This is a genomic window from Nitrospirota bacterium (assembly GCA_016180645.1).
Classification (GTDB): domain Bacteria; phylum JACPQY01; class JACPQY01; order JACPQY01; family JACPQY01; genus JACPAV01.
Genome location: JACPAV010000003.1, coordinates 1 through 115,343 on the forward strand (window position 1 = coordinate 1; position 115,343 = coordinate 115,343).

Sequence of the window (115,343 nt, forward strand, 5' to 3'; positions counted from 1 at the left end):
AGGGGAGGGTCTTCAGACCCTCCCGACAAGAGGGAGCATCTGAAGATGCTCCCCTACGAATCGGCATTCTGTCAGAGGCTCTAAGCTCGACTTTTGCCAATTTCTTGGCGTGTGTGAAGAAATCTTTCCATACGAGGGAGGTTTTGAGGACTCAATTTTGTAACGAGCCCGGAAAACGGCTCCTGTTTCAAAATTCACGGTTGAAAAACGACCTTCCCTCGTGAAGTTATGTTGATACGGCATGGGAAATTGGCAAAAGTCGAGCTTAGGGGCCATTCCGAAGAACGTCAACGCGAACGGCAGTGGCACACTGAGCGTTTGGGTCGGACGAGCGAGGGGAATTCTGGGGAGCGTATGCACAAACATCGCGCTCAGCGCAATCCATGAAACGCAGTACCCTGTCCCCTGCAATGCCGGGCTTCGGGCCTACTGGAACAGCCGGGTGCTGAGGTACTTCTCGCCGCCGTCGGCGAAGAGGGTGACGATGACGCCCTTCTTGATCTCGTCGGCGAGTTTCACCGCCGCGGCGAGGGCCATTCCGGACGATTGGCCCACGAATAGTCCTTCTTCCCGGACCAGCCTCCGGGACATCGCGTAGGCTTCGTCCGTTCGAATCCGGATCGTCCGATCCGGAACGGTCGGATCGTAAATCCTCGGTACAATTTCCACGGCCTCCAGATTCTTGAGTCCTTCGATCCCATGCAACTCCTCAAGCGGCTGTGCCGACACCACCTGAATCCTGCGATTGAACTTCTTCATCCTCCGCCCAACGCCCATCAACGTTCCTGTCGTTCCGACCCCGGCCACGAAGTGCGTCACCCGTCCTGCGACTTGGCGCCAGATTTCGGGTGCGGTGGTCTTGAAATGGGCTTTCCAGTTGTTGTCGTTACCGTATTGGTCCGGGTAGTAATACTTCTTTGGATCTTTCGAAACGATTTCGCGCACCTTCAATATCGCTCCATCCGTCCCCCGGAGTGGGTCCGTAAAGACAAGCTCCGCGCCGTAGGCGCGCAGGATTTGTCTCCGCTCCGTTGACGCATTTTCCGGAAGGCAGACGGTCACACGGTACCCCTTGGCGGCTCCGATCATGGCATAGGCAATGGCCGTATTCCCGGACGAGGCATCAATGACCGTTTTGTCCTTCGTGAGGACCCGGCTCTTCTCCGCCTCCACAATCATGTTGAGGGCGGGACGATCCTTCACCGACCCGCCGGGATTGAACCACTCCGCCTTGGCCCAAATTTCGACGCCGTTCTTCTTGAAAATATGGCGGATAGGCAGCAGCGGGGTCCTGCCGATCTGGTCCACCACGGTGGGAAGGATTTTCACCCCAACTCCTTGGTGCCGATCCCCGGAGTCGGCAAAGATGCCGGCAATCTCCTAGCACCCACCGGCTGCGATTCAACAACGGGATAGTTGCTCGCCGTCGGAGATCGACGGCTCGAATCTGCAAGGAGAGCCTGGGAATGTGTAAGCGGACCTTGCCTGCCGATCCGGAGAACGTCCACCAGATACTGGCCCGTGTAGGAACCCTTGACCTTCGCGACCGCCTCAGGCGTTCCGAGAGCCACAACTTTTCCTCCCGCATCTCCCCCGTCCGGCCCGAGATCGATGATGTGGTCCGCCGTCTTGATGACTTCGAAATTGTGCTCGATCACGATGACTGTATTGCCCAGCTCCACCAGTCGATGTAGCACGCGCAACAAGTTCCGGATGTCGGCGAAGTGCAGGCCTGTCGTCGGCTCATCGAGAATGTAGAGCGTCCGCCCCGTGCTCCTCCGCGACAACTCCTTGGAGAGTTTCACGCGTTGAGCCTCTCCGCCGGAGAGCGTCGTCGCCGCCTGACCGAGTTTCACGTAGCCCAGCCCCACGTCCACAAGCGTTCTGAGCTTCTCACGGATGGCCGGGATATTCTCGAAGAAGACCAACGCCTCGTCCACGGTCATGCTGAGAACTTCCGAGATGTGCCTCCCCTTGTACAGGACCTGAAGAGTTTCCCGGTTGTATCGGCGGCCTTTGCATTCCTCGCACACGACATACACGTCCGGCAGGAAGTGCATTTCGATCTTGATTACGCCGTCGCCTTCGCAGGTCTCACAACGCCCGCCCTTCACGTTGAAGGAAAAGCGGCCGGCCTTGTAGCCGCGGGACCTCGACTCCGGAACCTGCGCGAAGAGTTCCCGGATCGGAGTGAACAGTCCCGTATAGGTCGCCGGATTGCTTCTCGGGGTCCTGCCGATCGGCGATTGGTCCACATCGATTACCTTATCGACAAAATGGGCTCCGACGAGATCGCGATGCGGCCCCGCCGCCGCCCGGGACTCGAAAAGTTTCTGGGCCATCGCCCGGTAAAGCGTGTCCAACACCAGTGAGCTCTTGCCGGAGCCGGAGACTCCCGTGATGCAGATGAACTCACCGAGCGGAAACGAGACGGTGAGGTTCTTGAGGTTGTTCGCAGAGGCGTCCACCAGGGTGATGGACTTCCCGTTCCCCGCGCGCCGTTGCGCAGGCACGGGAATGAAATCCTTGCCGCACAGGAAGCGCCCCGTCAGTGAGTCTGGGCATTTCTCCAGCTCTTTCGGGTTCCCGGCAAACACAACTTCGCCGCCTCGGACCCCGGCGCCGGGCCCGAGATCCACCACGTAGTCCGCCGTGCGAATCGTTTCCTCATCGTGTTCAACCACCACCACGCTGTTCCCCAAATCGCGCAGGAGGCAGAGCGTCTGGAGCAATTTCCGGTTGTCTTTCTGGTGAAGGCCGATGCTCGGTTCATCCAGGACGTAGAGCACTCCGACCAGGTGGGACCCGATCTGAGAGGCCAGCCGGATGCGCTGGCCCTCCCCGCCCGAGAGCGTCGCGGCAGGCCGGTCCAGCGTGAGATAGTCCAAGCCTACATCGACGAGGAACCGGAGACGCTCCACAATCTCCTTCAAGACGCGCTTGGCGATCTCCTGCTCCCGGGCACCCAAAGTCAGGTGTCCGAAAAACTCGATCCCATGGAGGATCGACATCTGGACTACCTCGTGGATGTTCTTTCCACTGACGCGGAATGCCAGGCTCTCCTTCCGGACCCGGGCGCCCTTGCACAGCGGACACGGCTTCTCACCCATGTAGCGTTCAAGCTCCCACTGGTGCCAGCTCCCTTCGAGCTCCCGGTATCGCTCTTCCAACTGTGGGATGACTCCGGCCCAGGTCCTTTCCCTGCGATCGCCCAAGCGCGAAGGTAGATCCACCCGCTCGCTGCCGGAGCCGAACAGGACCATTTTCTGGATGCGATCCGAGAGATCTTTGAACGGTGTGTGGATGCTGAACCCGTAGTGCTTGCCCAAGGCCTGGATCAACGGTTCGAATTCCGACGGCTCCAAATCCTGCCACGGCGCGATGGCTCCCTCGCGCAGGGAGAGCGACGTGCTGGGCACGACGAGGCGTGGATCAAAAAACAGCTTTGTACCCAGCCCCGTGCATTCCGGGCACGCCCCCTGGGGGCTGTTGAAGGAGAACATGCGCGGCGTCATTTCCGGGTAGCTGATCCCGCAGTCCACGCATGCGTACCGCTCGCTGAACAGATGCGTCTCCTTCAGCTTGCCCTGTTCATCGACCACCTCCACCCGGACCAGCCCGCCGGACTTCCCCGGAGCCAGGTAGGAGAATTTCAAGGCCGTTTCGAGAGAATCCGTCAGCCTCGGCCCGAGCTCCGGTTTGACCACGAGGCGATCCACCACCAGTTCGATGTCGTGCTTCTTGTTCTTGTCCAGTTCGATCGGGTCGGCCAGATCCAGGATATGTCCATCCACCTTGACCCTCGCGAATCCGCCCTTGCGGAGTTCCTCCAATTCCTTTCGGTACTCGCCTTTCCGCGCCTGAACGATCGGCGCCAGGAGGTTGAACCGTGTTCCCGCCGCCATCGCGCGGATGCGATCCGCCATCTGTTGAACGGTCTGCGAGTGGATGATCTTCCCGCACTGATAGCAGTGCGGCGTTCCGGCTCGCGCGAAGAGAAGGCGAAGATAGTCGTAAATCTCGGTCACCGTGGCCACGGTCGAGCGCGGATTCTTCGAAACCGTTTTTTGCTCGATGGAGATGGCCGGCGAGAGGCCCTCAATGGCCTCCACGTCCGGCTTGTCCATTTGCTCCAGAAACTGCCGCGCGTAGGCCGAGAGCGATTCCACGTAGCGACGCTGACCTTCGGCATAGAGGGTGTCAAAAGCCAAAGATGATTTACCCGATCCGGAAACCCCCGTGAGGACCACCAATTTGTCGCGTGGAATGGCGAGATCGACGTTCTTGAGATTGTGTTCCCGGGCGCCCCGGATAACGATCCGAGGGCCGGTGATCGAGCCGCGTTCGGACGCAGGCTGAAGCCTGCGGCTACCCGGATGCGATCTCTGGGAAGCGCGCTCCTCACGGGTGCGCTCCTGCCCATTCGAACGGCGCCGGCCGTTCTTACGCGAAGAGGCCATGGGGGGGCGACTCCAGTTCCGCAAGGAACTTCTTGAATCCAAGATCGAGGAAGAGGCGTCGCAGATCCGCCGTCATCCACGGTTTTCGGGAAAGATCGTTCACGGAAAGCCCGAGGTCCAAATCGGTCCGAATCGTCGCCAACTCCCGCGATTGGCGGGCCTTCTCCTCGCTTCCGGTCAATTTCACCTTCGCCACTCCATCGGGCATCGAATCCAGGACCTGATAGATCTTCTCGATCGAGCCGTATTCCGACAATAGTTTCAGGGCGGTCTTCGGCCCAATCCCCGTCACGCCCGGGATATTATCCGATGCGTCCCCGGCCAATCCGAGAAAGTCCGGCATCTGTTCCGGCGTCACCCCGAACTTCTCGATCACCTGATCGCGGCGGAACAGTTCGTCGGACATCGGGTCGTAGACGGAGATGAATTCGTCCACGAGCTGCATCATGTCTTTGTCCCTGGAGACGATCAACACCGGGTACCCCGCTTCGGCGGACCGTTTCGCCAACGTCCCAATGACGTCGTCCGCCTCGAAGCCTTCGCGCTCCAGCACGGGGATCGAGAACCCGCGGACGATATCCTTGATGTACGGGATCTGTGGGACAAGATCGTCCGGCATCGGTTTCCGATTGGCTTTGTACTGGTCGTACAGCTTGTCCCGAAACACCTCCCCTTTCACGTCAAAAGCCATCCCGAGGTACTTCGGATTCTTGTCATGGAACAGTTTGAGGAGCATCTGGGTAAAGCCATAGACCGCGTTCGTCGGGCGGCCGTCACCTGCGGTCAGTCCGCGAATGGCATAAAAGGCGCGGTAGATCTGCGCCGTGCCATCGACCAGGTAGACAGGATCGTTCATTGAACGGGGCATTATACCACGGCTCGCCAGTCGAGGAGCGCCGCGTGGAAACAACCGGGGCGTGCGGATCCGCTAGATTTCGCCGGTTAAGTCGCGGAGGAGGCGACCGGCACCGGAAGGAATCGGATGCCCATGGCCGCAGGCGAGGGTGTCAATGTCCAACTGGGACAGTCGGCGAACGCTCTCCCACGCTTTTCGCGTATCAGCCGTGAACAGGGCATTGGGACCCGTGAGCTTCCCCATGCGAGTATTCATGGCGTCACCCGTTATGAGCGTCCGGGTTTTCTCATTGTAGAGCGCGCAGGAACCGGGAGTATGGCCCTCGGCCTTGACGACTTTCCAGGCACCCGCCGAATCGACAGCTTGGTTCTCCTTCATGAGCTGAACCTTCGCCACCGGCTCGAATCTGAAAAGAATCCGATCGAAAACGAGACTGAGGCCCGTACCCACGACTCCGCGGCCGCGCGGCACCGGCTTCTTTCCCTGGAGAACTTCCGCATCGTCGGCATGGATCAAGACGTTCTCAATGCCGAACTTCCAATACCCTGCGGCATTCCCCAGATGGTCAGGGTGGTAATGGGTGATCACGACCTTGGCGATCTTTTTCGGATCGAAGCCGCCGCTCTCAACCTCCCGAACATATTCGTTGAACTTTCCAGGCGGACCGGCATCTACCACGAACAGATCTCCATCCGAATCGACGAGGTAGGAATTCACGAACCCGCCCGATTCGAGGAGCCAAAGTCCGGGAACAATTTTCTTCAGATGAGTTTCGCGAGTAGTTTAGGCTTGGGAATCGTGTAGCTTCCGTTACGTGGAATGGGACGAATGTCATACTGCTCCATATCGAAACAGCCGAGGATCAATTCAGAGGAGCACTCCTCAAGGAGGTTGGCCGAAACGGGCAGCCAGACACCCTTAAACTCAATCAGGATAGTCACACTGGCACGAACGGGTTTGCCCCTTGATCCATCGGCGAGGACAACGGGGATGGGCTTCGGGTTCTTCACTGGAATCCCAACGGCCCTCGCGATGTCGGCCCTGATGAAGGTTGAGGTGGCCCCCGTATCAAATAGCATGCGGACCCGTTTTTCGCCGCGATTGCCCCTTACCCGAACTGGAACAATAATTTCTCTCATTGGAATGATGATAGCATCAAACCCAACGTGGGTGAATCGGCTCTTCAGTTCGTCGGAACGCCAAGTTGACGCCGACATGTAGCAGATTGATCGTCACTGCCACAATGCCACTGGGCCGACCGTCTTATTGTTGGGCTCAAAATCCTCTTCAATCTTGCCGACCTCCACAACCACAGGGACCCTGGCGATGAGCCCGGCGAGGATACAGGTACCGGTGGGTAGGATCGGGAGGGCTTCGAAGGAGACTTTGTCGAGGTAGGAGACTGACCTTTCGACGGCCTTGATGTCCTCATTGTTGATGAGCCGGTGAAGAAAGTAGTTGTGAAGCTGGGATATGATCGTGGGCGATATGTCGTGTGGGCGCTGGCTCGCTATCGTGAGAAAGACCCCGTATTTTCGCCCTTCCTTGATGATCTCCTCAAAGGTCTCCAACCGGTAATCTTTCCACTGCTCGCTCTCGCGTTCTGACTCCTCCGAGAGGATATTATGCGCCTCATCGACGATCAGATTTAGAGTTCCGGCTTCATCGTCTGCCTCCTTCCTGGCATCGTACATCTTCTTGCAAAGCATCAAGGGAAGGATCTTCCTCATCCTAATGTTAACTTCGCGCAGGGAGACGATCGTGAAATTCGCATCTTCAGCGTCGGTCCGCGCTTGCTGAATCGTTATCACTTTCTTCAAGTCATCAACCCGCTTGTCGAGCCGCTTGATCAGGGGTGCAAGATGTTCCCGGTTGGAGAATCCGCGGATGATGTCCTGGTAGTACTGGATGGTAATACGGAGACGGATCTCGTCGATCGGAGTCATGTTGGCTACCGAGACCTGCAGTGGAGACACCTTCGCTTCCACAACTTGTGCCTTGAACTCGGGCGCGTTTCCGTATATCCGCGGTCCGCCGCTTTCGTAGTAGTACGTGGCTTGAACATTGTGGAATTGCAAATGGGATTCGAAATCGTCTGCCAAGGCCGCAATGTCCCCGTGGCCACCGAGGCATTCATTCAGTTCCCTCAGAAAACTGACCACGATGCCTTTTTCTATCGTCCTGTCGCCCTTCATGATCGCAGAGAAGATGATTTCCACCATCAACAGCTTCAACCGAACCGCGTCTCGCACCATGTCTGAGAGATAAGGGCTGGACAGCGCGCGATTCAAGAAAGGGGTCTGCGTTTTTTCAGTTGCCTCCAGGAAAACAACCCAGAAGGCCGGATCGTTGATCATCTCATGCGATATCGGGAAGCGATCACCGCCTTCTGGCAGCCTGGTCGAAAGCTCGTAGATGTTCTTGTATCGCGGCTCAACTATTACGTTCCTATCGAAACCGACATACTCTCCGTTGAAGTCAATCAGAAAGAACTTGGCGTGTCGCTGGAAGTTTGGACGATCCTTGTATTTCCTCAAGAGCTCACGATATATCTTGGCCAGCGTGTATGACTTCCCGCTCCCAGTGTTTCCAAAGATTCCAATATGACTGGCAAGTAGGCTGTTGACCCCAACACGAATGTCCTGCCCTTTCTCCATCGCCAGCGTGCCAATGGTGATCGGATCGTCTCCCACAGCCAGGAAATCGTGAACCTTCTCAACCTCGTCTCTGTGCAGCAGGAAACATTCGTTATCGATCAGGGGAAGCTCCTTGATCCCACGCTCGAACCGGTTGCCTTCAAGAAATCCAAGCAGCTTCACGACAAGCGTCCGGCTGACCCTCTGTCTTCCGCTAGCGTAGTCTTTCTCCCTGGTCTGGAGGTCTTCTCCGATGTACTCACCATCAACCTTGCCGATGATTCTGGCGAACCCCTTGGAAATTTTCACGTAACCGCCTACTGCAATGTTCCGATGCACCCCGCCCTGGTAGATCAGGTGGGACGAGTTCTTCATCTTGTCGACGGCAACCTTGACAACGCGTCCGTCAACCGATATCACTCGGCCGATCTTGAAGATCGCATCATCCGCGATCCTCTCGTTATTCATCTACGTTCCCCCCGGTGGCCTCCCCTTCAGCCATTGTCACGCGGCTCGGCCCGGATGGAAATGGCTGATCGGTGATACTCGAAAAGAGCCTGCGGCTGATCTCTGCGAGCGTGTACTTGAACTCGTCTGAAGGTAGGGAACCCGACTGGGCTTTTTGAGTCGGGGCGATGATTTTCACGTTGCGGTTCTTGAACTGCGACCCTAGGTTGGTCTCGATATCTTGCCGCGCTTCCGCGCTGTAGGCCACGATGTAAATCATGAGCGTCGGATTGGAGTCCGCAGCGCGAAGGGTGATGGCCCGGAGGTGCTCGTCCGCGAAGGAGAAACCAAGGACAAAGAGCGCGGTGTTCTCCTTTTCCATCTCATTCGAGAATATTCGGAGAAGCTCGTAATACTGATGGTTGAGGAGAGTGAGTTTGAATTTTTCCTTGGTGGGGTTGACAATGAGCAAATCCTCGTATGCCTGAGCAAAGCAATTCATCCACCCTTCGAACTTGTGGCCAGTGGCCGCGGTGGAAAGTGTCTCCACAGTGGTACCCTCTGGCACGGCTAGAACCTCAGGCAATCCCGCTCGCAGTTCTTTCAAGCGTCGGACCGCCGACAGGTCACTGGAGAAGCCCATTCGTACGCCGGGCATCTTGCACCAAGTCAAGGAGCCATGGACCTTCAGCAGGTTGAAAACGGGTATCTCTGACACGTTGTCGTATTGGAGGCTCCGTTTGAAATGAGACTTCTTGAAATTTCCAAGGTCGAAGGTCGGGGCAAAGCGTCCGCCAAATCCGTCGTTGAATTCCAAGGACAGCTTCTCTAGAGCCTTTTCCAAGAAGATGTCTAGGTTGGTCGTAAAGAGATTCGCCTCCTTGCCAAGGAGCGTCGATTTTCGGTCAAGCAGTATCCCGTTGATTATCCTTAGGAAGTCACAGTAGTGTCCGAGAGTCTCGTCCGCCTCCACCGCTGAGTCCAATATGTCGACGTTTCTGGAAATGGCTGCATCGAAGTATTTGCAGTAGAGGGCGAATCGAATGACTTGCTTCTTCTCCACCGGCAAGGCACTCACCTCTACTTCGGTCAAGAGCTTTTCGATGCCCCCCAGTGTCGCCAGATACGGTTGCGACAGCCCCGCCCCCAACAGGAAGTTGAGGTTACAATCCTGAAGTACGGCCTTGAGGTTCTCGATCATGGCAAGGACGTTGTACCGTCATTGGGTTCCGTCTTTGAGTCATTGTTGATATTCTTGGCGTCCCCCCGAGTTCTTGACCGTTCTTTTTAGGTGAAAATCGGAAACAGTGACGTCCGAAGATCCGCCGCTTGCCCGGCGATGCGGGGTGACTGCCGTTCACACAGGCAGGACGCCGTGCTTGCGCCAGGGGCGCTCCACCACCTTGTTCCAGTAGAGGTCGAGACCTTGGGCAAGCTTGAGCCGGGTTTCACGGGGATCGATCACGTCATCCACCAGCGCCCATCCGGCGGACTTGTAGGCGTTGATGTACGGACGGATCATATCGGCCATGTTCTTCTTGGCTTCCTCCGTCATTTCCGCGGCCTTCGTGCTCCGCCCGAAGATGCCGACCATGCCCTCGGCGCCCATGACGGAAATTTCCGCCGTGGGCCACGCGACGATTAGGTCCGGTTCGAAGGCCCGGCCGCACATGACGTAGTATCCCGCGCCGTAGGCCTTGCGCACCACCACGGTCAGTTTGGGAACGGTCGCCTCGCTCACCGCAAAGAGCATCTTCGACCCATGCCGGATGATGCCCTCCTTCTCCACTTTGCTTCCGATCATGAAACCGGGCACGTCCTGGAAAAATACGAGCGGGATGTTGAAGGCATCGCACATCCATACAAACCGAGCGGCTTTGTCGGACGCGTTGATATCGAGGACGCCGCCGTAGTGCATCGGGTTGTTGGCGACGATGCCGCACGGCCTGCCCCCGATCCGCGCGAAGCACGTGATGAGATTCCGCGCCCAGCGGGGCTTCAATTCCAGGAATTTGCCATGATCCGCGACGAGCTTGATAAGTTTGTGCATGTCGTACGCACCGCGCGGATTGTCCGGCACCACTTTGAGGAAATCCTCATCTTTCCGGTCGATCGGATCGTCGCACGGCAGGACCGGCGGTTTCTCGCCGTTGTGAGAGGGAAAATAGCTCAAGTAGTCTTTCACCAGATTGATGCACTGCTCATCATTGGACACTTCCACGTCGCCGCACCCACTCACTTCGCAATGGATTTTTGCTCCGCCGAGATCGTTCTCGTTGATGTCCTCGCCGGTCACCGCCTTCACCAGCGGTGGGCCGCCCAAGGCCATCGAGCTGATGTTGCTGACCATGGGGACAAAATCGGCGAGACCCGGAATGTACGCCGTGCCGGCCATGCCGGGCCCCATCATCGCGGCGACGAGCGGGACCACGCCCGACATGATCACTTCCTCCCGGAACAGGTGACCCGTCCCGGCGAAGAGCGACACCATGTCCGGATGACCCGCTCCCTGCGCCGCCCGGATCCGAGCGCCGCCGGAGTCCACGAACCACACCAGGGGCATTCGGTCCTTCAGGGCGATCTCCCTTATCCGCGTGGCTTTGGTTTCACCCACCTGCCCCATGGACCCGCCGAAGACCGTAAAATCGTATGCGATGACGGCCACCCGGCGGCCGTTCACCTTTCCGTAGCCGCTGACGACGCCGTCGGCCGCCGCATACTCATCGGTCATCATTTGCGTTCCATGAATGCCCATCTCGACAAACGTGCCCGGATCGAAGAAAAGCGCGATGCGTTCCCGGGCTGTCAACTTGTTCCTGTCGTGCTGCCGCTTGATCTTGTCCGGCCCGCCCATGTCCAGCGCACGGGCCCGCCGCTTTTCGAGGTCTTCGACCTGGCCCTGCCAGTACTCCAGCGCGCCCATGGTCCTACGCGGCGGATTTGACGGCAGCGTCCACGCGGGGCCGCAATCCGAGAATCTGGCGCGCTTCATCCACCGTGGCCACCTCCCGGCCGACCATACGGACCATCTTGACGGCCGCCTCGACCAGCTCGCCGTTTGAGCGGGCCATTTTCCCGTCCGGCAGATAGAAATTGTCCTCGAAGCCTACGCGGATGTTTCCGCCGACCACGAGCGCGGTAGCCGTGAGTCTCCAGGTGGCATGACTCACCGGAATGGTCTTCCAGGTGGCTCCTACCGGCAGTTTCCGGATGATATGGAGGAGGTCTTCCGGCTCGGCGGCGGTCCCCCCGCTACCCAGGATCAGGCTGTAATCCGGCGGCGCCTTAAGCACGCCCATTTCGATCAGGTGGTGGGAGTTGTTCACGTGACCGGTATCGAAACACTCGCATTCCGGTTTCACGCCCACCTTGTTCATCTCATTCACAAAGAAGATGATCTCACTCATGTTGTTCTGAAAGGTGAAATCCCAGACGAATTGCTTCCGCTTGGCGGAGTACTTCAGATAGTTGACGCTCCCCATGTTGAGGGCCCCGATATCCGGGCGGATATTCTGGATGTGAGCAATGCGGTCTTCAGGGGGAACGCCAATGGCCCCCGTGGAAAAGTTGATGATGAGAGGGCATCGCGCCAGGATTTCCTCCCGCTCCCGGCGGTACATTTCAGGACGGAGCGACGGCGTGCCGTCCTCCTCGCGTGCGTGGATGTGGACGACCGCGCCACCCGCGTCGTACACCCGTTTGGCTTCCTCTCCGTACTCCTTCGGTGTGTACGGGATGCCTTCCGCCTGCTTTCGGTTGGCCAGGGCGCCGGTCATGGCGCAGGTGATCACCACTTTGTCTTCGAATTTCATTTCAGACCCCTTTCAGTCCTGATGGGAACGATCAAAACCCTTCGAACAACGCCTCGGCCGTGTCCGCGCTTCTAAGGGCCTCCACGATCCGAACGTTCTTTTCCTCCATGAGATTGACCACGGCCGATTCTGCAAGCGGCTGGTCGCCCTTCCACATGACACGGAGAACGGGACGCGTGTAGTCTTCCTCATTGGCGCCGATGACGCGGCCCACGCGGTCGTCGGAGAGCCGCACGTAGCTGCCGATAGGATACAGGGAGATGTACTGGAGAAAGGCGCGAACGCTGTCCGCGTCCACTTCCTTCCGGTAGACCATTTGGAGCGTGAGCCGCATGGCGTCGTGCGGCTTGTAGGCCGCCCGGTAGGCCCGCGGTTTGGTGAGCGCCTCGTACACGTCGGCCACGCTGATCATCTTGGCGAAGCGATGGATTTTGTCCTCCGAGTACCGGCGCGTATACCCGCCGCCGTCCAGCCGCTCGTGCACCTGGAAGACGATCAGCGGAACCGTCGCCGGCATGCCGCGGATACGGCGCAGGATGGTCACCGCGTGATACGGATGCTTGTTCACTTCAATCCGCTCGTAGGGCGTCAGTTTTCCCTTCTTGTTGATGATTTCCTCCGGCACCCAGAGCATGCCGATATCGTGAAGGAGGGCGCCGTAGCCGACCTCGAGAACCTGCGTCGGATTGTACCCCAGGGCGGTGGCGATGTTCATCGCCAAGATGGACACGTTGATGCTGTGGGACGGCAGATAGGTGCCTTGCCAGCGAAGGTTGGTAAAGTTGAGGAGAAGCTCCTTGTCGTCCACCAGAAGACCGATCACTTCCCGGCAGAGGTCACCCACGCGTGAGCCGGAGAAGGTTTCGTTCTCCTTGAGCATGCGCATCATCTTGTCCGTGTGGGTCAGGCAATTCTTGTAGACCCCGAACGACCGCGCGATCTCCGACTCCGTGCGCCGCCGCGCCCGGTCCTTCCGCGAGAGTTCCTTGTGCAGGGGGCGGCCCATCGGACGCACGTCCAAGTCCAGTTCCTGGAGCTGCTTCTCGATCGTCTCGAGGCTCAGATCGACGTCGTCTTTCAGAAGTTCGGAGTCGCGGAACTTCAGGGATTCCACCTTGAAGGGCTGCGGCATTTCCCGGCGGATCATCGAGAGGTAGGCTTCCGGCTCGTGCTGACGCCGCTCCTCCCCCGATCGCTCGCGATACAAATTCACGTAGTTGCGATTGACCAGACCCTTCTTCATTCCCTCCGTGATCTTCACGCCTTTTTCGATCAACAGGACGCCCTTGTCGTTGCTGAGGGGATAGGCCAGTGTGGAGCCCACTTCGAGGTCTTTCACAGGGATCGCCGCCGCCCGGCATTGAAAGAGAAAATCTTCGAGCCAGTCCTCCGGTCCCAACTCGGCCACAATTTGGATCCCGGCTTTCTTCATCAAGCCCACGTGATCGGGTGTGAGGACATCGCCCTTCGAATGAAGGAGCATCCCGCTCTCGTGATAGACGGGATACATCAGCATCACGCCGGTCGCCAGATCATCCACGGCTATCTTTCTCAGGGGTCCACCTCCGAACGGGGTATTCTAGCAATCTCAAGGCGGACTGCAAGTTGGCCTTCCTTTCGTTGGACGGTCCCGATCGGTTCCACCCCGAGCCGCCCCGTGTCCCCCCGAGCCGGCGGGACCCGCCCTCGCATTCCCCTGAGTCCACCGGGTCCGATGGAAGTACACTATAGTAGAACATTTTGTCCGATCGTACCGGTCATGACGCACTGTGTCAAACGGATTCCCTCCGGCTCCTCCCTCCCAGACGCTTGGGGTTCCGCCCGAGGCCGTTCCCTTGTCGCACGCGCGACGTTGGACTACAATGATTCCGAATGGACCCCACCCCCGTCTCACCCGACGATCCTGAACTCCAACCGTTCCAACGTGATCCCGCCGCGACGGACTCCGCAGACATTCCACCGGACCGCCGTGCGGGAACGGTCGCTCATCTCCCCGTCCCCATCCAGACGGACAGCGTGGTCAGGGGCAAGGGCGTCCTCGTCATCGACGACTCCGATCCCACGCGCCAGGCGATCCTTGCCATCATCAAGGAGTCACGCCTGTTCGAAAATCACTACGAAGCCGCCAGCGGAGCCGAAGGCGTGAAGGCCCTCCAGCGGAACGAGATCGACCTCGTCATCTGCGACGTCAACATGCCGGGGATCGACGGATTGAAATTCCTCGGCCTGGCGCGCCGCCATTTCCGCGACATCCCGATCCTGATGCTGACGACCCGGCAGGACTGGCAGACGAAGGTGAAGTCTTTCGATCTCGGCGCCTCCGACTACGTCGAGAAAGGAGACTGGAGCGAGCGGGGACCCGAGCTTCGCGCGCGGGTCAAGACCCATCTCGAACTCAAGAAGAGCCGCGACCAACTCCGCGAACTCGCGAGTGTGGACGAGTTGACGAGGGTGTACAACCGCCGGCACTTCATCGAGGTGATGGAGAGGGAATTCAGCCGCTCCGTCCGCTACCAGAAGCCGATTTCGTTCATTCTGCTGGACATTGACCATTTCAAGGAAATCAACGATACTCACGGCCACCAGGTTGGAGACATGGTGCTGAAAGAACTCGCCGGCCTCGTGCAAACAAGCCTTCGCGGATCGGACGTGGTGGCCCGATACGGCGGTGAAGAGTTCGCCATCATTCTTCCCGAGACCGAACTGGACGGCGCGGTGGCGGCGGCCGAGAAAATACGGAAGAACGTCGCTCGCAATCCCTTTCCGGGCGCCGATGCCTCGCTCCAGATCAAGGTCAGCCTCGGCGTGGCGAATTGGCCCCGCCACAAGGTGACCCACATCGACCAATTGATCCGGGTGGCCGACGACGCGCTGTATATCGCCAAGGAATCCGGGCGCGACAAAGTGGTTGTCGCTCAAGCGTAATTGCAGAAGGAGATCCATGCCCATCTACGAATACCGATGCCCTTCATGCTCTCATCAATTCGAGTACCTCCAGAAAATCACCGACGCGAAGAGCGTGAAGTGCCCGAAATGCGGAACGCGTTCGCGGCGGCAAATCTCAAACACTTCCTTCATCCTCAAGGGTAGCGGCTGGTACAAGACCGACTATGCCTCCAAGGAATCGAAGCGCCAGCGCGAGAGCGACTCGGGATCAACCGACTCGGGGAAGACCGAAAGCAAAACAAAGAGCGAGCCCAAGTCCCAGGCGTCGACCCCCTCGACGGGATCCTCCTCCACCGCCGATTCCAGCCGCTGAGTCCTCTCCTACCCCGATGCCGTCATTCGCCGAGGCCGCAGGTAAGACGTTCCAGAAAGTTCTGATTGCCAATCGCGGCGAAATCGCCGTCCGGGTGATCCGCGCGCTGCGCGAATTCGGGATACGGTCGGTGGCCGTATTTTCACAGGCCGACCGCAAGGCTCTCCACGTGCTCCAAGCGGATGAGGCCGTTGAGATCGGCCCGCCCGCCCCCCGCGAAAGCTACCTCAACACCGAGCGACTGCTCGATGCGGCGAAGAAGACGGGGGCGCAGGCCATCCATCCCGGCTATGGCTTTCTGTCGGAGAACGAGGAATTCGCCCAGGCCTGCGCCGACCGGGGGATCACCTTCATCGGCCCCCCCCCCAAGGCCATCCATCTGATGGGATCGAAAACCCGCGCCCGCGAACTCATGGCCGAGGCGGGCGTGCCCATCGTGCCCGGCATGAAGAAGCCCATCGACAACATCGAGGATGCGAAGGGGCTCGCCCGCGAGATCGGCTATCCCGTTCTTCTCAAGGCCGCGGGGGGAGGCGGCGGGAAAGGAATGCGGATCGTGGAGAAAGAGACGGACTTTGCCAAGCTGTTTGAGCGCGCCACCTCCGAGGCGAAATCCGCCTTCGGCCGCGGCGAAGTGTACATGGAGAAGTACGTGCGCAAGCCCCGACACATTGAAATCCAGGTCTTTGCCGACGCTCACGGCCACGCCGTCCACCTGGGCGAGCGCGAGTGCTCGATTCAGAGGCGATACCAGAAGGTCGTCGAGGAATGCCCTTCGCCCTTCCTCAAGGCGGACACGCGCCGCCGCATGGGTGAGGCGGCGGTTCAGGCGGCCAAAGCGGTCGGCTATGTGAACGCGGGAACCGTCGAATTCGTCGTCGATCCGGACCAGAACTTCTATTTCCTCGAAATGAACACCCGCCTTCAGGTGGAGCATCCGGTGACGGAGCTGGTGAATCGAATCGATCTCGTGAAGGCGCAACTCGGTGTGGCGGCCGGAGCCGCCCTGCCTTGGACCCAGGAGGATATCCGCCCTTCCGGTTGGGCCATCGAGTGCCGGATTTACGCCGAGGACCCCTCGAAGAAGTTTTTCCCGGCCCCGGGGACGATCAGCCGGCTGCACGAGCCTTCGGGTCCATGGGTCCGGGTGGACAGCGGCATCTACGAGGGATGGACCGTGCCCGTGTTCTACGATCCGCTTCTCGCGAAACTGGTTACGTGGGGAGTCGACCGGCTGGACGCCGTGGGCCGGATGAAACGCGCCCTGGGCGAGTTCGACCTTCAGGGCATCCGGCACAACATTCCCTTCCTTCTCTGGCTGATGGACAGCGCGCGCTTCCGCGCAGGCGATCTGGATACGCATTTCATCGATGATGAGTTCCTCTCGAAATCCGTCAACCTCGATAACGGCGCCGGGACCGAGATGGCCGCCCTGGCCGCGGCCGTCTTTCGGCACTTGGATCGCGAATCCGCCTCCGCACAGGTCGCCGCGGGAAATCATTCGGGCGATATCAGCCCCTGGTTGGTCACCGGCCGCAAGATGGCTCTGCGTTGATCCCCATGCGATACACCGTTTTCATTGGAGGACAAACTCACGACGTCGACATCCAACGGCAGTCCGAACGGGTCCTGCACGCCCAGGTTGGAGGACGCACACTTGCGCTGGATGTTTCTCTGATCGATTCCCGGACGCTCTCCCTCCTCACCCAGGGCAACTCCCTTCGCTACAGCATCTCTGGATTGGATAACGACAAAGTGCGCATTTCCCACGGCAGCCACACCTGGGACGCGGAGGTGAAATCGGGATCGGGGGGGACGGTCCATGCCGCCCGGCGAAGCGCGAAAAAAGGCCGCGTGCCCGTACTGGCTCCGATGCCGGGAAAGGTCCTCCGGGTTCTTTGCAAAGAGGGAGACCGCGTGAAGGCCGGGGATTGCATTTCCATCATCGAGGCCATGAAAATGGAGAACGAGATCAAATGCCCGAAGGACGGATTGATTGCCAAGGTCGAAGCACGCGAGGGCGATATCGTTGATTCCGGCGAGACCCTTCTGATCGTGGACGACCCGGCCTGACGGCCCTTCACGGGATCGCATGGCACCCGAGAAAAGCGGATCTCGAATTCGTTGGGAGAGGGAAGTCTACGCCAAGGCGAAGGGAAAAGTGGCGGAGCGGAAGCCGGTTTTCCAAACGACCTCCGGCATCCCCATCGAGCCCGTCTATGACGATTCCAACGTGGATGGAACTGGATGGGCGAATCAGATGGGGTACCCCGGAGAACCGCCTTTCACGCGCGGAATTCAGCCGACGATGTACCGGAGTCGTTTTTGGACCATGCGCCAGTATGCCGGCTTTGGAAACGCGGCGGAAACCAACAAGCGCTATCACTATTTGCTGACGCAGGGACAGACCGGATTGTCCGTCGCCTTCGACCTGCCCACGCAGATGGGACTCGATCCCGACCACCCGCGCGCCGCGGGAGAGGTCGGTCGCGTAGGCGTAAGCATCGCCAGTCTCGAAGACATGGAGGAGCTTTTCAACGGCATCCCCCTCGACAAGATCAGCACCTCGATGACCATCAATGCCACGGCGTCGATTCTCCTCGCGCTGTACATCGCCGCCGCGAGGAAGCGCGGCATCGACCCGAAGGTCCTGCGGGGAACGGTACAGAACGACATTCTCAAGGAGTACGTGGCGAGGGGCACCTACATCTATCCGCCCCGGCCTTCGCTCCGGGTCGTAGCGGACATCATCGAGTACTGCTCGAAACACGTGCCGCAGTGGAACGCGATCAGCATCAGCGGCTACCACATCCGTGAGGCGGGGGCCACGGCGGTCCAGGAAGTCGCGTTCACCTTTGCCCACGCCGTTCAATACGTCCAAACCGTTTTGGATCGGAAGCTCCCGGTGGATGATTTCGCCGCACAACTCTCGTTTTTCTTCGACGTCCACAACAATCTGGTCGAAGAAGTGGCCAAGTTCCGCGCGGCGCGGACGATGTGGGCCCGAATGATGAAGGACCGATTCGGGGCGCAGGACCCGAAATCGTGGACGCTCCGGTTCCATGCCCAGACGGCGGGCTGTTCCCTCACGGCGCAGCAACCGATGACGAACGTCGTGCGTGTCACGATCCAGGCCCTCGCGGCCGTTCTCGGTGGGGCGCAATCGCTCCACACGAACGCTTACGATGAGGCGCTGGCGCTGCCCACGGAAGAGTCCGTCATGCTCGCGCTGCGCACCCAGCAGGTCATCGCCCACGAAAGCGGCGTGGCGGACATCATCGACCCGCTCGGCGGGAGCTGGGCCGTGGAGTCGTTCACTCGCCAAATCGAGGAGCGGGCCGGCGACCTGTTGGACAGGATTCAGGAAATGGGTGGCGCGCTCACTGCCATCGAAAAAGGATATATCCAGAACCAGATCCTCCAGAGCGCCACGGAGTACCAGAGGCTTCTTGAAACCAAGGAAGAGATTGTGGTCGGCGTGAACGCTTATTCCTCGCCGCACGCCTTCGACAAGGCGATTCTGAAGGTGGATCCGCGATTGGAAGAAGCGCAGAGAAAGAGGCTCCAGAGACTTCGCAAGAATCGCGATGCTTCAAAGGCGCAGGCTGCCCTTACGCGGCTGGAAGCCGCCGCACGGGGCATGGACAACCTGATGCCCCCCATTCTCGAGGCCGTGGAGGCCTACGCCACGGTCGGCGAGATTTCAGATACCTTGCGCAAGGTCTTCGGCGAGCACCGCGAGATCAAGATCGTATAGTCAGAAATCAACCTTGAGGTCGCGGACTTCCGTGGGTTCGATGATCGCGAGTTTGTCCAAGTCCGCCGGAGCCGAATAGCCGGTGGGCGTGGTGGAGCCGTTGGACACGTAGCCGCTCGCATCAAAGAAGACGGGATTGTCCAGAGCCATCACGAAGGAAATATTCGCCACCTCCTTGTTATTAGGATCGACTTCGCCCACGACCCGGAGGATGTCCAGGAACTGTGCTTTTGTCATCACGGCATTCGACGTCGGAACGCCCTCCTTGAGTTTGCCGGTGGTTTGGAGCAGCGCCGCGATCGCGGCGAAGTCCATTTCAGCCTTCGGCGCGTTCTTCGCATAGCTGTACACGGCGTCCGTGAAAACGGCCCCGACGCCGTAGGTGGTGAAGAAGTTGGCATCCGTTTTCACGCCATCGGTGGGGACGGCGAGCTTCACCGTTGCGCGGTCCGCCGCCTCATCGATCCTGGCCACGAACACGTAGTTGCGGGCTGCCTGCCCGAACCATTTGTCATCGGCCCCGGCGTAGGGGTGGTGGCTGTTGCCAGAAAGGAGGATGATACTCCCCTGCTTCCGCGCATCGAGCTTGATGGCGTCCATCTTCCAGTCGTCCAGCGGGTCCTGTTTCTCCAGCAACCCCGAAGCCTCGATCACCATCTGCTTGTCGGCCTCGTTCGAGGCGTCGAACGTCAGACGAACGCGTCCCTCTTTGGGCAGCGAAGGATCCATCCTATTGAGATTGAGCGTGATGATGCCCTTTTTGCGGCCGACGTTGTCGAACTCCAGCACGATGATACGCGAGCCATCGGCAGGAAGGGGATCGAGTGTCAATTTGTGTGTCAGGCCCGTTTTCGTGGACTTCTGCACGGTCAGGTTGAATTTCCCATTCTCGATGGGGCCGCTCCAGTTGTCCGGCAGATTCGTCGGGACATTGCCGACGATGTCCTTGATCAGGTCGCGGAACTGGGCCCCGATCCCCACATACAACCGGATGGCACCGAAGATCTCTTTGACCGCCGCCTTTTGGGCCGCCGTGAGGGTCGTCGCCCGTTCGGGGGCGCCACGCACCTGGGATTGAGACGAGATTGATTTTGGAAGGTCGAATCCAACATCTGATGCGCTGACGCCGATTCCACTGGCGCCGCTTACCGATCCCGAGCCTGAAGTCTTCGTGTCCTCTTGCGCCCCGCAACCGGCGAAAGCCAATCCAACCGCGAGAAAACCCGTCAAAAACTTTTTCTCACCCACAGTACACCTCCATTAGATGCCAATTGCCTAACGACCGGACCCTACTCCCCTGCGCGCTGAGCGTCAACCTCTTGGAAGCCTCCCCGCCGAAGGGATCTCCACCGATCCGAGCAATGCATGAATGAAAGACCTGAACCCATGCGGCATGTGACCCCATGCGGCATGCGGTGACCGCATGCGGACCCCATGCGCGTGCGTGCATGTGAGGCGGATCATCCTGAACCCAGGGCGGGGAACCATTCGGTCAGCACCCGTCTCAGCTTCAGGAACGCTGAGTCCGAGCACCTACGAAGGCTCACGCTTCGTGCAATACAGGCGTATATCGAGGACGAGCGGGGAATGCGAGCCTTCTCCAAGACGGCTTCCATTGCGAGGCGAGGGTCGGTTGGTTTTGCACGCCCGGAGATCCAATAGTTGTTGTGTTCCATCCAAGTGCGCATATTCCCCCACCGAGCTTGCCAACCCAAGCAACGTGCTACGTGGGGGGAATCCGCAAAGACCCAGTTTTCAATCTCAGGAACGATCAGGATGACTTCCGCCCTATTTCCCCAGCCGCCAGCGGAAAGAGAGATCTTCAGATTCGATTCGAGGGTGGCCGGTGCCATAGCCTCTTGGCCGCAACCCGAATAGTCGAAAACCACGAGTGCATGCCTGAACGTCTGGACATGAGGCTGGAGAAACTGTCGAGATTCCCTGAGGACACCTGGATCCCTCCGCTGATGAACGTATGTTTCAGAATCAATGGAACGTGTCCCCAAGGATTTTGGCCGAGACAAGATCGCCCGTATGCTGTGATCGATATTCTTGTCTGCAACAAGGGTGATGAGGTCTTTCTGCACGCTTTGGCGTCACCCGAGAACGCCGCTCGCAAAGAGCGTTCCCAAATCCGTCTCTCCTCTCCACTGCCTGAGTTTGGGGTGTTCAGAGCCCCGTACCACATCGGTAGCGCCATCGGTGTTCTTGGCAAAACAGAGGACCTGATTCGGTTTGGCAATGCTCAGCACAACGGGTGAATGCGTTGCCAGGAGGATTTGTGCGTCATATACGGAAGAGAGGGAATGGTAAACCGTTTCGACTGCTTTCGGGTGCACACCATTCTCCGGTTCCTCGACCAAGAACGTTGCCTGTTGGACGTCCGCGACATATGCCAAGAGCGTCAGTGCGAGCATGCGGAGGGTTCCGTCTGAAACGAGCCATGATGGGACCTTCAGCCCGCTCTCATACTCAATGATCAAGTATCGGCTTCGATCTTCACTCCTCTCAACGGTTCGGATCGCTTTCAGATCCGGGAGTGCAGTCCGTACATGAGCCAGCCACGCCGAGTATCTCTGCTTGTCCCTGCTCTTGAGGATTTCAACCGCCCAAGGAAGATTGGATCCATCTGGAAGAAAGAATTTCGGAGCACCAGGGGGGCACGGCTGGCTCATCTTGGCGCTGTTCAGAGTCAGTGTTTGCACTCCCAGCATCAGCAGCTGCTTAAACCAAGTTGCCGTCGGGAATTTCGTTTCATCTTCAGGAAGATTCGCGAGGGCGCATTTCTGTGGACCCAATCGGAACAGGTTGTTCCACGCCGAGGTCTCGGACGAAAAATAATCATTCCCAGATTCCGCGACTTTGTTGACGACTTTTTTCCATCCTGGCGGTGATTTCCGGCCCGTTTCCGTGACGATAGTGATTGGGGGCGGCGGGGGCTGAGGAAACAAGTCTTTTTGCGGATAGATTCCGGTCGTCTTGTCCGGATCCGGGGCGAGCCAAAAGGTTTCGCTCAGCAGTGTAATCGTGCCATTCTCCTTGTTCGCCCCAACTCGAATTTCGTATCTTGCTCGGCCGTAGTTTCCATTCTTGAGCATCGCCCTTCGCGATTCAGGCAACTTGACTTCAACGGCCAATTCAAATGCTTCACCTTCGCGCATCCATACAAGATCGCGTAACTCCGGGGCTCTCCTTGAAACGGCTTGGTAGGGCCCGAAGTAGACCAGATCCGACATGAACGCGAGTACGTCCAAGAACGTTGATTTGCCGCTTGCGTTGGGACCGACCAACACTTGGAATCTGTCCAAACCCTGATCCAAGTAGCGCAGACAACGATAGTTAAGGGCCTCGATTCTAGAAATCATCTCTGGAAAGAATCATAGCACAGGACGGAGGGAGTCATGGATGGACTGCTGTTCTGGCGCAGGCTTCGATCAGAGCGACCCGATTCGCAATCGCATGGATCAAATGCCCCGTTCACGCGGGCTGCACTTTGCACGCGTCAGCGGCGCGCAACGAGGCCGGAGCCGCGGCAGGAGGTGGGGGGATCGCCGTTGATGCCGTCGAGTTTCACGTTTTCACACTGGAACGAGTAGGCCAGTTTTCCTTCCGACACTTTCACGGCGGCGCCTTCGGGATTCCCGGAGTATTCAAACTTCACGGAACCGGATTCGAGGCGGACCTTCCGCTCGCGCAGCTTCGGATCGCCGCTTTCCAAGGCCGCGGACGGCGTTATGTCGCCCAGCGTCACCTCCACACGCGCATTGGAGATGGTCTCTCCATCCAAATAGGCCCCACCCCTCGACACCAAGGTTCGGCCCGACGGATCTGAAAGCCAGTTCCAGTAGAATCCTCTCCGCTCGCCCAACACCACCCACTCGGTCCACTCCACGTCGCCTTGAAAGCTCCCCGAAGCCTGATCCTGAATGGAGCCCCACCGACGCGCGACAAAGCCAAATGCTGAAACTCGACGATCACCTTCCTTCGGCCAGAAGCAGCCTCCGGGGCCCATGATAACGATGGACGACTCGACTCCGGTCAGCCGGTGATTCCACAAGGCGGCCTCGGGATACATGCGGCAGTAGTTCGGGCGCTCGCCTTCCTTCCACGACGCCTCCAACACCGGTCGCAGGTCCATCTGGCGCGTGCTCGTGGGGGTGCGTCCGGCCAGCAGGAATTTCCCCATCTGTTCGACGTAGAGCGTGCCATCGCGGAAAGGCGCGGCTTCCAGCCCCTCCGGGAGATACCTTTCTGAAGCTTCATTGAGGGCGGGCGCCCACCAGCGATTCCATGCGCGGATGCGCGGGATATCCAGCGGGCGAGCGGATTCGTCGGTGAGTGAAACCTGCCCCTCGTATTGGATCGTGGTGTGGGATTCCAGGGAGACGAAGGTGGCCTCGTAGGTCACCCAATCGGATTCGAGCTTCCGGGCCATCTCCTCCCCTACATTGAGTGGAGTGGAAGGAACCCGATCGAGCACGCCGATCGCCCATCGCCTCAGGCGACCTCCTCGAATCGTGGCCACCATGGCCGCGATGACCGCGAGGAGCGACACCAGTACGATCAGGCGACTTCTAAGCATGGAACTTCGGGTATCAAGTCTTGAAGGCGCTGAGGGCGCGGTCCAATTCTTCCTGTTTCGCCGCAAGCAATTTCGCGGCGGTTGCCGCGTCGTTCGCCGATGTTTTGCCGTCCTGCAGTCGGCCGCTCAGGGCCACGGCTTCATCAACCAGAACTTTGCTCAAGTTCTGGGCCGCCTGGAGCTTGGTGGACAATGTGGACAGGGTTTGGTTGTAGATTTCACGGAAATCTTGGAGGTAGTCTCTCTCGCGCAGCCTGATGCGAACGGAAAGATCTCCCTCGCCCACTTGTCTCGTGATCAGTTTCAGCCGGTAGATCGGCCCCGCCAAACGGTTCGACCATACGATGGCTACGAGACCGAGAATGGCGAAGACCGTCAGCGTGGCCGGCACCATCCAGCCATTGGCGAAGAAGAGTTGCTGGGCCGCCTGAAACTGCCGGTGGCCGTCCGTATCGGGCGAGAGAGCCGCCTTGAGCGCGGGATACAGCATGAGCGCCAGAAGGAGGGCGGTGTAGGCCGCAAGATAAATCCAGATCTCCAGCACGATGGCGATCTGAAGGCCGCGGTCGATGAGGTATCGTCTTCGCCTGAGAGGCGGTCGGCCGGATGCGGACGGTGGTGAGATAGTCATATTTCCTCCCTCGTCATGTCTTGATTCCGGAGGACGCGCATGGCCTCGGAAGGCCCTCCGCGTCCCACACCCTGTTCATATGACAATGGCAGATCAAGTGCAAGAAGTATTCAGCCCGGTTCTACGGGGGAAACCCTCACCCCAACCCTCTCCCCCTTGCCAAGGATGGCATGGGGCCATGATATGTCGCCGCGCCCAGGATGGCGCGGCATAGACCATGGCCTTTCAGGGAGAGGGGGTACCTTTGCTCGAACTCAAGGTATGAGGGGAACGTATTGGCTGGTGGTTTGAAGGGCCGTTCCGCCCGAATCGCTTCCGCCGATGGAGAAGATCCGGCCGCTCACGCTGACCGCCCCATGGACGCGTCGCGCTGCGCCGAGGATCGTCCTGGCGGTCCAAGTGTCCGACAACGGCTCGTACTCGTGAGTGAGGGCCGACACGGTGCCATCGGTACCGCCGAGCACGAAAACCCGGCCATCGAGCCCGGCCGCGGCCAGATCGGATCTGGGGGTGGGCACGCCGGTCTTGGCCGTCCAAGTATCGGACGTAGGGTTGTATTCTTCCATGGCGCCGGCGTATGCGCCATTCCAGCCGCCCGCCACATAGATTTTCTCATGGGCGACGGCCGCCGCCATGGCGTAGCGGGCCGTGGGCATGGCGGTCTTGGACGTCCACGTGTTGCCGACCGGATCGTATTCGTTGCAATTCGCCAGAGTGGATGTGCCGTCGAATCCGCCGATTAGATAGATCTTCCCGTTCACGGCCGCGGCCACGTGCTGGTGGCGATTGGAGGGCAGGACAGCTTTCACAGCCCAGGTATTCGCGATGGGGTCGTATTCGTCGTTCAGATTGTAAATCGTCGGGACGTTGTCCTTGCCACCCATCACGTAGATCTTGCCGTTGGCCGCGGCGGCGGAGAGTTCCCACCGCGCGGTAGGCAGTGCCGTCTTGACGGCCCACGAGTTGGCCACAGGATCGTACTCCTCGTTTTCGGCTGATGGCGTACCCTTGTCCCCGCCGATGGCATAGATCCTCCCGTTGACCTCGGAGACGGCGAGAGCGCGCCGAGCGGTGAGCATCGGGGCCTTGTTCACCCAAGCATCGACGGGCGCGCCCGGTGCCATGGGCGTGTACTCCTCGTTTGCACCGGAGAGCGAGCCGAAATTATCGCGACCGCCAATCGCATAGACTCTGCCACCGGCTGTGGTGGCGGCGAAACGGTATCGTACTGTTGGGAGTGCCGCTGCCGTTGCCCACGAATCGCCTACAGGGTTGTATTCCTCCACCGTGGAATACGCGGAGGCGTTGTACCCGCCCATGACATAGAGCTTTCCGCCGACGGAGGCGACCGCCGGACCGTATCGGGCCGTTGGGGCGGCCGTTTTTGTCGTCCACGTGTTGGCGATCACATCGTATTCCTCCGTGGAGCTCAGCGCCGCGCCGTTCCATCCGCACGAAACATAGATCTTATTGCCGATGGCGGCCGCTCCCGTATCGCTCCGGGGCGTACCCTGGGCCGCCTTGCTGACCCATGTATCAGTCGACGGCGTGTATTCGCGGACGGCGGCGACGTAGACAGACGAATTGAATCCGCCGAAGACGTAGATCTTTCCGTTGGCGGCCGCCGCTTGAGGGCCGCTGACGGCGTTGGGCATAACCGCCTTGGTCGCCCACGTGTTCGCAGCGGTGTCGTATTCGTAGTTGGTATTCTGGACGGTGCCGTTGACGCCACCCAGAGCATAGACTTTTCCCGCCAGACAGGCGGCGGCCACTTGTTGACTGCCCGCAGGCATCGCAGCCTTGGCCGCCCACGCGTTGGCCACCGGATCGAACTCTTCGTTCGCGGTGGTCAGGCCGAAGATGTCTCCACCGACGGCGTAGACCTTCCCGTTCCCGCAGGCCGCCACGCCATGATGATACCGGGCCGTTGTCATGGCGGTTTTCGACGCCCAGGTGTTTCCGCCCGCCGCGCCGACTTTTTCAGCGGTGTTCGTATCGGAATTCCCCGCCTCGTCCTGCGCGCGGACGACGAAGTAGTAGTTCGTATTCTTCACGAGGCCGCTGCTGACGGCATAGGTCGTAGCCCCCGCCGCAGTGGTGTATGTGGCAGTGAATGAGCCACCGCAGGTTCCCGCACTCGTCGACTGGCAGATCTTGTAGACCAGAGAGCCGGCGGCCGTTACCGTGTCGGATCCCGCCGCCCACCCCAAGGTAATGGAAAGATTGTTCACCGCGAGCGAACTGATCCCGGCAAAGGTGGGAGTGGAGGTGTCGAAGGTGAAGGTGCTCCCCGTCCCCGGCGTTTCCACGCTGTTCAAGTTGTCCGTTGCTCGGGATTGGATCGTGTACTGGATTCCGTCAACCCAGGCCGGGACGGTGGAATAGCTCCAAGAAGTCGTTCCCGTTGTGAGAAGCCATGTTGTGGCGGGGTTGAAGGCCGTTCCGTTCCAGTACTTGCCGTCCGAGACTCGCAGGATTGTGATTTCGACTTTCTGTACACCGCTGCCGGTCCCGGGATCGGTTGACGAACCCGCCATCGAGGCGAGTGCGGCCAGTTTCGCGTTGTTGGCGGGACTTGTGACGGAAGAGGTCGGGGGCACGCCGTCCGGCACCACGCCATTGGAGGAAGCCCACGCACCGGTATTCCCCGCGGCATCCAACGCGCGAGCGCAATTGTAGTAGGTGGTGTAGTTGGTCAGGGTCAGCCCGGTGGTGTTTTTCCAGTTGTTTGCGCCGTTGCCGGCCGTGGCGAGGACGTCTCCCGTGCAGCCCGTGGTGGTGCTGATGTTGTAGTCGTACGAGGTCACGTTGATGTTGTCGCCGAAGCCGGCCCAATTCGCATCCATGGTCGAAGTGGATGACTGGAAGGCGAGGTCCGCGCCGGTGCCATCGCTTACCGATCCCGATACTGGGGCGATGGTGTCCTTTTGAACGAAGAACACGTCGTTCAAAACGGCGGAGTTACCCGCGTTGTCGAAGGCCCTCACGCTGACGAAGTTGTTCGTCCACTGGTTCAGGGACGCAAAGGCCACGCCCCAGTTCGTCGTGTACGAGGCCGTGCCGATCCCTGTGGCAATGTTAGTGAACACAATGAGCTGGGTACCGGTCTGCCCGGTGGCATCCCACACGGTGTATTGGACGTAGCTCAAATTGCTGCCACCGGCGTCGTTGAAGTCCACATCGTAGATCGCGCCGGGATCGGCATTCCGCCAGGTGGTGTCGCCCGCCTGGTTGTCGGCGATCGTGGGAGAGGCGATGTCGTTGGTGGCGGTGGCCGCCGAGGACTGATTGGTGGCGGCATCGGTGGCGGTCACATAGACTGTTGCATTCGCATTGTCACCGATGGAAAGGGATGTGAACGAGCCGTCGCCTGCCGCGGTTCCAGAGACGATCAGAGTCGTGAGCAGGCCATCCGCCCATACTTTGACCGTTGAGTTTGCCTCGACGGAGCCCACAGGGCCGGACACCGAGTCGGCCGTACTTGGGGCGTTCTGGGCTACGGCGACTCCCGTAGGCGTTGCCGGGGGCGTCGTATCGAGAATGATCGTGTCGGTGAAATCCGCGGAGAGGTTCGACATGAGGTCGCGGATTTGGAAGGTCACCGTCTTGGACCCATCGCCCGCCGTGAGCGTCCAGGCTTTGGAGGCCGAGGGCGCCTCAAAGATCTCGGTGTCCCAGACGCCGTCGTTCGAGTAGCGCACCTGGTCCACTCCGGCGCCGGAGGCGTCGCTGTAAACCAAAGCCAGCGTGACCGACTGGCTGTTCGCGTAGGCGGCGCTGCTGTTGATGACCACGCTGCCGGTGGGACCCTGTTTGTCGATCATCACCGTCACGCTGCATTTCTTGGTTTCGACATTGCCCACGGAGTCGCCGGACTGATAGCAGACGACTTTCTTGCACGCGCTGCCGGAGGAGCAGGTGACGGGAACGGCGGTGCCCGCTGTGGAAGGAGTGCAGCCCGAGCCGGTTCCGGTCAATTTTCGGATTCGATGGTTCGAAGTGTCTGCGATGTAGAGGTCGCCCGCGGCGTCCAATTCCACGTCGCTGGGGTACTGCAATGTTGCAGAGGCCGCCGGGCCGCCATCGCCGCTGAAGCCGCCCGAACCCGTGCCGGCCAACGTCGTGATGATACCTGATGCATCCACCTTTCGAATGACATGATTCGAGGTGTCGGCGATGTAGACGTTTCCGGCCGCGTCGGCCACCGCTTCTTTTGCATAGGAGAGGGTCGCCGCGGTCGCCAGTCCGCCGTCGCCGGTGTACCCGTTCGTGCCCGTTCCCGCGATGGTGGTGACGGTACCCCCCGGATCGCGCTTGTAGACGCGGTAGCTGGACGTGAAGAAGAGATTGCCGGAGGCATCAACGGAGACGCCGATGTTTCCGCCTACGGATGTACCGGAAAGCAGAGTGATGGTTCCGCTGCCATCCACTTTTCTGACGCTACCGCATTCGCCGCCGATGAAAATATTTCCCGCCGAATCGACTGCGATGTCGTGGACGTAAGTGAGCGTGGCGCTGGTGGCGGGTCCGCCATCGCCCGTGCAGCCTTGTGAACCGGTCCCGACCACGATGCTGAGCGTGCCACCGGTATCCACTTTGAAGACCTGATGGGTGTTCCGCTCGGCGATGTAGATGTTCCCAGAGCCGTCTACCGCCACGTCTTCCGGCATGCCCAAAGTGTAATTCGTGGCTGCGCACGGCGCCGCGCAACCCGCGCCGCCGCCGGCGACAGTGCTGATCGTGCCGCCGGGCGTGACCTTGCGGACGCGGGCCTGACCGGTGTCCGCGATATACAAGTTGCCGGCCGAATCGAAGGCCTGACCGGCCTTCTCCGCGCCAAGGATCAGACTGAGTTGTGCGCTCGTGGCGGGGCCTCCGTCGCCGAGCGATCCGCCGCCGCCCGCGAAGGTGCTGATGACGGCGGGAGGATCGGTCACGCAGTAGTTGGTGGAGGCGACGCCGGAACCCGTCCCGTCGGATGGGCTGAGGTTCACCCCGACATCGGCCGCTTGCCACGGCGTGGGAGCGTCGTCGGTGGTCGTCGGCGCCTGCTTGTCGATCTGAATGAATTTCGAGACCACGCTCTGGACGTTGCCCACGGCATCGGTCGATTGATATCGCGCGTAGTTCTGGCAAACCGACGAGGGCGAACAGGTAACGGAAATGGACGTCCCCGGTGTGCTTGGGGCGCACGTATCCGAGGCATCGACGCAGTACGATGTGGCGGCGACTCCCGAGCCGGTCTTGTCATCGAGCGTCAGAGTCACCGTTACGTCCGCCCCTTGCCAGCCCGCGGGAGCGTCATCGGTCGTGGCCGGCGCTTCCTTATCCATTCGGACCAGTTTGGAGATGACGGTTTCCACATTGCCCACCGCATCGGTGGCTTGGAAGCGTACGTAGGTGGGGCACACGGTGGCCGGAGAGCAGGCGACGGCGAATGGCGCGGTGTAGACCGTGGCGGGAGCACAGGAATCCGCGCCATCGAGGCAGTAGTTGATTCCGGACACACCCGATCCGCCGCCATCGCCCGCCGAGAGGGTGACCGTCACATCGGCGCCCTGCCAGGCGACGGGTGCATCATCTGTGGTGGCCGGCGCCTGCTTGTCGATGCGCACCAGCTTGGAGACAACGGATTCCGCATTCCCAACCCCATCCACCGAATTGAAACGGATGTACGTTTGGCAGACCGAACCGGTGGAGCAGGGGATGGAGACCGGGGCCGTGTAGGCGCTGGTTGGCGCGCAGGTGTTCGTGCTATCCGTACAGTACGTTGTGGAGGCGATACCGGACCCGGCTCCGTCGAAACCGCTCAGGGTGACGGAAACGTCTGCCCCTTGCCATGCCGCGGGGGCATCGTCCGATGTCGTCGGCGCCTGCTTGTCGATTCGAACCAGTTTGGACTGGGTGGTTTCCAAGTTTCCCACATTGTCCGTCGACCGGTAGCGAACGTACCGGGGGCAAACCGTCCCGACGGGGCAAGTGACGGAGACCGCCGTTCCCGCGGTGGACGGAACGCAAGTGTTGGCGGAATCCACGCAATAGTTCGTTCCGGCTACTCCCGAGCGGGCATCGGTGGGACTCAGAGTCACCGTCACATCACCGGGAACCCAGGAGGCCGGCCCGTCGTCGGTCGTGGTCGGCGGAATCGTATCGCAGGTCCTGGAAACCGTCGCCGAACCGCCGATGTTTCCGGCCGCATCCGCGGCCCGCATGTTGAGGCTGAGAAGAGTCCCGTCGGCGCAAACAATGCCGACTTTGGAGCAGGTTCCTGCGCTGTAGGCAGCCGCCAGCCACGTTGAGCCTCCATTCACGGTGTATTGGCAGTTCGTGATGGGGTTCAGATCCGTGAAGGTCGTGCTGACATTATAGATGCCATCGACGTGGGTGGCCGTAGCGGTTGAGGCAGGCGCTACCGCTCCGGCGCTCGGTGGCGTGACATCCACCGTGAACTGTCGCGCGGTCGAATAGACGCTCGCGTTCTCAGCGGCATCGAGGGCCCGGATGCGCCAATAATACGGCGCCTCCGGAAGCGGATTGGGATATGCGAAACCGCTCGCCGTTAACCCCGTGTATTCGACCACCCCATAGGTAAATAAGGCATTGGCCGAAATTTGAAACTCGACGGAGACGGTATCGGCGGACTTGGTCCACGTGAACGACGGTTTGACTATGTTCGTATGCGTCCCGTTCGTGAGCACTCCGGGCAGGGGCACGGCGGGGGGAACCGTATCCACCGTCCACATGTAGGACAACGGCGGGGAACTATTGCCCACCGGATCCCAGCCCACCAAGACGAAATTGTGTTCTCCGTCCTTCAGACCGGTGAGCGTGGTGGGAGACTTGCATCCGCCCGCAGGAGCCCCGTCGAGCGAGCAAGTCACCCACACTTCGAGATCGTCAGAAGCAAACCCGAAGACGGGTGAGCTGACATTGGAAATCAACCGGGGATGAAGCGTAAACCAAACCACCGGGGGGGTGAGATCGAGGAGCCAATCATACCGGGCCGGTGTGGGGTCGTGGTTTCCCGCGGGGTCCACCGCTTCCACGGCAAGACGGTGCGCGCCGCCTTTCAGTTCCTTGATGGAGAGAGGGGAGGAACAGCCCGTCGGGGGGGCGTCGTCGAGGGAGCATTCGAAAGCGGCACTCGAGTCGGGCGATTCGAAGAGAAAACCGGCCGAGGTGATCGCCGTTCGCGCATCGGGATGGCCGGTGATTCGTGTGTCCGGCGGGGTCAGGTCCACGTTCCACGTGAACGAAGCGGGAGTCGGATCGCGGTTCCCCGCGGCATCCTGTGCGAATACGCCGAGCGTGTGCGCCCCTTCCGTCACCGTCAGCACAGCGGGTGAAGTGCACGGCGCCGGTGTCCCCACGTCGAGCTGGCAGTAGTAAGAACAGGCGGTGGGCGATGGTCCGCCTGAGGCGGATTGGGCGGTGGAAGGATCAGAGCATGAGAACTCGAAGGAAGCGGACGCGCTCTTGACGAGGATAGCCGGATGCATCGAGATCGTCGTTTCCGGCGGGGCGGTATCCACCGTGAAGGTCACTTGGGCGGGTGAGGCATCCACATTTCCGGCCGCATCCCTGGCGCGAACTGAAAACTGGTAGACTCCATCGCCTTTCGTCAGAGTCAACACCAAGGGCGATTTACAGGCGATGAACGCCGAGCCGTTCAGCGAGCACTCGAAGGTGAAGCCGGGTTCGTTGTCCGTTCCGGAAAACTGGAAATTGGCCGAGGGCTGGTTGATGAGGAGGGCCGGCGGGACCGTGAATTGAGTCTCCGGCGGGGTCGTGTCCTTCATGGCCAGATAGATTTTCAGCGTGACCGGCGTGGCGTCGGCATTGCCCACCGCATCTACGGCTTTCACGGAGAGAGCGTGTGCCCCATTGGGCGCCGTGGGTTGATAGACCGCGGGACAGGGTTGAAACGGCCCACCGTCCAGGGAGCATCGAAAGACACATGTCGTGTCGTCGCACCCCAACTTGAACACATCGGCGGCAGTGGCGATCACGCAGAACTCCGCCACTTCTTTGCACGGGGAGGTCACGGTGGTTTCCGGAGGCGTAAGATCCACGGGCTTGAGTTCGATCTTGACCTCCGTGGCGGTTTGCGTGCCTGACCGTTTCAGGTCGTCCTTCACTTTTGTTTCCAGTTTGGTCGCCACATTCTCGAAAGCCTTTTGGACCTGCGCCTCCGTGGGCTTGCTCTCCGCGTCCTTGGCTGCGGCCAGAGCTTGTTTCAGATCGCCGGCAGGTTTCCCCTCGCCCGAGGCAGAGGAGTTCAGCACCGTGACCACTTCGGTAAGGGTGGCCACGCCGTCTCCATCGCCATCCGGGAGTTGGACCTCATCCTCGGTCAGATCCTTGTCTTCCATTTGGAACGCTCCGCCGGCGCCCGAGTCGGACCTGCCTCCGTCGGCCCCGGTCGACCCGGCTACATTCACCTGGGTATCCAATTCGACGAGCGGAACATCGGCGTTGCTCTCCGGGTGAACTTTCGTTTCGAACTGGTTTCCCCCTTCAATGAACTGATCCTGCGACATCACGAAGGCGGTTTCGTAGACGAAAACGATGTCGGCACCGCCATCCTGACGTTTCGGGGCGGATCGAGGGTTGTTGGCGGGCATTCGATTCGCACCATGGCTCGCTCCCCGCGCATCGGCTCCCCTTACTCCGCCGCGGACGCCTCCGCGAATTCCGCCCTGCTCGGCGCCCTGGACGCCGCCCCGGATGCCGGACGCCTCAGCGCCCCGAATGCCGGATTGGACCTCGCCCCGGATGCCCCCGCGGATCCCGCCGCGAATTCCTTCCGCGACGAGCTGACCATTGACGTACACGTCCGTCACGAGTTGACTCTTCTCCGCGATTCCGTTGAGCGCGGCCGCCGTTTCGGCCGAGAGCGGGAGGGCCATCTCCAAACCCATGGCCCGGGAGGGCATCTTCCGGATGGGGAGGTCTGAGATCTTGTTGACGCAGGCTGCAAAGGCCAGTGCGGCCATAATCACTGCCCCCATCCCGATCGATCGGATTGGTCCCCCGGTGTTCATTTGACTATCCCCGCTTCGATTCACAATACCTCCAGCTGTTACGGCTACCCTCGTCGATATGCTATCTCGGGTTCGACTGGGAGCCCCACCCTTTTTTCTCGATTACTCCACCTTCTATGTCATGGTGACCCGCGTTGGCGTCACGCTAATTCCCTGCGGTGGCACAACGCACAGTCTCCGCTGTATTTGGGCCGGATTCTATCTCGCCGACCGTACCAAAGTAAAGCAAAATCGCACTTGGAGTGAAACTCGAATTATGATCTATATCAGTATTCCAGAAGTGGGAAATTCCTTCCATTTTGAGCCGATTTGTGTGAGACTGCCGACGCTTGCGATGTGGCGTCTCTTTTTTGCAACAGCCATCTGCGTGGCCGTATTCCGCCCCCCGCTTTCTCTGGGCGAGGACGCAGTGGCCGGCCAACCCTCGGCGGATAACTCGATGTCGCTGTCCGGGCTGCCGGGCGCTTTCCGCGCGATTACGGGATTTCTGCCTTCTGCCGAACGGGTTTTTCAGTCCAGCACGGCGGGGTATTTTTCCAAGAAAGGTCTGACCCTCAGCGGCGAGGACCACAGCGGCATTGAAGGGCGATACGCCTTGTCGGTCCGACCATGGTCCATGGGGCGATTCACCCGGATGACCTTTGCCTTCTCGATGGAGGGCCGGTTTTATCGGCTTGATTCCGAAGATGGGAAGGGCGACACGACCACGTTGGGCAATCTGGGCCTCGGTTTCACCTATTCGTTGTGGCAGGGAGAGAACGCCGGCGTGAGCGTGGCTGTTCCCATTCTCATTCCGGCGCGTCCGGGCGGCGGCCCGGATGTGAGCGCGATGAGTCCGGAGTATTCGCTCGCCGCTTCCTTCCGAAAACTTTCGCCGCGCGGGGCGTTGCGTCACATCTTCGACATCAACGCGGGATACGCGGTGGACAAGACCGAGACCGTTCTCAAGCACGCGAAGGTGGATCTCATCCGTCGAACGCGGCTGGCCGCCGGGGCGATCAGCGAGACCGCGTTTGTTGCCCGCCTGGCCTACTCCGCGCAAGTCCCGGGGAGACGCGCCACCCCTTCGCCCTTCTTCGAAGTTTCCACATGGCGTGACGTGGATGGAAAGGCGATCAATTCGTTTGGTGAAAAAACAAAATTGAAGTTCTCGGCCAACCCGGTGATCGTCACGCCCGGTCTGAAATCCTTCGTCTACTCGAATCTTCAGGCCGATCTCGCGGTGGATCTCGGGCAGTTGACGGGTCGGTTTCCCGACGAGAATGAAGTCATCGCCCCGTGGAGAATCTGGGTGGGCCTGGCGTGGCTGCCGTACGAGGCGCCGGGACTCCACGCGGCCGAAATGGAGTACCCCCGGGAGGTCCCGTTTGCGACGCCGGAGATGTTTGGATTTGGAGTTCCCGCCGGAGTCGGCGGAGCGCCCTCCTCTCCGGCCGCGGTTCAAATTCCATCCGGACTCCCTGCCGGGGGTACGGTCGCCGAGCCGGCGCCGCCTCGACCGCTTCCATTCGCCCCCTACCGAACAGAGGTGGAAGGTCCCATGATCGAGGAGGTGAAGTCCGCGGCGCGGTATCTCGCCGTTCACACCGATGCCCTCGCCCGCGTGGAGGGGCACACCGACTCGAAGGGGCCGAAGTGGTACAACAAGATGTTGTCGACGGAGCGCGCGAAGTCGGTTGTGGAATTTCTTGTGGCCGAGGGGATCGATGCCTCGCGGCTGATGCCGGTCGGCCTGGCCGATGCGGAGCCCATTGCGCCCAACAATACGCGCGAGGGGCGGTCCAAGAACCGGCGCGTCGAGATCGTCATCATTCAGCCGGCGCCCTGGAGCATCGGATTTGCCCACCACAGGACGAAACTCGGAACGAAAGGGCAGGCGGTCCTCGACGAAATCGCCCGCCTCCTGAGTGAGAAGCCCGGCGCCAGGCTGCGGATTGAAGGCCACAGCGACGGGACCGGCGCCGAAGTTTGGAAAGCTCTTTACGCCACATGGCGGGCGGGGGCCGTTCGGGACTATCTTGTGGCCAAGGGCGTGGACCTGGGCCGGGCGGACGTCGTTACCTATTCCGATCTGAAACCGGTCGCTCAGAACACCGACCCTGCGGGCCGCGCCCAAAACCGGCGGGTCGATCTCCGAATCACCGAGTAGCTCCTCCCCCGCCGGCCGACCCCCCATCCGGCTGCATCATCTCCATCGGTAGCTGCCTGATTTCTGAGGTCCAATGAAGGCGGCGCATCCGGGCTGGTCCCGCCGCTCACGCTTCTTCGCAGCCCCCGATCAAATTGCCGGCGCCAGCCGTCCATGCTTCAACGTGACCACCCGATCACCCAGTTCGCCGATCTCCGGATTGTGAGTGACCACAACGATGGTTTTGCCCTCCGCATGGAAACGGCGCAGAAGGTCCAGGACAATTCGCTCGTTGTCGACGTCGAGGTTCCCCGTCGGCTCATCGGCCAGGACGATCGCAGGATGATTGATAAGAGCCCGCGCGATACAAACGCGCTGTTGCTCGCCCCCGGAAAGTTGCGACGGCTTGTGAGCCAGGCGGCCGCCCATCCCCACGGACTCCAGCGACTCTGAGGCTTCCCGCTCATCCACCATGCTGTGGAAATACTGAGCCAGCATGACGTTCTCCAAGGCGGAAAGGTAAGGAACGAGGTGAAACTGTTGGAACACCAGTCCGATTTTTTCCCTCCGCCATCGGATGAGGGCGTCGCCGTTCAGCCGCGAAATATCCTGCCCGTCGAAGAGGAGGGCGCCGGTCGTCGGGACATCCAGGCAGGCGATCAGATTGAGGAGCGTGGTCTTTCCCGAACCCGACGGCCCCATGATCGACACCCATTCGCCCGGTCGGATATCAAGATCAACCCCCTCAAGCGCCTGCACGTCGCCGTACCGCTTGCCCACGCTTTTCGTTTCGATGCAAGTCATGTTCAATCCCCTTTCAAGAGGACGGCCGGCTGGATCTTCCGAACCTGGCGGAGCGGGAGGATCGCTCCGAGCAGGCTGAGCAACATCGAGAGAACGAGAAGGAAGGGGATCAGCCCCGGGTGAAAATCCATGGAGGTTCCGAACATGGTCCGTTCCATCCGTTCCGCCATCGCCGCGCCCAGAAGAGATCCGACGATGCCGCCCACTAGCCCGATCACCGCCACTTCGCAGAGGAAGTGAAGATTCAATCGCCGGCTCGTGGCCCCCAGCACCGTCATCAGCGCCATTTCTCTCCGCCGCTCGGTGACCATCGTCATCAAAGCAATCAGAAGCCCCAGGAGGGAAGAGGCGGTGATAAGAATGACGACCGTCTGAACGATGGATCGAATCCTGCCCAGGATTCGGCCTTCCGACTCCCGGAGCCTTCGGATGGGATGGGCGCGGGCGCCGGGAACGGCCGACTCCACTTTCCGCGCGAGCGCATCGACATCCACATCTTCGGCGAGGAGGTTGACCAACACCATGTGTACTTGCCCAGGCCGATCAAACAGCCGCTGGGCGTGAGGCAAAGGCAGAAAGACTTGGTCGTCCTCCGCCCCCCCTGTGTCCACGATCGCCGTGATCACGCAGGAATGGGTCCGTCCTCCCGATTGAAGCATCGCGGCTTCCCCCAGTTGAACATTCAGCTTCTCCGCGACGGACTTCCCCAGGAGACACGCATCCATTCCGGCCGCGCCCGCCGGTTCGCCCTCCTGAATCTGCCAGTACGGAGTCACCGTGCGGATCGCGTCGAACCGCATCCCGGCTGCCGCCATCCGGCGTCCATTCCACTCCACCACGTCGTACAGGAAAGGTTGAGCGCCCAGGACGTGTCCCTCGTGAACCAGACCCGTCATTGTCGTCACGGAATCCTCCGGAAGGGTTTCGACACCGTCGGCGGGTTGGATCACGAAGTTCGCGCCGCTCTCCCGGAGTTCGCGGCTCATCTGGACACGTACATCGGCGTACAGCGTCATGAATGCACCGATGACGGAGGTCCCCAGCCCGACCGACAGTACGGCCACCCACACGCGGCCGGACCTCTCCTTGAGCGATCGGAAAAGTAGCCGCAAGAAAAAGCGCGAAGGATCCATCGCGCTTTACCCCTCCGCCAACGTTTGAGCAGGCCGGATCTTCCAGATGACGCGCGCCGGGAGGAGCGACCCGCCGAGGGCCACCCACGTGGACAACATCACCGTCAGCGGCAGCACCCACCACTTGAGGGACGCCCATGCGCCGAATACATGCAAGCTGATGAACTGGGAGAGGGCCATTCCCATCAGGCATCCCAGCGCGCCTCCGACAACGCCCACGATGCCCATCTCACCCAGGAAGAGAAAGGCCAGCGTGCGGTTGGAGGCGCCGAGGGCCTTCGCCAATCCAATTTCCGTCCTGCGATCCATCACCATGGCGCTCATGAGACTGAAGACTCCAAGAGCCGATCCCAAGAGTGCCACGAGGGTGACCACGGCCATCAGGAATTGGACTTTCCGAACCACGACCCCCTCCGATTCCGCCACCTGGCGGACAACCTTGGCCGCCACCCCAGGGAGGGCCTCTTCAATCTGGTAGGCCACGGCATCCACATACGGGGAACAATACCAGGTGTCGAATTCACGCGTGGTCAACTCATGGCGATGAAACCGCGCCCGCCTGGCCAGATCGTTGTCCGGAGATGTGAGAGCACTCACCAGCACTTGATCGACAGCGTCCTTCCGTCCGGTCAGGTCCTCCATCGCTTCAAGCCCGCAAAGAATCTGCTCGTCCTCGCTCCCACCCGTTCGCACCACGCCCGAGACCTGAAGGGGCACCGACGGCCCCCCCCCCGGTCGGCCCACGCGGACCACACCGCCCGGACGAATCCCCAGTTCCCGCGCCAGCGCGATCCCGACCAGGCAGCCGGGGAGCTGCGCCTGCTCATCGGGCCAGTTTCCTTCCACCTCCCACCACGGATGAATCAGCGAAAGACCGGTCACAAACCGCTCGTCTCCCTCCACCGGATAGCTCCGGCGGAACCACGTTCCGACCATCGTCGCTTCGCGCGTCCCCACTTTCACGTTCGTGGTGGCGAGCGGCGCGAACGCCACGATGTTGTTGCGCCAGAAAATCTCTTTCATCTTGCCTAGGCCGTTCAAAGGGATGCCCTCCTTGTGGGCGAGCGGGTTGTAGTCCACGCCGCCGATCTGCAACGGAATCGCCTCCGTGCGCGGCGCTAAAATGAGGTTGGCGCCGAACCCCTTCATCTCGCGGCTCATCTGGTCTCCGATGTCGAGCGTCAGGTTGAGGAGGGCCGCCGCCAGCGCGGCGCCCAGGGCGACACTGACCACGGCCAAGCTCTTCCGCCGCAGGTCGTTCCGCAGCGAGGCCCTGAGCATCCGGAAGATCATCCGACCTCCGAACTCGCAAAGAATCGCGCACCCTCACCCTGGACCAGATCCTGTTCTTGGATGACCAGCCGGCCGTTCTCCACTCGGAGCGGGAACGGAATGGGATTGCAGCCGCCCCGTCGACCGACCGTGGGACCGTAAACGGCCGAACCGCACGCCAGGCAGATCAGGTACTTTCCATTCTTCACGTACCCCTTGGAGCCGCACATCAGACAGGCATCGTATCCCGCCCGGATTGAACCTGTTTCGTCCTTGAGCACGATGAACCGGATGGCCCGCCCATGGGCATCCTCATACACGTAGCGCCTCAACTCTTCCTTTTTGAGCGAGTCGACCGCAATCATGATCTCCCCTCCGTCGGCCTTCACCTCGGTGGCATGCGTCAGGCGTGGAGGAACGCCCGCGTAGGATTCATAGTAGAAGGTCACCGCCGCCATAAGGCCGATCGCCAGGATCGCCGCGCGACCGAAGTGCCACTCCTGCCTCGCCTCCCAAAGCGCCTTGCGCCTGAGCGCCGGGTTCACCGCAGCACTTTCCTCCCGACTCACGCGCTTTCGCCGGACGTAGGCCGCGGTTGAGAATACGAGCGCGAGCGCCATCTGGGCGGTGCTGAAAGCGTCAATGTGGTTCACCAGGTAGACAAGCGTTCCGAAGAGTTTCTCGGGCACGGTCGCCCACCCGTGGAGAACCATGGAGTAGTATCCCCAGGTGAAATGTTCCGCGGCCAGGGTCGCCGCGCTCAGTCCGGCCACAAGACCGCCCGGCGATCCACGGACGCGTGGAGCGACCTTGGACACAGCCGCGAAAGCGATGGCACAGAGGAGAACGCCCATGACTCCCCCGGCGGCGAAGAGAAGGAAATCGGAGTTCAGCACGTTGAGCCGTCCGAGCGACTTCTCGCCCGCGTACGCCCCCAACGCCGCCGCTCTCTGTGAAACGAGCAGAACGCCGCCGATCCGAAGGCCCCATCGAGACCACGATCCCTTTCCGGCCACGAACACCAGAAGCAGGAGGAACCCCGCGCCGATCATGAGGATCCCTTCGACGACGGTCCGCACATCGAAGAAGGCGTAGAGGAAGACCAGCGCTCCGCCCAGGATCAACCCTGCCGCCCAAAATCGAGAATCGAACGGGACCGCGCCTTCTCCGTGCCTGGCTCGGAGGCGATCCCTCAACAGCGCCAATACGAAGAGCGCCGGAAAGAGATACCGTACGGCGTGGCTCAGGGGTTCGGCCATTCGATCAACACATTTCCTCTCAGATATCCAACTGGAGTCTCAGCCCGAAGATGTAGAAATCGTCCGCCGCCTTGTCGCCGCCCGGATCGCGCACGTACTGGACATCGGGGCTGAGGTTCAACCCGCCCACAGCCTGAATCTTGTACGTGTAGTACGCCTCCGCGTACATCTCCCCCCCTTTGGGATTTCCTTCATCGAGTTCGGGCGCCGCGTCACTGTAATCGCCGCTGGTGTGCGCGTAACCCGCGGCCAGTCCCAGGAGATCGCCGCCACGATTCCAGGCGTTCCCCACGAGCCGGCCGCCCACGGTGACGACCTGATCGGACCGGCCAACCCTCGGATCCTGGCGGCCATAACGAAGGAACAAAGCCAATCCGCTCATGACCTGCTGATCGAGGCTTGTCCCGAAGCCCCAGTTCGACCGGCCCGTCCGTGCAACGTCTGCAAAATCCTGGTGATCCGTTTGGTTGGTCCAAACATAAAAGCGGTAGTTGCCCTTCAGGCCGTAGTAGGAACGGCTGACATCCAACTCGCCGATCAGGAAGGGGTGGTCGAAGGGCCGGGCGAAATCGCCGTCGCCCTCGAAGACACCCACCTGCCCCTCCACGCTCAGAGCCTTGTTGAAAATGGACGTGAATCGATAGGCAAACCGGGTGCCGAGTCCGTATCCGTTGTCATCGCCGCCCCAGTCGATGGACAAGTTGTTCACGAACAGGTCCGCTAGAAAGCTGTGGGTCTCGTCGCCCGCCACGGCGTTCTGGTCGAAAAACCCCGCAGGATCGATTTTTCCCACGGCGAACGACACCCGCTTGTCCCGGAAAGAAGGATAGGGAAGCTCCGCGCCAAACCAGGCCTCGGCCAGCTTAAAGCTGTCCTCGTTCACCTCCAGATCTGCATTGGGCCCCGAGAACGTGGGGGGCAGATGGGGGGCAATCCCATCTCCCTGCCCCGCAAGCAGCCGAGTGAGTCCCAACCCATAGGTCCCAAGCGGAAACAAAATGGACAAATCGCCCGATAGACTGGTCTCGGCCGTGTCGCCACCCGACGGACTGTTCTCGTCGTTGTTCAACGTCGCATGGTTGACCATCGTCAAACCGGCCCCAAGCTCCAATCCGCTTAGCGATTCGAGGACGGACGTCCCCGTCTTCTGCCGATAGCCGAGCCGTTCAACCTCGTCCTCGAGGACAACGATTCGTTCGTCCACTTCCCGTTCGCGCTCGGTTTTCTGACCCGAAGTTTCCGCCTCCGAGCGAACGACTGAAAGGGCGAGAAAGATCAAGCCCGACAACACCGCCGACCAGAGCTTCAAGGTCGTCATGGTTTGCTCCTTTCCGATGCGGAATTTCCGATCCGCATCAATATCCCTTCCCTTTGCCGAGCCCGAGGTACTTGAAGGTCCACTCCACTTTGAATGATGGAAACCACGGCCGGACTCCGGTCGCCTTGTCCGTGTGTCGCCCGAACCCATTTTTCGAAGGGTTCTCGATCGTGTACTCCACTTTGTAGTTGCCGATTCCGGGCATGAGAACGTTGTCGCCGTAGTGCGGACCATCGGCGGCCACCATGGGCATCATCATGCCTTCCACCTTCTGGCCGTTGTCGAGATTCGTCAGCTTGTAGCTCACCGCAAGGTAGGGGACCCATTCTCCCTCTCCGAATCCGTTCGGGTTCTGGTCGGTTGCGTGTATGTCGGCTTCAATATGGATGTCCGCCTTCTCCTCTTTTTCGGCCGACATGGGCGGGTCCATTTTGATGGGCTGGAGATAAACCGCGGCCACCTCCATCCCGTATCGGACCTGGGGAAGGCCGATGGGGTATTCCGTAAACGCCAGACTCAACTGAACGGCCGCTGCCAGAACGGCGACCGACGAAATTCCGATTCCGATGATTCTTTTCATGATTTCTCCTTTCCAACCTGTTGAGTGTTCGATTGAACGATTGCGCCGACGGCCGGGGAAGACCTCCTACGCCGTGCCATGAACGTGAAAACAACCAGGAGGAGCGCCCCGACGAAAAGGCCCTGCGCCACGATCCCCTCGAGTGTGGGGTAAATCCCCGCCCACTCGATGTGCGGGATGAAGCCGACGGCTGTTTCGCCAAGGAGGTTTCCCTCCTGAAGTTCGCGGATTCCCTTTCCTGCGAAAACAAACGCGAGGTAGTAGAGAAAAAGACTTGTCACCGCGAAAAACGGACGGAGCGGGAATCGATTCATGGCGCCACGAAAGACGACAAAGACGAGGACCAGCGCGAGGCAACCGGCCGCGAATCCGCCCCAGAGCGGGCCGGCGGAGATTCCTTCCCCGGCGGCCAAGGCATGATAGAAGAGGACGGTCTCCGCCCCCTCCCGGTAGACCGCCAGGAAAGCCACGGCGCTCAGAGCGACCGTGCTTCCCCCGGTGACGGCCTCTCCCGCCTTCCTTTGTACGTATTCCTGCCATTTTCTCCCTGCCGTCTTGCTGATCAACCAATAGCTCACATAGAAAAGGACGAGCGAGGCGAGGAGCAGCGTCAGGCCCTCGAGCACCTCTTGGCTCGCCGGTGAAACGTCCATGACCTTCTTGAAGAGGTAGGCGGTCAGAACGCTTGCCGCCAGGGCGAGGCCCGACGCCGCGTAGAGGATCCGGATCTCCCTCATCCTCCCCATACGGGCGAGGTAGGCGATCAATGCGCCGATGACCAGAATCGCCTCGATGCCCTCCCGGAAGATGATCAGGAAGGACTGGAGGAAGGCCCCTTGGTTCGAGGAGTGCGACCCTCCTCCGCTCCCGCCGGCACCCGATTCATCGGCCGACGGATCGCCGAAGGCCTGCCCGGCGTCGTATCCGCTCAGACTCCGAACCGCGTCCGTCAGGTCCATGCGAAGTTGTTCCGCCTTCGCTTCGATTTCGCCGACGGGCGCCTTGGCATCCACGAGCAGGCGGAGATCGCGGAACTTCCTCTCCAACTTGTAGTTGCGATTGGCGGAGATGAACTGCCGAACGGCGATTTCAAGACCGCTCGCTTCGTAGGCGACGAAATAGGCATCGGAGAAGTGCTTGTCCGCCTGTGCGGCGTCGCCGGTTCGGTAGGCCCCGATCCCCGCGGCGAGGTACCGTTCGACCTCCTGCCGGCCCTTCTCCCAGGAGGTCTCCCCCCACGCCGCGGAGTGGACCAGCAGCAGAAGCCCCGCGGCCGGGGCCGTCAGCCACCGCCTCATCGCGCTCGCTCGGACCACCCTTCCGATCTTATTGGTAACGATAGTCAAATCCATCGAAATACATCGCACATGATATTCATTCTCACTTTGGAAACACTGACGGAGATCAGGTTTCTTGGAAAGATTCCAGACGGGCCGGCGAACGGATGAGAACTGCTCCCCGACCGTCCCGACCGCCGGCTACGACTTCTCGCGACACATCCTCCAGCGTGCGGGCGCCCTCCCGGCACGTCCGCTCCAAATCACGCTCCCGGACTCCCGCGCACAGACACACAATCACCGATGCCCTCCCCCACCCCATCGATACCTCAGCCCGCTGAGAACCTGGAGCGGCGGACCCGGGCGCGCGCCGAACGGCCGGCGCGAGAGCATGTACTCCTCATTGAGAAGATTCTGCGCCGTGAGGTAGATCTGCGCCCGCTCCGTCACCTCGTAGCCCACCGAACCGTCGATCACCACGTGGCCCTCGACGCGTTCGTTCGGCGGGATCGGCCCCTGCCCGGCGACGTCCCTCATGTCCCCCGCGTAGGAAAGGGACAGGTCGACCGACCACGCCCGGCGCGAGGCTCCGGCCATCAGCGTGGCCTGGTGGTTGGGCACGTACGGAAGCTCATCCCCCGGCTCCACATCGCCAAACTGGGGATTCTCCGACGTGAAGCGGGTGCGGAAATCGGATTGCGTGTAAGTATAGGCAACATCGCCATGGAGGCGCACGCCGCCGGGCGCCTGGATCGAATGCTTCAGCGCGGCCTCAAGCCCATAAACGAATACCGCGCCGGCGTTGAACTGGCGATTCAGCAGTTCCTCGGGGCAGCCGCTGGAAAGGGTGCATTCCCCGGTCAGGTTCGAGTAGTCGTTGAAGAACCCGATGACCCCGGCTTCCCCCTCCCGCCATTCGAGTCGAGTCCCGCCCTCGTAGTTGGTGCTCCGCTCGGGTCTCACCTCCGCGGGCTGTCCCGGCGAAACGGGACTGAACCCCTCGTGAACCCCGGCCAGAGCGACGAGCCACGGGAGAATCTTGGCCTGCGCACCCATTCCGGGCAGCCACACGGCTCCGGAGCCGACCATGCGGTTTCCGCTCAGCCGATCTTCGAACTCCGTTCCGATCCGCTCCGTTCGCACGCCCGGTACAAGCAGCAACGGGCCCATTTCGATTTGATCGGAAAGATGGATCGCCCAAGCCCGGGCCGAACCCAGACTGTTTGCCGTCGTCGACGACTCGCCTCCATCCGGAACGAGCGTGGCGCCGGTCATGAGGTAGCCGTCTTCCGTGTGATTTCTCCGAATACGATCCGTGTGGAACCGAATGCCCGGCTCGATGGATTGACGGACCGGTCCCCAAGTCGGGCGCCAGTGCCCCACGAGAGCAACCCCTTCCGAAACGAATTTCCTGTCGTTGGTTCCCACCAGGAGGGTCTGGTCCTCGCCCGCCGAGTCTTCATCCCCTTTCAGGACGGCCGCGTAGACCGCCGGCTGGCCCTCCTCCGAATTCTCCAGCAGATCCTTGAGATCGCCCCCCCCCCGAAATCGATTCAGCTTCCGCCAGGCACGCGAGAAGTCGTGCCGGTACAGGGCGGCCTGAAGGTCAAGCGATTCCGCCCACGCCACCCGGTAGTCGAAACGGGCGGAGGTTCGGGTAAGATCCATCCGGTCGCGCCGGCTGGCGGCATACCGCCTGTAGGGACTCCGATCAAAGTCCTGATCCGTCAACCCGAGATAGGTCTCGTTCGAGATTTCATCGGCGTATCCCAACCGCAGACCGACTTGGTGTTGAAGAGTGCCGGCCGGATCGGTCCGGACCTCGACCTTCCCCACGAATTCGTTTTTCTCGAAGCCGGTGTTCCCCCCCCCGTCCAATTCCTTGAAACCGGCCGTTTGGAGCCGGACACCCTCCAGGAGCGCGCCCCACCGCGGGCCGCCCGATCCCCAGTATCCGTGAAGCTTGCCGAATCGGTCCGTGCCCAGTCCGAGATCCACGAATCCCTTGCTCTCGCGGGGGATGGGCCGGCTCCGCAGATTCAGCGCGCCGCCGATCGTGTTGGGTCCGTATCGGATCGAGGCGGGCCCCTTCAGGACTTCCACGCCGGTCATCCGGGCCATGAGGGGGAAGTAATAGGCGGCGGGCGCGGAATACGGAGCGGGGGCAAACAATACGCCGTCCTCCATCAGCGTCACCTTCGAGCTGCGCTCTGAGCTCGCGCCGCGGAAACCGATGTTGGGTCGAAGTCCGTAGCCCTCCTCCCCTCGCACGTACACGCCGGGAACCTGCTGGAGGACGCGATGAACGTCCGCGTAATCGAACCGCTTGAGGTCGGTCTCGTCCAGCACATGAACGGAACCCGGAATGCGGGGACGGCTCTCTTCAACCACCACTTCGAGGGACGGGCCTGCGGCCGATTTCTCCTCACGCGTCGGCCACTCGACCTCATGACGCGTCCGTTCCCCCTCGCCGGCCCAGGCCGGGGTGAGGCCACTCAACATCGCCCCAATCCAACCGGAGAAGAGTCGTTGCCTCGCTCCCCGTGACATGTGGGGGATCCAACCGACGCTCACACCCGTGCGGACCGGCCTCTCGGCAAGACCCGCCTGACTGCCGCCGCCATCGGGTCCAGAAGGGCCGACGTCAAATCATCGATCCGGTGGTTCAGGACAGGACCGTCCAACCCGAAGCGCGCGGGTCTCCCCTCCCGCGCCAATCGAAGCGATCCCCCCAGCGCGTCCCAAAGGGCCAGCCATGAGCCGTAGTTCGCCGTGAACTCCTTCGCCGCGGTGCCGTGGTGAATCTGATGCTGGGCGGGACTGATGAGGATCCGCTCCAACGCTCCGCCGTAGGAAAGCCAGACATGGGAGTGCCGGAGATTTCCCCCGAGGCAATTGAGCACAAACCCAATCGCATTGATTCCAAGAACCTGGGCCTGCACCGCCTTGTCCCGGAAGGCATAAAAGAAGATCCCCGCGACGAGGCCGGTGACGAGCCAGCCGCGGACGGCAAACAGCGCGCTTTCCACCGGATGGCTGCGGTACAGCGTGACGGGCGTCATCACCTCCGCCGAGTGGTGCACCTTGTGAAACTCCCAGAGGAAGGGGACCTCGTGGGCGAGCCGATGAAGCAGGTAGTGGCTGAGATCCCAGGCCAGGAAGAGGGTGACGGTGTAGAGTCCCGTGACCTGCCCCGCCGTCAAGGCCGTGGCGCCGGCCGCGCCGAATCCGCGATCCAACGCTCGGACCACGACACCGGCCAGGCCGAAGGCGGAGAGCGCCCACGGCGCCGCCCAGATCGCTCGAAGGAGAGCCTTGGCGAACACGAACTTGTAATCCAACCGCGCCGACCGGTGGGACCAAATCTTCCATGAGAAAAAGAGGCGGCCGGCGCCGTCGGGATCCGATGAACCCACCCCCCATGACGCCGCGGCTTGAACGCCGAGCGCCACGAATGCGCTTCCCGCAAGATACACCCAGAAAAGCCGCTCTGAAGGGTCGATGAAGAAAGAAAACGGCTCCAGGAGCGGTGCGAGATACCGCGCGCTCCAACCCAGGTCGACCGGCAATCGTTCCATCAGTCCGAGTCCCCCGAACCCTCTTTCGGAAGCGACAACTGGAGGGCCGTGGCGAAATCTCCTTTGAGCGCGTCGGTCATCGCCTTCACGGCCGCATGCGCCGCGCGCACGGAATCGGGATTCGCCGTCAGGGCCTCCCTAAGCGATCCGGGGATCGAATCGACGGCCCGCAGCGCCTTGGTCGTGTCCGCGTCGATCTCCGTCGCGAGGTCCGCCCTGCCGACCGCCGCCAGGGCGTGGTCGAATCCCAACGCGGCATTTGAGGAACCGCCTCGAAACACCCTCTGGAACCCCTCGAGATTGGCCGCGATGTTCTCCTTCGAATGATCGGCCCACGGGGATTCCAACGCATCCGGGCAGACGGCCTGTGAGCAGTCCTTCAGCCCCGCCGGCTTCGCCAGTTTGCGGTCCTTCGTGACGAGATCGATGTAGAACAGCGCGCCGAGCAATTCGTCCAGCGCCTTCTGCGGGGATGAATACACCGACGAGCCGTTCCCGGCATCGGCCCATTGTCCCGCGAAGTCGCCCTGCGCCGGATCCCAGGCCCCGAGCAGGCGATCCGCATCCTCGGCGATCCGACCGGCCACCGCATGAGCATAGTCGGCACGACGTTTGGCCTTTTCCGAATCCGTCAACGCCCCCCACGCGCCCTGATTGATCGAGACTTGAGGAGGACACGTGTTCTCAGGCCGGTCGAAGAAGAGCAGATACTCCAACGCGTCCAACCCGAACACATTCGGAAGTTCGGTGTCGAAGAAACCTGGAACGGTGTAGGCGCCTTCCACCAACTCCTGGTCCACCCGGCACGAGTTCACGGTCGGCCACGAGTAGATCCGGTCGCGAAGGCCCTGGCCCCCGCCTGTCTTGGAACTCGGTCCCGCCGGTCCGATCTGAAGGAGCTCGAGCTCCTGCCAGGCGGTCATGGACTTTCGCCACGCCTGGCGCGCGGCGGCGCGATTCTCGCCGACATCCACCGCGCCCGCGGCCACCCCTTTCGAGTGCTCTCCCGTCGCGGTCCTCAATTCATCCGACGCGGCCTTGAACTCCCGGAGCAGGGGGAGAACGACCTCCGCTCCGACAGTGCTGAGCAGCGCTCGGCGGTCAAAGGGCTCGTTCCCGGCGGACCCCGCAGGCATCCCCCCCCCCGGCTCGGGGTCCCCGCAGAAAGCGATACGGCCCGCGGCGGCGGCGCAGAGGAGGACGACCAGCCAGGGGAACGCCGCGCGCCTTCCGTCCCGACTCACCAGCCCCCCTTGCCGTTCGCGTCTCCCATGTTGGCCTCCGCGAACCCGTAGGCCGACTGGAGGAGGCCGCGGCCCTCGATCAGGCCCTGTCTATACGAGGCAATTCGGTCCGCCGCCGCCCCCGGAAGGACGGGAGCGTCCTCCAGCAGCTCGTGAAGGCGGGTGAACTGAGCGTCGCTCAGCTTCTTCCGCGGATTGAACTGGAGCCCGAGGGCGAACCCCTTGAGCTCGGAGTAGGCCTTGGCGTGGTCCTCGAACTTGTAGTCCGCCGTTCCGAACTTGGCCATGATCTGAAGAACCTCGTTGATGTAATGCAGAACGGTGGCCGAAAACGCCTTCTCCCAAGCAAGGACGGCCTGGTCGCGCAGTTCCTTCACGCGCGCCATTTCATCTGGAAGCAGCTCGCGCCCCGCCGCGGCCCCTGCAATCGCCCGCATTTCCAGGAAGGCCGTCATCGTCTCCTGCGTGATATTGGTCTTCGCCGCGGCATGGCTCCCTCGGTCGCGCTTCGCCGCGTTGGCCGACCCCGCGAAATTGTATTCGCTTTTGAAGTCGATACTGCCGTCACCGTCGGTGTCGTAGCTCCCCTTCTTGTAGCCGTCGCGCCCGCCCGCGGCCGCGATTTCATCGTCGGTGTAGTCCAGGTAGTCGCGCGCCGCCCCGAAGTACCCGAGGGCCTCGTCGATGGCGTGTTCGAGCGTCGAATACGCCGCTCCTTCGGCGTCCGGCTTGGCATTCGAGGACTTCAATCCCTTGTTGTCCACGTCGTCGTCGAGGTAGTCGTCCGTTCCCTGCGAATACGTCACGGCCGTCACCAGGCACTTCTGGATCAGCTCCGCCAGGTCGAGGCCGGAGGCCGTCACGTGGACGGGCAACGGCTTGTCCGTCTTCGGGACCCCGTTCCCATCCACTCCATACCGCTTCTCACCGTTCCTGCGGCCCAGGACGTTGGCCTCCAGCGTCTCGAAAAGCGCCGTGATCAGTTGCTCCGGAGTCGACACCCCTCCTCCGTGGTCGGCGATGGTCGTGGATTTCCAGCCCGCAAACGCACCTCCCTTCCAGTTCTTGTAATCGGTCGAGGCGTCGTTCCCGGCCGTCTTGCCCACAAGGTCCGCGCTGCCGAGATCCTTGTAGACCTTCTGCTTCGATGCGGGGTCGGTCTTGAGCGCGATCGGCAAATCGCCGCTCGTGTCGCTCTTGAACCGGTAGTAGAAGTCCAGGGCTTTGACCACGTCTCCTTCGGCCGCGGCGTTGAAGTCGCCCGCATCCACTTTCGTCGAAAGCCCCTTGGCGTAACTTTTCAGATCCTCGATGAGCACCTGCCTCATCGTCTGGCCCGAGTAGCTCACGGAACTCTCGCCGGGCTTGAACTTGCTCTCGAAGGCATACCGCGTCGGCGCCTGAACGGAACCCAGCACCGAGGTGGCGCTCGACGAGCCTTGGCCCGAGGACGTCGCGTCCGACACCGACGTCCCCGGAGCGGAGGCCGAACCATCATCATCCGAGCAAGCGGACACAAGCAGGCAGGACAAGAAGCCCCAGAGCGCCACACCAAACCCAAATCCCTTTTTCATTCCGATTCTCCTTTCGATAATCAATCTATAAATAGGCGCGTCGGAGCCATCGTTCCCGAACGGTCGCCACCATCAGCCACGCCACGGGCGCCAGAACGAGGGCATACGTGAGCCACTGTCCGTATCGCCCTTCGGGACCAAAAGGCTCGGTCGCCCAGTGCAGGCGATCGTTGAGCGATTTGTTCAAGGGCAGAACGGAGGCTTCCGTCAGTTCGTGGAACCCGTAGATCAGGAGCTGAACCAGGAAGATGAGGAGGAAAAGGCTCGTGACTTGGAAGAACTGCGCGAGGTTGACTCGATGGCCGTAGCGCCCCCAGGCCCACGCCATCGCGCCGGCGGCGGCCAAGCCGATGAGTGCCCCGGCCAGCACGTCCCTCGCCGAGGAGCCGAACAACACGCTGTTCAACAGGATCGCCGTCTCCATGCCCTCGCGCGTGACCATGAGGACCGTGAAGAGGAACACGCCGGTCAACGCGCCGAGGCTGCCCTTCTCGGAGGCCGAATCGAGACTTGATTCCACCCGCTTCTTCAACGTCCGCGCGGCAAACCACATATGAACCGTGAGCGTGCCGACGAGACCGGCCGCCGCCACCGCCAGGATCCCTTCCCAGAGCGGCTGATTCATCGCCCGGTCGAGCAGAAGCCCGGCGCCCGCGCTCGCAAGCACCGAAGCCATCACGCCCCACCCGACGGCCCGGACCAGCGCCTTCCGGCCCGTCTTTCTGAGGTACGCCACGCTGATCGCCACGATCAGGAACGCCTCCATCCCTTCCCTTAGCGTGATGACGGTCGCCTCGAACACGAGACCTCCCTCCGGGCGCTCCGCCCTCGTTCATCCTCTCTGTTGAGATTCGTTATCATGACCGTCTTAGTGCACATGATACGCATTATCACCTACCGGTCCTTGACGACGGTCAACTTTCCTGAACGCACCGCCCCCCCCGTCCCTCCGAAACCAAGTCTCACTGAAAAGAACTCCCCGTTGATCCAGCGCCGCCTTCCGCCTGACCGAACCACATCCGGGCCAAGGCGTCCGAGGCCAAACCCATGAATCGGACGAACTCCTCCGGCTGGAGGTGCACGGCCGCCACGCCAAACGACAGGCAAACGCAGCCGTTGGGGCAACCGCGGATCGCCATGGGCAGGCCTTCGTCTTCTCCATTCTCCCCGCCGACCGGGCCGATGCTGCCGCCCAGACCCTTCATCGCGAACCTCCTCCCCTTGTAGTGATACTGATTCTCATATTCATGTAATTGCAAATGATACTCATTATCAGTAAGTTGTCAAGGACAAAATGCCGGCTCCCCGGGAAGATTGACATCACGGGCTCAAGTCACTAAAATATGGGCCGTTTTGGAACACGGACACCGGTTCAAAGGAATGAACGCGCGATTCGCCCTGTGGGCTTGCCTCTACCTGGGCCTGATCCTCGGCTCGTCCACCGCGTCCGCCGTCCCCGCCCCGCCGGATCCCTCCCCGCGAATCCAGGATGCGGATGAACACCTCCGACAGGCCGCGGCCATCTACGGCCAACTGCTCGATAGCGGACTCCTGCCCGCGGACAAGCGGACGCTCCTCAAATCCCTCCTCGAATCCCAGCCTCCTGAAACGGTCAACCTTTACTACTTGGGCTTGCTCCATCGGGCCGAAGGCCGCTGGTCCGAGGCCCTCGCCTACTTCCAACGAGCGGCCCGGGCCATGCCCGAATTCGGCGAGAATCGTTTCGCGCAGAAGGGAGTGCGGTTCGAGCAAGAAGGGCGCGAGAACGAGGCGATTCTGGAATACTCCACGGCGCTCAAACTCAATCCCCAGCTCGACAGCCTCCGTCTCCGACTCGCGCAGCTCCTCATCGGAGAGAGGGACTTCGAGGCCGCTGAACGGCATCTCCAGCCCCTTCTCGATCATAAATCCCTCCGGGCACAGGCCCTGACTCTGTCCGGCCAGATCGCGCTCGAGAAGGGACAACTCGATCGCGCCGTCCAAGCCCTTGAATCCGCCCTCCGTGAGGACTCGGGGATCTCCCCGGCCCGTTTGCTCCTCGCGCGTGCCTACCGTTCGCAGGGACTCCACGAGAAAGCACTCGAGCAGTACGATCAGGTGCTTCCCCTGTTCCCATCCGACGAAGCCCTGCGCAAGGAAGCCTCGGAGACCAAAGGTCTGGTGGGGCGAATCCGGGAGGAACGGGAAAAACTTCACTACCCCAACGCCTTGGTCGACGTCGGCGGGAGCGCTCCCTACGCCCTCCTCGTCGAGAAATCCACCCAGCGCGTCTACCTCTACAAGCAGAACCTGGGCGGCAACATGGAGCGCATCGCCACCTACGATACGACTACGGGCAAGACCTCCGGAGACAAGATTTCCCGCGGAGACCAGCGAACACCCGAGGGCGTCTATTTCCTCACCGCCCGCATCCCACGGCAACGGCTCGAGCCGCGGTTCGGAGCCATGGCGTTCCCCATGAACTACCCGAACGAGATCGACCAGTGGCTTGGAAAATCGGGCGGTGGCATCTGGCTTCACGGTGTGGATCCGAAGGATGAAAGCCGGCCCCCTTTCAATTCGCGCGGATGCGTGGTGGTGAAGAACGAGACTCTGAATGCGCTCTCGAATTTCATCACCGTGAATCTGACGCCCATTGCCGTGGTCGAAAAGGCCACCTACGCGGGCCGCGACAAGACCTTGAAGGACCGGGAGCTTCTCCGTCGAACCCTGCAAGGCTGGTCGCAAAGCTGGGAGAAAAGCGACCTCCCATCGTACATCCGCTACTACTCCGATCGCTTCAGGGGACAAGGCCGCAACAAGGCCGCCTGGAAGGACTACAAGTCGCGCGTATTCGCCTCCAAGGAAGGCGTCAGCATCCGCCTCGAGGAACTGAAACTCCTGCGGTATGACAGGACAACGCCCTTCGGCGAAGAGGTGGTCGTGGCGCAGTACATCCAGCACTACCGATCCAAGGGACTCAATGACACGGGCCTCAAACGGCTGTACCTGGTTCGTGAAGGCTCGGACTACAAGATCCTCACCGAAACCTGGTTGCCCTTCCGGCCCGTCGAACCCTTCCCCCTCGTGGGAGCGGGACTCGTCGAGCCGGAATGATTTCGCTCGCGCTCCTCCTCGCCCTGATCGCCGGGATCCTCATGCCGGCGGCTGCCGGCGCCCACACCGAACGATTCACCTACTTTGAGAACACGGACTACGCCCTCGAAGTTTTCAAGATTTACGGCCGCGAGCCCGGCGCCACCATACTCATCATCGGCGGCATTCAGGGGGACGAACCCACGGGATACCTCACCGCCGATCTGTACGCCGATCAGAGCATGAAGCGCGGCAATCTGATCGTCGTCCCACGAGCCAACTTCCACACCATCATCCGCAACACCCGCGCGATCAACGCGGACATGAATCGGCAGTTCAACAAGACCAAGCGCGAGGAGATTTACGAGGAACAGGTGGTGCAGGTGTTGCAGGAACTCATGAGGGAAAGCCAACTCCTCCTCAATCTCCACGACGGGTCCGGTTTCTTCTCGCCGGAGTCACGCGACGACCAGGTGAACCCCAAGCGCTGGGGCCAGAGCCTCATCATCGACTACGAGCATTTCGAGACGGAAGGCAAGAAGATCGTCCCGTTGAGAGACATCGCCGAGGGAGTGGTGGAACGGGTCAATGCCGAGATCTCCACACCGCAGCACCATTTCCACGTGAAGAACACCCGCACCGCCGATCCGGACTCACCCCATCCCGAGCAGCGCCTCTCGGCCACGTTTTACGCCGTGACGAATGCGGGCATCCCCGCGTTTGGCGTGGAAACCAGCAAGAGCATCAACCCCTATTCGCTCCGGATGAGATACCAGTCGATGGTGATCAATGAGTTTCTCAAGACGTTCAACGCCGAGCTGGACCTCCCACCGGTCCGGTTCGATCCCCCCCAACTCGAGTTTCTGGTCCTGAGCATCAACCGAGAGCGGCCGATCATCGTTAAGGACCGGGAGACGATCCGCCTGGCCGAGGGCGATCGGATCGAAGTCGAGCACATCCAATCGAACTATCGGCGCGGTTTGTCCGTGGACGTGGCCGGCGTCGGTGGCGACAGCGACCTCCACCGTCCCCTCACGATCAACAAGGAAACCACGATCCTCGTCCGAAAAGACAGCCTGAAATGCGGGGAGATCCACATTGAAACGGAGCGCCGCGCTCCGGCATCGGCGGCCGGCCCGGTCCTCCGTGTGCGCCGGAATCAACAGGAAGTCGCCCTCCGCCCGAGCGATGTCCTCGACGCCGCCGTAGGGGATGAAGTGACGCTGCTGTCGATTGAGACGGGCTCAGCCGGATCGTCGCCCGTGAAACTGAATCTCGTCGGTTTCATTCCCCACGACCAGCGGCGGGACAACCGCGGGCACGACTTATCGTACCCGGTCGACACCGCCAAGGATCTCTTGCCGGCGTGGTCCGTGGACAAGAGAGGCGACCTTTATCGGATCACGGCCACACAGTCCTCGAAGGAGATCGGGCAGTGGTTCTTGCGGCTCAGCCGTCCCCAGGTCCGGTATCTCCTGGTGGAAATCAACGGGACGCGAACGTGGTTCACACCGGACGAATCGATCCGGCTGCACGACCCGGATGAAATCAAGATTATCGACGTGGAAAGCAACCTGCCGAATTCGGATGGGCTGACGGTGAATTTCCGGGGCTACAGGAATCCCCTGGGATCCGATGACCGCGGCGTCCCGATCCGGCGCGATCAGCTTCTTCCCGAATTCTCGACCGGCGCGCAAGGCCGCGAATACCGGATACTCATTTCCAACCGCCAACTCCTCATCGCGGAGCTGCGGGTCGACTATCCCTGACCCGCCGCGGATTCCACTCCAGGCCGGCTTCCTTGAGAAGGGAGCCGGCGGCGTCTCAGGAGGACATCGGTCAGCCAAATGAGACCGCTGCCCAAGCCGTTGGCTCCGAAGTACGTGATCCCGTGGAAGGCTGTGATGAACGCAAGCGCTTCCACACGATCCACCCCGTACACGTGAACGAGAAACGCCGTGCCGATCACGTGGTAGCCCCCGGCCGAGGCCGGAGTGGGGACTAGCGTGCTCAGGCCCGAAACGGCGAAGATGAGAAACGCGCCACGAGCTCCGATCCGCTCCAGCAGGCCGAAGGCATCGAGGCCCAGGGTAAACGTGGCCATGTAGAGGCCCCACAGGGGAATCGTCCAGAGCGTCGTTATGACCCAGCTCCGGGCGGAACGCATGAAACTCAGTCCGTCCGTAAACGAGTGGAGCAGGGAGAAAAGCCGACGGCGCCAGCCGGCAGGATGTTTTTCCGCCGCACCGGCCAGGGCTTTCATCAACCTCTCTGAGCGAATCGCGGTGATCAGACCGAGCATGACTCCAAACCCCGCGAAGGCCACCCAGCGCCCGTAAACAAGCCAGTGACCGAGGTAATCCAACGGCCCTTCCGGCATGATGACCAGAGCCACCATGATGACCAGGCCCAACACCACGACATCCAAAAGTCGCTCCGCGCCGATGGTCGCCGTGGCCGTGGCCAGCGGTATTTTCTGAGTCCGATTCAGGTAGAGCAGCCGTACGATCTCCCCCCCTCTCGGGAGCACGTTGTTCACCGCGTACCCGGCGCAGACCGCGGCGAACGAAGAGAAACGGCTCACGGGACGGCGGACCATGACAATCCAGCGCGCTCCACGAACGTAGTTGCTCACCAGAAGGGCGAGACACGCCAGCAGGAGTTCGATCTTGTTGGCCCGTTCGAGAAGAGGCGGGATCTGGCGCAGAGCTTCCACGCCTTTTCCTCGAAAAGCCCAATAGAGGAGTCCCGCGGTGAGCAGCAGCCCGATCAGGGTCTGGAGCACGCGTTTCACAATGTCAATCCTCCTCCAGAAGGACGGCAGGCTTGGGCCGTTCCACTTCGGGACTCCACGACATCAGATCGGCCCGTCCATCCAGGATCTCAAGATAAGTAAACTGAATCCGTTCCCGGGGTTCGATACGAAACGCCGTGAAGGTGGTGATCCACGTTCCCGTATTGAAATGCCAGCCGGACGCCTCCGGGATCGGGCAGATGTCCTCACTGTGCGTATGTCCGAACACGACGAAGCGGACTCCCGCGAGTCTCGCAATTTCGGCCGCAGCCTGGCGATAAGGGGACTTCGGTTCGCGCTTCATGGTCCGGTAGAGCCAAAAGACCAGACCGGACAGCAGCAGGGTCACCAACAGAATGTTCGTGAGCACAAACAGGGACGATCGAGCCCATCCACTTTCAAGATTGGACCATAGGACGGACTGCGCCAGAAACCACAGCCAGAGAGTCAGCGCCGTCCCTCCCAGCGCGGAAGCCAGGCCCAGTACAACGCGTTTGAAAATCCGCTCGACGATGAGGGAAACGTGCCCGCCCGGCTCTTTCATGGATTCGATGCGTTCCAGGTTCGCGCCCAGACCCGACTCCTCCGCCAGATTCTTCAGTTCCCCCCGATGCCGCTCGGCCACCCGTTTCTCCCAATCCTGGTGACCCTGCACACACGGCTTGGCCATCTTGAAAAAGAGCGGGCCGTACCAGAACGCCGCGCGCAGAATCGCCGAAGGGCGATTGACCAGCAGCCACAAGAAGTATTGCGCATTCGACCTCCGTCCCGGAACGACGAAGGTGACCTGACCAAACCGGTTGTAGAGGTATCTTTGGAAATAGGAGCCGAAGGGCAGGTCGATTTCGTCCGGGTAGCATCCGCACGGGGTCGAGGGGAGCTCCGGCTTGATGAGGTAGTCGAAGGCGTTATACGTATCATACTGGTGGCCGTGTTCCACCCAAAGCAAACCCGGCACGTGAAAGAACCAGGAACGGAAGCAAAGGCGATTCAGAGCATCGCTGTTCGCGCCAAGGTGAAAACTCACGGCCCCGCGGATCTTGTTTCTCAGCGGCTCAATCTGAAGCTCGTGATCATGATTGCCCGGGAGAATGATGACCTGTTGGCCCGCGTCGAGCAGTTCGGCAAGCCCTTTGAAAAATACCGCGTGACCCCGCACCACGGCGTCCATTTTCGCCTCAAGCTCCTCAAGGACCGTCGCATACCCCAACCGGGATACTCCTCCCCTGGCGCCTTTCAACCGGAACCGCTCGCGGTGCTGCTCATCCACCCGGTCGATCCGAAGAAGGTCCACGAAGTCGCCGTTGATGATCAGCTTCACCGTTCGCTTTCGTTCGCGCGCCTTCCGGATGAGGAACCGGCAGAAGAGAAGAAACTCCTGGTCAAAGAAAAAGTTTTCAAGATGGAAGTATCTTCCGCTGGAAGGGTTCCGGCCCGGTCCGAGGTGAAGATCGCTGACAATGATGTAATCTTCGGCGGAATCCGGTTTCATGGCACCCCATGGTAGCACACAGGGGAAGGGCCAACAGCAACATCCGAGAGCGTTCCTGTTCCCGTTTCAAGAAGATCGGGGGCGTCTCACTCAACCCTTGACAAATTCCCACTGGCTGCGGTAGCGTGGCGGGCGTTACGGTGCGAGTCTCCCGCGCGAACGTGCGGGAGTGAAAAAAGGGAACTCCGTTGAATGCGGAGGCGGTCCCGCCGCTGTAACCCCGCCCCTTGCCGAAAGGCAAGGGACAAACGCTTGGTCGCTCCGCCGAAAGGCGAAGCCAAAGCCACTGGCCGGAAATCGGTTCGGGAAGGCACGACCAAGCGGCGGGGGAGCCAGAAAACCTGCTCGCACCAAGGCCCGGACTTTGCCGGGTTACGACCCGAAGAACGGGTCGAGAACGGGAAAAACGCCGCGATCCTCGCGGAAAGGGATAAGGCGTGATGAAGAAGCTGGGTGCAATCCCCGTTCCGAGCAATCGGAACGGGATTTTTTTTGTCCGGAAAAAAGCCATGGCCGGGATCATGGCCGTTTTCCTGTGGCCGATCGCCCATTCGGCAGGCGCGGATACCCCTTCCACCGCCGACTCCCCCCCCCCGATCATGGAGGAGGTGGTCGTCACCGGCCGCCGCGTCGTCGACCCCACGGCCCAATCCACCTTGATTCTGACGGAGCGGTATGCGGACCGGCCCGTCACGCTCCCGGAAATTCTCCAATCGGTCGCGGGGGTGAAAATCAGCCGCTTCGGCGGCCTCGGCAGCTTCGCCACCATTTCGATCCGCGGCTCCACGGCGGACCAGGTCCGGTTCTACCTGGACGGCGTTCCCCTGAACACGGTTCAGGGCGGCGGGCTCGACCTCTCGACGATCCCTCTCGACCTCATCGAGAGCATCGAGGTCTTCCGCGGACAGACTCCTGCCGAGTTCGGTCAGGCCGGAATCGGCGGGATCGTGGACATCCACACGCGTCGGCCCGACGGAACTTTCCTCACCCGCATCAAGACCGGCGGCGGGTCTTTCGACTCGCTCCTGGGTTCCGCCGTCCACTCGGGGCACACATCGGGATTCCGGTACCTCCTCGGCACGGACGTCCAGCAAACACAGGGGGACTTTCCCTATCTCGACGACAACGGAACTCCTTTCAATCAGGATGACGACGATCGGGTGACGCGATCGAACAACGAATCGTTGGCGTGGGGCGCCGCCGGCCGCGCGGAGTACGAGCTGGGCGCGAACGACGCCATCGAAATGGCGATTCACACGCACACAAAAGATCAGGGCGTGCCCGGCCTTGGAAACTTTCGCAGTCGCACCGCCACCCTTGAAACGGCGCGCCAATCGGCCACCCTCGCCTGGCGCCGAATGCGAAGCGGGCCGGAATCCGTGGAAGCAAGGGTCTCCGGCTTCGTCACCCTCCAGCGACAATCCTTCAAAGACACCGCGGGCGAAATCGGCGTCGCCAGTCAGGATAACCGTGATCGCACGCTGGGCTGGGGAGCGAACGGGCGCGCGGCCATGCCGATCGGCGAGCGTCAACGATGGACGGCCTTCGCGGAGGTTCGGCAGGAAGCGTTCACCCCCAGAGACGCCCTCTTCCCCAATCCGCTGACCGCGGGCCGACGGGACACGATGGTGGTGACGCTACAGGACGAGGTGGAGATTTTCCCTCCGCGGTTGCTGATCGTTCCTTCCGGCCGATTTGAATACGCGCTGAACCGGGCCTGGCTCGTCGCGCCACAAACGTCAGACCGCGTCTCCGCAACGGAGCGCCGCACGCTGGCCAACCCGACCGGCAGGCTCGGCGCTCGTTACAAGATCCGCCACGATCTTACGGCCTCGGCCAATGTCGGCACCGCCTATCGAATTCCCGACTTCACCGAGTTGTACGGCGACCGCGGATTCATCCAGGGCAATCCCGATCTCAAGCCGGAATCGGGACTGAATGCCGATGCGGGTCTCCTCCACGAAGTGCCGCGCGCGGGCGTGATGGATTCCCTCCGGACGGGTATCGTGCTCTTCGGCAGCCGGGTGACGAACCTGATCCAGTTCGTCCAAAACTCGCAGCAGACGGCCGTGGCCGAGAATTTCAACCGCGTGCGGGTTTTGGGACTCGAGGCCCAACTCGATGCCTCCCTGCTCCGGCACGCGGAAGTGTCCACCACCTACACGCACCAGAGGACAACGGACGTCAGCCCTTCGGCCACCCACCGCGGGCGGACGGTCCCCGGCCGGCCTTTCAATGAAGTCACGGCACGAAGCGGCATCTTCAACGCCTGGGGAAAAGTCTTCTACGAATTCGAATTCACCGAGGGCAACTTTCTGGACCGATCCAATTTCCTCCTCGTGCCCGCGCGATTGATCCATAATACGGGCGTCACCTTCAAATTCCTCAAGCGATTCTCGGCCACCGCCGAGGCGAAAAACATCACGGCGAATCAGCTCGTCGATTACAACGGATTCCCGTTGCCGGGGCGCTCCTACTTCGGATCGCTCACGGCTACCTTCTAGTTCAACGGCATGATCACCCCGAACCTCATCTCGGTCGCCGCGATTCTCGCGACGCTTGCCTCGGGCCTCCGCGCGGAGTCAACCCAGCCGGCGTGTCACCGGATCGTTTCCCTGGCCCCAAGCGTAACCGAAATCCTTTTCGCGCTGGGGTTGGGTGAGAGCGTCGTCGGGGTAACCCGGTTCTGCGCCTTCCCTCCGGAGGCCGCCCGGAAGGACAAAGTCGGAGGATATGTCGATACCAACTATGAGGCGATAGCCGCCCTCGATCCGGACCTTGTCGTGCTCCTGCCGGAGCAGGCCGAACAGGAACGAATCCTCATGAATCTCGGCATTCGAACGCTGGGGGTCGATCACCGGAATGCCGCGGGAATTCTGAATTCCATCGCCACGATCGGGACGACGTGCGGGAAAGGCGTGGAGGCGGAGGCCCTCGTCGCTGATCTGCGGCGGCGGGTGGACGGAATCAGAGACCGCGTGCGGAAGGCCCCGCGCCCCACGGTCCTCATCTCCCTCGGCCCGAATGCGGGAGGCGGGGTGCTCCAGGACGGCATACGCACGTTCGCCCGCGGAGGATTGTTCGACGAATTGCTGACCCTCGCCGGTGGGAGGAATGCCTACGGCGGACTTTCGCCTGAGTATCCCGTTCTCTCCGCCGAAGGCATCCTTCAATTGAACCCGCAGGTCATCATCGAGTTGGTTCCCGACCTCGAGAGGATGGGATGGCGCAAGGAATCGCTGTTGGAGCGGTGGAAACCCCTGCAAGCCGTGGATGCCGTCAAGAACGGCCGAATCTACATTTTCAGCCAGGATTACGTAAACGTTCCGAGCACTCGATTCGTGCTGCTCCTGGAAGCGCTGGCCCGGGCGATCCATCCTGAACTGAAGTGGAATTGATGGGCATGGGCAAAATAGTGCTGATCACGGGTGGAGCGAGGAGCGGGAAGAGCGACTACGCGCTCGAACTGGCCGACGCCTACAAAATGAAAGCCTTCATCGCGACCGCCGAACCGGTGGACGAGGAGATGCGCCGGCGCATCGAAACTCATCGACGGGAGCGTGACTCATCTTTTCTCACGATCGAGGAACCCATCCGGATTGCGAAGGCGCTGCTCGACCTCCCGAAAGAGATCGAAGTGAGCGTCATCGACTGCCTCACCGTCTGGCTCGGAAACCTCATGCACAGATTCGGAGAAGAAGTCGGCGATCATGCTGAGATCATTTCGTTTCAGAGGGCGATTCGGAAGCCACGCCACGACCTCATCATCGTCACCAACGAAGTGGGCATGGGCATCGTGCCCCCAAACGCCGCCGCGAGACAATTTCGGGACCTTGCGGGAAGACTGAACCGGCAGGTGGCGGACATGGCCGGTCGGGTCATTCTGATGGTTTGCGGCATGCCGATTACCGTGAAGGAGCAACCTCGTGGATCGTCTTAGCGAAATCTTCGATTCCATCGCGCCGGTCGACCATCGTATGGACGCCGACGTTCGATCCCGACTGGACAACCTGACGAAACCGAAAGACAGCCTGGGGCGTTTGGAGGATATCGTCGTTCAGTTCTGCTCGGTACGGGGCACGCTTGAACCCCACATCGAGAAGAAGACGATCTTCACGTTTGCCGGCGACCATGGCGTCGCCGAGGAAGGAGTCTCCGCCTATCCGAAAGCGGTGACGCCGCAGATGGTCAGGAACATGCTGGCGGGCGGCGCGGCGGTCAACGTGCTCGCGCGGCACGTCGGGGCGGAGGTCCGCGTCGTGGATATCGGTGTGGACGATCCGCTGGAGAATGCGCCCGGTCTCGTTCGCCGGAAGGTCAGAATGGGAACGAGCAACATTGCGCGGGGACCGGCCATGACCGTTGATGAAGCGCTTCGCGCGATTCACGTGGGCATCGAGCTCGCCCGGGAGGCTCAGAAGGACGGGGCAGCGCTTCTCGGCGTGGGCGATATGGGCATCGCCAATACAACGCCATCGGCGGCTCTCTACGCCGCCCTGCTCCCGGCGCCCGTGGAAGAAGTGACGGGCCGCGGAACGGGAATCGATGACAACGCCCTGTCTCGCAAGGTGAACGTCATCAAGCGCGCGTTGACCGTGAACCGTGACAGTCTGTCCGATGCTCTCAACGCACTCGCCGCGGTCGGTGGATTTGAAATAGCCGGGATCACCGGCGTCATCCTGGGAGCGGCCTCCTGCCGCATTCCCGTCGTCGTGGACGGTTTCATCTCGTCCGCCGGAGCACTCGTAGCTTGCAGGATGTGCGATCGTCTCAAGGACTATCTCTTTTTCAGCCATTGCTCGCAGGAATCCGGGCACAAGGCCTTTTTCCGGCGGTTCGGCGTCGAGCCGCTTCTGGACTTGGGAATGCGTCTGGGCGAGGGAACGGGAGCGGCGTTGGCCGTTTCTCTCATCGAAGCAGCCGTGAAGATCTACAACGAGATGGCCACCTTCGGATCGGCGGGCGTTTCGGGAAGGAGCACGACTTGATCGCGGATCATTCCGCAACACGCCGGAACCCGTTCGGAGGCCTTGTGACGGCCATTCGCACGCTGACCATCCTTCCATCCCCCGGCGCGGATGCCGTGAAACTCTCGGATGCGCTCCCCTGGTTTCCCATCGTGGGCTTGGCGTTGGGAATGCTGCTCTACGCCGGGATCCGGATGCTCGATTTCATGGCGGGCGACCGCTGGCCGGAAGGCATCGCCGCGGCAACGATCGTGGCCGGAACGATATTGACCGGCGGCCTGCACCTGGACGGCCTGGCGGATTGGGCCGACAGCCTCGGCGGCGGGGGCAACCGTCAAAGAATGCTGGACATCATGAAGGACTCGCGGACGGGAGCGTTCGGTGTCATCGCCGTGGTGAGCGTCATCCTGCTGAAATGGATCGCGCTCTCCCGGCTGATTTCGTTGCACCTCGCCATTTGGATGGTCGCCGCCTACGTTGTATCGAGGTGCATGCAGGCGGATCTCGCGGGCCGCTTGCCCTACGCGCGGATCGACGGAACGGCCGCCCCGTTCATCCACCCGGCCGGCATGGCTCGCCGCGCCGTCATTCTTGGCTCCGGCCTGTCGATCATGCTCCTCCTCTGCGGATTTGCCGGAGGCGCGATTTTTCTGGTCGGTGGGCTGGCAGCGTGGCTGTTCGGACGATGGTGCCTGCTCCGCCTTGCCGGGGTCACCGGGGACCTCCTCGGAGCGTGCAGCGAATGGACCGAAGTTTTGACCCTCTTCCTCTGCGCCTTCGCGGGCGAAAAAATCATCCCTTGGAGTCGATCACTCTGGTCGCTCCCATAAGTAAAACCGTAAAGATTCATATGCTACGAAAGGAGAATCAAACATGAGAAAACTCACATCCCGTCTTGGCTTAATCCTATTTACCGCATTCCTGCTGGGCATCGGATGCGCGGAGAAGGAGAAAACCGGCGGCCTCGCCCCCTCGAAGGGCGCGGTCATCGTCACAACGGATTTCGGCGGAAGCGGAACCGTGGCCTCGCTGAGCCTCGGTCCCGACCCCGCCCTTTGGAGCCTGAGCGACAAGCTCGAACTGGTCTCCAGCGATCCTACGGTCCGCGTTTTCGGGTCGAGGGTCTACGTGATCAATCGTTTCGGAGCCGACAACATTCAGTTGCTCGACCCGAACAACAATTATCTCACCGCCGGTCAATACTCCATCGGCAAAGGGGCCAATCCGCATGATATCCTTGAGCTCAGCGCGACGAAGGCTTACGTCACGCGGTTCGAGCCACCCTACGATGACATCCTGATCGTGAATCCGACCACCGGAGATGAGCTGGGTACGATTTCCCTCAAGGGGGTGTCCGGTCTCAACAAAACGTCCACGCCCCGACCGCACCAGATGATCAAGGTGGACGACCGGGTCTACGTGATCCTTCAGAATCTCGACAGTGCTTTTTCGGAGACGGGGAACAGCCTCCTGGCCGTCATCGATCCGGCGTCGGATGCCCTGATCGATGCGGATCCTGCCACTCCCGAAATCGATACCATCGACCTCGGACTCAAGAACGCGAGTGGAAATGCCCTCTACAAAGATGAGGTCTTCATCGCCGGGGCGGGCGACTACCTCGCTCAGAATCCGGCGGCGGAAGCCGGCGTCGTGGCGGTGAATGTAAAGACGCATGCCGTTCGCACGATCATCGGCGGTGCCGCGCTTTCCGGAAGACCGGGAGAGGATTTGGCCGTCACGGAGTCCGGCCGAGGTTATCTCGCCGTTACCGATTCCGCCTACCCTGCAACGTTCAAACCGTCCCTTCTGGAATTCGACGCCGCGACAGGATCCTTGGGCGCGGCCATATACACGGGCAGCTCGACGGCCTCCGCCCTTCAGTCGTTCGAATTGGACAGCCGAGGCCACCTCTTGATCCTGGACCGCGATCCCGCGAACCCCGGGGTGGTGGTTGTGGACACGAAAACCCGCGCCACCATTGGGGATCGGTTTCCCACAAGCATTCCCCCGGCCGCCATCGCAATCGTATCGGAGGAATGATCGCTTGAGGTGCTTTGCCGTCGTCGTCGGCCTTCTCCTCTCGTGGATGGGGCCCGCCCGATCCGAGGCCGCGGAGCAATCCGCCCCGACCCCCCCCCGAAGGATCGTGTCGCTTCTTCCATCAATCACAGAACTCATGTTCGACCTCGGAGCGGGCGACCGGGTCGTCGGGATCAGCGACTATTGCATGGTGCCCGCCGGCAGCGGACCCTTCCCGCGCGTCGGCGGGCTTATCCCCAATCTGGAGATGATCGCGGAGCTCCGCCCCGATCTCATCCTGGCCGACACTTCACAGGCCCAGGGTCTGAAGCGCGCCCGGGAAATCGGCCTCCGGGTCAAGCTGACGGATTCCACCCGGGTCGGGAGTCTCGACGATTTGTTCAACCTCATCGTAGACATCGGCACGGCCGTCGGGCGGACGGTCGAGGCCCGCAAGGTGGTGCAGGGCATGAAGGAGAGATTGAAACAGTTGGAGAACAAACTCGCCGGCAAACGCGCAACCACGGTTCTGTCCGTATTGTGGTGGGAGCCGCTCATGGTCGCAGGCCGGAGAAGTCTCCAGAATGAAATCATCCGGAGTGCCGGCGGGGTGAATGTGGCCGCTCACATGGAGAAAAGCGGGTCCTCCGTCTCGGACGAGTTCGTTATTCAGAAGAACCCCGACGTGATCATCGTGCCCGAGCCGCAGGATCTGGCCATCGCGAAATCGCGCCCCGGCTGGAGTGTGCTTTCCGCGGCGCGCACGGGCCGCGTGGTGGCTGTGAAGAACAACCTCATCGGCCACTACGGGCCGCGCCTGGTGGAAGGCATCGAGGAGCTGGCCAAGGTTCTTCACCCGGAGGAGAAGTGGTGATGCCGCCCTCTTTGAATCTCAGGATGAAATTGTTTCGCGTCGTGCTCGTGATGGGAGGAGTCCTCGTCCTCGCGGCTGCGGCGGCCGTCACGGTCGGCACCGTGGAAATAGGTCCGGCCGACATTCTACGGTCTCTTCTCTTCCCGGACCCGGCCGGCAATTCCGCGAGGGACCTGATCATCCGTCAGCTCCGACTGCCGCGCGTCGTCATGGCGATCATCGTCGGGGCGTCGCTCGCCTCCGTGGGGGCCTCGCTCCAGTCGCTCCTTCGGAATCCACTCGCCGATCCATACCTCCTGGGGGTATCCAGCGGCGCGGCCCTCGGCGCGGTGATCGGAATTGAAATCGGGGTGGGAGCGTCAACGGGCTTCGCCTTCGCGGGCGCTCTGGCCGCCACTGTGCTCGTCTTCGTGCTCGCCACCCGGCACCATCGACTCGATCCGCAGACTCTGCTTCTGGCCGGAGTGGTCCTCAATTCCATTCTCGGCGCCGCGATGACCCTCGTGATGATTTTCCTTCAGCCCCATCAGATCCAATCGGTGGTCTACTGGCTGCTGGGGAACATCCGGCCCGCGGGATGGGCCCCGTTGGCATTTCTTTCGCTCGGGCTGATCGTGGGGTTCGGGCTCCTTTTTTCGCAGGCGCGGGCATTGGACCTCCTCGCCCAGGGCGAGGAATCCGCGCGACAGTTGGGGGTGCGGACGGAGCGGTGCAAGGTCATCGTCCTCTTCGCTTCCGCGCTGCTCACCACGCTCGCCGTGTCGTTCAACGGCCTCATCGGGTTCGTCGGATTGATCGTTCCCCACGCCGCGCGATTCTTGTTCGGACCCGACAACCGCCTGCTCGTTCCCGCCTCGGCCCTTCTGGGCGCAGGGGTTCTGGTATGCGCGGACACACTCGCGCGGACGGTTCTTTCGCCCACCGAACTGCCCGTGGGCGCATTGACGGCTCTCGCGGGCGGCCCCTTCTTCCTTCTCCTCCTCCGCAAGGGACGACGAATTCTCCCATGATCCCACCACCTCTGAAATCTCAAACCTCGAATGTCAATTCTCAGATGGGTGGTGGGACGCCCCCACCCCCGGAGATCGTCCTGGATCACTTGCGCTACTCCCACTCGCGGCCGGGACGATCCTTCTCCACGCCGCTACTCGATGAGATCACCCTTTCCATCCGGCCCTCCGAGACGGTTGGGATCGTCGGTCCAAATGGAACCGGCAAGACCACATTGCTCCGATTGATCTCCGGGGTGCTCCGTCCTCTCGCCGGTCGAATCATCGTCGGCGGCCGCGATCTTCACCACTGGAGGCCCCGGGCTCTGGCTCAGACCATCGCCGTCATGCCGCAGGAATTCTCCGTGATGTTTCCCTACACCGTGGAAGAGATCGTCCTAACCGGCCGCGCGCCCTATCGCAACGGCCTCGGTTGGGAAACGGAGGAGGACTACTCCATCGTTGACAAAGTTCTCGAGCGGACGGACCTTGGAAACCTTCGGCGCAAGCCCTTCCCCGACCTTAGCGCCGGCGAGAAGGGCCGCGTTCTGCTCGCGCGCGCGCTGGCTCAACAGGCCCCGGTCCTGCTCCTTGATGAGCCGACCGAGAGCCTGGACCTGCGATACCGGGTGCGTCTGTTGGATAAAATCATGGAACTCCGTGAGACTCGCGGCATGACGCTGGTCATCGTATCCCACGACGTCAACCTGATCGCCGAGTACTGCCCGCGGGTCATCTTGCTCCACGGCGGCCGCGTGGTCGGCGATGGTCCGGTGGATTCAACTCTCACCCCGGCTACGCTGAAGGAAGTTTTCGAGGTGGACGTGATCCGGGGCGAACATCCCCTGACCCACTCCCCCCATTTCTTCCTCGCTCCCCGCTCATGACTTTGGTAGCCGCGGCCTTTAGGCCGCGCGCCCAGTCGCAGGCTGAAGCCTGCGGCTACCCTGCCATGCCGCTAGGAGCTCCTACCCCTTCCCGGTCCCTTCCTCAATCGGAGGCAGGCCGAGCGGAGCGCGAAGTTTGGGATACGCGGCGCCCAGGAGGTACGTTCCCACTAGAGCGCCGGCCAGAGCCGCGATCGCGTAGACTTTTCCCTCGCCCATGTTCACAAAGATCGGACCGGGGCACATGCCGGTGATGGACCAGCCTATTCCGAAAAGAATTCCCCCGACGAGATTGCCGCGATGCCTCGGCTTCGGCTTGATGCCCAGCGGTTCTCCGCGGACGGTCTTTCCGTATCGCTTGAGAAGCCACAATCCCGGTGCGGTCACGATCACCGCCGTCCCGATGATTCCGTAAAGCTGAAAGCTCCTGAAGAGAAACATGTTCTGGATGTAGTCGTAATCCGCCGCCCCACTCCGACTCAGCACGAGCCCGAACGCAACGCCGAGGACGAGATACACTAAAACCATCCGTCTACGCTCCAAGAAGCAACCGGTAGATCAGGTTCGTCACCACGGCGCCCGCCGCCATGAAACTCACCGTGGACACAATGCTCCCGATTTCAAAATTCGAAATCCCGAAGATGCCGTGCCCGCTCGTGCAGCCGCCCGCCAATCGCGTTCCAAAGCCGATGAACAGACCCCCCACGAACATCCAGGCGATCTTGGCCGCGTGGCTCGATCCGATGAAGGTGTCGAACATCCCCAGTGCCCACAACGGATCCCACGTCCCGCTTAGATTGCTCGAAAGCACTCCGGCCAACACCAAGCCGACGAGAAACGGTAATCGCCAGTTCCCCGCCCCCTTCAAGTCCGGTTTCTGGAAGAAAGGCAGTCGGCTCCCCAAGGCGCACAAATTCTCGAAGCCCGTGGAAATCCCAAGGCTGCGATTGCTCACGAAGAGCAGCCCCAGCGTGATCAACCCAATCAGCGCGCCCGCCACCGCCCAATGGAGCGGTTGAACGCCGTGAAGAATCAGCATGTCGCCATTGTGTCAGTGGAGGGAGTAAAATACCAGATGGTCATTCCCTTTCGTTGTGATGTGAACGGGAAAACAGTACAGTACGCCGATGCCTGACAAGGCGCATGGGATCATCGCCGTCTATTCGGGGAACGGCAAAGGGAAGACCACGGCGGCCCTCGGCTGCGCCCTCCGCGCGCTGGGACACGACATGAAAGTCCTCGTCGTCGAGTTCGTGAAACACATCGGGCGCAGCGGGGAACACAAGATCGCTGAAAAAATCGGCAACTTCAGTTTCTATGCCCCACCCGATCCATCCGTGGCGCTGGGATCACCGCAGGACCGCGAGGATCTCCGGGCCAAGCAGGCCTGGGAATTTGCCAAGGAGAAGATCCACAGCCGTGAATTCGACATGATCATCCTGGACGCCATCAACAACGCCATCGACGCCGGCCACCTCGAAATCAGCGACGTCATCAATCTCATGCGCGCCAAGCCAAGGGCGCTGCACCTCTTCCTGACCGGGAAGAACGCGAAGCCCGAAGTCATCGACCACGCCGATCTCGTGACGGACATGCAGGCCGTGCGCCACCACAACCAGCGCGGCATCAAGGCCCAACGCGGGATTGAATTCTAGTGCGGCGTTGAACATGTCCTGCAAGAGATCCCTCACTCACGCGCCGCACGGTAGCCCCGCTCCCATGCCGGAATTCCGAATAAAGGCGGGGCGTATGTACCGTGTTGACGCCGGAAGCCCGTACAGGGAATCTTGCGGGACTTACTCAACACGGTACTAGCTTCAGGTTTTCGTTTGAGCCGAACGCACTTTCTCCTCCCGGATTTCCTGGGTCCAGCTTTTGGTGCGAGCGAGTGCGCCCTCGTGTTCGGCTTCCTTCGTCATGCCCTTCTTCTGATAGATGATGGATAGATTGGTGTGCGGAAGGACGGCATCCGGGGTGGCCTCGGCCCATTTCTTCGCCGCTTCGAGCGCATCGTCGAGCCGATCCAAACGGATGAGCGCCTGTGTCAGTCCTTCCAAGACCTCGGGATCACCCGGCTGAATCCGCAGTGAGGCCTCGAAGGCGGCCACCGCATGAGCGAACCGGTCCTCCAAGAGGTGCTCCATACCCTCCATGTAGAGCTGATCGCGATCGGCCAAGACGATGCCCCGACTACTCTTCGATTCCCAACCTTTTTTTGCCTTCCGGAGTGATCATCGAAGGATGCCACTGGGGTTCCCAAACCACGTCCACGTTGACCTTTGTGACGCCGGGAACGTTCATGGCCGTATCCTGCACCATGCCCGGGAGCATCTGCGCGGCCGGGCACCCCTGCGTAGTCATGGTCATCTTGACGTTGACTTCGGAGCCTTCCCCGATCAACGCGACATCGTAAATGAGACCGAGATCCACGATGTTCACGGGGATCTCCGGATCGTAAACGCCTTTCAGCGATTCCATCACTTCTTCTTTCGTCGGCATGGTTACCTCCCTGCCTGATTAGGATGGCATTCTATCAATTTGCCCCCGCCCTCTCAACGAAGACCGGAATACCCAGAGCACACCCAGTCCGGTAACGACGAGCAGGCCCGCAACCGAGTGATAGGCGCCGGTGAAGCCCAGCCTCGCCACGAGCACGCCGGTGAAAAACTGACCGGAGGCGTGCCCCACGTCCGTGACCGAACCGAACAGTCCCATCGCCGATCCGAGGGCGTAGGCTTTGCACAAGTCGGCCACCTGCGCCGAGGTGGACGTGTGCGTAATGGCTTCCCCCACACCGTAGATCAGCGCCAGTGCATAGAGAGGGATCAATCGCGAGGCGAACGGCAAGGCGTAGAAAGCTCCGGCAGAGAGCCCCAGGCCGGCCACGATCATCAGAACACGGCTTGAACGATCGGAAAGCCTGCCCATGAGCGGGCGGGAGACAAGCGATGCAAGCGATTGGACGCCGAAAAACAGGCCGATCGCCGCCGGCGGGTGTCCCAGCGAGGCCGCATAGAGTGGGACAAATGCTTGGAGTGCGCCCAGCGCAAAAAGCTGCACGGACTGCGCGGAGCAGATCATCATGACCTGGCGATTGAAAACGATTTCCCTGAGTCCTGACCCAAATCGCCTCCGGATCTCCGTTCCGATGGGCAGCTTCGGCGAAGGCTGCATGGCCCTCTCCGCACCGTTCGCCGAAGGACCCGAAGCGCGAACGAACAGCACGGCCAGGGCAAAGGCCACAAGTCCCGATATTCCGCAGAGCAGGTACGCGGATGTAAATCCGTACTGGCTTAGCGCGACGCCTCCAAGGGCGGGCCCGATGGATTTCCCCGTTTGAACGCAGGCGGTGTACCACCCGATGCCCTCGGCACGCCGATCCTTGAAGAGGCCTGCGACCACCGCCATCGCCGTGGGACCGTACACCGCGGTGGAGAATCCGTGAAGGGTGCGGAGCACGAGGAGCGATTCCGGAGAATCGGCCACGAAATAGAAGAACGGCGTGAAGGCGAAGAAACAAATGCCGGCGAGGACCACCCACCGCCGCCCGACCACATCCGAGATCACTCCGGAGGGCAGCTTCACGAAAATCCCCACGGCGGTCGACGCCGCCATAATCAGACCGATCGTCTCCGGCCCTGATCCCAAGTCCTTCGCCAGGAGCGGAGTCATGGGGGTGCGCGACCACTCGTAGCTCATGAACGCGAAGAAGGCGACGGAGCAGAGGAGGACGAAGGGGTTCATGGATCTGAGGCCATCCAAAGAATGACGCGGGCTGAAGCCACGCGGCTACCCAAGAGTCGAATCCGAGGTAGGCGCAGGCTTAAGCCTGCGGACATCTTGCACGAAAGTTTCATTCGGCCATATGCCCAGGGAGTCAAACGTTCAGAACAGCTCCCGGAAGAGGGCGTCGGAAAACAGGCGTCCGTGCGGAGTCAGGGTGAGGCTGTCGTCTCTCTGCGCGAGCCAACCATTCGACTCCCCTCTTTGGAAAAGTCCGGGAAAAGCATGCCTGGGATCTGTTTCGAACCGCTCATGGAACTCCCGGATCGACACTCCGAAATCGCGCCGCAGGCCCAAGTAGAAGAATTCCTGCATCTTATCCTCTCGATCGATGACTCTTCCCTGCGCGATGCTGAGGCCGTTCCGTTCCACCTGATTCAAGTACTCCTCCGGTAATGCCGTATTCTCACATCGCCGGCCGCCCCAGAGCGAATGCGCACCCGCGCCGAGTCCGAGGTACTCCCGCCCCGGCGTCCAATAGAGGAGGTTATGCCGGCACTCGAAGCCGGGTCTCGCGAAATTGGAGATCTCATATTGACGATACCCGTTCGAGGTCAACACGTCCCAGGCACGTTGCGCCATTTCCGCGGATTCCCCATCTTCCGGGAGGGCCAACCGGCCCGAAGCGAGGAGAGAAATCAGCGGCGTGTCGTCCTCCGGAGTCAGGAGGTAGAGCGAGAGGTGCGGCAGCCCGAGGCCGACGATCTCCTTGAGCTCCTCGGTCCACGCATGGGGTGTCTGTCCGGGCCGCCCGTAGATAAAGTCCATAGAGAGGTTGCGAACACCGGCTCGTTTCGCTCCCTCCGCGAGGGTCCACGGATCAAGCGAGCGCGTCCGCCACAATCTCTTCCGATCATTCTCGTACATCGATTGCATGCCGAACGAGAAACGATTCACGCCGGCGGCCTGAAGATCGTCCAGCTTGGCGATGGATTCGGCTTCCGGATACATTTCGATGGTGATCTCCGGCTCCGACACGGTGGCGTTCAGGTCCCACAGACCCCGGATCATGCGCTCGATGGCGCGCTGCGAAAATAGCGAGGGGGTGCCGCCGCCGAAGTAGATTGAGGCCAACCCACGCCCCTCGGAAGTTCCTCCCGCAAGGCGATGGGCGGCTTCCCTCAGAATGGCCTCGGAGTAACGCGCCTCCGGCAGGTCCGGCCGCAGGTATGTGTTGAAATGGCAGTAGGGACACCTGGACTTACAGTAAGGGATATGAACGTAGACACCAAACTCCCGGTCAGTCATGAGGATACAATGCAGATACGGAACGGCTCTTGCAATCGAGGAGGGACTACTCCGGCATCCCTCCCGGCACGTAGTGGATGTACTGATTCATCAGGCGGATTTCCTCGTCCTTCTTCTCCATCTCGAAAAATGTGATGTCCCGGATGGAGACGATGCCGATGAGATGGTCACCCTTCACAAGGGGCAGGTGGCGAATGCCCGCCTGGCGCATCCGGCTGAGACAGACGTCGTAGTCCTCATCGGCATCGGCGAGGAGGAGGTTGCGTGTCATGATCGATTCGACCGGCGTCTTGTTGGGCTCGCGCCCTTCAGCCACAACTTTGTTCATGATGTCGCGTTCGGTTACGATGCCTACGAGCCGATCGCCCTCCAGCACCGCCGCCGCCCCGACTTTCGAGGCCGCCATCGTCTTTGCCGCATCTTGGGCCGTTTGTGAAGGCGACACGTGAATGATGGCCCGCTTCCTCAACACTTCGCCAATTTTGGTCCCCATCTCAACCCCCTTTTCGATTGTTTACGCTCACCCTTGTTCTACTAAGGATGATCGCCAGGGTCAACAAAATTGAACAGTCGCAGGGACTCGGGAAAGCCGATCAAACGATCACGGCGTCCTGGCGCAACGGAAACCCAGGTTTCTGAACATTCCCGCGGGACTCTTGTCCACGCGGTCTGAGGATCGCGCGTAGTCGGAGCCGGTGTCCCATGCTCCGCCTTTGTAGACACCGAAGGCGCCCGTGGCCGGCCCCGTGGGATCGGTCGCCGGCGCCGAACCGTAGTAGGCTGAATCGTACCGGTCGCTCACCCACTCGAAGACGTTTCCAGCCATGTCCAAGATTCCGTAAGGGGACGCGCCGGCCGGGTAGGAACCGACCAGCGATGTATCGCCCACACAGTAATCCTTGCCATCATGAAAATTCAGTTTCGTGCAGTCGGCTCCCGAGGCAAAGGGGGCGCTGGTGGACATCGCCCCACCCCAGGGGTAGGGGCGCAGGTTGCAGTTGGCAACATTCCCGGTGCCGGCAGAATCGGCGACGCTGCATTGGCCGCCGGCCAGCCCGACGAGGCTTCCATCCGCCGGACCCCGCGCCGCCTTTTCCCACTCCGCCTCCGTTGGGAGTCGGCGACTTTTCCACGTGCAGTACGCGGCGGCATGATCCCGAGTCACATAGATCATGGGGAAGTCATCGTAGGCAGAATTCCCGTAGTACGAATCTCGCGTATTCGACTTCTCAATCAAGGGCGCCGTGCAGGCCCCTGCCGCAACGCACCCCTTGAAATTCGCGTTGGTCACTTCGTATTTTTCAGTGTAGTACGCGGAGAGCGTGACAAGTCGGCGAGGAGTCTCTTCGGGATTCCCTTCTCCCGTCTTCGATCCTTGGACGAACGTTCCGGCGGGGACGGCGATCATGCAGTCGTAGGCTTCCTTCACGCAGCATTCGAAGGGCTGGTTGTTGCAGGAAAAAAGCGACGTCGTACCAGTGGAGGCGGCTGGCTCGATGGTGTTTCCGTCCTCGGTTCCGACCTCTTCGGCAGGCGCCGGCCCACCGGATACTCGATCCGACGATGCGTCATCCGAGCAGGACCCTGCGCACAAGCCGCCAAGAACAGCGACGAGCGTGATGTGTTGGATGCGGAATCCGGAGACCATAGGAGGCCGGTGAACGGGTTCGGGCGGGTCTTCCGAAGATTCTCGGTTCAAAACACATTCGCTCCCCTTGAGCATCTCCATGCCGGATTCCAGCATCTTATCCGTTGATGATTCTATGTCAAACGCAACGGACCCGTCTTCCCCTCACTTCATGATCGTGATAACCTCCCCTTCACCGCGCCTGTAGCTCAACTGGATAGAGCGACGGCCTACGGAGCCGTAGGCTGGGGGTTCAAATCCCTCCAGGCGCACTTCCGACACTAGCTTTGAGGCAGTGGAGTCCGCCGAAACCGCCACGGTCCGCCCGTGGCCAATGACTCCTACGGGGCTGAAGATCCGTGGGAGCCGTTCAACGCCCAACGAGGGCAATCAACCCCGAAGCGAGTCGGATTTTTTGTTGGAGGAGGTTGACGAATGGAAAACACCTACGCGATCGCCGCCGTCTGGATCGGCCTCGCCCTCGTGGCCACGTTTCTGGGGACCCGTCTCCGCATTTCGAACGCCCTCATGGAAATTGTCATCGGCATCGCCGCCGGGGCCGGGGCGACCCACTTTTTCGGTCCCGACGCCCTGGGCGCCAAACTCCCCTGGCTGACCTTCCTGGCCGGAACCGGCGCGGTGGTCCTGACGTTTCTCGCGGGCGCCGAACTCGATCCGGGCACCATGCGCACGAAGTGGAAAGAAGTGTCGCTGGTCGGCCTCGTGAGCTTCGCGGCCCCGTTTCTCGGCTGCGCAGCCATCGCACGGTTTGTCCTCGGATGGTCGCCCCATTCAAGCTGGCTCGCGGGCATCGCGCTCTCAACCACCTCGATGGCGGTCGTGTACGCCGTCATGCTGGAGACCGGCTTCAATCGAACGGAATTCGGAAAAGGCATTCTCGGCGCCTGCTTCGTGACGGATCTCGGAACGGTGGTCGCTCTGGGGCTAATGTTTGCTCCCTTTACATGGAAGACCGGCGTGTTCGTCCTCGGCTCCGTCGCGGCTTTCATTCTGCTTCCTCTCGTCACCCCGCACCTCATCAATCACTACGCAAACCGGACCGCGGCGTTCCGCACCAAATGGGTCCTGTTCATCCTCTTTAGCCTCGGCGCGCTCGCCCTCTGGGCGGGCAGCGAGGCCGTTCTCCCCGCCTACATCGCGGGGATGCTGCTTTCGAAAGATCTCTCCGCCGATCATCAGTTCATCAGGAGGCTGCGCACGCTCACCATCGGCTTCCTCAGCCCGTTCTACTTCCTGCGCGCAGGGTCGCTTGTTTCGGTCCCGGCCCTTATCGCGGCACCGCTGGTTTTCCTCGCCCTTTTCGGCGGAAAAATCGCCACGAAAATATTCGGCCTCGTCCCGATCGTCGGCCTCTTCAGGCGAAACCCCAAGGAGCGCTGGTACTACACGCTGCTGATGTCCACCGGTCTGACCTTCGGCACGATCTCGGCGCTGTTCGGTCTCACGCACGGCATCGTGACACAGGATCAATACTCACACCTTGTAGCGGTCGTCATCGGCTCAGCCGTGGTGCCGACGCTGGTCGCAGGCGCGGTATTTCTGCCCCGCCATCTCCTGACCCCCCAGGTGACGGCCCGCCTCGCGGCGGATGCGGAAGCCGTGAAGGCGCGGCGGGACCTCCAGCCACCCGAACCCCCGGAGGAGGGATAGCGCCGAATCCATCGGGAGCCGGACGTTCCGATCTCCCTATGCGGATGACCGGGCGACCGGTTTCGGCGAGAACGATCCACGCGGTTTCCTCTGGACCGAAACTCCAAAATAGGGAACTCGAAGAGAGCCGGCATCAGGCCCACCGATAAGTCTGCCTGCGCGGCGCCTCCTGGTTTGTAGGCCCCGCGAAGACGTGGTAGGTGTGCGGACATGAGGAAGGGGAGCGGACGGGTCTTGGAGAAGGGTGCGGAGATTGCGACCCAGATTGGACTGGCGGCCGTCATCGGGGGGGTTGCTGACGCGGTCGTGGACGGTTCGCGGAAGGCCGTCGACCTGTACGGGGTAGGTATCGGGGTTGTGCTTCTCGTGCTTGCGCTGTGGTTGACGAGCAAGATCGATGGTGGTAGCAATTGAGTATGGACACGGCGAGTCTGGTTCTTTTCGCAGCCTTTACGGGGGCCCTGCTCTTTGGAGTCGGACTTGCCCTGTACGCGGTCTACGTCACCCGGAAGAAACCGACCCCTCAAAGCTGACGGTTCTTTCCTTCACTCTTTTTCCGGCGACGAAAACAGCCCTCTGAATTCCGCCGCCTTGTTCTGCCGGCATGCGGTTGCCCCCACGCATGGGCGGTGCCTATTCCGCTCGAAACGCGAGACAGACCGGCCGATCTCGCGATCCCTATCGCAAGCGGGTCTTCTTGATGACGCCTCCCTCGGCGTCCGACAACGCGTGACAGGTCACGAAGGCCTTCTCGTCCAGCGATCGAACGATTTCCTTCACCCTTCCGACCTCCAATCGAGTCACGACGCACAGCAGAATGTCCCGGCCCTCCCGATGCATTCCTCCATACCCTTGAAACGCCGTGACACCGCGGCCCATCTCGCCGGTGATGGTTTGCCGAATCGCATCGCTCTGCCGGGAGACAATGGTGACCGCCGTGAACTCCTCCAAGCCGTAGAGGACGAAATCGAGGGTTTTGGCGGCAGCCATGTACGTGAGGATGGAATAGAGCGCCGCTTCCACCCCAAGGACCGACATGGCCACGAGAAACAGCACGACATTGAAGCCCAGGATGAGGTCGCCCACTCTCAGCGCGTGAATACGCCGGCTGATCAAAAGAGCGGCAATCTCCGTGCCGTCAAGGACCGCCCCTCCCCTCACCGCAAGCCCGATGCCCGCGCCGAGGAAAAAGCCGCCGAATACCGCGGTCAGCAGCTTATCCGGGGTGACATCAGGGTAGGGAATCAAGGCGACGGCTGCGGCGAGGCCCGCGATGGCAACAACGCTTCGCACGGCGAAGGCCCGCCCGATGTATCGGTACCCCACGGCAATGAAGGGCAGGTTGACCACCGGCAGCCAGAACGACAGGGGTAGCGGCGTAATTTTCGAGACCAACATGGAGACGCCCGTCACGCCTCCGTCGATAAAATTGCTTGACCGCAGAAACCCATTCAGCCCCATACCGGCCGAGAGGACCCCCAGCCCGATGACTGAACCGTTCAGCAGTTCGCGCAGGCTACGTCTCCAATAACGATCCAGATTCCCGATTTTCACGCCGACCACGCAATCAAATCTTCTTCTCCACGTCAATCATGCCGAGCCTGAAGGCTCGGCTGCACGCTTTTCGCTTTGTAGCGGGCCCTTCAGTGTCCGCGTCCCCGTCTGCGAATCCGCACTTTCTCACGAACCTGCCCGGAACAACACCAGCGCATCTTCAATGCAGGGACCGGACGAGGTGAAAGGTGAGGATGTGCGTCCTGGATGCGGGCGCCGAAGCGCCTTCAGGGAAGCGCTTCTTCGCGGGAGGAGATCACGCCCCGCGCCGCCTCCTGACCACGTTTGTAGCTTTCGAGCGATTCTTGGCCCCCCAATCCGGCTTCGATGGCCGGCACCAATGCCGTGGCCGTCTCAATCCGGGCGAGGTAGACGTAATTCGCTCCCGCCCGGTACATCGACGGTACGGAATCCAGAGTCACGGCGTTCACGATGATCATGGCCGTGGGGTTGAGATGGCGGAGATTCCTGGCGAGCTGGGTGTTTGAGGTGCCTTTCAAGACATCGTCTTGAATGGTGCAGATGATCACCTGCGCCTGATCGATACCCAGGTGATGCAGCGATTCCGTGTTGGAGATATCGCCGTATTTCACACGGGCCCCCGTGGCGGAAATCTTGGCATGCAGGGCCACGTTAAAGTCGATCACCAACATTCTTTTCAGCATTTCAGGGCGTGTTCGCTTGATTTCGTGCAATAGGGACGAAGCGACGCGGTGGAAACCGAGCAGGACCACCTCGGGGGATTCCTCTTCAGAGGCCGATGCGTGGATAACGGGCGGTATCTTGAAACCGAGAAGAGAAAGCAGTGATCCCAAACGGTCGTGCAGCGTATCGGCCACGACGAAAAGCGCGGGCGTACCGAGCGCTGTAATCACGAATCCGAAGATGACGGCGCTGACCATCCTGCTCTCAAGGTGATCGAAGCCGAGCCCCAGATATGCGATGACCAAACAGAATTCCGAGATCTGAGCGAGCTTGGTCGCTCCGACGAAAGCGTTTCGGCGGTCCAGGCCCGTGAAGTACATGAGTGGGAAGAACACGACGTATCGGGCGAGAACGCAAATGGCTCCAAGGATCGCGGCCCAAATAAGGATGTCGATGCTCTCGGGTCGGGGAATGCCCATCCCCAGGCCGACAAAGAAAAGAGTCACGAAAAAGTCGCGCACGACGGCCACTTTTGTGACCACTTCGTGAGCATAAGGGAGGCCGGCGATCGTCGCTCCGGCGATAAGCGCGCCCATTTCCATGGTGACCGAAAGGTGCAGATGAATTCCGATCAGTGCCAGAATGTGCTCCAGATTGGCGCCGAACGCACCCAATCCAAAGCACCAGCCTGTCGCCACCACCAGCATGAGCTCGGGCGTCTTCGCGATCCACTTGAAGGCCGTAGGCAGGACGTATTTGGCCAGGAGGATGGACGTCAGCAGGACGATGCCGATGCCCAGAAATGTTAGACCGACCGTTCCCATCTCCGGGTTCTGGAAATTGGGCTGTACCGCCAGTACAACGATGGACCAAATATCTTGGAAAATCAGGATGCCGAGTCCGACGCGGCCCACCACCGTGTCCATCTGATATTTCTCCTGAAGCAGTTTGACCACAAGAAGGGTTGAGGACGCCGCCACCGTGAACCCGACGTAGATCGGCACATAGGTGCCGGAAACCATTGACCAACCGGTGGACCTTAGGGCCAGAGTTACCGCGTATCCAAAGGCAACGCACAACGGGAATTGAAGGAGGCCCGAGAGGATGAGCGTCTTGCCGCTCTCGAGCAGTTTCTTGACGTCCATTTCCAGCCCAATGACAAGAAGCAGGAGGGTCAGGCCCAAGCTGGCGATAGTTTCGATATTGCCCTTGTCGGTGACGAACCCGCCGACTTCCGGCCCTACGAGGACGCCGGCCACCAGGAAGGCAGCGATCGTGGGTATCTTCAGGCGAGTGAACAGAACGCAAAGAATCCCCGACAGGATGAGGCAAAACCCAATATCCTGCACAAGCGGCGCCGGACCCCCGGCACTGCTCAACAGATAGTGGAGAGGCGGAAAGCTCAAGAGTTTCCCACTGGAGGCTGCCGTTGATACCCGCTGCGCAGGGAGACAATGCGGACCGCCTGTCCAAATGTGACCTGGATCCGTGCGGGTTGCACTGCTGAAGCTGTCACCTGTTCCACCGTCGGTTGATCTTGATGCGAATCAGATGTTGAAGAACAGGTTGGTTTGCGGGCGAAGTGCGATTTGGAGGAGTTGCTTCAGAGCGTCCCCTTCGAACCACACGCCCTTGCAGTCGGGGCATTTCATGAGCGGGATGTTTTCATAGGTCTTCTCATCCAAACCGATTCCGCACTTTGGGCATGAGGCGGTTTTGGGCAGTGGCTTTACGAGCCGCGACCGACGGGGCTTTTGCGGGCGGCGGGAGCGGCCCATCAGAATCGCCGGACGAGTTCACGAAAACCCCAGACCACCCACGCGAGGGTCACCAATCCAAGAATGACTCCGCCCAGGGGAGCCTCGGAAAGCCACGCGCGTGAAGACATGGGCGCATGCTATAGGCGGCTCGTTCGGTCACACAATCCCATGAAATCACGCGCATGGGAGCCGATGAACTACCATGGAATGGGAGACGGAATGCCCTCTCCCACGGGGGGGGGTGTGGGTCTGCGCTCGCGGCGCTATTCGCGAATAGGTCTGCCCATCGCTCTGCTCACGGCTTCCGTTTTCGAGTTAACCTGAAGTTTCTGGTAAAGGTTCTTGATGTGGCTCTGTACGGTTCCGAAGGAGATTTTGAGCGTGTCGGCGATCTGCTTGTAGGCGGACCCACGGGCGAGAAGTTCCAAGATTTCCCTTTCCCTTCGCGTGAGGAGCGTGGTGGGTGTCCCGGTGGCGGTGTTTCTTCGGAACTCCTCCAATACGCGTTTGGCAATGACGGGAGACATCGGGGCTCCGTCATGCTTCGTCAGGGTATCGAGGGCGGCGACGATGTCTTCCGGAGTCGAGTCTTTCAATAGGTATCCGCTCGCGCCCGCCTTCAGGGACTCGAACACGGCCTCGTCACGGTCGAAAATCGTCAGAACAATGACTTCGACATTGGGCGACTCGCTCTTGATTTTGCGTATCGCCTCGATGCCGTTCATTCCGGGCAGGCCCAGGTCCATCAGCACCACATCCGGCTTAACTCGGGGCAGGAGCGCCATGGCTTCCTCCGCAGTCGACGCTGACCCGGCAACCGCATACTCGGTTTGTTGATCGATGAACAAGGCGAGCATCAGCCTCGTGAGCTTCTGATCCTCCACGATCATGACTCGGCCGGCCTCGGACACGGTCACGCCCTTCCCACGACCACTTCAACCCGGGTCCCGGTCCTTGGTTCAGAAGCAATCTGCAGGACACCGCCAACGGTCCTCGCGCGGTGGAGCATGTTTTCCAAACCCGTGGACAGGGATCCATTCAACCTTTCCGGATCGAATCCCACGCCGTCGTCCTGGATCGCCAGTCGGAGGCGGCCATCCTCTCGACTCCAATGGACGATCACGCGTTTGGCGGCGGCATGTCGAATGACGTTGGACAGCGCTTCCTGGAAAATTCGCGACAGGTGCAAGCGTAGTTCGGGGCGAAGCGCGCTGGAATCGCGGGTTCCGGCGGCGTCGGGCGGATTCTTGAATTCAAGTTCGATTCCCAACGGAGTGAGGCTGTCGGCGGCATATCGCTTGAGCCAATCCAGAAAATCCTGATCCGTCTCCTGGGACCGAAGGGACCAACTGACCGTTCGAACTTCCTCCAGGCCTGACCGGGCCCGTTTTTCGATCAGCCCGAACAACTGCTCCACATTCGGAACCCGGCTCGGCACTCCGGCGCCTGTGTTCTTGAACGACTGGGCGAGAAGGATAATGTTGGTCAATTCCGAGCCGACCGTGTCGTGGATCTCCCGGCCGAGTCGTTCTCGACTCCGCTGCTCCCCTTCGATGGCCGCATCGTACTCCGACCGTTCGATGAGAAGTTCGATCAACAGACCCGCTTTCCCCACCAGTCGGGTGAGACTGTCCAGCGATTCCCGGTCGTATAACCGACAGTCCACTCGGGGTCCGATACCCACCACGCCCAGAACTTGGCCATTGCGGTCGAGCATGGGCGCGAACGCGGCATCGAGAAGCGAAGGGCTCACTCCATCAAGGTCGTGCACCTCAGCCAGAAGCATCGCGCGTCTCTGAATCTTGAGCCGGGCTTCCAGTGTCAAATGATGTTTCGAAAGAGTCGCCTCGGCCTCGGCGCGACCATCCTCATCGCCGAACCCGTATCTTCGCGGCGCCCCACTGGGCCGGCGAATCCACGCCACCAGCCACGCCGGCTGGAACAGTCGATCCAGAGCCCCTCGCAATTGAACGACAACCGCATCGGGTTCCGTCGCATCGAACAACCGCGTCTGTTCCATCTCGACCGCCTGCGGGCGGGGACTCTCCTCTCCACGCAACAGGCGACGGGCCACGATGAGCAGCTTCTCGCGTTGAAGGTAGAGCAGAGAGACCACAATGCCGCTGGCGGCGAGGCCGGACATCATGACGGACCGGCGATACAGGCCGACCGGCACGTGCGTGTGGGAAAGGATGAGAAAAAGCGCGCCATAAATGACGGCCAAGACAAGCAGACCGGTGATGATAGCGATGCTGGATTCCAGCAATCGATTCACCCGGACAATTCTCCAGGACTCCACCGCCAATCCCATTGCGATGGGAATCGGCAGCAGGACAAGGAGATTCCACTCCTCATCGAGGAGCGATGCTTCACGCAGGACAACTCTCGGGACGTGGAGAAACACGGCGAGCGTCAGGCTGGCCGCAAGGCCGATGAAAATCCACTCCATGCGGGTTCGGTTCACCGCCAAGGGCGCTCGGAGATACGTATCGAACAGGAGGATGACGACCAAGGGCAGGCCCACGGTCCAAAGCGCCCAGAAGAGGAGCGGCGAATCCCAACGGAACAATACGGCCGTCGCCAGAATGATGTACGCCCTGAGAGCCCACGTAAGAACGGGAAGCCTTCGCAAGGGAATACGGGGGGAGGGGAAGATGCTGAGGAAGCGAATCAACTCGACAATCGTCAGGCCCGCCGCAAAGTTGCCGGTGGCAAATATGGCCGCAAAGAGCCGAGTCTCAGGAATGGCGTTCTCCGAGTAGGCCGGCCACCACGTCAGCGCCATGAGTGCGCCTGCCCCGGCAAATTCCATGAACACTTTCCGCGTGAGTTCCGAAGCTCCGCGAAGGTAGACGAGAAGTCCGGTGAGAAAAAATGCAAGTACGATGAGGAGTCGTATGTTGTAGCTCGACCCGAAACGATGACCGCCCCCCGGCTGGGAGGGGTGGAGGACCGCTCGATAAGACCTTCCCTCCCGCTCGACAACGACTCCGAGATCGCCGCTTTTCTTAACCTTCTCGAACAAAGCCGCCTGACTGTCGAGCCACTCACGAAGTCGAGACCGCGAAAGGAAATGAGCTCCCCGACCCCCAAATGGGAGCGACAGCTCGGCGTAGCCGTGGGCGAATCCTACCGGTGAATCGAGCACCCTTGCAAGGCCCCGATTCGCTACCCGGCGGAAACCGGCCTCACTGAGCTGCCCGGAACCGCGGAAGGAGCTCGTCCAGAGCAGCCGGAATGTCTCCCTCCCGGCCCGACCAGAAATGATCCGCGCCGCCTACCACGTGAACCCTCGCGCCGAGTGAGGCGGCCAATCCGTCCACGATGTCTCGAAGACAAAAAGCGTCTTCAGACCCGTAGACAATCCCCACGTTCATCGGTGCCGGCGGGGGATCCCAAGGCGAGATGATCGAGACGGGGGGCGAGATCAGGATCAGCGATTCCGCCCGTCCCCCAACCCGCGCAAACCGAAACGCCACCCATGCGCCGAAGGAATAGCCCACCACCGTCACCCGCTTGACGCGATATTCGCGGCGCACATAGTCCACCACGGCCGCCAGGTCCGCTTGCTCTCCATCCCCGTTGTCGAATGTCCCCTCGCTTTGCCCGACCCCTCTGAAGTTGAACCGGACCCCAAGGCACTTGGCCTCTTTGGCCCAGTCATACGCAGCCATGACGACGCCGTGGTTCATGTCGCCGCCATACTGTGGGTGTGGGTGACACACGATCACCGCCTCGGCAGGGCTCCCCGGATGAGCCTCGATCAGGGCTTCCAGTTTTCCCGCGCTCTTGATGAACAGCTTCCTCTTGATCATGGGGTCTCGACGACCCGATCCTCCCCCCGCCGGCCTGGAAGCGCAAGAAGATTTTGCTTGCCTTTTGCGCATCCTGTATTAAAGTCGTCCCACAAAAAACATGAGTGGTGGGAGTGATGAATCAGTCCAAAAATAGGAGGACAGAATGGCAGGCAAGAGACTACCTTTCGGTGGCATGACGATTAATTTCGGCGGCCAATCGAAAAGCATCGAGGCCGTTTTCGGCGCGAAACCGGTGACCCCCGCTGAAATGAACAAGAAGCTGTGGGCTTACGTGAAGGCTCACAAGCTCGTCAAGAAAGGGTAAGTCGACCGCAATTTCTTCCCCAGGGCGTCCTCGCGCATCGTGCGGGAGGATGGCCTTGGGGAAACTTCCACCGCCCCCCATCACCGCGCCGTGATGGGTGCGCGAGATCCATCCCCGCGAGTCCTCCCTCTCTCGGAGGCCACTCGTCGTTTCGTCCGTCCTTCGATCCAGATGTACCTCGGCGGTTATCCGTTTCCCCACGCCGCCTGCCATGAAATCTTCCGACGGTTCAAAGGCCGGAAGCCGGGCTTCACTGTCATCGTCACGTCCGCCACTTCCGTAAATCTGGCCCCGTGGGTCCGAAATGGACTCATCCGCAAACTCATCAGCTCTTTCAACGGCGACGGCATGCCCTACCCCGCTCCCAATCCGGTCTACACAAAAGCCTACCGTGAGGGCTCGCTCATCTTTGAACACTGGACGATGCTCACCACGGTCCTCCGGCTTTGGGCCGGCGCCCTTCGCATTCCCTTCCTCCCGATGCACTCCGTCATGGGAAGCAGCCTCGAACAAGGCGCGCCGAAATCCTACGCCCGGCTCCGCAACCCCTTCGGCGGGGGCGAGGTCGGATTGGCCTCAGCCCTCGAACCGGACTTGTCTTTCATCCATGGAGTCGTGGGTGATCGATATGGAAGGGTGGTCCTTCCCGTTCCCTACGGCGTGCACGTCTACGGCGCGCTGGCAGCCAAACAGGGAGTGATTGCCACGGTGGAAAAAATCATCTCGCCGAAGCAGATGGACCGCTACACCCACCTGACCATGCTCCCACCGGACCTCGTCCTCGCCGTCTGCGAGGCGCCCTTCGGCGCCCATCCCGCCCCGATGATCTCTCCCGGCGTCCGCGAGGTGGAAAGCTACGGCGAAGACCCCGATTTTGTTCTCGATGTGCGCCGCGCCTGCCGGGAGGATGCAGCCTACGATGCGTGGATCAATCGCTGGATTCTCTCGGCGCGCACCCCCGCCGAGTACGCACGCCGTTTGGGACGTCGTCGATTGGCGGCACTCCATCGGAAGACGCTTCCCGAAACATGGAAGACCGGTCTCCGCGCCATGGCCGCCGTTTCCGAAACGCCCACGCCGCAGGAGAAGATGATTCTTGCGGCCAGCCGGATCATCAAGGAGCGTGCCCGGCAGCATGGTCATCAATGCGTTCTCGCCGGAGTGGGCGCCTCTCACCTTGCCGCCTTCGTCGGATACCGTTCGGTGCGCCGGCCTTCCTTCAAGCTCATGGTCGAAATCGGGACATACGGGTTCGTGCCCGTCGAGGGCGATCCTTTCATTTTCCATTCCCGGAACTTCGCCACAGCCATGCTGAACACGGACATCCTCACGGTTCTGGGCATGTGTCTCCCCCATCCAAAACTTCGGAGCCTCGGCGTCCTCGGGGCCGCCCAAGTGGACCGTTTCGGCAATCTGAACAGTTCCCTGATCCCCGGCGACAAACCGTTTTTCTTGGGCTCCGGCGGAGCCAACGACGTCGCTTCCCTCTCCTCCGCCGTCATCGTGGTGGCCGAACAGTCCAAACAACGCTTTGTGGAGCGGGTCCCCTACATCACCTGTCCGGGCGCGCGCGTCGTGTGCCTCGTCACGCAGCTGGGCGTGTTCGAGCGCCGCGGACGGTCCTTCGTACTGACCGCGCTACAACCCGGCGTGGAAGTGGCGGATGTTCAAGCCGCGTGCGGATGGAAAATCCGCGTCGCCCCCCGCCTTCGCCGACTGCCCCCGCCGAGGCGGGACGCGCTTCGGCTCCTCCGGCAATTCGACCCGCCGCGCTTCTTCCTCGGAAAGTGATCTCCTCCGCGCATCGTTGGCTTGAGGCTGCATCCCTCGTGGTCCTCTGCACCCTGGCCGGATGCGGCGAGTCTCCCGCAAGGCCAATCCCACTCCCCGAAGGCAAATCCTTCGCCCTCGCGTTCATCGACGAAAGCGACAAGGCTTCCCTCGCGGCGGTCCGCCCCGTGTACGATGCGTTCATCGCAGCCGGATTCCGCCCCACCCTCGCCGTGTGGACGCACCGCCCCCGCTTCGATCACACCCAGGACGGTCCGTTCGATGAAGCCCGCACGCCGGGCCACGGCGTGTCACTCGAAGATGAGGCGTGGAGAGAGTACCTCCGGCAACTCAACCTGCGCGGTTTCGAGATCGCCTCCCACAGCGCGTCATCCGGCGACGACCCGCGCGAGATGATGAAGGATTCGTTTGAGAACCACCTGGCCTGGTTTGGCCATGCTCCCCGGATCTTCACGCCCCATCACTACAACCTCGAAACCCCGTACTCCACGGGAGACCTCTGGAGCTTCCCCTTCTCCATGATGGTAAATTGGACCGTCGGACGGGCATCGGAAGGGAGCCGGACGAATTCCCCTTATCGCTGGGACGATTCGTTCAGACGCTACATTCTTTACGCGAAAGGATGGGGAGTCTGGGGCCTCAACACCTTCGCTCGGATGCCGGGGATGCCCGCCCGCCCGACGGGTAGCGCAGAAGGTCCCGCTTGGTTCGCATGTACAAACGGCTACGCGCCGTCCCGATTGCCCGAGCTTTTCTCGGAGGTCCAATTTGAAAAGCTAGCTCGCGAGAAAGGCGTGGCCATCCTGTGCACCCATTTCTCAAGTTTCACCGAAAAGATGCCATCGGGAAATTACGTCTTGCGGCCCTTCGCGCGGGATTTGATCGACTGGCTCTCCCGGCATCCTGATGCGTGGGTCGCTCCCGCCGGAGAGGTCCTGGATGCCCTCGCGCGGCAATCGGGGCGTCACCCGCCCACGTGGCGCGAACAGTCGGGCCTCTTTTCAGACGGACTCCGGAACTACCTGTTCCTCAATAAGCCGTGGACGCGGCGCTATCTCTCAACTCCGGGTGGTTCCTGAGTAGTTGCCTCTCCTCCCGTCGAACCCGACCAGCCAGTTCGTCCGCGGAGGTCCGGCAGCGGCGGCGTGTGTCCAGCACGACGATGTATTCGACATTCATCGGTTTCCGCGAGAATCGCTGAGAGCTGACGCGGTATCGCTTGTAGCCGCGGAGCACCACATCCACGCGGCCCCGTTCTGCATTCGCCCGCAGAATCTCTTCCAAAGGGATCAGGCCGTCCGTACTGTAGCTCGTCAAGATCGTGTGAGCTTTTAGCGAGTGCACCAAATTTCGATACGCCGCGACCGTCTCACCTCGATAATTGTAGGCGCTCCGCCGTTTTGTCCGCCAGTCGGTCCGAATGGCCGATTTCGTGCCCCGTGTGATCCGGTTCGGAACGCTGGGCTTGTCCCACAGGGCGATGGAGTTCAGGACATGGTAGTTGCTCCCGTACGGATGTTGGTTGTAAGGCGGATCGAGATAGGCCACCGCGACCTCGTTCTTGATCTCCTTGGCAAGTGACTCGGAATCCTGGCACGTCGCGGCGTTCTCGAACCCATTGTCGTGGAACACCGCGGGAGTGAGCCGCAGGTCCGTGGCGATCCGATAGAGCGCCGTTTGGGTCTGACCTCCCCACCCCTTGTGAAATCCCTTGAACACCCCGCTCGTATTGCTTCGATAGCACGCCTGGTACAGCAGCGGCGCGAGCAGACACGCTTCTTCTGTCTCGTTGATAAGCCCGGTCTCCCGCCATTCCTGGATCGCGGACCGGATCGCGTCGATCCGAACCCCGTTTTTCCTCATATAGAACATGCGGTCGGCTGAGACATCGTACTTTTCATCCGACCTGGGGCACAGATGCCCCGTAACCCATCCCTTTTTCGGGCGGAGCGAGTTCAGTTCTTCCAGTGCTGCCGCATAACCTCTGAGCCGTTTGAACTTTGGCACTTGATTGCAGGCCACGTAAGTCGTGTTGATGGGCTTTGTGTACGGCTCCCAATCGTTCGCGATCACCCGGAACCCGAGCTGCTTGGCGAATCGGGATACGACACCGCTTCCGGCGAAAAGATCAAGGAAGGTTTCACCGTGACGAACCGGAACATAACCCACCGCCTCTTGAATGAGATCCAGGAGCTTCCGCTTGCTTCCGATATAAGGGATGAGCTGATTGAAAACGTAGTCGTCCGTCCGCGCCGCCGCGTGCCGCGTCGGATCGTACACCGTCATTCGCGCCGCGCCGCGCCCATCCATGATGATTCCCACGTGCATAGTTCGGCCCGGCACGTCTGTCAACCGGGAACTACCGGAGGCCCGCAAGCGTTTGCCGCGCATCCGGCCGATCTGTAAGATGCGCGGATGAAATTCCCAGCCGGTGGAATGTCCCGCGAGCGCGTTCTCACCACCATGAAGGAGATGGGAGCCCAGGATGCCAACTGGAGAGACGGGCGAACGTGGAGCCTGGTTTTCTTCGCGGGGCAGGATGTTCTGGACGTCATCAAGGAAGCTCACGCCATGTTCATGTCCGAAAACGGGCTCAGTCCGATCGCGTTCCCGAGCCTGCGCCGGTTCGAAGCCGAGGTCGTGGCCATGACCGCTTCGATGCTGGGCGGCGGACCCAACGCCGCAGGCACGATGACCTCCGGTGGCACCGAGAGCCTCCTCATGACGGTGAAGGCGGCGCGGGAACGCGCACGGGCCGAGCGGAATGTGACTCAGCCTGAAATGATCCTCCCCATCACCGCGCATCCCGCGTTCCAAAAGGCTGCCCACTATTTCAACGTGAAGCCCGTCTACATCCCCCTTCGCGATGATCTCCGCGCCGATGTTGACGCCGCCCGCAAGGCGGTCAACGGGAATACGGTCCTCATGGTGGGTTCCGCTCCAGGCTATCCTCACGGCGTGGTCGATCCGATTCGGGAACTCGCCGCCATCGCACAGGAAACCAACATCAGCTTTCACGTGGACGCCTGCCTCGGCGGTTTCCTGCTCCCGTGGGTGAAAAAACTGGGATACGCCATCCCCGATTTCGATCTGAGCGTGCCCGGCGTCACGTCGATCTCCGCGGACATCCACAAGTACGGCTACGCCGCGAAAGGCGCCTCCACGATCATCTACCGCGACGAAGCTTTGCGACGACACCAGTTCTTCGTTCACATGGATTGGCCCGGCGGGATTTATGCGTCCCCCAGCATGACCGGCACGCGTCCGGGCGGTGCGATTGCCGCGGCATGGGCCGTAATGAATTACCTGGGGGAAGAGGGCTATCTCCGCCTCGCCAAGACAATCATGGTGACCGCCCATCGATTGATGAACGGGATCCGTGAAATTCCTGAATTGAAATTGCTCGGCCGGCCCGACATGAGCGTGTTTGCGTTCAATTCAGATCGCCTGAATGTGTATCAGCTCGGGGAAGAAATGGAAAAACGCGGCTGGAGGCTGGATCGGCAGCAATTGCCGCCAAGCCTCCACATGATGGTCACTCCGGCCCATGAAACCATCGTCGAACCTTTTCTCTCCGATCTGAAGGCCTGCGTGCAAACCGTGAAAGCTGCGGGAGATACGCCCGTCACAGGCCAGGCTGCATTATACGGAATGGTGACGTCGCTGTCCGACAAAGGCCCGGCGAGAGAAATGGTGCTGGATTTCCTGAACCAGCTCCTGAAACCGGGAGACTGATCCGGTACCTTGAGCATTCCCGTCCTCGGCATTGTTGCGGTTGCCCACGCCGTCGAAACGATCACCGGTTTCGGCGCGACGATCATCGCGCTGTCGGCCGGGGCGTTTTTTCTTCCTCTGGATTCGCTCGTTGTCGCCCTGGTCCTCGTGGGATGGCTCCAGAGTCTCTGGCTCGTAGCGCGTGGCTTCCGCCACGTGGAATGGAAGTTTCTCCTTTACCAGGTTCTCCCGCTCTGCGGAATCGGTTTCCCCTTGGGAATTTTCGGGTTCGCGAAATTCCCGCAGCACCACCTCAAGACGGCCCTCGGCCTCTTCGTCGTCGCGGTGGCCGCCATGGAACTCCTTCGACTCCGCCGGGAAAAGGTCACCTCCAAGGAACTCCCTTTTGCAGCTCGCGCGGGACTCCTCGCCGCCGGCGGTTTTTTTCATGGTCTATTCGCCACCGGTGGACCCCTGGTGGTGTACTTTGCCAGCCGGGCCATTCTGGACAAGTCGCGTTTCCGTTCGACGCTCTCCGCCCTCTGGCTCATTCTCAACTCCATTCTGATCCTTTCCTACCTCGCCACCTCGCGCCTTCAACGCGAACCCGCCCTTCTTGCCGCGTCGCTCCTGCCCGCGCTGGCGATCGGGATTCTGGCCGGCGAGCAGCTCCATTCGCGGGTGAACGAGGTGGTCTTCCGAATCCTGGTCCAGGTTGTCCTGATCTTGACCGGCGCTTTCCTGCTGGCATGATCCCACGATGATCACCGCGGAATCAGGGCTGCAAATCGCGATCCTCCTCGCCGTACCCGCCTGTCTCACCTGGCTGGAGCCTAGAGTTAAGATCGTCAAGACTTTCAGCCCGGTGGTTCTTTGCTACGGGGCCGGGATTGTGCTCGCGAATCAGCCGTGGATGGCATTCGACCGGCCCGTTTCCCTCGGTCTGGGCCAGGTCGCCATCGCCTTCGCCATCCCACTCCTCCTTTTCTCCGCGGATCTTGTCGGATGGCTGAAGCTCGCCCGAACGACCGTTATCGCCTTCGGATTCGCCATCCTATCCGTGGGTGTGATCTCCGCCGCCGCTCATTTCGTTTTCTCGGACCGGGTGGCCGACAGTTGGAAAATCTCCGGAATGCTGGCCGGAGTCTACACCGGCGGAACCGTCAACATGGCAGCGATTGCCACGGCGTTGAAAATCCCCTCCGAAACCTTCATTCTGGTCAACGCATCGGACATCATCGTGACCAGTTTCTATCTCCTGTTCCTGGTGACCCTTGCGGGGCGAGTCTTTGGAATGGTGCTCCGGCCATTCGCCTTCTCCACGGCGACGGGCGCGACGGAAGAAACGGCTCGAGAACCTGCCCGTGTATGCCACCTGATCATGGGGGTGGCTCTCGCCTTGGCCGTCGTTGCCGGAGGGTGGGCCATCGGCCAACTCATCCCCCAGACCAGCCGTGAACCGGTCATGATCCTCGGCATTTCATCGCTCGCCGTAGTCGCATCCCTCATTCCGCGAGTTCGACGCCTCCCCGGAACAAATGCGACTGGGACGTTCGCCCTCCTGGTATTCTGCATCGCGCTCGGCAGCACGGTGGATATGAAGCAAGTGCTCTCCTCAAGCCCCGTGCTGCTCGTCTACACGGCCTTCGTCGTCGCGGGTTCCGTACTCCTCCACTTGATTCTCTGTGCCGTTGCCCGGATAGATAGGGACACCATGATCATCACGTCCACCGCTGGAATTTACGGACCCGCCTTCATCCCGCCTATTGCCGCCGCCCTCGGAAACAAGGAGATCATTCTTTCCGGAATTGCGACCGGCCTTGTGGGCTACGCCGTGGCGAACTACTTCGGGCTTGGCCTGGCATGGATGCTCCGATGAGAGGGAGGTTCCCGCGCCTCCTGTTGCTCATCGGGTTCATCACGGCCACGGTGGCCGTGCAGCAAGCACGGGCCGGATTCACCGAAACGGCCCCGAAGGGCGTCTTCCTGATCGATGAGAGCATCAATTTTTCCCGCGTGGACTCGATGTTCGACAATCGGGGACGCCCTCGCCCCCTTGCGGACGATCTCGTGCGGTACGAACCGGGCGGCGGCCTCCAGGGCGTGATCACGGTGGACGCGGTGTCACGGTACACCATCCTCGTCAATCAATTGCACTACGGCCTCACGCCGTCCATGACCCTCGGTGTGGGCATCCCCGTGGTCGTCGAAACGACCATCGACCCGGGGCTCGGGTGGATCCCCGGCGACTACCAGCCCGGCCTCGGCCGCTCGTACAACGAACAGGATTTCTGGGAATGGGCCGCCAGCATGGGGCAGCCGCGGCCGGGAGCTATCACCGGCAACAAAGGGGTGCTCGCGGACTCGTTTGTCGGCGTTCGCTATCGCTTCTCTGATCGTTTCCCGTGGTTTGCGGAGCGGTCGCTGGCCTCCAGCCTCACGGTTTTCGGCGCCATCCCTACGGGGCGCCCACCTGAACCCGAGGAAGTGGTCGCCTCCGGTACAACCGCCTGGGATCTTCACTTTCAGGGTGAATACGGTACCCACCTCGCGGTAGATAAGAATTTCCCCGGATGGCTGGATGGACGATGGTCCTTCGGCGTGGATACCTTTTACGAAATGCTGATCCCTCATGAATACACAACGCCCACCGGATCGGAAAATCCGCTCATCCTCACGCAATCGCCGTATGCAGGGGCGACGTACGTCCTCGACCCCGGGGATTTTCTAGGGCTCTCGCTCCAAACCGAGTTCGTAGCATGGCGGGGGGCCCCCAGGGCAACGTGGCTGAACAGACGGGACCCGGCCGCGGCCGACCGCTTTCCGCCCATCCTGCAACTGGGAATGAGGTACACGTTCAACGCCTTGGGCCAATCCGATTGGCAATCCGATTCCGAAATCTGGGAATGGGATCGGGAGAAACTCTGGCGACCCGGTTACAAGAATATCCTGACCCCCCAGATCACCCTGAGCCTGCTTCGCGTGGGAATCCCCCTCCAAGCGTACGCGTACTACAGAAACATCACATGGATCCCGGGGAAGAATTCGCGCGCCGTCGACACCTTCATCTTCGGAGCCCGCGTCCCGCTCAAGTTTTGACATGCGCCTCCCGTTCATCTCCTCCATGTCACGACCTACGGCTTGCGGCTTACGGCTCACGACTCACGGCTCACGACTCACGATTTACGGCTTGCTACTCACTCTCACAACGTTTTCCTGCGGTGCCACCTCCTACCTTTGGTACCGCTTGGCCCCCGACTACCCGCGAGACCGATCCGAAACCCTGGCCATCGAAGGACTATCCGACCCGGTGGAAATCTATCTCGACGCCTATGGCATCCCCCATATTGAAGCGAAGAACGAGCCGGACCTTGTCCGGGCCACCGGCTTCATGCAGGCGCGGAATCGGTTCTTCCAAATGGACGTGCTGCGCCGAATCGCCCGAGGCCGGCTCTCGGAACTCGTGGGCGAACAGAAACTCTTTTCCGGGACCACCGTTGAATTCGATCGCACCATGCGAAGCTGGGGCCTCGAAGAGGCGGCCCTCGCCGAAAACGGTACCATGACCCCCGAGACGAAGGCGATTCTGGAAGTGTTTGCACAAGGCGTGAACGCAGGACTGAAACGCCATCCCCCCATCGAGTACCGCATGCTCCGTGTAGAACCGGAACCCTGGACCACGGTCGACTCCCTCGCACTCGGCTATTTCAACGGGTGGACCGTTTCACACAACTGGCACCAGGAAACATCGAGGCTCCTCCTGGCCCTTCACGGCGGCATCGATCGGGCGGAGAAGATCTACGGATCTTCACCCTGGAGCAGCGGATACTCGCTCCCCACCTCCGGTCCACCGCGTCCACTTCCCCCGGCCATCGTGGATGGGGTTCGTCAGATCTTTCCATCCCGCCCGTTTTCATCCCATGGACATGCGCCAGAGCATGCCGCAAACAGGTTCGATCTGTCCACCGTTTTCCCCTCCGCCGCAAGCAACTCCTGGGTTGTTTCCGGCAATCGGTCCTTTTCCGGCAAACCCATCGTGGCCAATGACCCCCATCTCGTTCACCTCCTCCCCTCCATTCTGTTTCAGCAGCACCTCACGTGCCCGGGGCTGGATGTCATCGGCGCAACGCTCCCTGGAGTTCCGTACGTGCTCACCGGACACAATCGGAACGTCGCCTGGGGAACGACATCTTCAGTGGCGGATGTGATCGATCTCTACATCGAGCGCACGGTGCCGGGCGACCCCGCGCAAGTGGAGGGGCCGGCCGGCAATTATGCGTTGACCCGGCAGGACATCGACATTCGAGTTCGCCGGGGGTCGAAACTGGAATCACGTCGATTCATCCTGCGGAAAACACGCAACGGCCCCCTCCTGAATGACGTGTATCCGGGTCTCCTGCCCGAGTGGGCTCCTCCGGTATCCATCCACTGGGACCTTTCCGGCACCTCCGCGGGGCTGGATGCCCTCCGGGGGGCCAATCGGGCAACCACGGTGGCAGACCTTTATGCCGCCCTCCTGGGGTTCCCGTCGCCCCCTCAGGCTTGGAGCACCGCGGACCGCGAAGGCCGGATTGCCTTTTTCACGACGGGACGAATTCCCATCCGGCCCCACCACTTGGGCACTTTCCCCGTGCCGGGCTGGACCGATCGCTATTCATCGTCGGGCGCCCTCAGCGGTGAGTCGATGCCGTTCGGCATGGATTCACCCGAAGGCTTCTTCGCGCACGGCAACAACCTCGTTCAAGATCCGCTGCGCACGGATGGCTTCCTTCAAATCGACAGCGCCCCATCTTATCGCGCTGAGCGGATCTCGGAGTTGATTCGGCAAACGCCACGGCACGACCGAGCTTCCTTTGCCGCCATTCATTCGGACGTCTACCTTATACGGGCCAAGCGGCTTCTTCCCCACTTTCTTGCCGACCTCGATGCGCTCCGTGGAGAGAGCACGATGGCAACCGCCGCTGTGGATCTTCTTCATCAATGGGACCTCCGGGCAACCACCGATTCGTCCGCCACCACCATTTTCTTCGTGACCTACCGCGAGGCCATCATCGAAGCGCTTGGCGACGAGGTGGACGAGCGCGGGCTGGAGTTCATCCTCTCCCAACGCTATTCCACCAATGTCACCGATGAATGGGTCGAAAATCCCGACCACGTGGTGTGGGACCACCGCGGCACTCCTAAGATCGAACACAGGGCCGAGGTAATCCGTGCCGCATTCCGCCGCGCGCTGCTCGATCTTTCCAGGAGCCAGGGAAGGGACCCGGCGACATGGCGATGGGGTCGCCTCCACGATCTCAACACCAAACATCTTTTTGGATCGAAAAGACTTCTTGCCGGTTTCTTCAACCTTCCCCGCGAGGAAGCTCCCGGCGCCCTCGATTCCGTCTGGAAAGCCCATTTCGACCTGGGCCAACCTGAGACTCCGTTCCGAGACATGGCCGGCCCGGCCTATCGAATGATCGTCGATCTCGCGGACATGGACCATGCGTCATGGGTAGTGGACACGGGCGCTTCCGGCTGGCCCGGCTCGCCCCATTATGGCGACCAACGGCCCCGCTGGCTCAAGGGGGAGTACCTCCCCATGATGGCGAACTGGGTGGAGATCCGATCCTCCGCCACCGCCAGGCTCAGCTTGCGGCCCGGCGACTCCCGATGAGTTCTCCCGAGTCGTTCTTTGTCCCGCAAGGGCCGCGATTCGTCGCCACGGAACTCACCCGCGGGCCGTGGAGCCCCGATCACCAACACGGGGGACCGAGCTCGGCACTACTCGCGCGCGCGATCGAGAGGCTGCCGTCGGATGGTCCAGTCTTCCAAGTAGCCCGCATGACGGTCGAGTTTCTGCGTCCGATTCCCATAGCCGAATTCGAGCTCCGGACGGAAATCGTCCGCTCAGGGAAGAAGACCCGAATCGTCACGGCTTGGCTGGAAACGAGCGGCAAGCGCATCGTCCAGGCCACGGGACTCTGCATCCGGCGGGCTGACGTCCCCGTGCCTGCCGTGCCCGTGCCGGCCGTGGAGCCTCCCATTCCGTCGCCCGAAGAATCCGCCGTGTTCCAATTCCCGTTCTTCATGGATTCCGTTGGATATCACACCGCGATGGAAGGACGACTCGCGCGCGGGGTCTATGGTCAGGGCCCCACCAGTATGTGGATGCGGATGCGAGTCCCGGTGGTCCCGGGAGAAACGCCGTCTCCCGTTCAGCGCGTCATGGCCGCAGCTGATTCCGGCAATGGCGTGAGCGTGGTGCTGGATGTCTTCAAATACACCTTCATCAATCCGGATCTGACCGTCTATCTTCATCGGCCCATGGAGGGCGAGTGGGTTTGTCTGGATGCCGCCACCATCCCCGAGTCCAAAGGCGTCGGCCTCGCCGATACGCGCCTGCACGACTCCCGCGGCCCCATCGGCCGCTCCGTCCAGAGCCTCATCCTTGAGCGGCGGCCAGGCGGATGAAATCGTCAGGTGTCTCTCAGTCCTGATTCCCCGCCAGTGCGAAGTCGTGCCGCTGTACACCTACCCGCGAAAAAATGTACAATTGACTGCAAAGGAGGACCATTGGAGCCAAAAGCGGAGGATCCACTAGATCTGACTTCTGTCTTGCGTGAGGAGCACAGTGGCAAATGGGTCGCTCTGACGCGCGACTACTCGCGTGTTGTTGCATCAGGAGAAAGCATGGCCGAGGTTTCTCACAAGGCTGAAGGCCAGGATTTCGTGATGATGCTGGTACCGGACTTTGACCGCGCCTTCGCACCTCAATCTCAAGTTTAGGTACTGCAAAGTACCGTGCAACCCGTCCAAAGCGCACCCCACGAGGACATTTATTTGGATGCCGCTGGTCGAGATCAAGCTTCGTAGGGGCAAGCTCCAAACGGCACCATTCAGGGCACTCGTGGATACAGGCGCAGACTACTGCCTTTTTCCCACCGATGCGGCGGTCGCTATTGGAATTGATCCTGTGGAGAACGAACGGGAGGTGCCCATCGGCGGAATTGCCGGCCAAGTAAAGGCCAATTTCCACTCCGCGAGCATCGTGCTGGGCGGCCATGAGATTCCGTGTGACGTCGGATTCGCCCAGCAGCCGTTCAATACATGTTTGCTCGGCCGCGAGGGTTTTCTGAACAATTTCGCAGTGACCTTCGACGCCATCAGAAACGAAATCACTTTCAAGTCCAGAAGCTGACGAATGGCCCCATCGGCCGCTCGGTCCAACGTTCAGGATCGTTGCGGAACCTTGACGAGTCGTCCCCCTTCACCTTCGCCCGGGGAATCCGTCATTCACCTCCCGTCTGGCCATGCCTCCTGAGAAGAGTGATTGGCGTCATGTTGCCATCCTACGGGCAATCACGCTCCGTGAGGGTTCGGCCAAATGTTTTGCATGGCGACGACTTGCCCCTCAACCAGAACGGGCAGGACCAAAGTCGAAAGTCCTGATCCTACAGCCTTGTCGCGCGATATCGGCGGTGCCATAATAGGTAAGGTTGTGAACGGCAAGATGACCGGTGAAATCTTTCTGGAGAATACTGAAAGCAACCTTTCCAAGCCGACGTGTACGCCCTCCTACTCAAGTTCCAAAGTCCGTAGATTGAAATGCGCTTCAACTTGATGATTCCTCGCGGCTTGCCGCGGGGAGGTTCATTTGTTTCGTGAAGGTTCCATCGCGAAGATAGACTCGCAGATATTGGGGAGATGAGCCGCACCAAGCGTGTCCTCGCAATTCTCTCCGTTGTTCCTATCCTGAATTGCGAAGGAGATAAAGATTCGCTGGAGGCTCCGTCTCCAGATGTGTCGACAAGCATTCGTGAGCTGGCGGCATTCCCATCCGAAGATGCGCTCTACTCCCGATATCCCGACCGCAAGAGAGGCAGGTGCAGGCCGATGGACGGGCCAGCCTCGGCCGCGGCCATTGAGTTGACGTTCAGAAGCTCACACGAGATACGCTTGGAAGAGGAATTGGCTGGCCAAATTGAATGCGCAACCAATCTCGTGAAGGATCTATTTCCCGAGTTTCGTAGTGCCAAGCCGCTTATTCGGTTTCAGCCTAGCGAAATCCTGCTCCGGTTGAAATCGGGATTCGGCCCGATGCTCGACAACGGTACGGTTGCTGAGCCGGCCTCGGCGCTTGGACAATTCTTATCAACGCTTCCGGTCAAGCAATCACGACAACTTCCGATCTCATCCAATCTTTTCATGCTCGAGTTCAACGAGCCACTGAACGGCTACGAGCTCGCCAAACAGCTTAGATCGTTGCAAGAAGTTTCAGACGCCTCACCCAACTTCCTGGTGCTGAACGGCCCGGACCTTGGGATCGGCCACAAGGGCAATCACTACTACGTTGTGGTCAAGACGTGCTCGCAAGACGGCCGCATTCAGTGTTCCAGTGAAATGTTCACGTACTTCGTCGTTAATGAAGCCATGACGGAAGTGGTTCGAGTCGGACATCTGGGGAGCATAGAGCGGCCGCTGGTCCCGCTCTGGAACATCCCCCCTGCATACCCTGCCACCGCGTTCAAGGATGCCGACCAGTTGTTTGAGACGCTTCAGTCCTCCCCGTTCTGGTGGGTGCGTCTTCATGCCGCTGAGGTGGTCGGCCAACTTCTTGTTCTTGATTCGCCGAGCACCGCCGTAGATTGGGACCGGCAATCCGGACAACATACCGCGTACGATTCGCTTCGGGCCCAAGTGCTCGCAAGGCAGCCGCAAGCTCTATCCATTCTGAGCTCCGCGGCAGAGGACTCGGACGAGGATGCTCAGAAGAGCGCAAGAACGTGGCTTGGCGAGATGGATATTACTCAAAATCAAGATTGGCGTGAGGTGGTCGATTTGGGCTTCAGGTCCCTCGGCCAAATTGCTCTGGCGCGAGCATTCAGGGGTTCCGGGAAGGGCAAAACCGCCACCGGTGCATATGAGATCAGGGTAACGAAAGACCGTTTTCTGGGAGATTGCCCGGCCGAAACCCTCTTGGCCACAGACTTCCAGATCAACCTTGGGCTGTCGCTAGAGGAAGCCGAACTGTACGTACGAAAGAGATTGGAAGGCTGCTCGGGAGATTGCGGGAGTGGTTCCCTTGAGATTGTGCAGCAAGGGGGTCAAATAATACTGAAAGCGGTTGCGGATGATGATGAAGATGCCTATGGCGGCGTGGAGGCGAACGGCACATTTTTCGTAACCATTCCCGACCACGTGGAATTTGATTCCCCTGCGAATTCGCACATCACCCAATGGCGCGGTGAGATCGCAGATGGCCGGATCAAGGGAAGCGCCCGATCCCGGCTACATCGCGATCTCGAACACGCATTTATAGAGCAATGTGATCGCACTCAGGGGGTGTGCATCGCCAAGCTCCTTCCACCGATTGATTGCACGGCTCTGGTTGAATTCGAGGGCAAGGTGAAGTGAGCGCTTACTCAAATCGAAACAGAGATTCCCAGCCTCTACCAAGGAGCAGCATCGCTCTTCACTCATAGGTAAACTCTCGTTCTGAGTATTGAGCAGCGGAGCCTTCCTCGGAAGCGGGCCGGAACATGGTCCACTGCCTGTATCTTTCTCCTGCCACCAAAACGGTTTCATCGACTGTAGACCCACGAGGACTGTCCTGTACACAACCGCTGGGAACCATCCCGAACCGTAACCGTGTGCCTGGATCGGTCGAATAAGGTTCAGACGGACAGAGAAAGTGCCAGACCTTCACCGGGTAAATTGTGGATAGTTTGCCAGACTGCTGGGTGACGAGTCTGCTCATTCCCAACTCTGTGACCTTGTAGCGACTGCTGAACACGAAGAAGAGTGCACCGACTTTGTCTACTACTATTTTCTCTGGTACGGAACGAGTGTTCTCCTCCCCACAGCCGCCGTAGATAAGGCTCGCGACCCAAGAAGCGAGCAGACAACACAGGCAAATAGCCCGTCCCGCTCGAGACCTCAAGGCTCGCGACCCCACTCTTTGATCGGCGTCAGATGTGGAGGATTCGGGCGGGGTTGATTGTGGACTCCAAGGGGCCAGCTACGGGCCCGTGTGCCAGGACCTCCTTTGCTGCCCATGGGAGAATACTCTACCTGGGCGATCATGGATGGTCAACACTTACACCAGCCATCGCCCGGTAGCGATTGGGGGCAAGTCGGCAGCAATGCTTGATTTGGGCCTCGCGGCCGCTGGTACCGCTGCGTGCGATTTCACCGGCCCCTTCCGGCCCGCACCGTCACGTGGCCTGTGCCTTGGCTGTCCGAGCGCAGTGATGAGGATAACCCTTCCACACTTACCCGCTGGAGAATAGATAGAAATCTATTTATTCGGCTGGCCGCACATGTCGATCGGCTCAGCGTACTTCGCAAACAACGCGCTAACGGTATTCTCCAAGGCCAGTTGGGCTGGGGTCATCGGCACATTCTGTTCTCGTTTCGGACCGTAGGCACAAAACTGACGGATGGACCGTATCTTGGATTCGTTCGGCCTATAGGTCCCGGACTCAAAGGTCCCCGGTGTGAAGCCGTTCGGATCGTACGCAACGCTCCGTTGTGAACATCCATCACACACACAAGACAGTTCCTTCTCGGCCCTCGGGCCGATATTTTCCACAGCCCCAACCAAAGACTGAACGTCCGTAGCACTAACAATAGCGGAGGCCGTGGGAGTGTAGTATCCGGAGCGTTCGGCGACATAGATGGCTGCGCAACCGTCCGTGCGGATTTGGAAACGACTCTCACGCTTACCTTTGCATCGACCGCTGTCCCAAGCAAATACAAGCTTGTCACCGCCAAGGATAACGCAGGTGGTCAGTTTCTTGAGCCAGTCCTCAGAAGATCGCATCACATCGGCATCCATGTCGGACTTCGCGGCTTCCAAGATGGCCATGCCCTCGTTTCTCCGGGCTCTCGTTTCGTCCCGAAGTCTGTCATACGTCGAACGGTCGGAACCGGGCCAGTCGTCATAATCACTGCCGCTTGTGGGGTCATCGATCCGCAATAGCTTCCCCATGACTTCGACGGCATGCCGGCGCGCCCACCAATCAGGTGACGAACCGGCCTTCTCAAATATTTCTTCCGCACTTGAGTACGCCCGGACAGAGTAGGATTCGGGAATATTCCACAAGGGGATCTTCCCGATCGGAGGCTCTGGAAGATTGAACAAGGTCGTGATGGTTGGGCCTCGGGCCTCCAAGAACACGACCTCGCTCGCAGCCTCGTTGAGGAGAAAATAGAAATAATCTTCATTGATGCAGCCGGCCGGGCAATCGCCCGACCCCGACTTGTAAACGACGTGGTACCGATTGTTCTTCCGTAATAGATATGTGTCAGAGCTGTCTCCTCCAACAACATTGAGGGTCACACTTCTTGCTCCGGTTGCCTCCTTGACCTTCTTGGCAAGATACGGCAGGTTCAGAGGCTCCTCGAACCATAGGACGAGGTACGGAAGGTTCTGCGTAAGCCGATAAATACTCTTGAGAGGGTATTCTTTGCTAAAGACCTGAAGCGCCGTCCAGACGGCCTTGCGTTTTTCCTTTTCCTCCGTGCCCGGTTCAAAAAACTCGTTCGGGAACTCAAGAACCAACTCGTCATGGCTCCATCTTGGCCGGGCGAAAGGATCATCGAAGGCTGGGAAAAGCTTCCCGATGAGAGACAGTGCGCAATCGATCTCATTCGCAAGCGTCCCTTCCAAACGGATCTGGGTACTATTCCTAAAGGTGAGTTCCCTGACGGTGTCAGAGTAGGGCGGACCTGCTGGAGTACACGTCCCCTTTCTCGTGATCGGTAGGTCTGTAGGCCTGAATCCGAGAATCTCCTCAGGCTTCCACGGTGTCTCTGGTTGAGGAGGGTCTTGGGGGCGTGGCGGCTGGACCGGACCTAATGAGTCTGCTGACGATGACGGCTCGGCAGGCTGCGACGCGAAGGCATCGGGGCCAGGGTCATTGGTATGCTCCGATCGATCAGTCGGGTTACTGCAGTGGGCTGAAAAGACTCCAAGGAGCAATCCCACTCTAAGCCAACGCTCCATCCTTTGGATTCTGCGCCAGCTATCTGGCCCTTGCAAGAACGAGCTTGACCTTGGCCGCGAGCCGCCTTGATAACCGGGGGCCGGGCTACGTCAACATGAAACGTCAAGATTGGGGGCGTAATCCGCACAAACTCGGAATTCGGGGGCCTGCCGGCCTGTAGACCGCGTTGACGGCCTTTCCGCACTCCTCCGCTCCTCCATCCCTCACCCAGCGTGTGCATCGACCCTCCGAGCGTGTATGACGAGCAATCCCTTTCCATGGGGCCATGCAAGGTAGTGGCGAGAACCAGCAAACACCTCAGGTCCCTTTGAAGGGCACTACAGGGAAGGGGGACCCCAAGTTAGGTTTGGAGTTCGGCCTTACGAGCCCCGTCGGGTCAATTGCTTCTGAATCCGGGCGAGGAGACGGTTCGCGGCGGGCAGAGGGCGCCAGGGAATTCCAAAGAGCCGGTAGTCGATAAACTCCACGTACAGACCGATCTCGCTTCGACAGTCGATGTACGCAAAATCCACATAGAGGGCAGGACCCGCCACGCGGACTTGCCCGCGAACCGCTGTGGGAAAGCCTGCGAGAATGAACTCCCGCTCCCTTTCATCGACATGGTGATCCAGGACGCCTACGTGATGCAGAATGAATCGGCCCCCCGCATCGATGGCGTCCGAGTAGAAAGTGGATCCCTCGCCTGCCCCGAGAAGTTCCACCTCATACCCATTCCTCTGCGCCAAGGCGATGTGGCCGCGGAAGGTTCGGGGTTGACCGCGCTCGTCCCACGGCCACACCCTGCCTTTGAGTTCCAGGAAGGGGCCGAATCCTGCCGGAGAGAGCACGTTGATCGCCTCTTGCATATCCCTGACTGCAATTCCGTATTGCCAGATGGAATTGAGCCCCATTTTCTTGCAGAAACCGGGGTCCAGAACATCTCTCCATTCGGGCACCTCGCCCCGACGCAAGATCGCATCGAAATCATGCATAGATTCCATTTCACCCGTGGCCACGTGGGTCACGGTAGCATGAACGAGTCGGTGGAAAAACACATTCCAAAGCGAGAAGCGTTCAAAGGATGAACTCGATTCCTAGATTGAATGATTTACGCTAAACTACCGTCCATCGTCGCGCCTGTAGCTCAACTGGACAGAGCGCTAGCCTCCGGAGCTAGAGGTTCCCAGTTCGATTCTGGGCAGGCGCACTTTCATCACCATCGCGGGCATCCTGGCCCGCCGTCAAAGGTTGAAAGTACCGTCGCCATCACGGCGACAGCACTCGCTTCGTCATGCCGACCTTCCATGGTCGGCGCATGTAAGAAGCGAGTGCGGCTCGCTTCACGCTCGACCGCATCTTTCCACTCACCGCGGGCGTCCCCGAGCCGCGATGAAGCACCACAGCCAAGGTCGGGCATGCCCGCCGGCCGCTCCGGAAGGACCACGGGTGGGGACAGAACGGGGGCAGATTTTGAGAGGTTGACAGGCCATTTTGATATGGCTATTCTAGCCCGATGAGAAAAGCCTCGGTCACGGAGACGAAGAACAGACTGAGCGCCCTCCTAGAACGGGTCCGCGCGGGAGAATCGGTCGTCATCACCGACCGACGCATCCCCATAGCCATATTGGAACCCGTGCGGTCCGGGGACAATCGCCTCCCCTCCGATGCACGCCTGGCGAGGCTTGAACGCGCGGGCGTGATTCACTCCGGTGCGCGCAGGATTCCGGAGCGGTTGTTCGACATGCCGACCGCGAGGGCGAAGGGGAGCGCAGTCAAAGCCCTGCTCACGAACCGCGAGGAGGACCGCTGAAGTTCTGGGACAGTTCGGCCCTGGTACCCCTTCTGGTCGAGGAGAAGACGACCTCGGCTCTGCGCAGCCTTGGAAAGCGCGATTCAAGCGTGCTGGTCTGGTGGTCCGCCCGAGTGGAATGCTCCGCCGCCTTGGCTCGGCTCGTGCGGGAGAGGAAATTGGAACGCGGCGAAGAACGGATCGCCCTTCAGAACCTTCGAAATCTTCAAGAGAGCTGGATGGAGGTCCAGCCGACCGAAGCCGTGAGAGAGGCGGCAGTCCGCCTGCTGAGGATACACGGGCTAAGGTCTTCCGACTCCCTTCAACTTGCGGCGGCCCTCGTGGCAAGCGAGTACCGGCCGACGACCTTGGAATTCGTTTGCATGGATGAGCGACTTTCCATGGCAGCAGATCGCGAGGGCTTCCCTCTCGTCAGGTTGGACTCTCACGACTGATCTCGACTCCGGATCAAGGCCCGGACCCGGTCCCGAAGCAAAGAGAAATCTTTTCCGGGTAGTGACTCAGTTGGGAGCTAAAGTTCACGTGAAACTTGCCGAACTACTCTAATGTGGCTTGAAGTTTGGTGGTTACGAAATAAAGGAGATTTGAAATGGCAAATGATATCAGTAGGATAGGTCAGGCCCCCCCGCCTCCCCCAGTTCCCCCGAGTGGAGGAGGCCGGAAACCTCCCAGCACCCCGCCCTCCGGCGGCAGCGATTCAGGCGACCGCGTAACTCGAACGACCCCGGACTACACGCAGAAAACCAATTCCATCCCGGAAGTCCGCACCGACCGGGTACAGGAAGTCCGCCGGCAGATTGACAAGGGAAATTACGAAGTCGACAGCAAGGAAGTCGCCGACAAGTTGGTTCGAGACACGCTGAAGGATCTCGTGGCGCCCGACCTCGCCTCCAAGGTCACCGGGCGCTAGTTACGCGGGTTCAGAACCCCAGCCGCTTCGCGATCACCTCTTTCATGATCTCCTGAGTGCCGCCGCCAATGGGCAGAATCCTCGTGTCCCGATAAAGCCGCTCCACCACGAACTCCCGACTGTAGCCATACCCTCCGTGTAACTGCACGGCGTCGTAGCAGACCTTGTCCGCTACTTGGCAGGTGAAGTTCTTCGCCATCGAGACTTCCGCCACCACTTCCTCTCCCGCTTCGTACCGCGCGGCGATCCGGTAGGTGAATTCGCGCGCGACATTCACCGCCGTGGCCATGTCCGCCAGTTTGTGCCGCGTCACCTGAAAACCTGTGAGTGGCTTCCCAAACGCCTTGCGCTCCCGCACGTAACTCAAGGTCAGATCGTAGGCGAGCTGCGCCGCGGCCACGGCGGCGATGGAAATGCCGAGCCGCTCCCCCTGAAAATTGACCATGATGCCGTAGAAGCCCTGATTCTCCTCGCCCAGCAAATTCTTGACGGGAACCCGGCAGTCCTCGAAAGCCAGTTCGGCCGTATCGGACGACCACCAACCCATTTTCTTGATGCTCTTGGATACGCGAAACCCCGGAGTTCCCTTCTCGACGACAAGCAGACTGATTCCCGGATACCCCGGTCCACCCGTCCGCACCGCCGTCGTCACAATATCCGCCCGCACGCCGCTGCTGATGAACGTCTTTGCCCCATTCACCACATAGAAATCCCCATCGCGAACCGCCTTGGTCTGAATGCTCGCCACATCGCTCCCTGCATTCGGCTCCGTTACAGCGAGTGCCGCGATCCTCTCTCCCCTCAGCACGGGCGGAACCCATTTCCTTTTCTGCTCTTCCGTTCCAAGCCGCACGATCGGGGGCAGCCCGATCCCGTGGGTGCCGAGTCCGACCTGAATTCCCATCGCCCCGCATCGAATCAGCTCTTCGGCAACCACGAACACGCCGAAAATATCCATCGGATGGCCCCCGTATTCTTCGGGGAATCCCACCCCCAGAAGCCCAAGCTCTCCCGCCTTTCGGTATACCTCGCGGGGAAATCCGGCCTCTTCCTCCCACTGATCCACGTGCGGGGTGATCTCCTTCTCCACAAACTTCTTGACCGTCTGGCGCAAGACTTCATGTTCCTCTGTGAAGTACTTCTGGTACGACATGCTCGAACCTCCTTCGGGTGACATGAGGGATTCGTGTAACCTCCCCGCTCAACCGTGTCAACCCGGCCAATCGGCCGGTCAGATCCCCGGAGGCATTCCGCTTGCACACGCACTCGATCTCTGCACAGAATGCGTCGGTCCAATGAATCGTATCGTCCGTGCACTGTTTCTCATTTCCCTGCTCCCTGCCTGTACCCAGACGCCGGATACTTCCGGAAAGCAGTTCATGGACGTGGACGGCGTCCGGATTCACTACGTCCAGTCCGGCGCCGGGGAGCGGACTCTGGTCATGATTCACGGATACGGCGCGGGGGCCTTCACGTGGAAAGGAATTCAGGACCGAACCCCGCCGGGATACACCACGTATGCCCTCGACCTCCCCGGCTTCGGCTACTCGGACAAGCCCGCGAACTTCGAATACGGCCTCCCCGCATTCTCCAGTATCGTCGCCCGGTTCCTGGAGATCGCCTGCCCGCCCAAAACCATCCTCGTCGGAAACTCTATGGGCGGCGCCGTTTCCATCTGGACGGCGGCGAGCCGGCCCGACCGGATTGCGGCCATTGTGGCGATCGATTCGGCCGGCGGCGGACATCCACCCGGTTCGCTCCCGGCCATTTTCAAAGTCATTCAAATGCCGACGATCGGCCCCCTTCTGCTGCGCCTGCCTTCCCGTCCGCTCATGCGGAATACGCTGGAGGAGGTGTATGCACACGATGATCGCATTACGAAGGATCTCATCGACCTGTACTACCAACCCACCCGGTTTCCCGGCGCCGCCCTCGCGTGGCATCGGACGCTGGCCGATCTCATGGGGCGAACCGAACGCGGCGAAGTCGCCGCCCGGATGGATCAGGTTAAGCAACCGGTCTTCCTCATGTGGGGAGATCAAGACACGTGGACCCCGCCGTCCGGGGCGGATGTCTTCAGATCCCACATGCCGCACGCCATATCCAAGGTGTATTCGGAACTGGGACACGTGCCCCAGGAGGAAGATCCCGCACGGGTCGTGCCCGATCTCTTCACCTTCACGGACGGAATCTTTTCATCGCACCCCTAAGGAAGTCCCTTTGCACGATGGACACCTTCGCCACGATCCAAACCGAGATGCTCGACGGGGGGATCGGCCTCATCCGGTTGAACCGGCCGGAGAAACGCAACGCCCTCTCGATCCAGGTGCGGCGCGAGATCTCGTCGTGCCTGGACCAATGGAAATCGAACGAAACCGTCCGCCTGGTCGTGTTCACGGGAAACGGCACGACCTTCTGCTCGGGATTCGACCTCAAGGAATTCAACGAGCCTTCGTGCTACCAGGAACTCTTCGAATCATCCGCCCGCTATCATCGGGACGTCTGGTTCTTCCCCAAGCCCACCCTTGCGGCGATCAACGGTCCCGCGTTTGGAGGCGGCTTCGACCTCGTCACGCTCTGCGACCTTCGCCTCTGCTCCGAGTCGGCCGCCTTCGGCCATCCTGAAATCAAATTCGGCGCCCCTCCGCTCTTCTCGCCCCTCCGCTGGATCGTCGGGAACGGCCTGGCGCGCGATCTATGCCTGACCGGTCGGAGAATCGACGCCAAGGAAGCCCGAAGGATCGGCCTCGTCAGCGAAATCGTGCCCGACGCCGATCTGATGAACCGCGCCACCGCCATCGGCCGCTCGATCCTCGAAGCCCCGGACCAGGCGCTGACGACGACTAAACGCTACATGGCCGGTGCGTCGAACGATGAATTCGAAACGTCGTTCCGGGTCGAACACGACGAGGTTTTCAAGGAGCACCTGCTCAGTCGTCAGCATCGCTGAACAAACGGGGATCCCCCTCCTTTGTAAGGAGGAGTCGAGGGAGGTAGGAGTTCAGAGCCTCTAACAGAATGCGTAGGGGAGGGTCTTCAGACCCTCCCGACAAGAGGGAGCAACCAAGAGGGAGCATCTGAAGATGCTCCCCTACGAATCGGCATTCTGTTAGAGGCTCTTAGTACGCTAGGACCGGCGACTGGCGGACGTAGCGTGACCCTTGAACGCAATCCCGAAGAATGAAATGCGCCACATCAGCCCGGGAGATGAACCCGTGGTGAATCGAACCATCCGTTGCAACTCGATAATTTCCCATCGATCGCCCGTTCGTCAGGATCGGCGGCTGAACGATCACCCAATCCCTGTCCGATCTCTTGATGTCGGCCTCCATGGTTTCCTTGTCTCGAAGCGCCCGGCGAATAACCGTTTGATAGAACGGCTTCAGGAACCATGCGAGCGACTCGCGTGTCGGGCCCACTCCTAACGCGGAGACGACCACAAACCGTTTCACGCCCTGCTTATTCATCGCCTGGAGGATCCATTTCGTTCCCTCCGAGCAAACGTTGGAGTGCTTCCAAGGGCGAGTCCCCAGCGAGGAAACGACCGCATCGTGTCCCTTGACAGCATTGGACACAGCCGCATCATCGAACGCGTCCCCTCGAAGAACGGTCAATCCGTCGCTCTTGCCTCGGGGCACGAAGGGACTTCGCGAAAACGCCGTAACCTTGTGGCCGGACTCCAACGCCTGTTCCACGACCGCCCGTCCCGTTCCTCCCGTGGGACCGAAGACGATGATCTTGAGCTTCGCGGTCATGATGAAGCCAAGTATACCTGATCGAATGGGGTTGCGCAGACCTTCCCCTGAGTCATAAGATCCCCACCATGCAGCACGAAATCCGATCGAAAGGCCCCCTGCTACGGCCCGACGGCCGGCTCGTTGAGAAAGGCTGGTCCCGGCGGCCGTTCAAAGAATTCAACCCTCTGAAAGCCCAACGCCTGAGGCTGAAGGAATGGGACTACCTGGGCATTTTCGATGGCGACCAATTCATCACCGTCATGATCGCCCACCTGGGATACCTTGCGATTGGAGCCATCCAAGTTCTGGATCTGAAATCGAAACAGAAAGTAGTCGAGCGGATGGCCCCTTCTCCCCTGGGCTTCGGTTGCCTCATGGCGAAATCGAGCGAGATGGGAACGTCCAGACTCCATCTGCCGGGGCACCTTGTCCAGTTTGAACACAGCCCGATCGGACGGGAGATCCGAGGCCGATGGCCGGGAGTCGATGTGGAGCTTCACGCCGATCCCCTGCCTCGCGGCCACGACAGCATCGTCATGCACACGCCCATCGGAGACAGGGGGTATTACTACAATCACAAGACGAGCGGACTTCGCGTCACGGGATCCATCCACCTCAAAGGGAAGTCGATTCATCTGGGGAAGGCGGCCTTGGCCACACTCGACTGGGGGCGCGGCGTCTGGGAAAGAATCACGTTCTGGAACTGGGCGACCGCCTGCGGTTACCTCGGCGATGGACGCTCCATCCGGCTCAACCTCGGCTGCGGCTTCGGCGATCTTTCAGCCGCAACAGAGAACTGTTTTCTTGTGGATGGCAAGATCGTGAAGCTGGGTAACGTGACTTTCGAATACGATGTCGAAAACCTGGAACGCCCGTGGCGTATGCAGGGGGATGACGGATCCCTCGATCTCCAACTCCAGCCGCTCTATCTGAATACCAAGAAAACGCATCTCGGGTTCGCCTGGAGCCGTCTTCACCAGGTCTTCGGGGAGTTCAACGGAACAGTCCGCCACGGCAAGCAGACGATCCGGATCAAAGGACTCAGAGGCTGGGCTGAAGAGCATCGCGCCCATTGGTAGGGCGGCGTCCCTGCCGCCGATATCGCGGTACGGGCACGTCCTGCGCCCGCACCGCGCCCATCGGGTTGAAAAGTATTCGCGGGCGAGATAAACCCGCGTCATGGATTCCGTTTTGGGCCGGATCAAGCAGCTTGTCCGGCGTGGGCGATACTTGTTCTCCCGAAAAGCAGAGGGCGAAATGGATCAGGACAAACTTGAGACATTCAACGTGGTCGAGTCGATCCTGAATGCCGACAGGATACAGAAAGTGCTCCGCTCAAGGAACCCGGATCGGCAGAAGAAACGCGAAATGCTCTACGTCATTCACTCCCCTTCCGATGATGGCACATTCATTTACACGAAGGGAACCATCCGGGGGACAGGGGAAAATGCGACCTACTATTTTTTCATCTCATCGAAGGTGCTAGAATAGGCTCATGATTCTTGACGAGTGTCCAAATTGTGGGAGCAAAAAGGTCAAGTACGTGATTTCGGACTACACCATTCGGCTCGCTAGGAATCACCGTGTGAAAATTCCTGCATTGAGGCGCTTGCGGTGTCTGAAGTGCCGGGAAGAAGTGTTTGATCCGGAGGCGATGCAGGTACGAGACCACTATCTCTCCAAGGACCCGGTCTGGCAGGCCGGGCGCCGCGCCCTCTCGAAGAGGACGGCCAATCGGCGGCGGTCCGTGGCGCAAGCCGCCTGAAGTGACCAGCCCCCCTGTTTAGTGCCACCCGTGATGAGAGTATAGGGGCTGCTCGTCGGGTGGTCTAGTTGTGATTCCGTACGGCACCGGGACGACCGTTTCCGGTGCCGGCGGTTTGTATCCGAGCGCACTGTGCGGCCGGATCGTGTTGTAGTGGATTCTCCATCGTTCGATCAGGACCTGAGCCTCCTTCAGCGTGTAGAAGATCTCGCCGTTCAAGAGTTCGTTCCTGAGCTTCCCGTTGAAGCTCTCGTTGTATCCGTTCTCCCAAGGGGATCCGGGTTCAATGAACAGGGTCTGGACCCCGATCTGGGCCAGCCAGTTCCGCACGGCGTGGGCCGTGAATTCGGGACCGTTGTCGCTTCGGATGTGCTCGGGAACGGCCCGCGTGAGGAAGAGCCCTGCCAGAACTTCCAGGACAGCCTGGCTGTCCAGCGTGCGCTCCACCTTGATCGCCAGACACTCCCGCGTGTACTCGTCCAGGACGGTCAGCATCCGAAGCGGCCGGCCGTCATGGGTGTAATCCTGCACGAAATCGTAGCTCCAGACGTGGTCCCGATGGGCCGGCCGCAGCCGGATGCACGACCCGTCGTTGAGCCAGAGTCGGCCTCGTCGGGGCTGCTTCCGGGGCACCTGGAGCCCCTCCTGACGCCAGATCCGTTCCACCCGCTTGTGGTTGACCCCAAAGCCCCGGTTCCGCATCAGCGCCGTCACCTGCCGGTACCCATACCGGCCATACTGGGCCGCCAGCTCAATCACCTCTCGCTCCATCCGGGTCTCCTCCAAGCTCACGCGCGGTGCGTAGCGATAGCAGGTCCGGGAGATCTCCAGGGTCTGACAGGCCCGGCGCTCTGAAACCCCGATCTCCCGTCGCACATGCTCCACACACTGCCTCCGACGTACCGCGCTTAAAAGTTTCCCGAGGCGGCCTCTTTCAGGATCGCCTTGTCCAGGCTCAGGTCCGCCACCAGCTTCTTGAGCCGGGTATTCTCCACCTCAAGCTCCTTCAACCGCCGGGCTTGTACGACGGTCATCCCGCCGTACTCCTTGCGCCACCGGTAGTAGGTCTGCTCGGTGATCCCGATCTTGCGGCATACGACGGGAAGACCCGCCCCCTGAGCCAGCTCAATCTCCGCCTGCCTCAGCTTGCCAATGATCTCTTCCGCTCGGTGTCTGCGCCTCTTGGCCATGTTTCGCCTCCTTTTCCAGGCCCAAGCCTAACATTCCACTCGGACCTAATTAAAGAGGGCAGGTCACCAAACGGCGGTTTGTCACTGATCAGCGCTGATTTCAATCACCGTTCCATGGGGGATATTCCCCATTTTCTTATCGGGCCATTGGAACACAATATAATGAGATCCAGAGGGGAGGTTCGCATGGAGATCCCAGAGGGAAACCGAGTGGAGAAGGACCGTCCAAGAGTCCTCATCGTCGACGACGATCCAGATTGCCGCCGAGTCCTCACCATCCACCTTACGGAACAGGGCTACGATATTTCCGAGGCCACGGAGGGTGACCAAGCCGTGCGTTCCGTCGATCGCGACGGCGCGGACGTGGTTATTCTCGAAATCCTGTTAAAGGATTCGGATGGCTTCGAGGTCCTGGAGCGACTCCGGGCAACCGAAGCAACTCCAAGTGTCATTCTGCTCTCCTCCTCCACCGGCGTCGACTACCGTCTGAGAGGACTCCACGCCGGCGCTTCCGATTACATCACCAAGCCGTTTGACGCGAGCGAAGTGGCCGCACGGGTTGCCATCGTTCTGAGACAGCGTTCCGAGATCCATAAGGCCCGATCAGAGGCGGCCCTCGATCCGGCGAGCGGTCTCTTCACCCGCTCCTCCTTCGAACGGCTGTTCCACCAGGAGGTCGCCGTTGCCAAACGGTACCGGCAACCTGTGGCTCTCGTTCTCTTGGATGCCGATGGACTCGTCAAGGTCAACAGCCGCTTCGGTTGGATCATCGGGAACCACTACATCGAGGCCCTCGGCAGCGCGATCGCCGAAACGTGCCGAGCTTCGGATATCGGAGCCCGGTTGGGCGGTGGCGAGTTCGGAGTCTTACTGCCCGAAACCAACATGGCGGGGGTCGCCCAGTTTCTCATCCGCCTGTGGCAAACCCTGGCCACCGCGCGCGTCCACATTCCTTTGGGGCGCCACTCCATCAAAGTTTCGGCTTCCATGGGATATGCCGTCTTCGGCGCCCACGCCGAGGACGCGGCAGCACTGTGGAACGCCGCCGTTGAATCCCTCGCTCACGCGAAACAAATCCCCGGCGTCTCCACCGAGCGGCGGCTGAGCGCTTAACGCGCTGCTTCGTGCAACTTTCAATGGCCCCGCAAGCCACCGCCGGTAAGGTGCAGGATCACCAACAACAGCGCCAAGCCAACGGCGTGGATGCCGACCACGTACGCCCAGCGTGGAGTCCTGACGGCTGATTCCCGGCCTGGACTAACCCTCGAGTCGTCATCAGAAACGGGAATGGTGGGCCCGCCAGCCACGAACTCCGCAGGCCGCTCGTGTGACTTGCGTCGCCCGTACGGGGTCATGCCCCATGGCTTGTATACCGACAGTGCCGCGGCTGCGAGCAATACGAGCAAGCCACCCGCAGCGTGGACCACGAGTTGAATTCGCAGCGCACGAACATCGGTCGTGGCAAATGTCGTCTCTGCCGCAATACCTGCCATCCGGCTTACTGCCTGCATATGTTGCAGCAGGATCAAGGCGGCGCCAGCAGTCAGCAGAAACTTCACCAAGATCCACCAATGCCGGAACAGGCCCCACCGAGTACCCAGCGCCTCGACGAGCCCGGCCAACAGAGCGGCGAGACTGAAGGGAACGATAACGATCCAGCCGACCAACTCCATCGAGAGGTAGGCGGCACGACCAAGCTGGGCATCGTCGCTGGTCAGACCGGCTACGGCGAGACAAAGGTAGGCAGCGACCGCGCCGAGCCATCCGACCGACGAGACGACATGCGTCGTAAGCGTGAACTTGCGGAGGCTTGGATTCATGACTATGACTTCTCCATGCGGGGAAAGACTCCTGCTGCTGAGGCCGGGTCATTCATAGTCGCATCCATGAAGGTGTGTTGGAACGTGAGCATGGAGGTGCTCAACGGCCACGAACCGCCTATCGGGCAACTTGACGCTTTCTGCCCGTGACCTTCCTCAGCCGCAATTCCTTTTCCAACATTTCCCACTCCATGAGGTCGGCCAGGGTTGAAAAATCGGATGAATCACAGGTCAGCCTCTTTGAAAACGTAGACAGCTTGTCACCATGCTTTCTTTCGAACTTCTCAATCTTCTTCTGAATCACAGAAAGCGACAGACGCTCGGTGTCCAGTATCCGTTGTTTGCCGGCGTTCTCGGTCAACAGTCTCATCGCTTCAAGATTCCTTCCAACAGTGGAGCAATTTCGCCCGCAACGGTTCTCGCCTTTGCAGCCGCTCCCACCGAGTCCATCACCGCCGTCTGCATCTTCACATGAACATGGGGCATGAAGATCTTCCGTCCCTTCCTCAACTCATGGCTGTCGAATCGGATTTCATCGTACCATGAACCCCGTTGTCGATAAAGGCGGACATGGAATTCGCCGGTAGCCGGCTCTGAAGCATCGGCAATGATCGAAAGCTTCCACTCATCGTGTGGCACGGCTCAATAGTAGGCGTACAACGGTGGAAATCGAGGAGAATCCTCATGAAGTGATGGGGCGAGCCCTTTCAGAAACCTGTCGCGCTTCGAACTGTGGCGGCCGCCAGGGCCACGGGGAATTCGGCGTGAGCGGCGAGAGATGTCCTACCTGCCGGCTGGAGTGTACCCCAAATTCGGTGAGAGCCAGCGCTCGATCTCCTCGACCCGCATCCCCTTCCGCCGCGCGTAGTCTTCGATCTGGTCGCGCCCGACCTTGCCCACATTGAAATACCGCGACTCCGGGTGCGCAAAGTAGAATCCGCTCACCGACGCCGCCGGCATCATCGCAAAGCTCTCCGTGAGTTCGATGCCGGTGCTCCGGGTAGCGTCGAGGATTTCGAACAACGTCCGCTTCTCCGTGTGATCGGGACACGCCGGGTACCCCGGAGCCGGACGAATCCCGTGATACTCCTCACGGATGAGCGACTCGGCGGCAAGGTGTTCCTCCTTCGCGTAGCCCCATAATTCTTTTCGCACCCGCTCGTGCAGGAATTCGGCGAAGGCTTCTGCAAGCCGGTCTGCCAGCGCCTTGCCCATGATGCTCCGGTAGTCGTCGTGCTCCTTCTCAAATCGCCGGACCAGCTCATCCAGCCCGATCCCCGCCGTCACCGCAAAACAACCGAGGAAATCCTGAACGCCGGATGTCGCCGGCGCTATGAAATCCGCGAGCGAGAATTGCGGCTGGCTCGCATCCTTCGCCGTCTGCTGCCGGAGGAAGCGGAACACCGCGCTCACAGATTTTCGGTCGCCCTCCCGGTACACTTCCACGTCGTCCCCCACGCTGTTCGCGTGGAAAATCCCGGCCACACCCTTCGCCCTGAGCCACCGACCGGATTCGATGCGATCCATAAGCGCCTGCGCGTCGGCAAACAGTTTCCGCGCCTCGGCGCCCGCAGCCGGGTCCTCCAGGATCGCCGGATAACGCCCCTGCATCTCCCAGGTCTGGAAGAACGGCGTCCAATCGATGTAGCGCCGCAGTTCCGAAATCGAAGGTTCGACGGCGCGGAGGCCCACGAAGGCGGGCTTGGGGATTCCATTCCGTCCCCAGGTGAGCGCAAGGCGTCTCGCCCGCGCCTCCCCCAACGTGAGCAGGGGCCGCGTCTCTTTCTCCCGATACAGACGCCGAACCTCCTCGTACTCACCATGAATCTTTGAAACGAACTTCTCGCGGTCCGAGCCAAGCAGACTCCCGACCACGGTCACGCTTCGGGACGCATCCAGCACATGGATCACGGGCGCCTCGTAAGCCGGTCCGATCTTGACGGCTGTGTGAACGCGCGACGTCGTGGCTCCCCCGATAAGGAGCGGCAGCTTCCAACCGTCACGCTGCATCTCCTGCGCCACATGGACCATCTCATCCAATGAAGGCGTGATGAGCCCCGAGAGGCCGATCAGGTCCGCTTTCTCCGCGCGCGCCGCCTGAAGAATCTTCTCGCACGGCGCCATCACGCCGAGATCCACCACCCGATAGTTGTTGCACCCCAGCACCACGCCCACGATGTTCTTCCCGATGTCGTGAACGTCGCCCTTGACCGTGGCCATGACGATCGTCCCCGCGTTTCGCGCCTCCGCTCCCTGCTCCGCCTTTTCCTTCTCCAGGAAAGGCGTCAGGTAGGCCACCGCCTTCTTCATCACCCGGGCGCTCTTGACCACTTGGGGCAGAAACATCTTGCCGGAGCCGAACAGATCGCCGACCACACTCATCCCCGCCATGAGAGGACCTTCGATCACCGCGAGCGGTCGACCATATTTTTTGAGGGCTTCTTCCGTGTCGCGCTCGATGTGCTCCACGATGCCCTTCACGAGCGCATGCGACAATCTTTCCTCAACCGAACCTGATCGCCACTCCGCCTCCCCTGCTTTGACCTTCCCTTTCTTCCTCAACGATTCGGCAAACGTCACCAGCCGCTCGGTCGCATCGGGACGCCGGTTGAAAAGGACGTCCTCCACAAGCTCCAGGAGCGGTTTGGGGATTTCCTCATACACCCCAAGCTGTCCCGCGCTGACGATCCCCATGTCCAGTCCAGCCCGAACGGCGTGGTAGAGAAAAGCGGTGTGCATCGCCTCCCGCACCGCGTGGTTTCCGCGGAAGGAAAACGAAAGGTTGCTGATGCCTCCGCTCACGCGGGCATGAGGGAGATTCGCCTTGATCCAGCGTGTCGCTTCGATGAACGCCATGGCGTATCCGTTGTGTTCCTCGATGCCCGTGGCAACGGTCAGGATATTCGGATCGAAAATGATGTCCTCCGCCGGAAACCCGATCTCCTCCGTGAGGATGCGGTAGGCCCGGCGGCAGATTCCGATCTTTCGCTCCAGCGTGTCGGCTTGCCCCTTTTCGTCGAACGCCATGACCACCACGGCCGCCCCGTACCGGCGCACGGTTTTCGCCCGGGCCTTGAACGCCTCCTCTCCCTCTTTGAGGCTGATCGAATTCACGACCCCTTTTCCCTGAAGGCACTGGAGACCGGCTTCGATGACCGACCACTTGGATGAATCGACCATGATGGGGACACGCGCGATGTCCGGCTCCGAGGCGACGAGGTTGAGGAAGCGCACCATCGCGGCCTGCGAATCGAGCATCGCTTCATCCATGTTCACGTCGATGACCTGGGCGCCGCTGTCGACCTGGTCCCGCGCCACCGAGAGCGCCTCTTCGAAGCTTCCGGCAAGAATGAGCTTCGAGAACTTCGGCGATCCCGTGATGTTTGTTCTCTCCCCGATGTTCACGAAGTTCGAGTCCGACCGCATAACGAGCGGTTCAAATCCGCTTAGCCGAAGCGTCCGCGGGATGGATGGAA

Annotated in this window: 95 protein-coding genes, 2 tRNA genes, 1 pseudogene and 1 riboswitch (1 of these 99 running past the window's edge); of the genes and pseudogenes, 43 read left to right on the forward strand and 55 right to left on the reverse strand. The window is 60.7% G+C overall.

Annotated elements, in window-relative coordinates:
- Positions 1-426 precede the first annotated feature (426 nt).
- The 10 genes from HYT87_01635 to HYT87_01680 form a co-directional block, all read right to left on the reverse strand.
- Positions 427-1,329 carry a cysteine synthase family protein gene (locus tag HYT87_01635; GenBank protein MBI2058451.1) on the reverse strand — a complete coding sequence of 301 codons (903 nt, stop codon included), beginning with the start codon at positions 1,327-1,329 and terminating at the stop codon, positions 427-429.
- Positions 1,326-4,460 carry an excinuclease ABC subunit UvrA gene (gene uvrA / locus HYT87_01640; protein MBI2058452.1) on the reverse strand — a complete coding sequence of 1,045 codons (3,135 nt, stop codon included), beginning with the start codon at positions 4,458-4,460 and terminating at the stop codon, positions 1,326-1,328. The genes HYT87_01635 and uvrA overlap by 4 nt, the downstream gene beginning before the upstream one ends.
- On the reverse strand, positions 4,444-5,316 hold the full coding sequence (locus HYT87_01645) for a hypothetical protein (GenBank protein ID MBI2058453.1): 873 nt from the start codon (positions 5,314-5,316) through the stop codon (positions 4,444-4,446). The genes uvrA and HYT87_01645 overlap by 17 nt, the downstream gene beginning before the upstream one ends.
- Before the next feature lie 72 nt (positions 5,317-5,388).
- Positions 5,389-6,033 (reverse strand): MBL fold metallo-hydrolase, encoded by a 645-nt coding sequence (locus HYT87_01650; protein MBI2058454.1) that lies wholly within the window; start codon positions 6,031-6,033, stop codon positions 5,389-5,391.
- Positions 6,034-6,077: 44 nt separating this feature from the next.
- Positions 6,078-6,533 carry a retroviral-like aspartic protease gene (locus HYT87_01655; protein ID MBI2058455.1) on the reverse strand — a complete coding sequence of 152 codons (456 nt, stop codon included), beginning with the start codon at positions 6,531-6,533 and terminating at the stop codon, positions 6,078-6,080.
- Positions 6,534-6,548: 15 nt separating this feature from the next.
- Positions 6,549-8,420: an ATP-binding protein gene (locus HYT87_01660; GenBank protein MBI2058456.1), complete on the reverse strand. Its 1,872-nt coding sequence runs from the start codon at positions 8,418-8,420 to the stop codon at positions 6,549-6,551.
- Positions 8,413-9,600 carry an SIR2 family protein gene (locus HYT87_01665; protein ID MBI2058457.1) on the reverse strand — a complete coding sequence of 396 codons (1,188 nt, stop codon included), beginning with the start codon at positions 9,598-9,600 and terminating at the stop codon, positions 8,413-8,415. The genes HYT87_01660 and HYT87_01665 overlap by 8 nt, the downstream gene beginning before the upstream one ends.
- A 156-nt stretch (positions 9,601-9,756) precedes the next feature.
- Complete coding sequence (locus tag HYT87_01670) at positions 9,757-11,322, reverse strand: acyl-CoA carboxylase subunit beta (protein MBI2058458.1); 1,566 nt, start codon at positions 11,320-11,322, stop codon at positions 9,757-9,759.
- A gap of 4 nt (positions 11,323-11,326) precedes the next feature.
- Entirely contained in the window at positions 11,327-12,211 is an 885-nt protein-coding gene (locus HYT87_01675) for a 3-keto-5-aminohexanoate cleavage protein (GenBank protein MBI2058459.1), read from the reverse strand.
- 31 nt (positions 12,212-12,242) lie between these two features.
- Positions 12,243-13,751 carry an HD domain-containing protein gene (locus tag HYT87_01680; GenBank protein ID MBI2058460.1) on the reverse strand — a complete coding sequence of 503 codons (1,509 nt, stop codon included), beginning with the start codon at positions 13,749-13,751 and terminating at the stop codon, positions 12,243-12,245.
- A 332-nt stretch (positions 13,752-14,083) separates the two neighbouring features.
- Between HYT87_01680 and HYT87_01685 the strand changes: the two genes are divergently transcribed.
- From HYT87_01685 to HYT87_01705, 5 genes are read left to right on the forward strand one after another with little or no spacing between them, the layout of a single operon-like run.
- Positions 14,084-15,136: a diguanylate cyclase gene (locus HYT87_01685; GenBank protein ID MBI2058461.1), complete on the forward strand. Its 1,053-nt coding sequence runs from the start codon at positions 14,084-14,086 to the stop codon at positions 15,134-15,136.
- Positions 15,137-15,152: 16 nt separating this feature from the next.
- A complete protein-coding gene (locus HYT87_01690) occupies positions 15,153-15,470 on the forward strand; it encodes a zinc ribbon domain-containing protein (protein ID MBI2058462.1) in 318 nt (105 codons plus the stop codon).
- Positions 15,471-15,486: 16 nt separating this feature from the next.
- Complete coding sequence (gene accC / locus HYT87_01695; GenBank protein MBI2058463.1) at positions 15,487-17,025, forward strand: acetyl-CoA carboxylase biotin carboxylase subunit; 1,539 nt, start codon at positions 15,487-15,489, stop codon at positions 17,023-17,025.
- A 5-nt stretch (positions 17,026-17,030) separates the two neighbouring features.
- Positions 17,031-17,543, forward strand: coding sequence for a biotin/lipoyl-binding protein (locus HYT87_01700; GenBank protein MBI2058464.1), 513 nt, complete (start codon positions 17,031-17,033; stop codon positions 17,541-17,543).
- 19 nt (positions 17,544-17,562) lie between these two features.
- Complete coding sequence (locus HYT87_01705; protein MBI2058465.1) at positions 17,563-19,227, forward strand: methylmalonyl-CoA mutase family protein; 1,665 nt, start codon at positions 17,563-17,565, stop codon at positions 19,225-19,227.
- Here the strand turns inward: HYT87_01705 and HYT87_01710 are convergent, their stop codons facing one another.
- The 5 genes from HYT87_01710 to HYT87_01730 all read right to left on the reverse strand — a co-directional run bounded on the left by HYT87_01710 (position 19,228) and on the right by HYT87_01730 (position 33,451).
- On the reverse strand, positions 19,228-20,475 hold the full coding sequence (locus HYT87_01710) for a hypothetical protein (protein MBI2058466.1): 1,248 nt from the start codon (positions 20,473-20,475) through the stop codon (positions 19,228-19,230).
- Positions 20,476-21,323: 848 nt separating this feature from the next.
- Positions 21,324-22,592 carry an ATP-binding protein gene (locus HYT87_01715; protein ID MBI2058467.1) on the reverse strand — a complete coding sequence of 423 codons (1,269 nt, stop codon included), beginning with the start codon at positions 22,590-22,592 and terminating at the stop codon, positions 21,324-21,326.
- A 137-nt stretch (positions 22,593-22,729) separates the two neighbouring features.
- Positions 22,730-23,809, reverse strand: coding sequence for a hypothetical protein (locus HYT87_01720; GenBank protein ID MBI2058468.1), 1,080 nt, complete (start codon positions 23,807-23,809; stop codon positions 22,730-22,732).
- A 13-nt stretch (positions 23,810-23,822) separates the two neighbouring features.
- Positions 23,823-24,440 carry a hypothetical protein gene (locus HYT87_01725; protein MBI2058469.1) on the reverse strand — a complete coding sequence of 206 codons (618 nt, stop codon included), beginning with the start codon at positions 24,438-24,440 and terminating at the stop codon, positions 23,823-23,825.
- A 254-nt stretch (positions 24,441-24,694) separates the two neighbouring features.
- Complete coding sequence (locus HYT87_01730; GenBank protein ID MBI2058470.1) at positions 24,695-33,451, reverse strand: hypothetical protein; 8,757 nt, start codon at positions 33,449-33,451, stop codon at positions 24,695-24,697.
- 367 nt (positions 33,452-33,818) lie between these two features.
- On the opposite strand from HYT87_01730, the gene HYT87_01735 reads away from it, so the two are divergent.
- Positions 33,819-35,633: an OmpA family protein gene (locus HYT87_01735; GenBank protein MBI2058471.1), complete on the forward strand. Its 1,815-nt coding sequence runs from the start codon at positions 33,819-33,821 to the stop codon at positions 35,631-35,633.
- 129 nt (positions 35,634-35,762) lie between these two features.
- Here HYT87_01735 and HYT87_01740 read toward each other — a convergent pair whose 3' ends face one another.
- The 14 genes from HYT87_01740 to HYT87_01805 form a co-directional block, all read right to left on the reverse strand.
- On the reverse strand, positions 35,763-36,416 hold the full coding sequence (locus HYT87_01740; GenBank protein ID MBI2058472.1) for an ABC transporter ATP-binding protein: 654 nt from the start codon (positions 36,414-36,416) through the stop codon (positions 35,763-35,765).
- A gap of 2 nt (positions 36,417-36,418) precedes the next feature.
- Positions 36,419-37,549, reverse strand: a complete 1,131-nt coding sequence (locus HYT87_01745) for an ABC transporter permease (protein ID MBI2058473.1) — start codon at positions 37,547-37,549, stop codon at positions 36,419-36,421.
- A 6-nt stretch (positions 37,550-37,555) separates the two neighbouring features.
- Positions 37,556-38,842 carry an ABC transporter permease gene (locus HYT87_01750; protein ID MBI2058474.1) on the reverse strand — a complete coding sequence of 429 codons (1,287 nt, stop codon included), beginning with the start codon at positions 38,840-38,842 and terminating at the stop codon, positions 37,556-37,558.
- On the reverse strand, positions 38,839-40,080 hold the full coding sequence (locus HYT87_01755; GenBank protein ID MBI2058475.1) for a DUF2318 domain-containing protein: 1,242 nt from the start codon (positions 40,078-40,080) through the stop codon (positions 38,839-38,841). Before HYT87_01755 ends, HYT87_01750 begins: the two co-directional genes overlap by 4 nt.
- Before the next feature lie 19 nt (positions 40,081-40,099).
- Positions 40,100-41,398, reverse strand: coding sequence for a carbohydrate porin (locus HYT87_01760; protein MBI2058476.1), 1,299 nt, complete (start codon positions 41,396-41,398; stop codon positions 40,100-40,102).
- Positions 41,399-41,435: 37 nt separating this feature from the next.
- Positions 41,436-41,978: an iron transporter gene (locus HYT87_01765; protein ID MBI2058477.1), complete on the reverse strand. Its 543-nt coding sequence runs from the start codon at positions 41,976-41,978 to the stop codon at positions 41,436-41,438.
- Complete coding sequence (locus HYT87_01770) at positions 41,975-43,330, reverse strand: FTR1 family iron permease (protein MBI2058478.1); 1,356 nt, start codon at positions 43,328-43,330, stop codon at positions 41,975-41,977. The genes HYT87_01765 and HYT87_01770 overlap by 4 nt, the downstream gene beginning before the upstream one ends.
- Before the next feature lie 52 nt (positions 43,331-43,382).
- Positions 43,383-43,556, reverse strand: coding sequence for a (2Fe-2S)-binding protein (locus HYT87_01775; GenBank protein ID MBI2058479.1), 174 nt, complete (start codon positions 43,554-43,556; stop codon positions 43,383-43,385).
- On the reverse strand, positions 43,553-45,805 hold the full coding sequence (locus HYT87_01780) for a TonB-dependent receptor (protein MBI2058480.1): 2,253 nt from the start codon (positions 45,803-45,805) through the stop codon (positions 43,553-43,555). Before HYT87_01780 ends, HYT87_01775 begins: the two co-directional genes overlap by 4 nt.
- Before the next feature lie 20 nt (positions 45,806-45,825).
- Entirely contained in the window at positions 45,826-46,833 is a 1,008-nt protein-coding gene (locus tag HYT87_01785; GenBank protein MBI2058481.1) for a sterol desaturase family protein, read from the reverse strand.
- Entirely contained in the window at positions 46,833-48,077 is a 1,245-nt protein-coding gene (locus tag HYT87_01790) for an imelysin family protein (GenBank protein MBI2058482.1), read from the reverse strand. The genes HYT87_01785 and HYT87_01790 overlap by 1 nt, the downstream gene beginning before the upstream one ends.
- A complete protein-coding gene (locus HYT87_01795) occupies positions 48,074-49,651 on the reverse strand; it encodes a DUF4856 domain-containing protein (protein MBI2058483.1) in 1,578 nt (525 codons plus the stop codon). The genes HYT87_01790 and HYT87_01795 overlap by 4 nt, the downstream gene beginning before the upstream one ends.
- A 25-nt stretch (positions 49,652-49,676) precedes the next feature.
- Positions 49,677-50,453, reverse strand: a complete 777-nt coding sequence (locus HYT87_01800) for an FTR1 family protein (GenBank protein ID MBI2058484.1) — start codon at positions 50,451-50,453, stop codon at positions 49,677-49,679.
- A gap of 160 nt (positions 50,454-50,613) precedes the next feature.
- Positions 50,614-50,856: a hypothetical protein gene (locus HYT87_01805; protein ID MBI2058485.1), complete on the reverse strand. Its 243-nt coding sequence runs from the start codon at positions 50,854-50,856 to the stop codon at positions 50,614-50,616.
- A gap of 175 nt (positions 50,857-51,031) precedes the next feature.
- Here HYT87_01805 and HYT87_01810 point away from each other — a divergent pair, with 175 nt between their 5' ends.
- Both HYT87_01810 and HYT87_01815 read left to right on the forward strand, forming a co-directional pair.
- Complete coding sequence (locus tag HYT87_01810; GenBank protein ID MBI2058486.1) at positions 51,032-52,747, forward strand: tetratricopeptide repeat protein; 1,716 nt, start codon at positions 51,032-51,034, stop codon at positions 52,745-52,747.
- The gene (locus tag HYT87_01815) at positions 52,744-54,495 is read left to right on the forward strand and encodes a succinylglutamate desuccinylase/aspartoacylase family protein (protein ID MBI2058487.1); all 1,752 of its coding nucleotides are present in this window, start codon (positions 52,744-52,746) and stop codon (positions 54,493-54,495) included. Before HYT87_01810 ends, HYT87_01815 begins: the two co-directional genes overlap by 4 nt.
- Here the strand turns inward: HYT87_01815 and HYT87_01820 are convergent.
- Positions 54,486-55,520, reverse strand: a complete 1,035-nt coding sequence (locus HYT87_01820) for a flippase-like domain-containing protein (protein ID MBI2058488.1) — start codon at positions 55,518-55,520, stop codon at positions 54,486-54,488. The genes HYT87_01815 and HYT87_01820 overlap by 10 nt on opposite strands.
- A 4-nt stretch (positions 55,521-55,524) precedes the next feature.
- Positions 55,525-57,012 carry a metallophosphoesterase gene (locus HYT87_01825; protein MBI2058489.1) on the reverse strand — a complete coding sequence of 496 codons (1,488 nt, stop codon included), beginning with the start codon at positions 57,010-57,012 and terminating at the stop codon, positions 55,525-55,527.
- Between the two features lie 127 nt (positions 57,013-57,139).
- Positions 57,140-57,376, forward strand: a riboswitch (cobalamin riboswitch).
- Between the two features lie 73 nt (positions 57,377-57,449).
- Here HYT87_01825 and HYT87_01830 point away from each other — a divergent pair.
- From HYT87_01830 to HYT87_01870, 9 genes are read left to right on the forward strand one after another with little or no spacing between them, the layout of a single operon-like run.
- Positions 57,450-59,516, forward strand: a complete 2,067-nt coding sequence (locus tag HYT87_01830) for a TonB-dependent receptor (GenBank protein MBI2058490.1) — start codon at positions 57,450-57,452, stop codon at positions 59,514-59,516.
- 9 nt (positions 59,517-59,525) lie between these two features.
- Positions 59,526-60,410 carry an ABC transporter substrate-binding protein gene (locus HYT87_01835; GenBank protein ID MBI2058491.1) on the forward strand — a complete coding sequence of 295 codons (885 nt, stop codon included), beginning with the start codon at positions 59,526-59,528 and terminating at the stop codon, positions 60,408-60,410.
- A gap of 5 nt (positions 60,411-60,415) precedes the next feature.
- The gene (gene cobU, locus HYT87_01840) at positions 60,416-60,952 is read left to right on the forward strand and encodes a bifunctional adenosylcobinamide kinase/adenosylcobinamide-phosphate guanylyltransferase (protein MBI2058492.1); all 537 of its coding nucleotides are present in this window, start codon (positions 60,416-60,418) and stop codon (positions 60,950-60,952) included.
- A 37-nt stretch (positions 60,953-60,989) separates the two neighbouring features.
- Entirely contained in the window at positions 60,990-62,000 is a 1,011-nt protein-coding gene (gene cobT, locus HYT87_01845) for a nicotinate-nucleotide--dimethylbenzimidazole phosphoribosyltransferase (protein ID MBI2058493.1), read from the forward strand.
- Between the two features lie 44 nt (positions 62,001-62,044).
- The gene (cobS, locus tag HYT87_01850) at positions 62,045-62,809 is read left to right on the forward strand and encodes an adenosylcobinamide-GDP ribazoletransferase (GenBank protein ID MBI2058494.1); all 765 of its coding nucleotides are present in this window, start codon (positions 62,045-62,047) and stop codon (positions 62,807-62,809) included.
- Positions 62,810-62,852: 43 nt separating this feature from the next.
- Positions 62,853-64,019: a hypothetical protein gene (locus HYT87_01855; protein MBI2058495.1), complete on the forward strand. Its 1,167-nt coding sequence runs from the start codon at positions 62,853-62,855 to the stop codon at positions 64,017-64,019.
- Between the two features lie 4 nt (positions 64,020-64,023).
- Positions 64,024-64,872, forward strand: coding sequence for an ABC transporter substrate-binding protein (locus tag HYT87_01860; protein ID MBI2058496.1), 849 nt, complete (start codon positions 64,024-64,026; stop codon positions 64,870-64,872).
- A gap of 23 nt (positions 64,873-64,895) precedes the next feature.
- A complete protein-coding gene (locus HYT87_01865) occupies positions 64,896-65,882 on the forward strand; it encodes an iron ABC transporter permease (GenBank protein MBI2058497.1) in 987 nt (328 codons plus the stop codon).
- Positions 65,879-66,748, forward strand: a complete 870-nt coding sequence (locus HYT87_01870) for an ABC transporter ATP-binding protein (protein ID MBI2058498.1) — start codon at positions 65,879-65,881, stop codon at positions 66,746-66,748. The genes HYT87_01865 and HYT87_01870 overlap by 4 nt, the downstream gene beginning before the upstream one ends.
- Positions 66,749-66,829: 81 nt before the next feature.
- Here HYT87_01870 and HYT87_01875 read toward each other — a convergent pair whose 3' ends face one another.
- The gene (locus HYT87_01875; protein MBI2058499.1) at positions 66,830-67,276 is read right to left on the reverse strand and encodes a YeeE/YedE family protein; all 447 of its coding nucleotides are present in this window, start codon (positions 67,274-67,276) and stop codon (positions 66,830-66,832) included.
- A 4-nt stretch (positions 67,277-67,280) separates the two neighbouring features.
- The gene (locus tag HYT87_01880; GenBank protein MBI2058500.1) at positions 67,281-67,787 is read right to left on the reverse strand and encodes a YeeE/YedE family protein; all 507 of its coding nucleotides are present in this window, start codon (positions 67,785-67,787) and stop codon (positions 67,281-67,283) included.
- Positions 67,788-67,875: 88 nt separating this feature from the next.
- Here HYT87_01880 and HYT87_01885 point away from each other — a divergent pair, with 88 nt between their 5' ends.
- On the forward strand, positions 67,876-68,403 hold the full coding sequence (locus HYT87_01885) for a cob(I)yrinic acid a,c-diamide adenosyltransferase (GenBank protein ID MBI2058501.1): 528 nt from the start codon (positions 67,876-67,878) through the stop codon (positions 68,401-68,403).
- Positions 68,404-68,565: 162 nt separating this feature from the next.
- Here the strand turns inward: HYT87_01885 and HYT87_01890 are convergent, their stop codons facing one another.
- The 6 genes from HYT87_01890 to HYT87_01915 form a co-directional block, all read right to left on the reverse strand.
- Positions 68,566-68,925, reverse strand: a complete 360-nt coding sequence (locus HYT87_01890) for a tetratricopeptide repeat protein (protein MBI2058502.1) — start codon at positions 68,923-68,925, stop codon at positions 68,566-68,568.
- Between the two features lie 13 nt (positions 68,926-68,938).
- The gene (locus tag HYT87_01895; protein ID MBI2058503.1) at positions 68,939-69,247 is read right to left on the reverse strand and encodes a DUF59 domain-containing protein; all 309 of its coding nucleotides are present in this window, start codon (positions 69,245-69,247) and stop codon (positions 68,939-68,941) included.
- Positions 69,248-69,265: 18 nt separating this feature from the next.
- Positions 69,266-70,492 carry an MFS transporter gene (locus HYT87_01900; protein MBI2058504.1) on the reverse strand — a complete coding sequence of 409 codons (1,227 nt, stop codon included), beginning with the start codon at positions 70,490-70,492 and terminating at the stop codon, positions 69,266-69,268.
- A gap of 141 nt (positions 70,493-70,633) precedes the next feature.
- The gene (gene hemW, locus HYT87_01905; protein ID MBI2058505.1) at positions 70,634-71,779 is read right to left on the reverse strand and encodes a radical SAM family heme chaperone HemW; all 1,146 of its coding nucleotides are present in this window, start codon (positions 71,777-71,779) and stop codon (positions 70,634-70,636) included.
- Between the two features lie 46 nt (positions 71,780-71,825).
- A complete protein-coding gene (locus HYT87_01910) occupies positions 71,826-72,272 on the reverse strand; it encodes a CBS domain-containing protein (protein MBI2058506.1) in 447 nt (148 codons plus the stop codon).
- Positions 72,273-72,380: 108 nt separating this feature from the next.
- The gene (locus HYT87_01915; protein ID MBI2058507.1) at positions 72,381-73,523 is read right to left on the reverse strand and encodes an SUMF1/EgtB/PvdO family nonheme iron enzyme; all 1,143 of its coding nucleotides are present in this window, start codon (positions 73,521-73,523) and stop codon (positions 72,381-72,383) included.
- Positions 73,524-73,604: 81 nt separating this feature from the next.
- Between HYT87_01915 and HYT87_01920 the strand changes: the two genes are divergently transcribed.
- From HYT87_01920 to HYT87_01930, 3 genes are all read left to right on the forward strand, one after another.
- Positions 73,605-73,678 (forward strand) — tRNA-Arg (locus HYT87_01920).
- A gap of 163 nt (positions 73,679-73,841) precedes the next feature.
- Positions 73,842-75,077 (forward strand): cation:proton antiporter, encoded by a 1,236-nt coding sequence (locus HYT87_01925; protein ID MBI2058508.1) that lies wholly within the window; start codon positions 73,842-73,844, stop codon positions 75,075-75,077.
- A gap of 210 nt (positions 75,078-75,287) precedes the next feature.
- Entirely contained in the window at positions 75,288-75,491 is a 204-nt protein-coding gene (locus HYT87_01930) for a hypothetical protein (GenBank protein ID MBI2058509.1), read from the forward strand.
- A gap of 264 nt (positions 75,492-75,755) precedes the next feature.
- On the opposite strand, the gene HYT87_01935 is transcribed toward HYT87_01930, so the two are convergent.
- The 6 genes from HYT87_01935 to HYT87_01960 all read right to left on the reverse strand — a co-directional run bounded on the left by HYT87_01935 (position 75,756) and on the right by HYT87_01960 (position 82,851).
- Positions 75,756-76,538, reverse strand: a complete 783-nt coding sequence (locus tag HYT87_01935; protein MBI2058510.1) for a YitT family protein — start codon at positions 76,536-76,538, stop codon at positions 75,756-75,758.
- Between the two features lie 320 nt (positions 76,539-76,858).
- Positions 76,859-78,655 (reverse strand): cation:proton antiporter, encoded by a 1,797-nt coding sequence (locus HYT87_01940; protein MBI2058511.1) that lies wholly within the window; start codon positions 78,653-78,655, stop codon positions 76,859-76,861.
- A 168-nt stretch (positions 78,656-78,823) separates the two neighbouring features.
- Complete coding sequence (locus HYT87_01945; GenBank protein ID MBI2058512.1) at positions 78,824-78,961, reverse strand: zf-TFIIB domain-containing protein; 138 nt, start codon at positions 78,959-78,961, stop codon at positions 78,824-78,826.
- A gap of 338 nt (positions 78,962-79,299) precedes the next feature.
- Positions 79,300-79,947 (reverse strand): response regulator transcription factor, encoded by a 648-nt coding sequence (locus tag HYT87_01950; protein MBI2058513.1) that lies wholly within the window; start codon positions 79,945-79,947, stop codon positions 79,300-79,302.
- Positions 79,948-79,949: 2 nt separating this feature from the next.
- Complete coding sequence (locus HYT87_01955) at positions 79,950-82,061, reverse strand: sensor histidine kinase (protein ID MBI2058514.1); 2,112 nt, start codon at positions 82,059-82,061, stop codon at positions 79,950-79,952.
- A gap of 163 nt (positions 82,062-82,224) precedes the next feature.
- On the reverse strand, positions 82,225-82,851 hold the full coding sequence (locus HYT87_01960; GenBank protein ID MBI2058515.1) for an alpha/beta fold hydrolase: 627 nt from the start codon (positions 82,849-82,851) through the stop codon (positions 82,225-82,227).
- 145 nt (positions 82,852-82,996) lie between these two features.
- Here HYT87_01960 and HYT87_01965 point away from each other — a divergent pair, with 145 nt between their 5' ends.
- The 3 genes from HYT87_01965 to HYT87_01975 are packed head-to-tail and all read left to right on the forward strand — an operon-like array spanning position 82,997 to position 86,028.
- Entirely contained in the window at positions 82,997-83,158 is a 162-nt protein-coding gene (locus HYT87_01965) for a hypothetical protein (protein ID MBI2058516.1), read from the forward strand.
- Between the two features lie 39 nt (positions 83,159-83,197).
- Positions 83,198-84,949 carry a hypothetical protein gene (locus tag HYT87_01970; protein MBI2058517.1) on the forward strand — a complete coding sequence of 584 codons (1,752 nt, stop codon included), beginning with the start codon at positions 83,198-83,200 and terminating at the stop codon, positions 84,947-84,949.
- Positions 84,950-84,987: 38 nt separating this feature from the next.
- Positions 84,988-86,028: a hypothetical protein gene (locus tag HYT87_01975; protein ID MBI2058518.1), complete on the forward strand. Its 1,041-nt coding sequence runs from the start codon at positions 84,988-84,990 to the stop codon at positions 86,026-86,028.
- On the opposite strand, the gene HYT87_01980 is transcribed toward HYT87_01975, so the two are convergent.
- Positions 85,979-87,277, reverse strand: a complete 1,299-nt coding sequence (locus tag HYT87_01980) for a DNA adenine methylase (protein MBI2058519.1) — start codon at positions 87,275-87,277, stop codon at positions 85,979-85,981. The two genes, HYT87_01975 and HYT87_01980, sit on opposite strands and share 50 nt — an antisense overlap.
- A gap of 87 nt (positions 87,278-87,364) precedes the next feature.
- Between HYT87_01980 and HYT87_01985 the strand changes: the two genes are divergently transcribed.
- From HYT87_01985 to HYT87_02025, 9 genes are all read left to right on the forward strand, one after another.
- On the forward strand, positions 87,365-88,684 hold the full coding sequence (locus tag HYT87_01985) for an aspartate aminotransferase family protein (GenBank protein ID MBI2058520.1): 1,320 nt from the start codon (positions 87,365-87,367) through the stop codon (positions 88,682-88,684).
- Positions 88,685-88,693: 9 nt separating this feature from the next.
- The gene (locus HYT87_01990) at positions 88,694-89,416 is read left to right on the forward strand and encodes a sulfite exporter TauE/SafE family protein (protein MBI2058521.1); all 723 of its coding nucleotides are present in this window, start codon (positions 88,694-88,696) and stop codon (positions 89,414-89,416) included.
- A gap of 7 nt (positions 89,417-89,423) precedes the next feature.
- Positions 89,424-90,542, forward strand: a complete 1,119-nt coding sequence (locus tag HYT87_01995) for a DUF819 family protein (protein MBI2058522.1) — start codon at positions 89,424-89,426, stop codon at positions 90,540-90,542.
- Positions 90,539-91,762 (forward strand): hypothetical protein, encoded by a 1,224-nt coding sequence (locus tag HYT87_02000; protein MBI2058523.1) that lies wholly within the window; start codon positions 90,539-90,541, stop codon positions 91,760-91,762. Before HYT87_01995 ends, HYT87_02000 begins: the two co-directional genes overlap by 4 nt.
- A 25-nt stretch (positions 91,763-91,787) precedes the next feature.
- Positions 91,788-94,322, forward strand: coding sequence for a penicillin acylase family protein (locus tag HYT87_02005; protein ID MBI2058524.1), 2,535 nt, complete (start codon positions 91,788-91,790; stop codon positions 94,320-94,322).
- Positions 94,319-95,119 (forward strand): thioesterase family protein, encoded by an 801-nt coding sequence (locus HYT87_02010; protein ID MBI2058525.1) that lies wholly within the window; start codon positions 94,319-94,321, stop codon positions 95,117-95,119. The genes HYT87_02005 and HYT87_02010 overlap by 4 nt, the downstream gene beginning before the upstream one ends.
- Positions 95,120-95,263: 144 nt before the next feature.
- On the forward strand, positions 95,264-95,434 hold the full coding sequence (locus HYT87_02015; protein ID MBI2058526.1) for a hypothetical protein: 171 nt from the start codon (positions 95,264-95,266) through the stop codon (positions 95,432-95,434).
- A 58-nt stretch (positions 95,435-95,492) separates the two neighbouring features.
- Complete coding sequence (locus tag HYT87_02020; GenBank protein MBI2058527.1) at positions 95,493-95,846, forward strand: retroviral-like aspartic protease family protein; 354 nt, start codon at positions 95,493-95,495, stop codon at positions 95,844-95,846.
- A gap of 695 nt (positions 95,847-96,541) precedes the next feature.
- The gene (locus HYT87_02025) at positions 96,542-98,062 is read left to right on the forward strand and encodes a hypothetical protein (protein MBI2058528.1); all 1,521 of its coding nucleotides are present in this window, start codon (positions 96,542-96,544) and stop codon (positions 98,060-98,062) included.
- An 883-nt stretch (positions 98,063-98,945) separates the two neighbouring features.
- Here HYT87_02025 and HYT87_02030 read toward each other — a convergent pair.
- Positions 98,946-100,211 carry a hypothetical protein gene (locus HYT87_02030; protein MBI2058529.1) on the reverse strand — a complete coding sequence of 422 codons (1,266 nt, stop codon included), beginning with the start codon at positions 100,209-100,211 and terminating at the stop codon, positions 98,946-98,948.
- 804 nt (positions 100,212-101,015) lie between these two features.
- The gene (locus HYT87_02035) at positions 101,016-101,636 is read right to left on the reverse strand and encodes a VOC family protein (protein MBI2058530.1); all 621 of its coding nucleotides are present in this window, start codon (positions 101,634-101,636) and stop codon (positions 101,016-101,018) included.
- Between the two features lie 132 nt (positions 101,637-101,768).
- Between HYT87_02035 and HYT87_02040 the strand changes: the two genes are divergently transcribed.
- The 4 genes from HYT87_02040 to flgM all read left to right on the forward strand — a co-directional run bounded on the left by HYT87_02040 (position 101,769) and on the right by flgM (position 103,355).
- Positions 101,769-101,842 (forward strand) — tRNA-Arg (locus HYT87_02040).
- 306 nt (positions 101,843-102,148) lie between these two features.
- A complete protein-coding gene (locus HYT87_02045) occupies positions 102,149-102,445 on the forward strand; it encodes a type II toxin-antitoxin system prevent-host-death family antitoxin (protein ID MBI2058531.1) in 297 nt (98 codons plus the stop codon).
- A gap of 89 nt (positions 102,446-102,534) precedes the next feature.
- Positions 102,535-102,879: a type II toxin-antitoxin system VapC family toxin gene (locus tag HYT87_02050; GenBank protein MBI2058532.1), complete on the forward strand. Its 345-nt coding sequence runs from the start codon at positions 102,535-102,537 to the stop codon at positions 102,877-102,879.
- Between the two features lie 155 nt (positions 102,880-103,034).
- Entirely contained in the window at positions 103,035-103,355 is a 321-nt protein-coding gene (gene flgM, locus HYT87_02055) for a flagellar biosynthesis anti-sigma factor FlgM (protein ID MBI2058533.1), read from the forward strand.
- A gap of 10 nt (positions 103,356-103,365) precedes the next feature.
- On the opposite strand, the gene HYT87_02060 is transcribed toward flgM, so the two are convergent.
- Positions 103,366-104,508 carry an acyl-CoA dehydrogenase family protein gene (locus HYT87_02060; GenBank protein ID MBI2058534.1) on the reverse strand — a complete coding sequence of 381 codons (1,143 nt, stop codon included), beginning with the start codon at positions 104,506-104,508 and terminating at the stop codon, positions 103,366-103,368.
- A 142-nt stretch (positions 104,509-104,650) separates the two neighbouring features.
- Between HYT87_02060 and HYT87_02065 the strand changes: the two genes are divergently transcribed.
- Together HYT87_02065 and HYT87_02070 are read left to right on the forward strand one after the other, a co-directional pair.
- The gene (locus HYT87_02065; GenBank protein MBI2058535.1) at positions 104,651-105,565 is read left to right on the forward strand and encodes an alpha/beta fold hydrolase; all 915 of its coding nucleotides are present in this window, start codon (positions 104,651-104,653) and stop codon (positions 105,563-105,565) included.
- Between the two features lie 17 nt (positions 105,566-105,582).
- Positions 105,583-106,305 (forward strand): enoyl-CoA hydratase/isomerase family protein, encoded by a 723-nt coding sequence (locus tag HYT87_02070; GenBank protein MBI2058536.1) that lies wholly within the window; start codon positions 105,583-105,585, stop codon positions 106,303-106,305.
- Positions 106,306-106,474: 169 nt separating this feature from the next.
- On the opposite strand, the gene HYT87_02075 is transcribed toward HYT87_02070, so the two are convergent.
- Positions 106,475-107,110 carry an SDR family oxidoreductase gene (locus HYT87_02075; GenBank protein MBI2058537.1) on the reverse strand — a complete coding sequence of 212 codons (636 nt, stop codon included), beginning with the start codon at positions 107,108-107,110 and terminating at the stop codon, positions 106,475-106,477.
- 68 nt (positions 107,111-107,178) lie between these two features.
- On the opposite strand from HYT87_02075, the gene HYT87_02080 reads away from it, so the two are divergent.
- The 3 genes from HYT87_02080 (at position 107,179) to HYT87_02090 (ending at position 108,857) form a co-directional block, all read left to right on the forward strand.
- Complete coding sequence (locus HYT87_02080; GenBank protein MBI2058538.1) at positions 107,179-108,171, forward strand: DUF2804 domain-containing protein; 993 nt, start codon at positions 107,179-107,181, stop codon at positions 108,169-108,171.
- A 100-nt stretch (positions 108,172-108,271) separates the two neighbouring features.
- A complete protein-coding gene (locus HYT87_02085) occupies positions 108,272-108,583 on the forward strand; it encodes a hypothetical protein (GenBank protein MBI2058539.1) in 312 nt (103 codons plus the stop codon).
- A 4-nt stretch (positions 108,584-108,587) separates the two neighbouring features.
- Positions 108,588-108,857 (forward strand): YgiT-type zinc finger protein, encoded by a 270-nt coding sequence (locus tag HYT87_02090; protein MBI2058540.1) that lies wholly within the window; start codon positions 108,588-108,590, stop codon positions 108,855-108,857.
- Positions 108,858-108,875: 18 nt separating this feature from the next.
- Here the strand turns inward: HYT87_02090 and HYT87_02095 are convergent.
- Positions 108,876-110,047 (reverse strand): IS3 family transposase gene (locus HYT87_02095; protein MBI2058541.1). Its coding sequence is split into 2 segments (ribosomal slippage): positions 108,876-109,780 and positions 109,780-110,047, totalling 1,173 coding nucleotides; the frame shifts between segments, so codons are not numbered across the junction.
- A 186-nt stretch (positions 110,048-110,233) separates the two neighbouring features.
- On the opposite strand from HYT87_02095, the gene HYT87_02100 reads away from it, so the two are divergent.
- On the forward strand, positions 110,234-111,160 hold the full coding sequence (locus HYT87_02100) for a diguanylate cyclase (protein MBI2058542.1): 927 nt from the start codon (positions 110,234-110,236) through the stop codon (positions 111,158-111,160).
- Positions 111,161-111,366: 206 nt separating this feature from the next.
- Here the strand turns inward: HYT87_02100 and HYT87_02105 are convergent.
- The 4 genes and pseudogenes from HYT87_02105 to metH form a co-directional block, all read right to left on the reverse strand.
- Positions 111,367-111,867, reverse strand: a pseudogene (locus HYT87_02105) (hypothetical protein).
- A 118-nt stretch (positions 111,868-111,985) separates the two neighbouring features.
- Positions 111,986-112,237: a hypothetical protein gene (locus tag HYT87_02110; protein ID MBI2058543.1), complete on the reverse strand. Its 252-nt coding sequence runs from the start codon at positions 112,235-112,237 to the stop codon at positions 111,986-111,988.
- Positions 112,234-112,506: a hypothetical protein gene (locus HYT87_02115; protein ID MBI2058544.1), complete on the reverse strand. Its 273-nt coding sequence runs from the start codon at positions 112,504-112,506 to the stop codon at positions 112,234-112,236. The genes HYT87_02110 and HYT87_02115 overlap by 4 nt, the downstream gene beginning before the upstream one ends.
- 144 nt (positions 112,507-112,650) lie before the next feature.
- Positions 112,651-115,343: the 3' portion of a methionine synthase gene (gene metH / locus HYT87_02120; GenBank protein ID MBI2058545.1), read on the reverse strand. It continues 949 nt past the right edge of the window; 2,693 of the gene's 3,642 nt are visible here — the last part of the coding sequence; its start codon lies beyond the right edge, outside the window; its stop codon occupies positions 112,651-112,653.

Bases quoted from the DNA above. Each gene is read 5' to 3' on its own strand.
- uvrA (MBI2058452.1), bottom strand. From the start codon at position 4,460: ATGGCCTCTTCGCGTAAGAACGGCCGGCGCCGTTCGAATGGGCAGGAG.
- HYT87_01645 (MBI2058453.1), bottom strand. From the start codon at position 5,316: ATGAACGATCCTGTCTACCTGGTCGATGGCACGGCGCAGATCTACCGC.
- HYT87_01655 (MBI2058455.1), bottom strand. From the start codon at position 6,533: ATGTCGGCGTCAACTTGGCGTTCCGACGAACTGAAGAGCCGATTCACC.
- HYT87_01660 (MBI2058456.1), bottom strand. From the start codon at position 8,420: ATGAATAACGAGAGGATCGCGGATGATGCGATCTTCAAGATCGGCCGA.
- HYT87_01665 (MBI2058457.1), bottom strand. From the start codon at position 9,600: ATGATCGAGAACCTCAAGGCCGTACTTCAGGATTGTAACCTCAACTTC.
- HYT87_01670 (MBI2058458.1), bottom strand. From the start codon at position 11,322: ATGGGCGCGCTGGAGTACTGGCAGGGCCAGGTCGAAGACCTCGAAAAG.
- HYT87_01675 (MBI2058459.1), bottom strand. From the start codon at position 12,211: ATGAAATTCGAAGACAAAGTGGTGATCACCTGCGCCATGACCGGCGCC.
- HYT87_01685 (MBI2058461.1), top strand. From the start codon at position 14,084: ATGGACCCCACCCCCGTCTCACCCGACGATCCTGAACTCCAACCGTTC.
- HYT87_01690 (MBI2058462.1), top strand. From the start codon at position 15,153: ATGCCCATCTACGAATACCGATGCCCTTCATGCTCTCATCAATTCGAG.
- accC (MBI2058463.1), top strand. From the start codon at position 15,487: ATGCCGTCATTCGCCGAGGCCGCAGGTAAGACGTTCCAGAAAGTTCTG.
- HYT87_01700 (MBI2058464.1), top strand. From the start codon at position 17,031: ATGCGATACACCGTTTTCATTGGAGGACAAACTCACGACGTCGACATC.
- HYT87_01705 (MBI2058465.1), top strand. From the start codon at position 17,563: ATGGCACCCGAGAAAAGCGGATCTCGAATTCGTTGGGAGAGGGAAGTC.
- HYT87_01715 (MBI2058467.1), bottom strand. From the start codon at position 22,592: ATGATTTCTAGAATCGAGGCCCTTAACTATCGTTGTCTGCGCTACTTG.
- HYT87_01720 (MBI2058468.1), bottom strand. From the start codon at position 23,809: ATGCTTAGAAGTCGCCTGATCGTACTGGTGTCGCTCCTCGCGGTCATC.
- HYT87_01725 (MBI2058469.1), bottom strand. From the start codon at position 24,440: ATGACTATCTCACCACCGTCCGCATCCGGCCGACCGCCTCTCAGGCGA.
- HYT87_01730 (MBI2058470.1), bottom strand. From the start codon at position 33,451: ATGGGGGCAGTGATTATGGCCGCACTGGCCTTTGCAGCCTGCGTCAAC.
- HYT87_01735 (MBI2058471.1), top strand. From the start codon at position 33,819: ATGTGGCGTCTCTTTTTTGCAACAGCCATCTGCGTGGCCGTATTCCGC.
- HYT87_01740 (MBI2058472.1), bottom strand. From the start codon at position 36,416: ATGACTTGCATCGAAACGAAAAGCGTGGGCAAGCGGTACGGCGACGTG.
- HYT87_01745 (MBI2058473.1), bottom strand. From the start codon at position 37,549: ATGGATCCTTCGCGCTTTTTCTTGCGGCTACTTTTCCGATCGCTCAAG.
- HYT87_01750 (MBI2058474.1), bottom strand. From the start codon at position 38,842: ATGATCTTCCGGATGCTCAGGGCCTCGCTGCGGAACGACCTGCGGCGG.
- HYT87_01755 (MBI2058475.1), bottom strand. From the start codon at position 40,080: ATGGCCGAACCCCTGAGCCACGCCGTACGGTATCTCTTTCCGGCGCTC.
- HYT87_01760 (MBI2058476.1), bottom strand. From the start codon at position 41,398: ATGACGACCTTGAAGCTCTGGTCGGCGGTGTTGTCGGGCTTGATCTTT.
- HYT87_01765 (MBI2058477.1), bottom strand. From the start codon at position 41,978: ATGAAAAGAATCATCGGAATCGGAATTTCGTCGGTCGCCGTTCTGGCA.
- HYT87_01770 (MBI2058478.1), bottom strand. From the start codon at position 43,330: ATGGATTTGACTATCGTTACCAATAAGATCGGAAGGGTGGTCCGAGCG.
- HYT87_01780 (MBI2058480.1), bottom strand. From the start codon at position 45,805: ATGTCACGGGGAGCGAGGCAACGACTCTTCTCCGGTTGGATTGGGGCG.
- HYT87_01785 (MBI2058481.1), bottom strand. From the start codon at position 46,833: ATGGAACGATTGCCGGTCGACCTGGGTTGGAGCGCGCGGTATCTCGCA.
- HYT87_01795 (MBI2058483.1), bottom strand. From the start codon at position 49,651: ATGAAAAAGGGATTTGGGTTTGGTGTGGCGCTCTGGGGCTTCTTGTCC.
- HYT87_01805 (MBI2058485.1), bottom strand. From the start codon at position 50,856: ATGAAGGGTCTGGGCGGCAGCATCGGCCCGGTCGGCGGGGAGAATGGA.
- HYT87_01810 (MBI2058486.1), top strand. From the start codon at position 51,032: ATGAACGCGCGATTCGCCCTGTGGGCTTGCCTCTACCTGGGCCTGATC.
- HYT87_01815 (MBI2058487.1), top strand. From the start codon at position 52,744: ATGATTTCGCTCGCGCTCCTCCTCGCCCTGATCGCCGGGATCCTCATG.
- HYT87_01825 (MBI2058489.1), bottom strand. From the start codon at position 57,012: ATGAAACCGGATTCCGCCGAAGATTACATCATTGTCAGCGATCTTCAC.
- HYT87_01835 (MBI2058491.1), top strand. From the start codon at position 59,526: ATGATCACCCCGAACCTCATCTCGGTCGCCGCGATTCTCGCGACGCTT.
- cobU (MBI2058492.1), top strand. From the start codon at position 60,416: ATGGGCAAAATAGTGCTGATCACGGGTGGAGCGAGGAGCGGGAAGAGC.
- cobT (MBI2058493.1), top strand. From the start codon at position 60,990: ATGGACGCCGACGTTCGATCCCGACTGGACAACCTGACGAAACCGAAA.
- HYT87_01855 (MBI2058495.1), top strand. From the start codon at position 62,853: ATGAGAAAACTCACATCCCGTCTTGGCTTAATCCTATTTACCGCATTC.
- HYT87_01865 (MBI2058497.1), top strand. From the start codon at position 64,896: ATGAAATTGTTTCGCGTCGTGCTCGTGATGGGAGGAGTCCTCGTCCTC.
- HYT87_01870 (MBI2058498.1), top strand. From the start codon at position 65,879: ATGATCCCACCACCTCTGAAATCTCAAACCTCGAATGTCAATTCTCAG.
- HYT87_01875 (MBI2058499.1), bottom strand. From the start codon at position 67,276: ATGGTTTTAGTGTATCTCGTCCTCGGCGTTGCGTTCGGGCTCGTGCTG.
- HYT87_01880 (MBI2058500.1), bottom strand. From the start codon at position 67,787: ATGCTGATTCTTCACGGCGTTCAACCGCTCCATTGGGCGGTGGCGGGC.
- HYT87_01885 (MBI2058501.1), top strand. From the start codon at position 67,876: ATGCCTGACAAGGCGCATGGGATCATCGCCGTCTATTCGGGGAACGGC.
- HYT87_01895 (MBI2058503.1), bottom strand. From the start codon at position 69,247: ATGCCGACGAAAGAAGAAGTGATGGAATCGCTGAAAGGCGTTTACGAT.
- HYT87_01900 (MBI2058504.1), bottom strand. From the start codon at position 70,492: ATGAACCCCTTCGTCCTCCTCTGCTCCGTCGCCTTCTTCGCGTTCATG.
- hemW (MBI2058505.1), bottom strand. From the start codon at position 71,779: ATGACTGACCGGGAGTTTGGTGTCTACGTTCATATCCCTTACTGTAAG.
- HYT87_01910 (MBI2058506.1), bottom strand. From the start codon at position 72,272: ATGGGGACCAAAATTGGCGAAGTGTTGAGGAAGCGGGCCATCATTCAC.
- HYT87_01915 (MBI2058507.1), bottom strand. From the start codon at position 73,523: ATGCTGGAATCCGGCATGGAGATGCTCAAGGGGAGCGAATGTGTTTTG.
- HYT87_01925 (MBI2058508.1), top strand. From the start codon at position 73,842: ATGGAAAACACCTACGCGATCGCCGCCGTCTGGATCGGCCTCGCCCTC.
- HYT87_01930 (MBI2058509.1), top strand. From the start codon at position 75,288: ATGAGGAAGGGGAGCGGACGGGTCTTGGAGAAGGGTGCGGAGATTGCG.
- HYT87_01935 (MBI2058510.1), bottom strand. From the start codon at position 76,538: ATGGGGCTGAATGGGTTTCTGCGGTCAAGCAATTTTATCGACGGAGGC.
- HYT87_01960 (MBI2058515.1), bottom strand. From the start codon at position 82,851: ATGATCAAGAGGAAGCTGTTCATCAAGAGCGCGGGAAAACTGGAAGCC.
- HYT87_01965 (MBI2058516.1), top strand. From the start codon at position 82,997: ATGGCAGGCAAGAGACTACCTTTCGGTGGCATGACGATTAATTTCGGC.
- HYT87_01980 (MBI2058519.1), bottom strand. From the start codon at position 87,277: ATGCACGTGGGAATCATCATGGATGGGCGCGGCGCGGCGCGAATGACG.
- HYT87_01985 (MBI2058520.1), top strand. From the start codon at position 87,365: ATGAAATTCCCAGCCGGTGGAATGTCCCGCGAGCGCGTTCTCACCACC.
- HYT87_01995 (MBI2058522.1), top strand. From the start codon at position 89,424: ATGATCACCGCGGAATCAGGGCTGCAAATCGCGATCCTCCTCGCCGTA.
- HYT87_02000 (MBI2058523.1), top strand. From the start codon at position 90,539: ATGAGAGGGAGGTTCCCGCGCCTCCTGTTGCTCATCGGGTTCATCACG.
- HYT87_02005 (MBI2058524.1), top strand. From the start codon at position 91,788: ATGTCACGACCTACGGCTTGCGGCTTACGGCTCACGACTCACGGCTCA.
- HYT87_02010 (MBI2058525.1), top strand. From the start codon at position 94,319: ATGAGTTCTCCCGAGTCGTTCTTTGTCCCGCAAGGGCCGCGATTCGTC.
- HYT87_02020 (MBI2058527.1), top strand. From the start codon at position 95,493: ATGCCGCTGGTCGAGATCAAGCTTCGTAGGGGCAAGCTCCAAACGGCA.
- HYT87_02025 (MBI2058528.1), top strand. From the start codon at position 96,542: ATGGACGGGCCAGCCTCGGCCGCGGCCATTGAGTTGACGTTCAGAAGC.
- HYT87_02035 (MBI2058530.1), bottom strand. From the start codon at position 101,636: ATGGAATCTATGCATGATTTCGATGCGATCTTGCGTCGGGGCGAGGTG.
- HYT87_02045 (MBI2058531.1), top strand. From the start codon at position 102,149: ATGAGAAAAGCCTCGGTCACGGAGACGAAGAACAGACTGAGCGCCCTC.
- flgM (MBI2058533.1), top strand. From the start codon at position 103,035: ATGGCAAATGATATCAGTAGGATAGGTCAGGCCCCCCCGCCTCCCCCA.
- HYT87_02060 (MBI2058534.1), bottom strand. From the start codon at position 104,508: ATGTCGTACCAGAAGTACTTCACAGAGGAACATGAAGTCTTGCGCCAG.
- HYT87_02065 (MBI2058535.1), top strand. From the start codon at position 104,651: ATGAATCGTATCGTCCGTGCACTGTTTCTCATTTCCCTGCTCCCTGCC.
- HYT87_02070 (MBI2058536.1), top strand. From the start codon at position 105,583: ATGGACACCTTCGCCACGATCCAAACCGAGATGCTCGACGGGGGGATC.
- HYT87_02075 (MBI2058537.1), bottom strand. From the start codon at position 107,110: ATGACCGCGAAGCTCAAGATCATCGTCTTCGGTCCCACGGGAGGAACG.
- HYT87_02080 (MBI2058538.1), top strand. From the start codon at position 107,179: ATGCAGCACGAAATCCGATCGAAAGGCCCCCTGCTACGGCCCGACGGC.
- HYT87_02085 (MBI2058539.1), top strand. From the start codon at position 108,272: ATGGATTCCGTTTTGGGCCGGATCAAGCAGCTTGTCCGGCGTGGGCGA.
- HYT87_02090 (MBI2058540.1), top strand. From the start codon at position 108,588: ATGATTCTTGACGAGTGTCCAAATTGTGGGAGCAAAAAGGTCAAGTAC.
- HYT87_02100 (MBI2058542.1), top strand. From the start codon at position 110,234: ATGGAGATCCCAGAGGGAAACCGAGTGGAGAAGGACCGTCCAAGAGTC.
- HYT87_02110 (MBI2058543.1), bottom strand. From the start codon at position 112,237: ATGAGACTGTTGACCGAGAACGCCGGCAAACAACGGATACTGGACACC.